Raw genomic sequence first — 115,343 nt, 5'->3', positions numbered from 1 at the left:
CCGCAACAACATCGTTGCATCAACTTCTCGTGGTGTAGAACCATCAGCACGGACCACTGTGACCAATACCATAGGCAACGCATCGGCTTGCCAAGCTACAAAATCAGTCCACCATTGTAAATGTTGCATAATCTTCTACATTCTAGCTTGTGGGCGATCTGCCAAAGCTTGTCCCCGTCCAATAGCAATTGCACGTAAAATTTCTTCGGCAGTTGCCGGAGCATTGAGTACGAGCAGTGCATTTTCTGGAATAGCCGCCTGTACTGCCTGACGAATTGCAGAGAAAACTGACAATGCCAACATAAATGGCGGTTCACCTACCGCTTTAGAGCGATAGATGGTGTCTGCCTGATTTTGATTATTAAACAGTTTGACGTTGAAAATATGAGGTATATCCACACTGGTCGGGATTTTATAAGTTGAAGGTGCATGGGTAAATAAACGGCCTGCGTGTGGACCCTGCGGCTGCCAATACAACTCTTCTGTCGTGAGCCATCCCATCCCTTGAACAAAACCGCCTTCAATTTGCCCAATATCAATTGCAGGATTAATTGACTGCCCAACGTCATGCAAAATGTCAGCACGTAATACTTTCATTTCCCCAGTTAAGGTATCTATTGCGACCTCACTAACCGCTGCACCATAGGCATAATAGAAAAATGGACGCCCTAAATGGTTGACCTGATCATAGTGAATTTCTGGCGTTTTATAAAAACCACTGTCCCATAGTTGTACACGTGCCATATATGCCCGTTGAACCAAGTCAGGAAATGTCCATGAAAGACCATTCGCTGTTGAAACCATACTATCTTCAAACTGGACTTGGTCAGCTTCACTTTGACTTATTTCGGCTGCAAGTTTTGCCAGACGCTCACGAATTTTAATACAGGCATTTTGAACAGCTTTACCATTTAAATCTGCTCCACTCGATGCAGCAGTTGCCGAAGTATTTGGCACACGAGAAGTATCTGTTGCAATTAAACGAACGCTATCGATTGGTAAACCCAACTCATGTGCAGCAACCTGCCGTACTTTGGTATATAGCCCCTGTCCCATTTCTGTACCGCCATGAGTAATAGAGACAGTGCCATCCATGTACACATAGACCAGTGCACCTGCCTGATTATAATGCACGGCGTTAAACGAAATACCAAACATTAATGGGGTTAACGCAATACCACGCTTAATGATGTCATTATTCTGATTAAAGGCATGGATGCTCTGTTTGCGTTTCGCGTAATCACTACTTTGCAATAGTTCGGCTACTAATTTTGGCGCAACATTATCACGAACTTCTGCCCCATAGTGCATACGGTCACGTCCGGCGCCGGGCTGCTCGGCAAAGAAATTGCGCTGACGAATTTCAACTGGATCACAACCTAAATAACGCGCAATGTCATCAATAATATTTTCAATGACAAACATGCCTTGCGGTCCACCAAAACCACGATATGCGGTATTGGAAACAGTATTGGTTTTACAACGCAAGTTACGTAGCTCAACTGCATTTAAATAATAGGCGTTGCCAATATGGCAAATCGCCCGTTCATTCACTGGCCCAGAAAGATCAGCCGAAAAACCACAGTTTGAAGCCAGTTGCACCTTTAAGCCTTGCAAAATACCAGTGTCATCAAAAGCCACAGACCACTCATAAGCAAAACCGTGACGTTTGCCTGTAGCACTCATGTCATCATCACGATCTAAGCGTAATTTACACGGACGGCCTGTTTTTTGCGCTGCCAAAGATGCAATACACGCCCACTGCGCCGACTGCGATTCTTTACCACCAAAACCACCACCCATACGACGGCTTTCCACACTCACCTGATGCATATTCATGCCTAGTGCATGACAAATTAGTAACTGCATTTCGGTTGGATGCTGTGTCGAGCAATAGACTTTTAAGCTCTGATTTTCTTGTGGAATCGCATAGGAAATTTGCCCTTCTAGATAAAAATGCTCTTGTCCACCAACCTGAATATTCCCTGAAAGATGATGTGTTGCATTTTCAAAAGCCTGTTCAACGTCACCGTGGCTAAATTCAACAGGCGGTAGCACCCACGATTCTTTTTTAATCGCATCTTGAATCGTTAAAATCGGAGTTTCGGGTACATACTCAATTTTTGCTAAGCGAACTGCCTGACGGGCTTGCTGATAAGTGTCAGCAACAACCACAAACAAGGCTTGTCCATAAAACTCAACCTGCTCTTCAGCAAAAATTGGGTCATCTTTAACAATGGGTCCCCAATTATTTTCAACTTCAATATCCTTTGCCGAAAAAACTGCATGGACACCATCGGCCTGACGTACTGCCTCTAAATCAAACTTACTGATTTTGCCTTTGGCACAATTCGAAAATCCGACTGCCAAATGCAACGTATTTTCAAGCTCGGGTAAATCATCAATATAAGTTGCCTGCCCCGTCACATGTAAATGCGCGCTCTCGTGTGGAATCGAATCACCTGCTTTAGCGGATTTTTTAGAAACCCTTAAGTCAATATTTTGATTCATGTCAGATCTCCACCATAGCAATCAAGTCATTTACTCGAGTGATTGTCCGAGACAGGACTTTTTCTACATAAAAACGCTGTAAACAGTTTTTCGCGACGTGTAAACGATATGCAGAACTAGCACGTCCATCATCTAAAGGCTGATAGTCTTGCGACAATGTTTCTTGTGCCTGAACGATCAATTCTGTTGTAAGTTGTTGGCCTTCCAATATGGCTTCTGTATATTTTGCACGTTTGGGAATAGCAGCCATGCCACCAAAAGCAATTTTCACATTGTGAGCGATACCATCATTATCTAGCTCACATGAAATGGCTGCACATACCGCAGAAATATCTTGCTCAAATCGTTTGGCAATTTTATAGCTGACAAATTTAAAACGCGTCTGTCCGTCACGAAGTGGAATAACAATCGACTCTATAAACTCACCAAGCTGTAATGCTGTTTTTTGATAATCTAAATAAAAATCTTCCAAGGCAATTTCACGAGTCTGCTCACCAACGCGCAAAATCAATCGTGTACCTAAGGTAATTAATGCTGGCATTGAATCACCAATCGGCGAACCATTGGCAATATTTCCCCCTAACGTTCCTGCATTTTTAATGGGCATGGAAGCAAAACGGCGCTGCAATTCTTGAAAGTCGGGATAAAACTCTGAAATTTTAATGAGTGCATCACTCAAACTTACATTTGCCCCAATCGTTAAAGCATGGTCTGTGACTACAATCTTTTTGAGCTCTTCTACCTGACCGATATAAAGCATATCGCCCAAATCACGGCCCTGCTTTGTTACCCACAAACCGACATCGGTACTCCCTGCAACAATACGCGCATGCGGCAACTGTAAGCGTAATACGGCAAAATCCTGCAAAGTCCTCGGTGCAAAAAATTGCTGCTTTTGATCATTCAAATGCAATGCTGGTAATGCTCGTATCTCTTTTAATACATCAATTACTTTTTGACGCTTTAATGCCACACGTGGATAGTCATAAGCTTTTTGTGCTGCATCTAAAATAGGGCGATAACCCGTACAGCGACATAAGTTTCCAGAAAGATAATCACTGATTTTATCTTTGCCTGGGGGCTGTTGTTCATTTTCGTACATTGACCATAACGACATGATAAAACCGGGTGTACAAAAACCGCATTGTGAACCATGCATATCGACCATCGCCTGTTGTACCGGATGAAGCGTGCCATCTTGTACAGGCAATAAGCTATGAAGGTCTTCTACTGTAAATAGCGCTTTGCCATCTAAAGTCGGTAAAAACTGAATACACGCATTCACGCTCCGCAATTGCAAGCTGTCATTGACCAACTCACCAATCACTACTGTGCATGCACCACAATCGCCCTCAGCACAGCCCTCTTTTGTACCAGTCTGTCTGGTTTTACCAGTTTGGGTATATTCTCGTAGAAACTGTAAAACCGTCATTGTGGGTAGAACATTTTCTACTTGCTGCTGACCGCCACGAAAAAAGAAGGTGATTGGACGTTCTGACATGTTTTATCCTTATATTTTATAATAATGCTTTTGTGCAAATATGATGCCATGAAGCGATCATTTAGAACTTACCTATATTAAACGCACATTTCATATCCAACCACTTGACTATTAACGATAAAAAACATGAAATTTATTCATCTTTTATTAAGCGTGCGCAAAACCAAAATAAATATAGTGTGAGGATTTATGAACATCAGGGCATGTTTCTGATACAATGCCGAGCTTGTCTAATAGAGTAAATTTATACGTCTTATGTCAATGCAGCAATCGTACGCAAATATTCTGACTGCCGTCGGTGAAGATCTTAATCGTCCCGGCCTTAAAGATACGCCTGTGCGTGCGGCTAAAGCTTTTTCATATTTAACTTCTGGCTATAGTAAAACTTTAGAAGAAGTCACCAATAATGCTGTTTTCCCATCAGATAACCATGAAATGGTATTGGTGAAGAATATTGAATTTTATTCGCTCTGCGAACACCATCTCCTCCCATTCTATGGCCGTGTTCATGTTGCCTATTTACCAGAAGGCAAAGTGCTTGGCTTGTCTAAATTTGCACGTATTACCGAGATGTTTGCTCGTCGTTTGCAAATTCAGGAAAACTTAACTCAGCAAATCGCTGAAGCTGTTGCAGAAGTCACTAGCGCTCGTGGTGTTGCTGTAGTCATTGACTCTGCACATATGTGCATGATGATGCGTGGTGTAGGTAAACAGGAATCTACTACTCGTACAGTTTCATTTGTCGGAGATTTTAAAACCGATAAAGAAGCACGCCGTGAATTTTTAAGTGCTGTACCAGAAAGCTACTAATATAGTTTTACTGCAAAAAGCCCGACAATGTTGGGCTTTTTTTATAGCTGAACGCTATAAACCTTCAATCCAACTCTATAAAACATAACAATTAAATTAGATGATTTTTGTTATAAAAGTACGCATCTTTCTTTTTAAATGATTTATGAGCGAATCATGCGATTTAAAAAAATTTCTTACTTACTTTTACCTTCTCTTTTTATTTTTAATACCTCAATTTATGCGGGCAATACTTCTAAAGACCAAGAAATTAAACAATTGGTAGATCAAAATTTTAAGCCCTTATTAGAAAAATATAATGTGCCGGGTATGGCGGTAGGTGTTATTCAAAACAATAAAAAATATGAAACGTATTATGGTCTACAATCCGTTCAAGATAAAAAAGCTGTAAATAGCAATACCATTTTTGAGCTAGGTTCTGTCAGTAAATTATTTACTGCGACGGCAGGTGCTTATGCAAAAAATACAGGGAAAATTTCTTTTGATGATACGCCGGGCAAATACTGGAAAGAGTTAAAAAACACCCCAATTGATCAGGTCAATTTACTTCAACTTGCCACCTATACAAGTGGTAACCTCGCTTTGCAATTCCCAGATGAAGTACAAACAGATCAACAGGTTTTAACTTTTTTTAAAGATTGGAAACCTAAAAACCCAATCGGTGAATATAGACAATATTCAAACCCAAGTATTGGCCTATTTGGGGTAATAGTTGGTTTATCAATGAAGCAGCCTTTTAGTCAGGTCTTGGAAAAAACGATTTTTCCGGACCTTGGCTTAAAACATAGCTATGTCAATGTGCCTAAAACTCAGATGCAAAACTATGCATTTGGTTATAACCAAGAAAATCAGCCAATTCGAGTTAACCCTGGCCCACTCGATGCCCCAGCATACGGCGTCAAATCGACCCTACCCGACATGCTGAGCTTTATTCATGCCAACCTGAACCCACAGAAATATCCGGCAAATATTCAACGTGCAATTAATGAGACACATCAAGGTCGCTATCAAGTAAATAGCATGTATCAGGCACTCGGTTGGGAAGAGTTTGCTTATCCAGCAACGTTACAAACTTTATTAGACAGTAATTCAGAACAGATTGTGATGAAACCTAATAAAGTGACTGCTATTTCAAAAGAACCTTCAGTTAAGATGTACCACAAAACTGGTTCAACAAATGGTTTCGGAACCTATGTCGTATTTATTCCTAAAGACAATATTGGTTTAGTCATGTTAACCAATAAACGCATTCCAAATGAAGAACGCATTAAGGCAGCTTATGCTGTGCTGAATGCAATAAAGAAATAATTTTTCCCTAAAACAAAAAGAGAGAAATAGTCTTCATCTATTTCTCTCTTTTTTATGAATATATGATTTAAAAGAACCAAACATATCCAAGACTTGATTTCATCCAGTCCAGATGATTCTGTTTTTCATAATCCCAATTAAGCCGAATAGCATTATTGCTATTAATGGCATATTGCCACTGTGTATTTAAACGTAAGTTCCATTGGTTTTTATCTTCCCAATATGGCAACTCCACTTGCACCACTGAGTTAAACTTCTCAAACCATTGATTCATACACCCTAATGTCGGCCCTACTCCTACACGCCAACCTTTATCTAAATTTGAACCCGCTTGGACGTAAGTTTGTACCTGCCCATAACAAATATGTTTGCGCTCATAATCTGCAAGACTGTAACCAACCTGAGCATTAAAACTCGCGACGCCATGCTGCTTTTCATCACTATAAACACCGTCATGAACCGCTTCCTGACGCCAACCTAAGTTAAATCCCCAAGTCAGCGGTGTTTTAAATGGTTGAATCGGGTTATAAGAGTTCACTTCTAACAGATCAAGATGCTCAAGTTTTAGATGATCGTTACGCCACTGCGCATTACCATTTAAAAATAATAATTGAGTACCGGCACGGTATCCGCCTTGAGGATCTATTAAGTCATGATAAGCCTGTCTATGACCTATCTCGATAAACTTGTCACCTTGCACTTCGCCCAGTTTTAGCGAAACATTACGTGCATTATGGCCTTGTGTTGGCTCGGTAGAAGGTCGTTTAGGTCCTTGGCGCTGTTTATCTAAATCAATCTGACTTCGTAGTGCTAAAAGCTGTCTAAGCTGTGGCTGGGCAAAGCTTTCTTCAACTTTGCGACCAATAAATTGTAGATATAAATCATCGTAAGCCATCTCAAGAATTTTGGCCTGATCTGATGGGCTAAATGATTTAAGTGTTTCCGAAGAATCTTTAATTGGCTTCATTGCTACTTGATGAGCTACTTTTGCTAAAGACGCACCATGTTGATGAGCTTGGGCCAATAATTGAGTTTCTAAAGCGGGTCGATAAACAGGAGCTTTGGTGAGTCCTTGTTGTTGCATCGCTTTAATGGTTTCCATTGGAATGGAAGCATAATTAAACTTTTCTTGTAGATGAGACTCAGGTTTAACTAAATCGACTAAGCCCAGTAACCGATAGGCACAGTTGTCACTCACAAAGTAATAAGGAAAGCTCACATGTTGCATTTCCCAAATATGGCTCACCAAAAAACGTGTTTCTTCTGGAGATAAATTTAACTCATATTCCCATAAATCACGGCTTTCAAAATCACCATACTCTTTTACCTTACGATAATAAGGCATAAGTGAATATTCACCCGGATACTGCCCTGTTAAGCCTTTCCAAGCATATGACCAGTTGTCATTGCCTGCGACAGTGGCCGCATAATTTACAGCGTAAGAAACGAGGTTTAACTGCTTTTGATCTTTAGGGTCTAAGCGCAATAAGGTATGACCAAACATTGAGCTTGGATTGCCCATAAAGTCAGTCGCATAAATTAAAGTCGCTTTATAAGGCTTAATCTGGCCAATCCAGTTTTCAAACTCTGAACATTTTACTTGCGGCAATTCATTTTCCTGAATGCCTAATTGCTTTATAAGCCACTGACTACGTGCCGGAAATTTACAACGTATTGACTGGTTGTCTGGGGTTGGTGTAAATAATGCGGCGATATCAGCTTTCTGTTCTTCTTTTAAATTATTTTTCCCATTTGCAGCAATAAAATAACCTGAATAACTTACTTCACTCTTCTGGTTTTTATTGGCATACATGAGCCGTTGCCATGTAATGTCTTGATCTAATTTTTTTTGTTCTGCAATAGACCAGTAGTTTTGAATAGATGGATTTATTTCTGCTGAATACGCAATATTAACTGCCAATGAGGCAAAAATTAAAGCAACCGATTTCATTAAGCTCATCAATTTTTATCATTAAATATAAGAAAAACCCTGCCAAATGGCAGGGTTTTCAATTTCAAACTTATACGTAAGCTTTTAAAACTTCGTCTTTAGCCATTACGTTTTGTAATGATGCTAATACTTGAAGTGTGTTTTGGTTGTTTGTTGAATAGATTTCACCGAAGTTTGCTTTTGAAACTTTGAAGAAACGGTCTTTGTCTTGTGGTTTAATTTGCATTAACTCAGCAAGTACGTTCAGGCTTTCACCTTGGCCTACAGCCATATCACGCGCTAAAGCTTCTGCATTTTCATTTGTGAAGGTAACAACTTGAGCTGTTACTGTTCCGCCTTGACGGCAACCTAAAGTACCGAAAGTAATACCTAATAATTGGTTAGTAAAAATACCGTTTGTTGTTGCAGCAAGAATTTTCGGCACCACTCCTTTTTGGCCAGCCCATACTTGCGTACCCACACCACAACCTACATCGTTATCAGCCATAGCAACACTTGAACCAGCTGCCAACAAAGCAGCTAAAGCTAATTTTTTTAACATAGATGTATATCTCCAAAATCATTATTGATTGTTTCTTATGTATTGTTATGTGTAACTATTGTTACACCCTTCAAAGATAGCGATATGCTTGTCATTTAGCAATTAAAAATTAAATAATATGATAAAAAGTAAAAAGGAAATTTTTATTTTAAATTCCAATTACCTTGATTATCTCGATGACCTAATATTTTAAGAACTAATACTAAACTTAGTAGTAATAATAAATACCATGAACCAAGTTTACCCCATCCCACCATATGCCAAGCATTGATCTGACTTGGATAAACCCAAATCTTATAAAATGTACTAATATTTTCAGCAACCCAAATTATGAATGCGAGTGTCACCAACACAGGAAGCATTGGAGTTTTAAACTTACGTTCATTTATTTGAAAATAAAGTGTAGTTTTCCAGAAAATATAAACACTAAAAGCAAATAAAATATAGCGAATATCTGGTATAAAAAATTTACTCATAAAATTAATATATGAGAAAAATGCGAGAAAAAGCATACTTCCAAAACTTGGAAGTTTTTCAAAAGAAACTTGAAATAAACGGATTGAGCGAGCAAAAAAGCTACCTACGGCCGAGTACATAAAGCCTGCAAATAAAGGCACAGTAATAATTTTAAACACAGCAGGCTGCGGATATTGCCATGAAGCAATGCCAGGGTGTGTCAAAAAGATTTCCATGACCATTGCCATGATATGAAATAAAGCAATGACCTTGGCTTCTTGCCAAGACTCAAGCTTTAAATACAACAGGCAAATCTGAATAATGAGCGCATAGATGAGTAGATAATCATAACGATAAAAACCCATATATTCATGGCTTCCCATCGGCGCAGTTAGGGCAAAAGCAATGAGAAGTAAAATACCAAACAAGGCTGCCGAAACAGCCTTGCCAATAAATTGTAAGGTTAAAGAGAGATATTGCACAAAAAACTATCCTAGATATTTAGCACTATACTCATGTACTGTATCTACAAAGATTTTTGGCTGGGCCGGATCTACCCATTGGGTAATGCCATGGCCTAAGTTTGCAACATAGCCTGTCTTCTCACCATTTGCATAAGCATCATCTAGCATGGCTTTCACTGCTTTTTCAATTGAAGCCGCTGAACCATATAAAACAGCCGGATCAAGGTTTCCTTGTAAAGCAACACGGCCTGCTACAGTTGTACGAGCTGTATTTAATGGTGTGGTCCAGTCTAAACCTAATGCATCTGCACCTGTTGTAATCATTGGCTCTAGCCACTGACCACCACCTTTAGTGAATACGATGACAGGAATACGGCGTCCATCTTTTTCACGTTGCAGACCTGCAATAATCTTTTTCATATAGTTCAGTGAGAATTCTACATATTCTCGATGTGCTAAAGCCCCACCCCAACTATCAAAGATTTGAATGGCCTGAGCGCCTGCATCAATTTGCGCATTTAAGTAGTCAATGACTGAATCTGCTAAATGATCAAGCAACGCATGCAAAACTTCCGGCTGGGCATACATCATTTGCTTGGTAAAACGGAACTCTTTGCTTGACCCACCTTCAACCATATAAGTCGCCAGTGTCCAAGGGCTACCCGAAAAACCAATGAGTGGAACTTGTCCACCTAAAGCAGAGCGAATTGTGCTTACTGCGTTCATGACATAATCAAGATCAGATTTAGCATTTAACTTAGGTAAGTTTGCTACATCTTGTTCAGTACGTACCGTTTTATGAAACTTAGGGCCTTCGCCTGTTTCAAAATAAAGGCCTAGTCCTAACGCATCTGGAATCGTTAAAATATCTGAAAATAAAATTGCTGCGTCTAAATCGTAGCGACGCAAAGGTTGTAAAGTTACTTCACAAGCAAATTCTGTATTTTTGCATAAAGATAGAAAGTCACCAGCTTTTGAGCGTGTTTCCCGATATTCAGGCAAATAACGTCCTGCTTGGCGCATCATCCATATTGGAGTGGTATCTACAGGCTCACGTAATAAAGCACGTAAGAAACGATCATTTTTAAGTGTCGTCATTGCCGATCTCTATCTTTTTCATGTGGCAGCATCATATCAAAAAGGTGAATGTTTTTATAATTTCAATTTCATACAAAAAACTTGTCAATCTACTAAAAAATGCATATTTACACAAAAGTCTACTGCAAGAAGCTCGGTTTTCTGCAATACTTGCAATATGTTACATCGGGTTTATTGATCTTCCTTTAATGATTAAATTCACCAATACTTAAATACGCATACATTGCGTTATCGGTGATTTTATAAACTTTAGGATCAGTCTCCTTACCCTATTGCTTATATGAAAATTCTTAAGGTTGAATTACATGTTTGTTCGCTCATTACTCGCTATGAGTTTAAGTTGTATTATTGCTAATGTTGCTTTGGCTGCGTCAACAACTGAGCAACCAGTCACTCCTAAAAAAGTATCTGCTCCTGTAGAAGATCCGATTGATCCGCTTGCTGTAGATGCTGCTTCAACTGTTAAAGCCCAAACTCAAGCTCAAGCCCAGACACAGATTACAGCTCAAGAACAAAATGACTTAAATCGAGCGTCTACAACATTACAAAATTTACAAAAAGCTGAAGATCCAAATGCCGATTCAGGTATTGCTGCTTCAGAACCAACAGCGCCAGCTAAAACAACAACAGCATCTAAGACTGCTACTTCTGCTCCAGCCGTTTCATGGACATTAGATGGCTTAAACAATGCTGAGTGGTACGAAAATATTGGTAAAGGTCAATTACCAGTTTATGCACGTGCCCATGTCATGCTAAACAATGCGCATGCTTCACCGGGTGCAATTGATGGCATGAGCGGTAAAAACACGCTTAAAGCAATTGCATCTTTCCAGCAAATGAATGGTTTATCACCTACTGGTGAACTTACTAAAGAAACTTGGGATGCACTTGTTGCAAAACAAACAAAACCAGCATTTATTGAATACACCATTACTGATGCAGACCTCAAAGGTCCGTATGCTGAGTCAATTCCTTCTGACTATGCATTACAAGCCAAAATGAAAGGTTTGTATTACACTCGCGTGAGTGAAATGTTGGGCGAGAAGTTCCATATTGATGAAGGTTTCTTAAAGAAACTAAACCCAAAAGCAACCTTCAAAAAAGTTGGTGAGAAAATTATTGTTCCTAACGTACGCAATGACTTACCAGAAGACATTCATTTAATTATTGCGCATAAAGGTGCTAAACAGTTGTATCTGTTTAATAGCCGCAATCAAATGATTGCCTCATTTCCTGCAACAATTGGCAGTACTGATACGCCATCTCCGACCGGTACTTATAAGGTAGTTGGTGTTGCGCGTAACCCTTGGTATAGCTATTCACCTTCGAACTTCGTACAAGGTAAAAACTTAAAACCACTTTCTTTACCACCAGGTCCTAACGCTCCTGTAGGTAACATCTGGATTGGTTTAAGTAAAAAATCATTCGGTATTCACGGTACACCAAACCCGTCTTTAATTTCTAAAACTGCATCACACGGTTGTATCCGTTTAACAAACTGGGATGCTAACGATTTAGGTAATAAAGTACGTTCAGGTGTCACTGTTAAATTCTTAGAATAATCTTTTAAAAGAAAAAGCCTGCCTTATGCAGGCTTTTTTTATATCTAAAATTTAAAACGAAAATTTCTAGATGTCTTGATCATATTAAAAACGCAACAATATGTTGCATCTACTCTATTTTTAGCTTGTTTCTACAGGTTTAACATAGTCCTCAAGAGATCAATAATAATTTGAGGAGATCGAGTCATGAATGCTTATTTGCATCGTAGTGAAGATCGTGGTCATGTTAAAGCAGGTTGGTTAGAGTCTTACCATAGCTTTTCATTTGGTAACTGGTATAACCCTAAATATATGGGTGTAAGTGCATTACGCGTGATTAATGACGACCAAATTGATGCCCATAACGGTTTCGGCACTCACTCTCATGACAACATGGAAATTTTAACATGTGTGCTCGATGGTGCAATTTCACACCGTGACACGATGGGAAATGAAGGCCAAATTAAGGCAGGTGAATGGCAACTTATGAGCGCTGGTACAGGCGTGGCTCATAGTGAAATTAATAACACTGATACACCCGTACATCTCTTACAAATATGGATTATTCCAGACGTAAAAGAAGCCGAGCCAAATTACCAACAAATTAGTTTGGACCCACGTAAAGATCCAAATAAATGGCATTTAATTGCAGGTCCCGATGCAAATGCCCCAATGCACATCCGCCAAAACGCAGAGGTCAAATCTGCTGTATTGGAAAAAGGAAATGAACTTCCTGTTGAAACATCAAAACGCGTAAATTACGTTCATGTCATTTCAGGTGTAATTCGTATTGGTGATCAAGAAGTTAAAGCGGGTGATGCTTTAGTGTTTGAAGATAATGCCGTGATTCATGCACTTGAAGACAGCCAATTCATTTGGTTTGATTTACCTTAAATAGCTAAAAGCCCTTTTATATGAAAGGGCTTTTTTAATCGCTTCCTCCGCCCCCATCGCAACTCCCTGAGTCTGAAGACGATGAACAATCATTTGAATAATTAGAGCTATGATGATGACTAGAACTATTATCGTGTAAATGATGTGTTGAAGATGAATAATCATGATCACTCGATGGTGAATAACTTTTTAAATTTCTGAGTAGCGCGATTAAACAGATCAGTCCAATACTCGAAAAAATGGCTATAAATATAATAATAAATAACTTCAAATAACGACCTCCTTGATTAAGCTATAGAGATACTTGTTGTGTCCCTATCCATTTATTTAAATGAGCTATGTTGAATAAACAAGTTGTTTTTTGATAGATAAGATAAATCTATTAAGTTTCTTTTACATACAAATAGGCACTCGCTCTTGATATACCTAAATGTTGTGCCACTGTCTCGACAGCCTTTTTAATATCTAACAAACCGTTATTTTTTAACTCATGTACTAATTGTTTACGCTCATTGAGTTTTAACATACGCGGTGTCGTAGCATGCTTTGAGGCAAATTGGTCAATATATCTTCGAATTGCCTCTGTACCATTCGGTTCTAAATTTTCAATAATGTTGTCAGTTTCAATTTTAGTAAACTGTTCTAAAGCGCTTTGCATCCCCCTAAATAGGGTTAAATCAATATTCATACATAAAGCGGCTACATACTGGCCTTCTTCATCTTTAATTCCAATAGACGTACTTTTGGCGGGCCGACCATCAGCAAACTGGTTTGCATAGTTTGAAATGAGGTTTGGAAACTCTGGAGACATGATTCTAGCCAGCCCTAACTCGGTTGCCGGATCTCCAATTTTTCGACCAGATAAATTGTTATGTATAGAGAGTATGGCATGCTCAGGATTTGTTAAGTCATGGACAACGACCTCACAAAAAGGAAATAGCGTTTCACTTAACCCCTTCGCGATGGTATCTAGTTGAGTGAGCAAATGTTTATCACGATTTCCCAAGGTATTTCCTCCAAATGACTTACTTACTATTTCAAACTTTAGAATGAAGCATGTAATAGTAATTTAGACTTTTTATCTAATTTTAAACTTAATGTAAATCAAAATCTTATATCTCATTGTTATCACGTTAGAAAATAAAATTAGACATTTTATCTAAACATATATATTTTATCTAAACAAGACTACTATCTTGTGTATTCCTTGAGCAATACCAAATCTTGCATCCGAAAACATGAATAGAATTAGGTTTAATTATGAAAAATTTAACCCTTCCCACTTATGAAGATGTCGCAGCCGCTGCTGAACGTATAAAAGGTTTTGCAAATAAGACTCCTGTTTTAACTTCACGTACTATTAATAATGAATTTGAAGCAGAAGTATTCTTTAAATGTGAGAATTTTCAGCGAGTTGGTGCTTTCAAATTTCGTGGTGCAATAAATGCGCTTTTGCAATTTAATGAAGCTCAGAAAAAAGCTGGCGTGGTCGCTTTCTCTTCGGGAAATCATGCACAAGCAATTGCGCTCGCATCAAAAATTCTTGGTATTCCAGCAACAATCATCATGCCTAAAGATGCACCTGCTGCAAAAATGGCAGCGACCCGAGAGTACGGCGGCAATATTGTTGAATTTGACCGTTATACCGAAGATCGGGAAAAAATTGGTAAAGAGATTGCCGAAAAAAATGGCCTGACACTCATTCCATCTTATGACCATCCGCATGTGATTGCGGGTCAAGGAACTGCTGCAAAAGAGTTATTTGAAGAAGTCGGCGAATTAGATTACCTGTTTGTATGTTTAGGTGGTGGCGGTTTATTGGCTGGTTCTGCCCTGTCTGCTCGCCAGCTTTCTCCAAACTGTAAAATATATGGCGTTGAGCCTGCTCTAGGAAATGATGGACAAATGTCTTTTAGAAAAGGAGAAATTGTTCATATTGATACACCGCAAACTATTGCCGATGGTGCTCAAACGCAATATTTAGGCAAATTAACATTCCCTATAATTCAGCAAAAAGTTGATGATATTTTGACAGTCACAGACGAGGACCTTATTAGCTGTATGAAGTTTTTTGCTGAAAGAATGAAAATGGTCGTTGAACCAACAGGATGTCTTGGTTTTGCTGCTGCGCGTAATTTAAAGCATGAGTTAAAAGGCAAACGTATAGGCATCATTATTAGTGGTGGCAACGTTGATATTTCTAAATATGTAGAGTTTTTATCTGCTTAATAAAAGTCGATGTCTATCTATGATGTTAGGTAAAGCTTCATAGATAGACATCCAATCTGTACCAACTTTTCGATTTATTTCGTCTTAATTTAAATAAAATTTAGTGTTAAATCAGTCCTCGTAGAAAATACTCAAGCATCTTCTCTTTTTGAGTTGTCTTATCTGAACTTAAAAGCTGAATAATGGCGCCCTCAATCATATATAAAAAGAGTTTGGCATCGGTAAAAGAAGCATCGGTTTTAAGTAATCTAAGCTGGCTATAAACTTCATTGGTCAGCCATGTTCTGTATCTCACCGCGGTTTTATAAGCTTTTGGATAACTATTTTTAGTTTCAAAAATAGCCTTAAATAATAAATAGTACGGGCCTTCTAGGTCGGTATGTAGAACATACAACTTCTTGAGTTTATCGATTGTGCTTGTGTCATGGTCATACTCGACCAGTGCAACCACTTGGTCTTGGAGGCGTTCTTTTTGTACGATTAAACAGATTTCGATAAAGCGTTCTTTAGAGTGAAAATAATTATAAAACGTCATTTTATTCACTTGGGTTTCTTTCACAATTTTGTCGACACCGACCATGTGAAACCCACCGTGATGGAACAGATTTATTCCTTTTTTTACAACTTCTAAAGCACGTGTTGGGAGAATAAAATTTGGCATAGTTTTACCGTTATAAAAATAAATTTTTGTTGTATATAAATGAGATAAAAAAAGCCTGTGCCCTTTCTGGGAGAAAAAAAGGCACAGCAAAGCCTATAAAGACTGTGCTTGGCACATCTCAAGTTTTATTGTTGATGCAAGTTTTTTGAGCCGTAATGACTTAAAGCCTGAAAACCCTATAGGTCATCAAGCTGCTTTAAATTTTTAAGTGGTGTCGTTATAGCTTTTGGCAACGGCTGCCAAGAAATAATGGATGTGCAAAGCCAACTCCTTTTTATTTGGAGTTCTGCCAGACATTTATAGAATTATGGTGGCAGAACGGAAGAAGGTTGACAGACTAGTATTATCTCAAACTAGCACACCCGTAGGTGTCCCTCTCCCGTCCTACCGCTACGGGAAAGAGACGAGTGGCACACCACACAAGACTATTCCTCAGAAGGAATAACTCTGATGCGGGAGATAATATTCAGCCTGTCAAAGCCGGCTGGCAATGTGGCCAGCAGGCAAAGAATAGTGCCCAACCCTTTCGCAGTCAAGCACACAAAATGACATTTGCTTTAATTTAGATCATTAAAAAGTAAGAATAAATAATGAGTTGGTTATTGTTAAGTGGGGTTTATAAAGGTGAGAAATTTTAGAAACCTTAGGCTTTTCCCTAGAAAATAGACAGATCTGTATATTTTTCTTTGTTATTATTCGCCCAATTCATGAGAATAACAAGGAATAATAATTTGGCTACACCCTATATCACTATAGGTTGCCCGACTACGGGCGGCGGCAAAGTAATTAGTGGAAATTCATTATTTCTCATTGATGGAAAAGCTATAGCTTGCACAGGTGATAAAGCCACCTGCCCTACGCATAAATTAGTAGCCACTATTGTATCGGGTGATCCGTACATGAATATTTTTGGCAAACTGGCGGCACGTGTTGGTGACTCTCTGTCTTGTGGTTGTAAACTACTTCCGCAACAGAATTTAGTTGTTCAGGATAATGGGGGTGGTTCTGGACAAAGTTCCCGCACAAATCAAGCACAAGATAGCTTTGCACCTCAAACTGACGAACACGGACTTAAGTTCCAACTTAAAGATCAAGAGACAGGCAAACCACTTGCACAACAGTATTTTAAATTAAAGAGTCCTGACGGAACCGAAATTGAAGGATTTACTGACAAAAGTGGTTATACAAAATTAATTAAAACGGGTACTGAAGCCAAAGAAATTGATTTAACAACTTTTGATTTATCCGAACCTATGGCTGAGTGGAATTAATAATGTCAGATAAAAATTTAAGAAACCCTTATAGTCGTAATATACCTGACACTTCGCCCGCTTGGGATGCTTATCCAACCGAACAAAAAGTCTGTGAAATCACTGAACCGCTTTGTAATGATCATATTAAAGTTCGCAATTACACAATGGTTCGACCTTATAATTTTATGATGAACATTCAGCGTTGGGCGGAAGTTGAAAACACCATTGAATTATTAATGGCAGTTCGGTTTGGTATGGAATGGGATGTCAATAAACTTCCTGAAAGCAATATGGCTGACCCTGCATTTCATACAAGAATGTATATAACGTTTCATAATTATGTACTCAAACATGCAATGAAAGAAGGTGCGCGAATTGTTGGAGAATTTCAACAGACAGCCTTTAAAGTACGCTTTTTGAGTACGTTTGCTGTTGATGAATTGCTTGAACTAAGAAATCTTAGTAAGTTTGATCAAGGCAAAGAAATTTATTCAAAAATTGAAGACTTGAAAGATACTTTTGCAAAGTTAAATGCTGCCAAGGCTAGTACAAATTTGGCACAGTTAAGAATGAATGATGGACCACTATTTATTAATCGTGAAATGTTTAAAAAGGTTTTTAATCAAGACTTTAATCCTAAAATGATTCAAATTATGAAACAAAATAGAGAGTATCTAGGAGATCCAGTTAATGTTCGTGAAAAAGGGCTTTACTAGCCCCTTAAAACTAATCTTAATTTCTATGTTTGTTCTAACTAGTTGCGGATGTACCAATACACAAGTTAAAAATTATAGAGAAGATGTTATTAATTCAACCCGTGGTGCAGTAAATATGCTGATTATGGATCAACCCGTCTATAAAAATGCTATAGCATCCGAAAAGAATAAAGTTACAAATACTTTGCTGTATACCACTTTAAAGAAAGCAGGTGTTTTAAGCGAGCTTGAAAAAGAAATTGGAAATAACTTTGTAATTGAAGAAAGCCTTTCCTTAGCTCAACTAAATAAACTTTGTTGGACAACTAAGTTTCTTCAGCATTATAAAAAAGACTTATCCCCTCAGTCTCAAGTTGATTATCAGAAAGTTTATGCTTGGGTGGATGCCAAGCAGTCAACATGGTTAAAAAAACTAAATGAGGGATATACTAAAGATGAACTCGGTGAAGATGATTGTCGAAAGTGAGTAATAAAAAAGCCCTAATTATTTAGGGCGTTTTTCTATACCTGCTATTTCTATAAAAATACTTATTTGTCCACTAAATATATGCGCTATATATACTTAAAATTGATTGCTCATAAAGAAAACAAATCTTTCAAATTAAGCCAAAATAACCTATGTATAAGTAAAGCTTGAATGCTATATTCGGCCCATGACTTAGTTCTATTTGCTTAAATGCTTAGGTGGGCTAACTTGCCAAAGCCATTTTATGAATAGCTTAATGACCTGCTTCTTGTCGTGATCATTTTTACAACTTAATCTCAATGGGGGCAGGTCGCCATCTCACCCACTATCCCGCTTCAATCTTCTCTGTTGATTTTAATTCTAATCGGTTTAACTCCAAAAACAGGCATAAAAAAAGGGCTTACATGTTATTAAAACGATGTAAACCCTTTATAAATCTTGGTAGGTATATCCAGACTCGAACTGGAGACCTCTACGATGTCAACGTAGCGCTCTAACCAACTGAGCTATACACCTAGAATGGAAAGCATCATATTCATTTTTCAAAAGCAAAACAAGAGATTTGCCATTGAAAAAAATACAAATGAGCAGACTTTGAGCAAACTTTTTTCATTTCCCAAAAAGTAAAACGGTACATGGTTCAACCACATACCGTCTTTGGTTAGCCAAATATCAAGCTCAACTTAACAAGGGCATTTCTTCAAAGTACCACCTGCCGATGGATAACGCACATCAACACAATGTCGATAGAAAGTCTTTGCATCCATAGGTGTTAAATCTGGATGATGGGCTTTCATATGCTCCAAATATGTTTGATAGTCCGGCACACCAACCATCAGTCGGAAACTTTGCTGTAAACGTTGCCACAAGGTTGCTATACGCGACCAGTTCTTTGGAGAAAGTAATAGCTCTTTTTGCGAGAGCACTGTCATTTTGATGATTTTCGCAATAATGACAGTTCCATTTTTTGCAAATTTAAAATTCATCTTTATTCTCCTCGAGTGGTAACCACTTCAGGATCGGCATATACCGCAGGCGCTTCATTTACAGTCGGTTTCGGACTCGCTAAAGCACGGCGAACAATACCAATTGAGGCAATAATCATGACAATCGATACAATCATAAAGAAGCCACAAAGCGCAGCATTAATCTGATTCGACATCACAATGTTTTGCATCTCAGCAATAGTTTTGGCTGGTTTAATAATTTCACCACGAGCAATCGCGTCAGAGAACTTATGCGCTTGCGCCAAGAAACCAATTTTTGGATTTTCGTGGAAAATCTTTTGCCAACCCGCAGTCATACAGGTCACGAATAAGAAAATAGTCGGAAAAATCGTTACCCATACATATTTTTCTTTTTTCATTTTAAACAGAATGACTGTACCTAAAATGAGTGCCATAGAAGCCAGCATTTGGTTACCAACACCAAATAAAGGCCATAATGAGTTAACACCACCAAGTGGGTCAATTACACCTTGATAAACAAAGAAGCCCCATCCACCTACTGCAACCGCTGTACCAACCAAATTACCAAAGAATGAACCTGATGCTTTAACCGCAGGAATAACAATACCTACCGTGTCTTGCACCATGAAACGACAAGCACGAGTACCGGCATCGACAGCAGTTAAAATAAACAATGCTTCAAACAAAATGGCAAAGTGATACCAAAATGCCATCATTTGGCGGCTATTAAAAATTTCAGAAATGATATGAGCCATACCAATAGCGAAGGTAGGTGCACCACCTGTACGTGAAAGAATCGAGCTTTCACCTACTTCTTGAGCCAACACGGTCAGCATTTCTGGGGTAACAACAAAACCTAAGTTACGTACAGCTTCTGCCGCAGTTTCTACAGTTGTACCGAGTACTGCCGCTGGCGCATTAATCGCAAAGTACACACCTGGGTCTAACACTGTCGCACAGATCATTGCCATGATCCCGACAAAAGACTCCATAAGCATACCGCCATAGCCAATCATGCGCATGTCAGCTTCGTTATCGACGAGTTTTGGTGTTGTACCACTAGAAACAAGCGCATGGAAACCAGAAATGGCACCACAAGCAATGGTAATAAATAGGAATGGGAATAAGCTACCTGAGAAAACTGGACCTGTACCATCAATGAAGTGGGTTACAGCCGGCATTTTCAATTCAGGTAATGCAATGATAATACCCACCGCCAAACCAAGAATCACCCCGATTTTGAGGAAGGTAGATAAATAATCACGCGGTGCTAATAACAACCAAACTGGCAATACCGATGCGATAAAACCATAAATAATGAGACACCAAGTAAGTTGTGTACCTGTTAAAGTGAAGAACTCACCCCAGTATGGGTCTGCTGCAACATGTCCACCATAGACAATTGCCAGCATCATTAAAACAAAGCCAATAATTGAAACTTCTGCAATACGTCCCGGACGGATAAAGCGCATATAAACGCCCATGAACAATGCAATTGGAATGGTGGCTGCAATACTAAAGACACCCCATGGACTATGTGCAAGTGCTTTAACAACCACCAACGCCAGTACGGCAAGGATAATAATCATTACCCCGAGTGCGCCCAACATAACCACAACACCAGCAAAAGAACCAAGTTCCTGCTTTGCCATTTCACCAAGTGATCGGCCATCACGGCGTGTTGAGATAAATAAAACTAAAAAGTCTTGTACTGCACCCGCCAGCACTACACCGACCAATAACCAGATCGTTCCTGGTAAAAAGCCCATTTGTGCAGCCAGAATTGGTCCAACTAACGGTCCTGCTCCAGCAATTGCAGCAAAGTGGTGACCGAAAAGCACATATTTATTGGTGGGTACATAATCCAGACCATCGGCTAAACGATGTGCTGGGGTTAAACGTCTTGGGTTTAATTCAAATACTTTAGTTGCAATAAATAGACTATAAAATCGATATGCGATGCTATATACACATGCTGCAGCCAGTACAAGCCAAACCGCGTTAACATGTTCACCACGACTGAGTGCCAGCATCCCAAAAGAAATTGCACCTATAATTGCCACTAGGCTCCAGACCAGCTTGGAGGGAAGCGTAGATTTCGCTTGCATTGTGTCCATTCTTAACCTCTCAATAAATAACTACAGCATTTTTATATTGTTATGTACTGTTTCTCTTAATCCCTGTGACTCTACTCCTCCTTTTTCTTTTTTCCTCTTATACTTTCGCATAAAAAAAGGGATGATTTACATCATCCCTTCGATAATAGTTTATTTTTTAACTATTATGCACGCTCTAAATACTCACCAGTACGAGTATCTACACGAACGCTTTCTTCTTGCTGAACAAATAACGGAACACGAACAACCGCACCTGTTTCAAGCTTAGCTGGTTTACCGCCACCGCCAGATGTATCACCACGTACGCCCGGATCAGTTTCAACGATTTTTAATACAACGAAGTTCGGTGGGTTTACAGTTAAAGGTACACCGTTGAACAACATAATTGTACATTTTTCATTTGAATCGTCTTTTAACCATTTAGCAGCATCGCCCATTGCAGTTTTGTCTGCAGCGATTTGCTCAAAAGTTACAGGATCCATGAAGTTCCACATTTCACCATCGTTGTATAAGTAATCCATTTCAACTTCAACGATGTCAGCCGCTTCTAAAGAGTCACCTGATTTGAAAGTTTTTTCTAATACTTTGCCAGTTTTAAGGTTACGTAATTTTACACGGTTGAACGCTTGACCTTTACCTGGTTTTACATATTCGTTTTCCATGATAGAACATGGGTTACCATCAAGCATAACCTTAAGGCCAGCTTTGAAATCATTTGTAGAATAATAGGCCATGAAAGGCACACTCCAAACTTAACAAGTCAACTATGCGATATAATGCGTTGTTGCATTATCTTAATCGTGTCAAATGATAAACTATTTATACCAAGAGCAAAACTGGCAATCACAACTCAGTGACCTTATTACTGATCCTTTTGAACTGCTAAGCCTACTCGAGTTATCCTCAGATCAGCTATTATCAGGTGCGATTCTGGCTTCTGAAAAGTTTAAATTGCGTGTTCCTCGTGCGTTCGTCGGAAAAATGAACGCTAAAAACCCGCTTGACCCGCTTTTACTACAAGTATTACCTCATCATTTAGAGCTTGAAGAGCATCCTGAGTTTGTAACCGACCCTTTAGGTGAAGAAGCAGCCAATCAGTTACCGGGTGTTTTACATAAATATAAATCTCGTTTTTTACTGACCTTAACAGGCGCATGTGCTGTGCATTGTCGTTACTGTTTCCGTCGTCACTTCCCGTATCAGGAAAATCTGCCAAAAAATGATGATTGGCTCAATATTAAAAATTATATCGAAGCTAATCCTGATATTAATGAAGTGATTTTAAGTGGAGGTGACCCCCTTACGCTTTCTAATCGTAAGCTTGCACTTTGGCTAGAACGCTTATCATCTCTCAAACAAGTTAAGATTTTGCGAATTCATTCACGAGTTCCAATTGTCATTCCAAATCGAATCGACGAAGAGCTTATTTCTTTATTAAAAAACAGTAGGCTGCGTATTATTCTGGTGGTACACTCAAACCATGCTTCTGAACTCGATGACTTTACTTGTTCAAAGTTGATGGAGTTATCTTCGCACCACATTACTGTACTAAATCAGGCTGTATTGCTAAAAGGTGTCAATGATTCTGCTCAAACTTTAACTGATTTAAGTTATCGTCTATTTGAAGCTCGCGTTATGCCATATTACTTACACGTATTAGATAAAGTAAAAGGCGCACAACATTTTGATTTAATGCCATCTGAAATAGATGCGATATATCAAGACGTGTTAGCGAGCCTACCTGGATATCTGGTTCCTAAACTCGTCAGGGAAATTGCGGGCGAAAAGAATAAAACACCGCTTTTTGGGGCTACAACTTTTTGAGTTATATAATAAGTGATGATGAATAATGCACTTTCGGACATTTTTCACAATCAAACCTCACGTACCCGTGAACGGTTAAGCTTTTGTGAAGCCAACATTAAAGATCTTAATGAATGGGTCACTACCCTTTCTATTATGCAATTGGGTGATACTTCAAAAGCGTTATTTACCGCAATTTTGGAGTTAAATGAATTAAATTGCAGTGAAACGCTCCGCTTTGACTTAATTCAAACGCTTCACCCAACTATTAATAATGTTTTGGCAAGCTTAGAAAAGAACTTCTTTAACCAAGGGGTGATTAGTACCGACCGTAACGAGCATATTATTGAGCTGGCAATGCTGCTGCGTTGTTATTTTGCCAGCATTTATTTAAATATTGCACAGACCAGCCACGAGCAGCTACAAAGACAAAAGTTCTCTTTATTTTCTTTTAAACAAAAGAAAAACTTACAAACTGCGCGTATTTTGGCGACATTCCATGCATTGCAGCAACTCACCAACCTTTTATACCAACAGCATATGCTCTACAGCGAACCTGTAAAAGGTCAATGGTTAATTGCTCATCAACTTTATGAAACAGCCGTTCAGTATAAATATCATTTAACCAATATTAATCATATTCAAGGTGTACAGCACCCTTTAGCAAATATTACACAGGCATATGCTCAGCTGATTTTATTAGATATTTTTAATACCAATCAGATTCGTCAATCAGAAATTCAGGCTTTGTTTCAATGTAGTTTTGACTGGGCACGCATGATTCAAATCTTGCCTAAAGACTCTGCTTTAACTAAATATGTAGTCGATCCGACTAAAGACCATCCGCCTGTATATAACAAAAAGCAAAGCTCAAATTTCAACCCAAGCATTTTCATTAGTACACAAGCCTTGCTTGAGCATGTGACTGCCACCATGCATAAAAATGCTCAATACATGTCTAAAAATGAAAAGATTTATTTGAGTCCAGCACTAAAATTTCACGTTCAAACCATTTTGGGTACCACAGCACAGCGCCGTCATGAACGTTATGAATACAATGCTGCATTGCAAATCTGTTTTGGCTTAAGTACTGCTCATTTTTATTTATCTAAAGCAAAAAACTTTGAAGAAACGCTACAGCTTAACAATAACTATAATCTACAAAGTGAATCGAAAGTTTTATCAAACTTAGAAAAAAAAGAGCAACAGACCAGCTCGTATCAGCGCTTGAGTCGTGAGAGCAAGACGATTTACCAAACTACAGTGCTTGATATTAGTGTTAATGGCTACCGTATTAAATGGTCTGGTGAAGCCCCTAAAAACTTAAGAACTGGCGAATATATTTTAGTCAAAGAAACGCTGCATGGTCAGTGGCGTGGCGGTGTGATTCGCTGGATTAAACAATCGACTGAAAAAAGTCTGGAGCTGGGTTTAGAAATTCTTTCGCAAGCCATGTTCCCTTGTGCCGTACATATTCAGGCAGAGCGCCATACTCGTAATTACCACCCTGCACTATTACTACAAACTCAAAACCTAGAAGAAATACAAAACACGCTTATTTTACCGGGGTCTCAAATTTTTAGAGAGCAACAAACAATTCATTTACGATTGGGGACAGAAGAAATCAAAGTGTATCTACTCAAAGCACAACTCATTACTCAAAGTTTTATTCAATTTCAATTTGAACTTTTGAATGAGCAGCAACAACATCTGCTTGATCAGTTCATGCTGAAAAAGAATAGTAACGCGAATAACCAAGATTTATGGGAAGCATTAAAGTGAGAAACTCTTTACTATCTAAAAAGTTAAAACGTACTGAAATACGTTTACTCATTATTGATGATAACCAGTTACGTTATAACCAAATTTTAACTTTATTATCGGGGAATGATTATCAAGTTAATGCCTTATTACTTGATGATTTAAAAAGTTTTGAAAAGCAGTTAAATACATCGTGGGATGTCATTATTTTTGGTCGTGCGTATGATTTGAAAATTGAACAAACTCTCTCCCTTGTTCAAGCCTCAGAACAGCCACAGCTTCCAATTTTACTTTTACAACCAGATGACTACCAATCATCGCAATATCAAAACTATATTCAAAAAGGTATTTATGATGTAGTTCCATTAGAACCTTTGGACTATTTCTATATTACGCTTGTTCGAGCGCTGTCATATAGCCGCCTTTTACAGAAAGAGCAGCGTCTTTTGGCTGAGCTTGATACCATTCATACACATACGCAAACACTGGTCGATAGCAGCCATAAAGCGGTCGCTATTTTTCAAGAAGGTATACATATTAAGGCAAATACCGAATATTTGAATCTTTTTGGTTTCCAGCAAGAAGAAGATATTATTGGTTTGCCGATTTTAGATGTCTTACAACCTAACGATTTAAATATTTTTAAACAACGTTTTAAGAAAATTTCTTTAGGCCAGTTTGATCAAGCACGTTTCGAAATTCAAAGTCAGCATCAAGCTATTTCTGGTAATAATGCTTTAAAACTGGAATTTATTCCGAGCCAAGAAGAAGATGCTGTACAACTGACCATCGACTATCAAGTTGATTTAAAATCACCAGCAAATACAGCACTAACCGAAAAAACGACTGGATTAAGTGCAGCTTGGCCACAGATTAATCGTCATTTATCGACCCACCCTGCCCAAGCAAATGCTCTGGTTCTATTTAGACTTGCACAGTGTCCAGAACGACTTTTTCAACAAGGTTGGCAAACTTTAGGACTTTATTTCAATCAGCTACATGGTTTTTTAAAAGACCATGCTCAGATGCCGATTTTCCAAGTCGACTTGGGCAGTTATGTCGGGATTTTACAAGCTGAAAATAGTACGGTTTTAAATTCTCAGTTGACGAGTTTACAAACTTTGCAAAAAGAACACTTGTTAAAAGTGAATGAGCAAAACTTTTCGGTACAGTTAAAACTTGGCTATGCTCCGCTTAACCAACCATTAACTGAAACTACATTTAGCTCATTACTTAATGAAGCTGAAAAGCAGAACCTACCTCAAGTTACCCCTCAGCTTGAAATAACGCCTATTGTAGAAAAACCAGTTTCGCCGAGCATTGAAGCTGTTCCTCTTGATTTAACGATTGAGCACTTTGAGGTGACTTCGCAGTCTTCTTTGCTACAGCAGTTGAAACAAAAATTAGCTAAAGGTGAGATACATCTTAAGTATCAGCAAATTTACGATAAACATGATGAAGAAACTCATAACTATGAAGTAACGAGTGGCTTTATTGCAGACGAACAATGGCATGATTTAAATGACTTAGCTGAATTAAAAGAAGATGCTGAACTATCAATTCAACTAGATCGCTGGATATTAGTAGAAGCCTGTAAACAGCTTCATAATTTCATTGCTCAGTATCCTAAAGCAAGGCTCATTATTAACCTTAATATTGATATTTTGCTGAAAGATAAAACCTTCCCTGAGCTGATTTCCAAACTGCTTACTATCATTGGTAGTAAACTTGAATGTCCTTTGATTTTGCAATTTTCGGAACAAGCTCTTCAGCACTACCTTCCAACAGTTCAACCGCTGATTGGTCGTTTACGTCAACATGGTGCAGAAGTTTCAATCCGAGACTTTGCTTCTTCTATATATAGCGATTCAATTTTACAGCAGCTTGATATCCAGCTTGTAAAACTGCAGTCTAGCAAAACTGATCTATTAAGCTCAGACCAAGGACTCAATAGCTTGCAAGAAAAAGTATTTAACTATTTGACTGTAAAACCAATTGGAATTTTATTAGCTAACTTAAATGACATGAACCTGTTTGCCAATGCATGGAATGTGGAAACACGTTTCTTACAAGGTGATTATTTTCAGAAGAAGCTTGATCGTTTAACAGATGTGCAAGACCAGTAATGGTCTTGGACGCTAAAAACAAAAAACGGGCATAAGCCCGTTTTTTGTTTCGTTTTGAAGTATTAACGCTTGATAGAGCGAGACATACCAGCAAAACGTTGTTTGAATTTGTCGATACGACCACCAGTGTCTACATTCTTTTGTTTACCAGTGTAGAAAGGGTGGCAAGCTGAACATACGTCAAGGTAAATAGTTTCTTTACCTAAAGCAGAACGAGTTTCGATTACGTTACCGCATGAGCAAGTTGCAACTAATTTTTCATATTTTGGGTGAATATCGGCGCGCATCGTCGATTACTCCTAATTGAAGAAAGGCTTAAGCTGTCATCGCAATTGATCACTCTCAATTAAATTGAGGAAAGCTTTTATAAGCAGATCAACACCACAACAGACCATTCTTTTGGCCCACCGAAACCTCTAGGGTTAGAGCTAAGCACAACAAGTGGACAGTATTATACGCCATATAATTTTTTTTTGCGAATTAATCTTGGGATTTAGCCCAGTAATTTGCGATTACTCCACACACCATTAACTGTATTTGGTGAAATATCATAATTGGCAATACAATCATTCCTAAAGGCTGACCAATAAATAAGATTTGTGCCATTGGTACACCACTTGCCAAGGTCTTTTTTGAACCGCAAAAGAAAACAGTAATCTGATCGGCACGACTAAAACCAAAAGCACGCGGTAAATACAGGGCAAGTAACATAATAATAGTCAGTAATACAGAGCAAGCGAGCGCCAAAAGAAGTAAGGTTTTCCAGTTTACTTGATGCCAAAGTCCAGCAACCACCGCCCCACTAAATGCACCATACACCACCATCAAAATTGAGCCTTGATCGAACGCTTTTACAATACTTGGTACTTTTGCCATATATGGAAAAACATAAGGACGAAGCAATTGCCCTAAAACAAATGGAACTAATAACAACAGCGTAATTTCTATAATGGACGATGTAGGATCAAACCCGTGCTGACTTTGTCCCAAAATAAAGAAACTCACTAAAACTGGCGTAATGAACATACCCACCAAGTTTGAGAAAGATGCACTACATACCGCCCCTGCCACATTCCCTTTTGCCACTGAAGTAAAAGCAATAGAAGACTGAACCGTAGAAGGTAAGAAACACATAAACAGAAAGCCCCAATAGAGCTGCTGTCCCAATAAAGGTAAAAGAATAGGTTTAGCCAATAAACCAAGGGCAGGAAAAATAAAGAACGTAATTGCAAATACCAGTAAATGCATTTTCCAATGCAAAATACCTTCAATGACTGCCTCACGAGACAACTTAGCCCCATGTAGGAAGAATAAAATTGCAATCGCGACTGTAGTTAGTGTATTGAAATACTGCGCAGCTTGACCACTGACTGGAAAAAATGTTGCTAGTAGCACCATACCAACTAACAAAATTGTAAATCGATCAAGTGCCAAGAACTTCAGCATGTTCACATCCTATGATTATTTTAGTCAAATAAAAACCCAGTTGATAAATTGACCATTTGGTCAAGCCTTCATCATACTGGGCTATAAAAATAAAGCTAGGCTTTTAAGACCTAAATCTTAAAGCGCCTAAGTCAATTACTTAATTATTTCTAGCGTTTGCATCTTGCTGAATGAGTTCGATTTTGTAGCCATCTGGATCTTCAACAAAAGCAATCACCGTTACACCACCCTTCATTGGGCCTGCTTCACGCACAACTTTACCACCACGTGCTTTAATTTCTTCACATGCTTTGTAAGCGTCTTCGACACCAATTGCGATGTGACCATAGGCATTGCCTAAATCATAACTTGATGTATCCCAGTTATGCGTAAGTTCAAGCACGGTATTATTTTCTTCATCGCCATAACCAACAAATGCTAGTGTAAAACGACCTTCTTCATAATCACGCTTACGAAGTAACTTCATCCCTAATACTTCGGTATAGAACTTTAAAGATTGTTCTAAATTGCCTACTCGCAACATTGTATGAAGCATTCGCATGTTTATTCACCTGCCTTTTCTGTTTCATGTGTTTGATGATCTTTGAGTAGTTTTCCAACCCAAACCACTAAAATTAAGATTGGAATCCCGATCAATGTGGTCATCAAAAAGAAGTTTGGATACCCAATATTACTCACTATGGTACCTGAATATCCACCTAAAAGTTTTGGTGTAAGGGTCATGAGTGAACTAAAGATCGCATATTGAACAGCGGTAAATGACACACTGGTTAGGCTCGAAAGGAATGCAATAAATGCTGCACCCGCGAGGCCCGAAGCCATATTATCCACAACAATTGCAAAGTAGAGCCACAGCGAACTATAAGGCTTAATGACTTTACCGCTAATCTCGACCTCTTTACCTGACTGAGTATCAATATATGGTAGAGGGTCAATATTTACATCTAATTCAGCTTTGGATACAGAATTTGAAGCAATGTTATAATGATGGGAAACTGATAATACTTTTTGGTTTCCTTCGACAACTGACGCAGTAATTTGTTTGCTTGGTGATGACAGTAATTTTTGCATATCAATTGCAGCGTTAAATACACCTTTTTGATCTGTCATTTTTGCATCAAAATTTTGTCCATCAAGATTCAACACAATCTTTTGGTTAGGCGATAAAGCTTTACCAAAATACTGACCACGAACAACCACACTGCCTTCAGAAGATTTAGCAGTGATTTGGTCACTTCCCATCAAAGGTAAAATCTGTAGGGGTACATGTTCAGCATGCGTTGTTACTAAAGGTTGAACTCGGACTATGGTCTCTGCTTGTTGACCTTGCAAAGCATAGCCAGCTTTTACATCAACTTGTTTTGTTCCTTCAAAAGTGGAACTCGGGACTTTAATCTTCCAATAACCGACTTCATCTGGCTGAGCTTTATAATGTTTGTCTCCCACTTGAACATCCACCATATCAAGGGGTTTGCCAGATTTCACTAAACCAATGAAAATGAGGTTAGTAGAGCTTGCCAATACAGCACCCACAAACATCAGTTTCATGATGTTCATACGCTGTGCTAATAAGCCTCCTAAGAAGCCTCCAACCAAGCTAAAGATCACACCATAAACTTTTACAGCTTCAGCAATTTGTTCTTTGCTAAAGTTTAGATCTTGATAAAAGACATTTGAGATCACACCGGCAATGATGTCTGAAATACGGAAAAAGCCAATCAAAAATAGAAGCACTAACGCGAGTTTGACACCATAACGTTTAAAGAAATCCAGAATTGGAGCAATCCAAGTTTCTTTTGCCATTTGCTGGTTGACCACCCCCATCTTAACTAGCACATAACCAACTAAAATGGCAGAACCTGTTGCTGTTAAGAATCTTAAAGCTTCTAAACCAAATAAAGCTGCACTATCTTGAATATTGCCAGCTTTGGAAATTGCCTCGGTAATTTGACCTGAGTAAATATAAGTTATGACAAACGAAATGACCGCTATAAAGAAGACTAAAACCAGACGGTAATAATCAGTAGTTTTATAGTTTTTATATACGCGATTAACCTTAGGTTCACGAACAAGCAAGGTTGTAACAATACCGACCAACATGACTGCTGCCATGGTTAAATAGGTCGTTTTCCATGCCTCGTAAATATAGTTGCCTTTAGCTGTTCCTAAATGTGCTGCTAAAAATAATGCACCAGCACCAGCTACAATCATACCAATACGGTAGCCAGCATTATAAGTCGACGCCAACACCGTCTGCATTTCAGTTTCAGCTAATTCGATACGATAAGCATCAATTACGATATCTTGCGTTGCTGCCGAGAAGCCAAGTAATACTGCACCGGCTGCCATTTGAACCAAATAGCTATGGCCTAAAGCTGGGTCGGCAAAAGCCATGGTGCAAATCGCAAGCACAATTAAACACTGAGCAATAAGCAACCAAGCACGTCTTCGACCTAAAGCCTTGGTCAAGACCGGTACTGGCAATTCATCAATGAGAGGTGCCCAAACAAACTTAAAGGAATATCCCAAAGCTGCCCAACTGAAAAAAGTGACTGCACTTTTATCAATGCCCGCTTCACCTAGCCATAAAGAAAGACTAGAAAAAATTAGTAAAATAGGTATTCCGGCAGAAAAACCCAGAAATAGCATAATTAATGCACGACGGTCTAAAAATGCTTTAAACGCCGAGACCCAACCAGAGGTTTGTGTGGTCATTCGTTTTTTATTTTCCATAAATTATAAATGCGTCTATTCAATCGCTTCTTACAATTGCTTTCAAGATTCTTTCTGCAATCAAGTTTTGTTTTGGTGATAAAAGCAGCAAGTTTGCTTGATATTTTATGCTAAACCTGTATACCTTTAATCTTCAACCTTCGTTTTCTTTTGCTGGATATCAACAGTGACACAAAAACTTGATCAAGTGACAACTTCAACTTTATCACTCGCTAAAACAAACACCACAAACGTCACAATAAATGCATTTCCTTCAGCTTTTGAGCAACCTGATATAAAAATGACTTTGGATAAAACAGCCTTAAAACCCGAACAACTTACACATATTCCAGATTTTGAAAATATTCCAGCCTCAACAAAACGTATAAAACCGCTTAATAACTTTTTAGGACAAGATCGTGCCAAAGCTTCAGTAGAAGCCGGCATTTCTTTACCCTACTCTGGTTATAACATTTTTGCAGTAGGAACGGCAGGTTTGGGTAAACGCACCATGATTAAGCGTTTACTACAACAACATGCGAAAACAATGCCTACTCCAGATGATTGGGTATATGTTTATAACTTTAAGCAAGCGCGTCAGCCAATTGCGCTACGCTTCCCTGCTGGGCAAGGAACCAAGTTTCAACATACTCTTCATCAAACTTGGCAAATTATTTTAAAACAGCTTGAACGCCGTTTTAGCGCCGAGACTTATCATAACCGTATTGAGCGAATTCGTCAGGAAACTGGAGATGAGCAGCAAGAAGCGCTTGTTGAATTAACAAAAGAAGGCGAAGAGCTCGATTTAAAATTAATTTCTCGAAATGAGAAGCATGGTTTTGTGCCTGTCCAAGTAAAAAATGATCAGGTTCAAGAACTGACCCAAGCAGAAATTGATGCTTTAAATAGTAAACAGCGTGCTGAAATCGCGGCGAATATTCGCTATATGGATAAAAAGCTTGAGCGTCTTGGTTTGCATTTAGGCGATTTAGAAGACGATGCACGAGACAAAGTCTCTGTTTTAAATCGAGACATCGCGACTCAAGTGGTTATGCCACGAATAGATTTAATTTTAAATAAGTATGGTCAAGTTAAAGGCCTTGAAGATTATTTAAAACAATATGCACAAGATGTAATTGACAATGTTGAGCTCATTTTAGAGCAAGAAGAAGATGACTTTGCTCCTGCTATGTTCAATCGTGTACCAGCACGTTATCAAGCAAATGTAATTGTTTCAAATAAACCAAACAGCGGTGCACCGGTTATCTTTGAAGATTTTCCAACCCACTACAACTTGCTTGGTCATGTAGAACAGCTTACGCACAACGGTACAATTACCACAGATTTCACTCTCATTCGCCCAGGTGCTCTACATCAAGCGAATGGTGGTTTTTTAATGCTTGAAGCCGAGCAATTACTCGAACAGCCTTATGCATGGCAGGGTTTAAAGCGTGCTTTAAAATCAGGCCAGCTCAAGCTTTCTTCTCTTGAACACATGTTGACGTTAACAGGCTCTATCTCGATAGAACCTGCTGCAGTTCCACTTGATATTAAAGTGGTTCTTATGGCAGAACCTGAGATTTATTATGAAATCTTAGAAGTAGAACCAGAGCTTGGTAGTGTATTTAAAATTCGTGCAGATTTTACCGATACATTACAGCGTAATGACGAAAATGAACAAGCTTACATGCAGCTAATTGCTGACTATGTACAAGCAGATAAACTACTTCCATTTGATCGTAGTGCCTTAGCAGCTTTACTTACCGACTCAAGCCGTCAGGCGGAAGACCAAAGCTCACTATCATTACATGCTTCAACTTTGGGTGACCTCATTCGTGAAGCACATCATCATGCATTTAAAGCCAATGAAAAGATTGTAACTGACCAACACATTAATCTTGCATTACAACATAGACAATATCGCTTAGGCTATTTAAGAGAGCTTTACTGGCAAGATCTGTCGCGTGGAACTCAGTTAATCGAAACTTCAGGCCACCGTTTAGGCCAAATCAATGCCCTCTCCGTTATTCACTATGCAGATGTTGAGTTTGGTTTACCTTCACGTTTGACTGCCTCAGTTTATCAAGGCGGTGGTGATATTCTTGATATTGAACGTAGTGTAGAACTAGGTGGTTCACTCCATGCCAAAGGTGTGTTGCTCATGTCTAGCTTCTTGAAAGCTCACTTTGGCCGTGAACAGATTTTACACTTCTCTGCCGCGCTTGCATTTGAACAAAGCTATGGGCAAGTCGACGGTGACAGTGCAACGGTTGCCGAGCTTTCTGCATTAATTTCTGCAATTAGTCAAATACCAATTGATCAATCATGGGCAATTACCGGTTCTATGAATCAGTTAGGCCAAGTTCAACCAATTGGTGGTGTAAATGCAAAAATTGAAGGCTTCTATGATGCTTGTAAATTACAAGGTTTAACTGGCAAACAGGGTGTCATTATCCCACGTCAAAACATGCAACATTTGATGTTACGTCAAGATGTGATTGATGCAGTAAAAGTTGGTCAGTTCCATATTCATGCGATTGATACGATTGACCAGGCACTTGAAATTTTAATGGCTCGTCCAGTCGGTACACTCGATAAAAAAGGCAAGTACAGTAAGCACTCTATTTATGCGGCTGTAATGGAGCAACTTGAATATTGGCAAGCCATCGAAGATGGTGCAGAAATTGAAGAGGAACCAAAGAAGAAAAAGAAAAACAAGAAAAAAATCAAAAAGCACGAAGAGCTCACAGCTGATGATCTTCCACAAGAGACTCAAGAAGAAGTTGCGACTCTGAAGCAAAAATAGTACTAAGTAAAAAAAGGGCTTGTAATCACAAGCCCTTTTTTATGAATAAGGTAAAATTAGCGAACAATTTGCATGGCCCTTCCGCCAGCCAATTGACTAAAATACTGTTTAAGCGCTTCAACACAACGCTGAATCTTCATTGGCTGTTGATCGTGTTTGGCGATCTCTGCATATAAAGTGAAAGCTGGAAGTTTCCAATCTGGAAGAATTTCAATTAAAGAACCAGCCTTCAATTCTTTTTGAGCATCTAAATATAAAATTCTAGCAATACCATGTCCTTGCTGACATAAGGCTTTAGCAACTTGCAAATTATTACTTTGTAAACGGCTTACCATCTCAATATTTAATTTCTCACCTGTTTTAGCATGCTGGAAGTTAAAAGTACGTGACTCGTTCATTGCATTGATAGAAAGCAACTCATGGTTGTTTAAATCGTTTGGATGCAAAATCGGGCTTGATTGATTGAGATAGCTGGGAGAGGCTACCAAAATCTGATCGACAAAAGCCATAGGGACTACAGAACTACTCTCTTCTACTGGCGTAGAGCTCATACGTACGGCAATATCAATTCGCTCTTCAATTAAGTCGATATAACGATGCCCCACTTCAAAATGAACAGATAAACCGCGATGGGCAGACATCCAATGAGATAAAGCAGGAATAATGTGCTGAACTGCTAAGTCTGGGGTTGTTGCAATACGCAAATCACCAATCAAGTCATCTCGCAGTTCATTGATTCTGATTTTGCCTCTTTCTGCTGCTGCCAACATTTCTTGGCAACTTGAGAAAAAAGCCTGTCCAGCCTCTGTCAAACTAAGTTTTCGAGTAGAACGGTGTAATAAAATTACATCCATTTCATTTTCAAGAGAACGTATTTGCTGACTGACAGCACTTGTTGTAATGCCTAATTCACGTGCCGCACCACTAAATGAACTTTTTTCAACCACACAAGCAAAAACACCCATCGCACGAAGCTGATCTAACATAGGTTTCCTCAAATCTAATTCTAAATTTATAAAAAATGCTTATTGTTGTAATGAAAGCAACCAATTACATTATACGAGGAAACCTATATTTATTGCATTAGCTAATTTGGTAAAAGATTTGCCGGATTGATTGGTTTACCGTCAAGGCGAATTTGGAACTCAAGCATGACACGAGAAGCCCCTGAAGACCCCATTTCAGCAATCTTTTGGCCTGCGGTTACATTGTCTCCACTCTTCACAATCATCTTGCTATTGTGGGCATACGCACTGATATAGCCATCAATATGTTTGATTAAAACGAGATTACCATATTCTTTTAAACCATCGGCTGCGTATACAACTTGACCGTCAGCTGCCGCATAAATAGGATCACCTTGGTTACCACCGTAACGAATTCCTTTGACATTATTCGCCAAATTAAATCCTTGGATAACCGGACCATTATTTGGTTTCACCCAACGCAAGCTTGAACTTGGAATTGAAGCCCCTACGCTAGTATTGTTTGTTGGTGCAACTGTTCTTGGCGGCGGTGTAGTAACCGTTGTTGTTGGCGGAGTTGTGGTTGTCGGTAATGCAATTGTTTGGCGCTTAATCGGCTCTTGTTGCGCCATGACTTGTGTCGACACGGTTTTTGGTGAAGAAGATTTTTTCAATCGTAATGATTGATTAACATAAATACGATATGGCGGAGCAATATCATTCATCTCTGCAATACTGAGATAGTCCAAACCATAACGCATTGCAATGCCACTTAAAGTATCACCTGAACGAACGGTGTAATAGTTAGGAGCCATTGAATAGCGAGAACTATTATTAATTTGTGGTTTAGAAGCACATCCTGCCATTGCAACAGTAAAACCTACAGCTACAGACAACATCATAATTTTCATTATATTGTCTCTTTGAATATGCGATCTGCTTTGTTGCCCAGTTAAATGCATCGATCTCCCTCACTAAATGCTACAAATCATTTCGGCTAAGAGTATCAAAAAAGTAAGAGGAAACATGTTCCTCTTTTTCTATATTCACAAAGTTATAACATTCGGGCCAAATTATTGACCCAAGCTTGCCTGTAAATCCTCTAAAACCGCATAGTTTGTTGCATCCATCTGAATTGGGGTCACACTTACAAAACCGTTTGCAACCGCAAAAAAGTCAGATTGAATTTGGCTAGCAATACGCTGCGGGTCCGTAACTGCTTCACCTGCCAGACCAATCCAGTAAACCTGTCTTCCTCTTGGGTCGACATGACTTGTGATGGGTTTAGACTGAGCACGGCGTCCTTGATAGGTAATTTGAGTCCCTTTAAGCTGTGGCACATCCGGAATATTAATATTAAAAATATGTCGAGGTGGTAGCGCAGGTAAACCTTTGGCAATAAAGTCATGTACCCATTTGGCTGCTTGCGCATAATCATCTTTATGGTTGTATGAACGCACATCAGAACCCGCTAAAGAAACCGCAATTGCAGGCTGTTTCATTAAACGTCCTTCAAATGCAGCGCCGACTGTTCCCGAATACAGAACATCATCACCTAAGTTTGCACCACTGTTGATTCCACTAACTACCAAGTCAAATTCGAAATCAAACAATCCATTCATAGATAAATAGACGCAATCGGCTGGCGTTCCATTTACAGCCCATACATCTTCAGCAATTTGAATAGGACGTAAAGGACGATCTAATGTTAACGCGCTCGAAAATCCACTTCTTTCACTTTCTGGAGCAACTACTACAACACGGCCTAATGGTTTTAACGCTTCAGCTAAAGCCTGTATACCTGGTGCAAATACACCGTCATCATTCGCAATTAGAATATTCACAAAAAATCTTTCTCGACAAATAAACCCGAAGGTTTTCTCAATTGAATTATTTGTTGAATTATATATATTTATGCCTCCATAGCATTATAAAATTGTGAAAAAATGAAAACTTTCGCTCCTTTTTTTCAAGTATTGGGGATCAGTATCACATTGTGTACGCAAACGGTTTTTGCTGATGAGGGTATCTCGACACAAGAAGCTGATAGCTTAATTAAAGATGACATTGCATCTACTCAAGTTTTACAAGAAATTTGCCCTAGTTTTGTTGGCGCAAATAAAAATCTTGAAACGAATACTAAAAAGATTATTGCAATGTACCTTGGTGGTTATTCCAATAAGTCAATTACCTTTTCTGCCCTACAAAATGATGCAGAATACAAGACACTTTTAAGTGAAGCTCGCCAAGCGGCAAAAGAAATGGACCACCGTGAGCAACACGAACTTTGTCAAGAAGTGGTAAATTACAAAGATTAAGCTTATTTGACTCAATACGCTTTTCTTTGAAGGGTTTTCTGTTTATGTAAAGCAGAAAACCTACATAACAATACATTTTTTCCATTTTTTTAGCGTTTAAATTGTTTAAGCTATCGGCATATTTCAAATTTTTGTTTCAGGTTATCCATGTTTATGAAAAAAAGCTTAGTTCAATCACTTTCTGTTGTTTTACTCATGACAATGGCAACAGTGGGTTATGCTGCTGACAAGAAAAAAACAGCTGAAAAGAAAACTGAAAATGAAAATGTTGTTGAAGTTACGCCGACCAAAGGGACTACACCCGAAGAATTAGCAGCAATTCAAGTACTTTCTCAAATTTGTCCAAGTTTAATTGGCAAAAAAGATGCTGAATTTGCCCAAGGTTATGAGCGCCTTGTAAAAGATTATTTACCAAATGAAGCAGACCCAGTTGCAGCTTTAGAAAAACGTAGCAAAGACAAAAGTTTCAAGAAAGTCTTAAAAGAAGCACGTAATGATGCGAAAGCTGCTGGTAACGAGCAAAACAAGTTAGTTTGTCAAGACGTAAAAGCTTATCAATCGCAAAACTAAATTAGTTAAAAACTCTCTAGTTACAATACTGTTTGAAAAAGCCGACTTCCCCCATAGAAGTCGGCTTTGCTTTGTCCTAAAATGCTAGGTTCTTCTGCTTCACACAAGATATTGGAATTACCTAGAATGACTCGAAAAAGCGCTATTGCTGCACTCCTCCTCTTACCAAGTTTTTCTTATGCAGCAACTGTCTTATCAGCTCCGCCAGAATTAAATAATAAGTCTTATGTATTAATGGATTACGAGACAGGACAGATTCTCGCTTCTAAAAATGAAAATGAAAAGCTTGCGCCTGCTTCTATGACTAAAATGATGACAAGCTACATCATTGAACAAAAACTATTAAAAGGTGAGCTTACCGAGAATGAAAAGGTTCGTATGAACGAATCTGCTTGGTGTAAAGGAAGCAGCGCTGAATCATGTATGTATGTACCATTAAATGGTACTGCAACAGTTTTAGAAATGCTTCGAGGTATTATCATTCAGTCTGGTAATGATGCGTCAAAAGCAATGGCTGAACATATTGCTGGAAATGAAGGTACTTTTGCTCACCTCATGAATCAGGAAGCAAAACGTATTGGTATGACAAATACCCAGTTTATGAACTCTACGGGCTTACCTGCAGAAGGTCATTATTCAACTGCAAAAGATATGGCTGTACTAGCTCAACATATTATTAAAGACAGCTCAAGATACTACCCAATTTACTCTGAGAAAGAATTTACATTTAACGGTATCAAGCAAGGTAACCGTAATGCGTTACTTTATACTGACCCAAGTGTTGACGGTTTAAAAACAGGCCACACAGATGAAGCTGGTTACTGCTTAACAACTTCAAGTAAACGCGGGCCAATGCGCTTAATCTCAGTTATTTTTGGTACTGACAGCGTTAATGAACGTGCTAACCAAACACGCGCGTTGTTGTCTTGGGGCTTTGCGAACTTTGAAACTGCAAATGTTCAACCTGCAAACCAAGTTCTTGCCAAAGCTAAAGTATGGTTCGGTAAAGAAAATGAAGTTCAAATTGGTTTAGCAGAGAACTTCAATGTCACTATGCCAAAAGGCAAAGCAGGTGGTATAAAAACTCAATTGGTTGTTCAACCAAATTTAAATGCCCCTCTTCAAAAAGGCCAAGTGGTAGGTAAACTTGTTGCAAGTTTAGATGGCAAAGTTATTGCTGAAAAACCTCTTGTTGCATTAAAACCAGTTGAAGAAGCAGGCTTCTTTGCACGCATGATCGACCATATCAAACAATTCTTTAGTAACTTATTCTAATTTTAGAATAGTTCAATTAAGCACTCATGCTATTAGCTTGAGTGCTTTTTTATTTTATACTTCTATTAAATTTTATTTTGATGCTTCTCATGACAAAAAACATCCGTCCTTATTTAGATCATCATCCACAAATTGATCCAAGTTGTTACATTGATGAAATGTCCGTGGTTGTCGGTGATGTTAAATTGGCCGAAAATGTTTCGGTATGGCCTTTTGCAGTCATTCGCGGAGATGTAAATAGTATTCAAATTGGTAAAAATAGTAATGTACAAGACCATTGTATGTTACATGTCAGCCATAAAAATGATGCAAAACCGAATGGTTCGCCTCTTATTATTGGTGAAGACGTAACAGTAGGTCATCATGTGACTTTACATGGCTGTACGATTGGCAACCGCGTACTAGTCGGGATCAATACCGTCATTTTAGATGATGTTGTTATTGAAGATGATGTGATGATTGGTGCGGGAAGTTTAGTGCCACCTCGTAAAGTCTTAAAAAGTGGTTATCTCTACGTTGGAAGTCCAGTACAGCAAGTACGTCCTCTAACTGAAAAAGAATTGGCATTTTTACCTTATTCAGCAAGACATTATGTAAAAGTGCAAAATAACCATAAAGATAACCAAACCAATTAGTACATACTCAATTTTTTCAAACGATAGAGCTTTTATAGTTCTCTATCGTTTGTAAGATCACCGTAGCCAAAAACCCCTAAATTTCGTATCATACGACTTTTAAATTCATGGTGCTTTTTTATGGCCGCATGGACTCCTCATGTCACTGTCGCTACAGTCGTAGAAAAAGATGGACGCTATCTTTTTGTCGAAGAACATAGCGAAGGTTTTGTACACACTGTGTTTAATCAACCTGCTGGTCATGTGGAATGTGGTGAAACGCTAATAGAAGCTGCTATTCGTGAAACACTTGAAGAAACGGGTCATCATGTTGATATAGATGCCTTACTTGGTATTTATACATATACTCCGCCTATGTTTCCGGATCGTACTTATTATCGCTTCTGCTTTTTAGCACATGTCACTCATGTCGAAAGCGACCCAAAACTTGATACAGGTATTGTTTCTGCTGTCTGGATGACTCTAGATGAGCTTCAAGAATCTGCCCGCGCTCGTAGTCCTCTGGTCATTAAAGCGATTGAAGATGCCATAAAAGGTCACCATTATCCTTTAGCTCTTATTTATGAGCACCCTTTCTCTCCCTCATTAACTTCTCATTTGGATGCCTAGTCCTATGCAACAACGTGTCATCGTCGGTATGTCTGGTGGCGTAGATTCATCTGTTTCTGCGGCACTCTTACTTCAACAGGGTTATCAAGTTGAAGGTCTCTTCATGAAAAACTGGGAGGAAGATGACGGCACGGAATACTGTACAGCAATGGAAGATTTAGCCGATGCTCAAGCAGTAGCAGATAAAATCGGTATTAAACTTCACACTGCAAACTTTGCGATGGAATATTGGGATCGTGTATTCGAACACTTCTTGGCTGAATATGCAGCTGGTCGTACCCCAAACCCAGACATCTTATGTAATAAAGAAATTAAGTTCCGCGCATTTTTAGACCATGCCATGACTTTAGGTGCCGACTTTATTGCAACAGGTCACTATGCTCGTCGTGCTGAAACTGCATACAACTCTAAAGGTGAAGCATATGCACCTTTATTACGTGGTTTAGATAATAATAAAGATCAAACTTATTTCTTGCATGCAGTGCATGGCCGCGAAATTAATAAAACGCTCTTCCCTGTTGGCGAAATTGAAAAACCGGAAGTTCGTAGAATTGCTGAAGAGCTGGACTTAGCAACTGCGAAGAAAAAAGATTCAACTGGTATATGTTTTATTGGTGAACGCCGTTTTAATGACTTCCTTAAACAATATTTACCCGCTCAACCAGGTAAAATTGTGCTGGATAATGGTAAAGAAGTTGGTGAACATCACGGTCTGATGTACTATACGCTCGGTCAACGTGGTGGTATTGGTCTGGGCGGTATGAAAGGTGCAGCTGAAGGTGCATGGTTTGTGCTTCATAAAGACGTTGCCAATAACCGTTTAGTTGTAGGCCAAGGACATGATCACCCGCTTATGCAAAGTACGCAGCTTTGGAGTGAGTCTATTGACTGGGTAGCTGGTGAACAACATATTCCGGCTGAAGGATTACGTTGTACCGCTAAAACACGCTATCGCCAGCCTGATCAAGCTTGCACAGTGTTTATTGATGAAAATAGTGAGCATGGTGTTCGTGTTGAATTTGATGAACCTCAACGCGCAGTTACACCAGGTCAAAGTGTTGTATTTTATTCAGATGAAGTTTGCCTAGGCGGGGGTGTGATTCACCATACAAATGCCCCTACACCAAATTTTATTTAAGGGAATGAATGGCATGGTGGAGTTACCCTTTCAACAATCACAAGCCTTGAATGTTCGCCAAAACCGTGCCCTTGCCTTGGCGGGGGTATTTCAAGCGACCCAGCTTACGCATATGACCGCTATGACAGGTCAACAAAGTATTGGTGAAAGTGGTAACTTCTATTTTGAATTATTAATAAAGGCGAGTTTAAATATTCGCCCTACAACAAATAATAATACCGTTCAGACATTAGATTTTTTTAATCAATTGGCTGATATTTCTCTAGGTCTTAAAACTCTTGAGAATTGTATTACCCAGCCTTTTACCAATGCGCCCAAATCTCGTTTGCCTAAAATGCGTAGTGCAAAACTTCCTATGTCTTACGCGATGTCACTTTTGCAGCTAGAAAAGAAGGTCTATAGCAATCCTGAATATGTGGCCATTATTGAAAAAGCACAGCAGAAGATTTTAAAACAGCTTTCTTTTTTCGATAATAACTATTTACACCCCAGCATTTTAGCCAATTTGGCACAAACCTATGTTGATACTGCCGGGCAAATTAATCCACGCATTCTTGTTCGTGGTAATGCTGAGGCATTTAAAGATACCAACCATACCAACCGTATTCGTGCTTGTCTGTTTACAGGGCTACAAATGGCTCATTTATGGCGACAACTCGGCGGTAGTTCATGGAACATGATTTTTAGCAAACGTAAATTGCTACAGGATATTCAAGCTCTTGCTCGCTTACAGTACCAAGTTATCTAAGGCTGTAACGAGATTATTTTTGTTTTATGTTTATTCCAGCATTAAGGAATCGTTATGAACGCTTTAACCGCACTATCACCATTAGATGGACGTTATGCCAGCAAATGTGATGCGCTACGCCCTTTTCTTTCTGAGTTTGGTTTAATTCATGCTCGTGTCACTGTAGAAGTGCGTTGGTTACAAGCGCTTTCTAACCGTCCAGAAATTATTGAAGTTGCTCCTTTCTCAGCTGAAACAAATGCAGCTCTAGATGCAATCGTAAGCAACTTCTCTGAAGAAGATGCGAATCGCATTAAAGAAATTGAACGTACAACTAACCATGACGTAAAAGCCGTTGAATATTTCTTGAAAGAGAAAATTGCTGGTATTGCTGAATTACAAAATGCGGGTGAGTTCATTCACTTTGCTTGTACATCAGAAGACATCAACAACTTGTCTCATGCACTTATGCTTAAAAACGGTCGTGAAGTTTTAGTATCAAGCATGAAGCAAATTTTAAATGCAATTTCTGCTTTAGCAACGACTCATGCTGAACAACCGATGTTGTCTCGTACACATGGACAAACTGCTAGCCCAACAACTTTGGGTAAAGAAATGGCGAACGTTGCATATCGTTTAGCTCGCCAAATCAAGCAATTTGAAAATGTTGAGTTACTCGGCAAAATCAATGGTGCAGTAGGTAACTACAATGCTCACCTTTCTGCTTACCCAGATGTTGATTGGCCAGCCCATTCACAAGCTTTTGTTGAATCTTTAGGTTTAACATTTAACCCATACACAACTCAAATTGAGCCACATGACTACATGGCTGAATTATTTGATGCGTTACGTCGTTACAATACAATTTTGATCGACTTTAACCGTGACGTATGGGGTTATATCTCTTTAGGTTACTTCAAACAAAAACTTAAAGAAGGTGAAGTTGGTTCTTCAACTATGCCGCACAAAGTTAACCCGATTGACTTTGAAAACTCTGAAGGTAACTTAGGCATTGCAAATGCTGTGTTGGCTCACTTAGGCGAAAAATTACCAATTTCTCGCTGGCAGCGTGACTTAACTGACTCAACTGTACTTCGTAACATGGGTGTTGGTTTTGCTCAAAGCTTAATTGCTTTTGATGCTTGCTTAAAAGGTATTGGCAAACTTGAATTGAATGCAAACCGCTTGAATGAAGATCTTGACCAAGCTCAAGAAGTTCTTGCAGAGCCAATTCAAACAGTTATGCGTCGTTATAACGTTGAAAAACCATATGAGAAGTTAAAAGCTTTAACTCGTGGTCAAGCAATGACTCGCGACATGATGGTTGATTTCGTAAATGGTAATGAACTTGCTCAAGTACCAAGCGAAGAGCGTGCTCGTTTAGCTGAGCTTACACCTGCAACTTACACAGGTAATGCAGCTGAACAAGCAAAACAAATTAACGATTTAATTAGCAAAATCTAATTAAAAAAATTTGATAAAAGCGAAGCTTAGGCTTCGCTTTTTTATTACACTCATATTCATCAAAAGAAATCTTATTTAGAAAATGATCGAAAAAAAATTTAAGCTTAAACATTATATTGCGCTTAGTCTGCTTTTCATTGCCATTATCATTTCAGGTATACAGCCTCTTGAGTTTGAAGCTTATTTACTTCATCAGGCTGGAACTGTTTTGATGCTGATTCTACTTTTTATTATTTTTAAAAAAATTGGTCTCGATTTTTTAAGTTTTTGTTTTTATTTACTGTTTCTTTTAATCCACGTAATTGGTGCTCATTATCTTTATTCATACGTTCCATACAATGACTGGATTCAGCACATCTTTCATTTTAATTTAGATGGATACATGGGTTGGTCTCGCAATATGTATGATCGACTTGTACACTTTTCATATGGTGCTTTGCTCTACCCTCTTATCTATCGTGTTTTCCAAGTATGGTTGCCGACCGCACGTCCTTTTTCTCTATTTTTGCTTGTAGTCCAATTCGTGATGGCGTCTAGTGTTTTTTATGAACTGATCGAGTGGGCAATTGCAATTGGCTTATCACCTGAACAAGCTGAAAATTATAATGGGCAACAAGGCGACATGTGGGATGCTCATAAAGACATGTTACTCGCCACAATTGGATCAATTGTTTATGGAGTTATTACTCTTATAACAACACCGAAAATCAAAAATTAGCCATAAATAAAAAGCGCTCATTGAGCGCTTTTATATTTTACATAGAGTCTTTTAAACAACTGGATAAGTCTGTTCTAAAATATTTTGCAAAGGTGAAGAACTCGTATTTGGTAAAATTTGATCAAGATTTGTTGTTTGATCAATTGAAGTATTTACATCAGTTTGCTCAGGTATCTGCGTTGTTTTCAATGCTGTCGATGATAGAAGTTTTGAGACAGGATCTGAATCGTTTAAAGAAGAGCTTTTTAGCAAATCATCTACAGGAACAGTTTTCTGCTGATTCGTAGGCTCAGTTGTCGTACTTTGCGTAACCTTTAAAGTGTGTAACCCAACACTATCTGCTAAAGATGGTGTTTCTGTACTTAAAGTATTGACTGAAGCATCAGCCAGACTCGCGACTTTCGGTGCAACCACATAAAAAGTAAATGGAGAGCTTGCTTCACTGGTCAGCCCTGCTGCATCAGTTTGGGTTAAAGTAATGCTGTGCTTACCAAGAGTTAAATCCTTATCAAAAGTAAATGACCAAGATCTACCAGCCGTTACAGTCACCACCCCAATTGCAACACCATTATCATAAATCGTAAGTGTCGCATTCGCTTCACCTGAACCTGTAAGTTTTGGCCTAGCATCGTCAGTTTCAGAACCTGCTGCAATAGCACCTTTTATGTCACCTACATCATCTTCTACACTATTTAAGATAGGTTTTGTCGGGGGTATGGTGTCTTTTGTCCCCACAATGTCGAGACTTTCAGATCTATTTCCAGCACCATCGATCGCTGAAACAGCACCATGGTTGTTATCAGTTAATGCAGGCGAAATATTAATCGTAAATTTTCCATTCGCATCTGCCGTTCCGGTACCAATCACTTTACCAGTTGCATCTTTAATTTCAATTTTGGCATTGGCTTCCGCTGTACCAGTTACCGAAGTTCCATCTGCATTAATTTGAGCCGTTGGTTTATCTGGTGCAATCGAGTCAAAGTCCGGCTTAATTTCAACGGGTTTAGACATATTACCGGCTGCATCTTCAACAACCACTGTAGCTTTTTGGGATTCTGTTAAAGCAGGTGAAAGTGTAATTTGAAAGTCACCTTGAGCATCGGCGGTCCCACTTCCAATCACTTTACCATCGGCATCTTTTATTTGAACTTTCGCATTTGCTTCAGTTTTACCATGTATTACTGACCCTTCTTTGTTGACTTCAACAAAAGGAGAAGCTGGTGGCACGGTGTCTTTACCCGCAATAATTTTAACTTCTTCAGATTTATTACCAGCAGCGTCTTCAGCAACAACTTTACCGCCTGCTTCACTGGTTAACGGCGGAGTAAGCTTTAAAGAATAAATACCATCTTTATTTGCAAAAACAGAACCTAATACTTTGCCAGTGGCGTCATAAACTGTAATTTTGGCATTTGCCTCTGCCTTACCAGTCAACAATGAACCATCATCGCTCAATTGGGCCTGCGGAGCATCTGGAGGTATTGTATCTTTTGTACCTGTCACAACAGTCGCTTTAGAACTATTTCCAGCCGCATCTTGGGCAATAACGTTTAATTTGTCCCCATTCACGAGCGGCTTATCTAATTTAACAGTGTAGTTACCACTTGCATCTGCAACACCCGATGCGACTGTATTGCCTGCAGCATCTTTAAGATAGATTTTTGCATTTGCTTCAGTTTTACCAGTCACTGTCACGGTATCATCAGCAAGCGTAGCTGTAGGAGCAGCAGGTGCGATTAAATCAGGTGCACTTGATGAGTCATCCTTATCATCTTTCTTAAAAGCCCAAAGATATAATCCTTCCGCAGCTAAAACTGCTAAGCCTGCTTTGAGTACATTACCCATCGTAAAACTTGGATCACTATCAACCGCCATAGTTGCAGCTGCTGGACTCGTACTGGCATAGCCTAAATCTGTAACATGATTTAAGCCTTTATAATCGATCACTTTACCTTGAGCATCGAATTGCGCTTCAACAAATTTTCCATGTTCAGTCGGAAAAACAAGTGAATGCTCTGTTGTATTTGTTGCTTCATTAAAGAAATTTTCTAAGACAATAGTCTCTCCATTTTTTAAATGGATAACTAAGCGCCCACCCTGTTTTTCCATGGTTGCAATATCTTTTTGGCTTACACCAATCTGAATAATAGTAGGCTGATTTAAAATTACTTTATTGAGTTGACCATCTTGCAGAACGTCCAAACCCTCTTTGGATGCCACAATTATTCTTGTCATTATTTCCTATCCTGAATTTCAGTTATATTTTTAAATGTGTAACTTTTTAAATGAAACATCTAAAAGCTATTTTATTGTTGCCTAAAATATCAAAATCACTTATCTATCACAATTCAATAAGTATATTTATCAACAATATTTTTTGAATTTTTATTAAAAAATAACTTCGAATAGAGTTTATATAAAACTTATATATTACATTCTTAAATAAACAAAGCTAAAAGCTCCTACAAGAAATAAGATGAATAATGTCATAAATTTAGTTATTTTTTTATCTGCCCATGTCATTTTAAGCATCGTCCAACCCTGAAAGCGTTTAGCAAGAATGCTATTTAAAATAAGCGTTGAAAGATGCAATATAACCAAAGCTAAAAATAAGTTTGCGAAAAATGAATGTAAGTCTCTCAAAGCATAAGTAAAGTGTTCTGTTCCGTATCCAAGTGCTACAACAACAGGAATGAGTATGAAAATAAATACAATCGAAGCTTGAAATAGCCCAATACTGAACAATTGAATTGTATTTTTCGAAAAAAGACTGAATGAATTTGTATGGCTAAAGGACTTTTTAATTGCATTAAATGCCATAGTGCTCCGCTTCTTTAAGCCAAATGGCGCAGTACTTGAAACACGTGGACTTAAAAAGTGCCAAATAACCCGTGTAATAATGCCAATCAGGAGAATATAACCAAACATCATATGCACCTGATGTAAGTCCTCGTTATCCCCTGTAAAATAAGCACCAACGAACGAAACCATAATAATGATGTGCAAAACTCTTATAAGAATATCAATATGTGATAACGTTTTTGACATCACAAAACTCAAAAATTTAAAAATAATATTAACTTTGGCAATTAAAACTTAAATAAATATTAATCAAATTTAGTTTAATCAATTCCATAAAAAAAGAGCACCTATAAAGGTACTCTTTAGTTAAAAACATATCTTAATTAAAATTTGGTATCGCGCATTTGCACTAAAGTTGAATTCGCTTTTGCCAACGTATCTGCAACTTTATGCATTACTGCTGGAATCAAGCTATCTGCCATTTGTGCTGCTTGTAAACCTAACTTTTCACCCAAAGTCGCCTTTTTGCGTGTGTTAATCACATAGACGTCATGCTGAGGTAACAACGCTAATAGGTATTCATCGGAAGTTTGTAATTTATCTACAAGGTTTAAATCAAGCGCATCTTGTCCATACCAGTGCTCACCTGTAGCAACTTTATCTACATTAAGCTGTGGACGATATTTTTCTACAAAGTGCTTAAACAGGATATGCGTCTGTTGTAGCTCTTCTTCAAATTTCGCTTTACCTTCAGGTGTATTTTCACCGAACATAGTCACAGTACGCTTATATTGCCCTGCTGTGTAAAGTTCAAAGTCAACGTTATGCTCTTTTAAAAGACGATTGAAATTTGGAACTTGAGCAACGACACCAATTGAACCCACAACAGCAAATGGTGCAGAAATGATTTCATTTGCAATACAAGCCATCATATAACCGCCACTTGCAGCGACCTTGTCAACACAAATCGTTAAATGAAAACCTGCATCACGTAAACGAACTAACTGAGCTGCTGCTAGTCCATAACCATGAACCATACCACCCGGACTTTCAAGACGTACCACTACGCGGTCACGTCCAGCTTTAGCGGTAGCTAAAATAAGTGTGATTTCTTCACGGAGGTTTTCAACCGCAGATGCTTGAATATCACCTTTAAAATCTAAAACAAAAATTTTCTGATTGTTCTTACGGCGGATTTTAGCTTCTTTCGCAAGTTGTTGAGCCAATTGTAAAAGCTCTAAACGGCTTGCTGTCGTTTGTGCAATTTTTTTTCTCTGTTCATTTACACGTGCATTTAAATGACTAACACGTATTTCCGCAGGGAGTTTAGGCAAATGGAATAACATAAAATTCTATGCTCATAAGTTTGTCTTTATAGCCTTAAGATGTGGTTCTTTTGATTAAAATTCAATAGCGATTTTGCAAAATAGATTCATTTTCATTTATTAAATAAAAAAAAGAGCACGAGGCTCTTTTTCTTTTATAACTATAAATTAACCAAAACGACCAGTAATGTACGCTTCTGTCAATTGATGGTCAGGTTGAGTAAATACTTTCTCTGTAGAGTTTACTTCGATTAGATCACCTAAATGGAAGTAAGCAGTACGGTCTGAAACACGCGCCGCCTGTTGCATTGAGTGCGTTACAATCACAATCGTATATTGGTCAGAAAGTTCTGAAATCAGTTCTTCCACTTTTGCTGTTGCAATTGGGTCAAGTGCAGAACATGGTTCATCCATCAAGATGACTTCAGGACTTACTGCAATTGTACGCGCAATACATAAACGTTGTTGCTGACCACCAGATAAGCCTGTACCTGGCTGATTTAAACGGTCTTTAACTTCTTCCCATAGACCAGCTTTACGCAAGCTATTTTCAACAATTTCTTCTAGGTCGTATTTATCACGTGCTAAACCATGTAACTTTGGTCCATATGCAACGTTATCAAAAATAGACTTAGGGAATGGGTTTGGCTTTTGGAATACCATGCCCACTTGAGCACGTAGTAACACTACATCCAGATTCGGATCATAGATATTTTTGTCATCTAAAGTGATCTTACCTGTTACACGACAACCATCAATTGTGTCATTCATACGGTTTAAGGTACGCAGGAAAGTCGATTTACCACAACCTGACGGCCCGATAAATGCAATCACTTCATTTTGATAGATATCTAAATCAATGCCTTTAATCGCTTCGAAGTCACCATAATAAACATGGGCATCTTGTGCACTGATCTTGATTTCGGTTGAGTTTGGCTTTTTTGAAGTATGTGGCTCAAAATGCGAAACATACGAAGTGCCATGATGCAGTTGTGTATCTGTAAGTGGAGATTGTTCAGTATTCACTAACTTATCCTTTTCTAAGGAATTCGTAATATCGATAGTATTCATTATTTATCCTCTATTACCAACGCACTTCGAACTTTTTACGTAACCAAATTGCAAGGCTGTTTAAACCAATCATTAATGCAAGGAGTACGATAATCGCAGCAGCTGTACGGCCTTCGAAGAAGTTACGCAACTCATTACCTTGCCATAAGTAAACTTGAACAGGTAAAGCAGTTGCTTGATCAAATGGAGTGGTTGGAATACTTGCAACGAATGCACTCATTCCGATTAAAAGTAACGGTGCAGTTTCACCAAGCGCATGTGCCACACCAATAATTGAACCTGTCATGATGCCCGGCATAGCCAAAGGTAAAACATGGTGGAAAACGGTTTGTACTTTAGATGCCCCTAAACCAAGAGCAGCTTGTCGAATTGATGGAGGTACAGCTTTTAAAGAAGCACGTGTTGTAATAATGACTGTCGGTAATGTCATTAAACTTAATACCAAACCACCAACAAATGGAGCTGATAATGGTAAATGCATCCAGCCAATGAAAATTGCAGCACCAAGTAAACCGAATACAATTGAAGGAACAGCAGCAAGGTTATTAATGTTGACCTCAATGATGTCGGTAATAAAATTCTTTGGAGCAAACTCTTCAAGATAGATAGCGCTGGCAACACCAATTGGGATCGAGATAATGATCACAATCAACATCATGAATAATGAACCCATGAATGCGCCTGCAAGACCACTAATTGCTGGTGAGCTACGAGAATCTGGATTCTTAAATAAGTTAGTATTAAACGTATTTTCAAGAATACCTTTTGCTTTCAAATCATCTGCAAGCTTACGGATTTCCGGATCGAGCTGCTGCTGGTCATCTGGTAATGAACGGTCAATGTTACCTTTTAACCAGACATCTACGTTAGCATCACCCAAGAAAGTAAGATTCTCTTTTTTACCAATGAGTGATGGGTCAGCAAATACCATGTCACGTAAACGATAAGCTTCCGAGCTTGCGTAAAGGCTACGTAAAGAATCACGTTGTGACTCAAGTGAAGGGTCTTTAGCAACTATTCCATTTACGATGAGGCTGTCCCAATCCACCATACCCATTTTTGTTTGCCAAGCCACATAACGTTCTTGGTAATGAGCAGGTGTTTCACCTTGTGCACGTACTGGCAATGGACCGGCATCAATCACTTTAGGATCGAAGTAAACTGGTACATTCATACTGGTTTGCCAAAAAGCAGGTAAACCTTTTGCCAAAATACTACCAAACAGTAGCGCTACGAATGCAAGGCCAATAACCACTGCTGATAAACCAGCAATACGGAAAGCTTTTTCTTTACGGTGACGTTTAGCCAATGACTTTTCAATGACTTTTTTACGGCGATCACGTGCCTGAGCAGCAGCTTGTGGATCAAATACGTTCTGATCCATAGGAGACGATGTATTTGATGTACTCATTCGTATTGCTCACGGTATTTACGCACAATGTACAGTGCAACAATGTTTAATCCCAAGGTGATTACAAAGAGTGTTAAACCCAATGCAAATGCCACCAAGGCCTGTGGGCTTGCAAAATCGGTATCGCCAGTTAACTGTTTTACGATGGTTACGGTAACTGTCGAAACAGCTTCAAACGGATTTGCATGTAGAAGTGGACTGTTCCCCGCTGCCAAAACCACAATCATGGTTTCCCCCACGGCACGCGATACAGCCAATAAAAATGCCCCTGTAATGCCCGGTAAAGCTGCTGGTAAAACCACTTGGCGAATTGTTTCTGATTTAGTTGCGCCAAGTCCAAGTGAACCATCACGAAGTGCACGAGGTACTTGAGTAATAATGTCATCAGATAAAGATGAAACGAACGGGATAATCATGATTCCCATTACGAAACCAGCAGTCAAAGCACTGGTTGCATTAATTTCAATACCGACATGAGCACCAACAGCTTTAAAAAATGGACCAATAATCATCATGGCAAAAACACCATACACAATTGTTGGAATACCCGCTAAAACTTCAATCGTTGGTTTTGCCCATGAGCGCAACCATGGTGACGCATATTCAGCTAAATAAATGGCAATCATTAATCCAACCGGTACTGCAACCAATAAGGCAATACCACTGACCATGAGCGTACCCCATAGCAATGGTAATAACCCATAGCTACCTTCGGCATTGCCTGAAGTACTAAAGCCAGGGTTCCATTCTGTACCAAAGAAAAAGTCGATTGGACTTACAAAATGGAAAAAGTGCATTGCTTCGCCAAACATCGACATTACAATGCCGATTGTGGTCAAAATTGCCACGCCAGAACACAAGATCAAACCAACATTAATCGCACGTTCCACTTGGTTACGTGCACGATATTCTTGGCTAATTTTTTTCTTTGCCCAGACTAGACCTAATAATGCAGCACAAACAACAACAGCAAATTTGGCAAAAGAGCCAATAGTTTGAAATTTTGCATATTGCTGAGCAGCAGCTAACTCATAAGCAGCTGGATGATCACTTACCCCAAAACCAGAAGCAATCGCTTGAACTCGATCAACAAGTACACTTCTTGCTGCTTCATCAAGAGAAGCTGACACAGAAGCTGGAATATTATTAAAGATAATATGATTTAAAATATTTGGTTCAACCAAGTTCCAAATTATCAAAATTAAAAAAGCAGGGATACCGCACCAAAGTCCAACCAGTGCGCCATAATAACCAGGACGAGAATGTAATGTCGCTGAGTTGCTTCCCTTACCTGCTAGGTTACGGCTTTTTCTCAGCCCAAGTTGATATGCAATTGCCACAAGGGCTAACAACACACCGATAAGTAGCAGATTCATGTATTCTCCACTGTTTTCTCAATTGTCATAATTTGGGAAAAACGTGTTAGACAAAAAGGCTGATGATCACTTGGGATCACCAGCCCCTATTCAAAACAAATTATTTAACAGTTTTACCTGCTTTAAAGTCAGCTAGGACTTTAGCGCGCTCTGCATCAGACATCGCGATTAAGCCATCACGCTCAGCTTTAGAACCTTTACCAGTCGCTTTTTTGCTTAGGAAGTATTCTACATACTGTGGTAAACCTTTAACTGATTTTAAGTGTTCGCCTTTCACATAGAAGAATAATGGGCGAGATACAGGATATGTACCGTTTAACACAGTTTTCTCAGAAGGAAGTACGTTGTTTACTGATGCTACACGTAACTTGTCACGGTTCATGTCATAGAAACTTAAACCAAACACGCCTACTGCACTTGGAGAAGTTTTTAAGCGAGCTAAAGTTTCTGTATAGTCACCAGCAATTTCAATTACACGACCGTCTTTACGGAAAGTCGAACATGCTTTCTTCTGAGCATCTTTATCTAAGTTTTTGAAGTATTCGTATGATTCACAACCAGCATCAACCATTTTCTCTTGGAAAACTTCACGCGTACCGTGGTTAGACGCAGGAATTACAAGAGTAATAGGTTCATTAGGAAGTGATTTGTCGATTTGATTCCAGTTTGTATATGGGTTTGGAACCAATTTACCTTTTGAAGGCAACTGTGCAGCTAAAGCAGCAAACACATGGTAAGGTTTTAATTTATAAGCTGCTTTGTGTGAGCTAGACGCGAATACAATACCGTCATAACCAATTTTGATTTCTTGAATTTGTTTTACACCAGCTTTGTTACAAGCTTCAATTTCAGTGCTTTTAATTTTACGAGAAGCGTTTGCAACGTCGATCGTATTGTCACCAACGCCTTGACAGAACTGTTTTAAACCAGCAGAAGAACCACCAGAACCTACAACAGGAGTTTTAAATTGAGGGAATGTATTACCAAACTCTTCAGCTACAACGCTGGCAAACGGTAATACAGTTGAAGAACCAGCAATTTGAATCGTATCACGAGCTGCATTTGCAGTCGTTGTTACAGCGGCCCCAGTTACTGCTAACGCAATTGCGATTTGACGTGGATTTAAGCGCATTCTGTTCTCTCTCATTAATGCAATAGGTTGTACGTCACTTTTTGTTTAGTGCTTGTACGCTCTTCGATAGCTGCATTGTGAATAGAAAATATGACAAATAAGTTACAGTATTATGACGCTTTAATGATTTTTATAATGTTCATTGTCACATTTTTAATTTTATTTTATATCAAGCATTTAAACTTATTTTATAAGGCTTAGAGAACCTAATTTTTATATTAAATATGACAATCATCCCAATTACCAAATTTACAATTATTCTTAAATTATAAAAACTTAAAGAATTTAATAAATTGTTATTACAAATTTAATTTTTGACACATTTCTCAAATTTTTAGATGACATATTTGTTTTTAAAAAAATTATTTCGTTCAAAGATGAAAATATTATGACAAAAAGATAAACGGTTACCTGCTTTTTGTCAGATAACCGCAATATCATTGTAAATTAAGCTTATCAGTTTGATTGTACTTCTGGCATTGGGACCATTTTTTTACGGTACTTCAAGAAATACATAATGGATAAAACAGCAAGCCAGATCGGCCCCAAAATCACAGCCAGTCTCATATCTGGAGTCATTGCCATAATAATAAGAATGAAACATACAAAGCTAATGGTTAAATAGTTACTCCATGGGCTCATGATGCTTTGAAACTTAGTTTGACGACGTTGTAATTTCATTGCTTTAGTAAATTTCAAATGCGTTACAGAAATCATGAGCCAGTTAATGACAAGCGCTGCAACAACCAACATCATAAAGAGCTGAAAAGCTTGGCCAGGAATTAAATAGTTCACCACCACACAGACTGCTGTGATTGATGCAGACACCACTGCTGCCGGAACTGGAATACCACGGCTATTTACTTTTTTCAAAATTGCTGGCGCATTACCCTGCTCTGCTAAACCATGCAACATACGGCTATTACAATAAATACAACTGTTATAAACCGAAATAGCAGCAATCAAGACCACAAAGTTCAGAACATTGGCAACGCCATTACTATTGAGTGACTGGAAAATTAAGACAAATGGACTACCGCCTTCTGCCACCATATTCCAAGGATAAAGACATAAAAGAATACCAATTGCACCGATATAAAAAATCAAGATGCGGTACACAATCTGGTTCACTGCTTTTGGAATTGTTGTTTCAGGTTTTTTGGTTTCTGCAGCTGCAATACCAATAAGCTCTAAACCACCAAATGCAAACATAATCACAGCCAAAGCCATAATAAAGCCATGAATACCATGCGGAAAGAAACCACCGTGTTGCCATAAATTTGCAACACCTGCTTGCGGACCTGCTGAGCCTGAAAGTAAAAGATAAGCACCGAAGCCAATCATACTTAAAATCGCAACAATTTTAATGCAGGAAAATAAGAACTCGGATTCCCCAAAAAAGCGGACATTTACCAAGTTAATGCCGTTAATTAAAATAAAGAAAAATAATGCAGTCATCCATGTTGGAATTTCAGGCCACCAGAACTGTATAAACGTGCCAATTGCACTCAGTTCGGCCATACTTACCAGTACATATAACACCCAGTAGTTCCAACCAGACATAAAACCAGCCATTTTGCCCCAGTATTTGTTCGCAAAATAACTAAATGAACCACTTACCGGTTCTTCAACAACCATTTCACCTAAATGACGCATAATTAAAAAGGCAATCACTCCTGCAATTGCATATCCTAATAAAATTGAAGGACCAGCCAATTTAATTGTTTGAGAAAGACCTAAGAATAACCCAGTTCCGATCGCCCCTCCGAGTGCGATGAGTTGAATATGTCGATTGGATAAGCCTTGTTTTAACTCGTGCTTATTGTTTGCATCCATAACATTATCTCCAATGTTGGTGTCACTTCCTGTACACCTTTATTCAGCACCACATCCGAAGATCAGAAACCGACCTTCGGACATAAATTGCTTTAATATGAGTCCATTTAATTTTGAGAAGACATGTCCTATCTTCTATTTAAAACGAGCTTGCATCCTTACATTTAATAGGTTGGGAACGCTCCTTTAAAATTTCGTAGCCACGATCGCCGTAATCAAAACGTGCAATCACAGAAGCAAATTTTTTCAAACTCACCGGGGCATCCATTGCTGGTAGTTTTAATTCAATAAAAGTTAACTGGTCATTTTGCTGAACGTTGTCTAGAACACTCTTTAACTGCCCTGCGGTTTCAACCACATAAGTTGTATGGCCTTTCTTACCGTTAAATACCGCTGGAATTTCAGTGTATTTCCAGTTTTGCACGTCGTTATAGGCAGCGTTTTCACCCATAATTAAGCGCTCAATGGTATAGCCGCCATTGTTCAGCAAGAAAATAATTGGTTTTAAACCATGACGGATAATTGTAGAAAGCTCTTGTACCGTAAGCTGGAACGAACCGTCACCAATAAACAAAATTTGACGGCGTTCAGGGGCAGCCAACAAACTACCAAGCAAAGCCGGTAAGGTGTAACCAATAGAACCCCAAAGCGGCTGTGCAATATATTTAGCTGTAGCAGGCAGCTTTATACCTGACAAAGCAGAGTTTGATGTCCCGACTTCTCCAATAATCACATCATCTTCTTTTAAGAACCCTGAAATGTAGTTCCAAAGCACATCTTGGCTTAGTTTCTGTTGCGCTGGCGCTTCAACTACTTTCTGAGGTTGTTTTTCAAGAAGAGGGACTGACGATTTACGTGGCGCAACTTTTTTATTTAACTCAACAAGTAATTGTCCAATTTCAATACCCGGAAAATCCTGACCAAAAATATTTAAGCCATAAGATTTAATTTCGATGTAATTCTTGATGTCAATTTGATGAGTAAATACAGCTGAGCCTACATCGGTAAAGCGCGCGCCAATACCAATTAAACAGTCAGATTGTTCAATGATATTTTTCACATGCGGTTGGCTTGCCCCACCCACATAAGTTCCGATATAACGAGGTGAACCTTCATCCATAATATTTTTTGCAGTATTCATACCTGCAAATGGAATTGAGCATTTTTGAGACAAATCATTTAAAAGTGAAGTTACACCAAAAACTGAAGCTTCATTATCAATTAAAAGCGCTGGACTTTGAGCATTCTCAATAATGTCACAAAGTTTGCTCACCACACTTTGCAATAATTCAGGCTCAACAGCTGGATAACTTAGGTCGAGCGGACGCTCAGACACTTCAATTTTAACGTGGGTAATATCACCAGGTAGTTGGATGTGTACAGGACGGCGTTCAAGGAAACACTGACGTAACACACGATCAATTTCAGAAGCTGCATTTGCAGGAGTTAAACGAGTTTGGGCAACTGTGAACTCTTTCATACAGTTCATAATATTGTCATAGTTACCATCGACAAGCGTGTGGTGAATTAAAGTGCCCTTTTGAACTGCATGTAAAGGTGGAATACCTGAGATATGAATAAGAGGTACATTTTCTGCATAGGCACCAGCAATACCATTAATGGCACTTAAGTCACCTACACCATAAGTCGTAGCCAAGGCAGAAAAACCGTTAATTCGTGCATAACCGTCTGCTGCATAGGCAGCATTTAATTCATTACAATTTCCAATAAATTCGAGCTGTGGGTCTGCTTCAACTTGTTCTAGATATGAGAGGTTAAAATCACCAGGTACACCAAAAAGATGTTGGATACCCATTTGTTTTAGACGAAGATTTAAAAATTCACCAATTTCTATGAACATTGCTCTATATCCTTTGAGACCAATTTTTATTCCATAGAAAAATAATATTTCATCTATCTTTTAGATTTCGTGCATAATGAAAACGCATTTTAATAAAAATACATGATTTGTGTATCATAAAAGGATTTTATGCAATGGATAAGTTCGACTGGCAAATCATTCAGGCACTACAAAAGAATGGACGACTCACCAATCAGGAAATTGGAGATTTAATCGGTTTATCTGCTTCTCAATGTTCAAGACGACGTCAATTGCTTGAGCAAAAAGGCGTGATTCTTGGCTACACGGCACGCATCCAGCAACAGGCGCTAGGGCTTGAAGTTACAGCAATGATTCACATTAATTTAAGGACACACGAAGCCAAATCACAACAAGCTTTTCAAGAGCTGATTGAAGCTGAAGATAACATTCAGGATGCTTTTTCAATTAGTGGTGATGCTGATTTTATTTTAAAAGTCGTTGCTGAAAATTTAGAACAGCTTTCTCAATTTGTGACTGAAAGATTACTTTCTTACAATTTTATAGGTCACATAAAGTCTTACATCGTTCTGAAAAAAATTAAAGAACAGAATCATTTTTTAATCAAGCCTAAAAGCATGAGCTATCATCACTCTCAATAAAATAACTCAGCTTTTCACTCTTAAAAGTGAAAATAAAAAGGCGGATACTAAATCCGCCTTAAAATTAATATTTAGATTTTACTAATATGGACCGTTTGCCCAATCGTATTTTCAAGCAAACCTTCCAAACCAAATTCAGCGCCTAAGCCAGACATTTTCCAGCCACCAAAAGGTGCATGAGGCAACACTTCTGCATGGGTATTAATCCAAACCGTTCCGCATTGAAGCTGCGTAGCATAGGTCTGTGCGGCTTTAAGATCAGAAGACCAAATTGAACCGCCTAAGCCAAACTCACTGTCATTGGCACGGGCAATTGCATCGTTGATATCGGTATATTTTAAAATAGGCAACACTGGACCAAACTGCTCCTCTTGCACCACGCGACAATAGTCAGAAACTTCAGTCAAAATAGTTGGCGCAATAAAGTAGCCTTGCTCTGGTAGCTGTTGTTGTCCAGAAAGTGCTTTTGCACCTTGTTCAATCGCTTCAGCAATAAGAGCTTTCACCTTGTTATATTGCATTTGGTTTTGTACTGGACCAAATGTTGTAGAAGATGCCATACCATCTCCCACCACTTGAGCGTTGGCAATATCAGCTAACTTTTGAGATAAAGCCTTATATTGGCTTTCATGTACATATAAACGCTTCAATGCCGCACATGTTTGACCAGCGTTTAAGAACGCCATATTAAAAATCTTAGCTGCAATTTCATCGATATTTGCATCTGGTAATACAATACCAGCATCATTGCCACCCAACTCTAAAGTTAAGTGTTTTAGCTGTTGAGCTGCACCAGCCATAATGTGCTGACCAGTTCGAGTTGATCCCGTAAACACGACTTTTTGCACATCTGGATGAGAAGATAATGCTTCGCCAATCTCACCAGCTCCAACCACAATTGAGATTACACCTGCCGGAACTTCTTGCTGGATAATTTCACATAAACGTAAAGTCGATAGTGGTGTGTATTCAGAAGGTTTGCTAATCACAACATTACCCGCACGCAATGCAGGCATGATATGCCAAACCGCAATCATGAGTGGCCAGTTCCAAGGGGTAATAGAAGCCACTACACCTAAGGGTTGGCGATGGCGCTCAATCCGTTTGGTTTCACTGTCTTCAATTACTTCTACCGGTAAATCCATAGAAGCCGCATAACGCGTCCAGCCAATTGCACCCTGCACTTCCATTTGAGCAAGTGCCAGTGGTTTACCTTGTTCAAGAACAACCAGCTCTGCAAGCATTTCAGCGTGCTTTTCAATGCCATCTGCAATTTTATTTAGGATTGATTTACGTTCATCATGCGAGACTTGTTGCCAAGCTTTAGATGCCTGTTTAGCTGCACTCACTGCCTGGTTCACCTGCGCAACTGATGCTTTTGCACAACGTGCAGCAGTTAAGCCAGTAGCAGGGTTAAGAATTTCTAGTTCACCTTGCTCACCTGAACAACTTTGACCGCCAATAATGAGTTTAAATTCATTGAGCATATTCGCTTGTTGCATTTCTTCTTCCTTGTCTTAATTGTAATTACAGCCACTTACTTTTTTCAGTTAAAGCGGGATTATTTAAAGTAAGTGCGATATTGATATATCAATACAACCCAAAATATCTGGAACCTACCAATACAATAAGAAATTTGCTCCCCATAAATCATGCATAATTATTTTTGTTTTTTGAAAATATGCATATTTTGTGCATATTAGTCTTTTCCGATGCACACTTTTAATAAAAATAATATGTAATAAAAAAGCCCGGCAATAAACCGAGCTTTTTTAGTATCAACTCAATTAGTCGATTGGTGGTACGTAATTACCAGAAGCAATCGCATCTTTAATGCGGTCAGCTTCAGCCAATACTTGAGCTAAAAGGTTTTTAACATTTTCAAATGTTACAACAGGGCTTAATGTAGTCATTTTCAATGACTGTACATTACCAACTTTTGTTACACCGATATTTGCTTCACCACGTGCAAACAATTCGTCTGCTACGTTTTGATTTAAGCTATCGATAAACTCAACTGGATAACCTTCTGGTACAACACGGAACAATACCGAAGCAAATTGTGGTTCAACTAAAAGCTCTAAACCGTCAGTTGCCTTGATGTAATCTGCAACTTCACGAGTCAGTTTTACACCATGGTCAATCATTGAACCATATAGGTCTTCACCAAGTGATTCAATTGTCATCCACAATTTTAATGCATCAAAACGACGAGTCGTTTGTAATGACTTAGACACAAGGTTAGGTACACCATGTTCTTCGTCATAAGCAGAGTTCAAGTACTCAGCTTCATAGTGCATGAAACGATAGTTCGCTTCGTCTTTTAACAAGAACGCACCACAGCTAATGCTTTGGAAATAATGCTTATGGAAGTCGAGGGTGATCGAGTCAGACAACTCAATACCATCAAGCATTGCACGATAGTCATTTGACAAGATCAGTGCACCGCCCCATGCAGCATCGATGTGCATCCATGAACCATATTTCGTTGTGATTTCACGAATTTTCTTCAATGGATCAATTGCACCAGCATCGGTTGTACCTGCTGTCGCAACAACACAAGCAACAACTTTACCTTCGGCTTGAAGATGCGCCATCGTTTTTTCGAGAGCATCAACATCCATCTGAGCATTTTCATTCACAGGTACAGTTACAACTGACTGGAAGCCCATGCCCATCATTGCCATGTTCTTTTGCACAGAGAAATGCGCATTTTCAGAACAAATGACTTTGACGTTTTTCATTGCTTCAGCTGGAATACCATCACGCTGTACAGACCATGGATTACCATTTTCGTCTTTCCAGTTTTTCGCAATGCACCAGTCACGAGCAAGCAACACACCCATCAAGTTAGATTGAGTACCGCCAGAAGTGAAAACACCTGCCTGACCAGAACCATAACCTACTTTTTGACGCAACCAATCAATCAGCTGAACTTCCATTAATGAACCTGCCGGGCTTTGATCCCATGAGTCCATAGACTGGTTAGTTGCATTGATTAACACTTCCGCGATCTGGCTCATCACCATAGTTGGGCAGTGTAAATGCGCTAATGAATGTGGATGGTGTACTTTCAAGCTTTTATTTAAGAAAAGCTCAATCATACGTTGAAGAGATTGTTGTACACCCATACCTTCTTTTGAAGGTTGAAAAGAAATTGCTGAACGCAATTCTTTAATGCTACCGCCTGTGTACATTTTTTCATTTTGCAACCATGCTGAAACGGCTTTTACCGCTTCGCCCATTGCTGACTCATAGTCAGCAATGGATTGTGCATCATTGCAGAGTAACGCTTTACGATGTTCTGCAAAATCCACCATATTTAAGCGCCTCGTACTGCAACCAATGCTTCTGCAACTGCTTTCTTGAAGCGGGCAATTACTTCAACACACTCTTCTTGAGTAATGATGAGTGGGCAAAGTAAACGAATTACTGTACCGTTACGACCGCCTTTTTCAAGCAATAACTTGTTGTTAAAGCAAGCAGTCTGGATCGCAGCTGCTAACTGAGAATCAGCAGGATGAGAACCGATACGGTCAGCAGGTTTACGCTCGTCAACGATTTCAACGCCGATCATTAAACCACGGCCACGTACGTTACCGATACATGGGAATTCAGTAGCTAATTTTTTCAATTCAGCTTGTAAGAAGTCACCACGCTCTTGCGCATTTTGAGCAAGATTTTGTTCGCTAATCGTTTTTAATACGACAAGACCAGTACCCATAGCAAGTTGGTTACCACGGAAAGTACCCGTATGACCAGCAGGCTGCCAAGCATCAAATTTACGTTTAATACCTAATACTGCAAGTGGTAAACCACCACCTACTGCTTTAGACATTACAACAACATCAGGTTCAATACCTGCATGTTCAAATGCAAACATTTTGCCTGAACGTGCAAAGCCAGCTTGAACTTCGTCTAAAATTAAAACGATGTTGTGCTTTTCAGTTACTTCACGGATTTTTTGCAACCATTTTACTGGAGCTGTAACAACACCGCCTTCACCCTGAATTGCTTCAAGAATGACAGCAGCCGGTTTAGTCACACCGCTTTCAACATCTTCAATAAAGTTTTCAAAATAGTAAGTTAAAGCATCAACACCAGCTTCACCACCTAAACCAAGTGGGCAGCGATATTCATGCGGATATGGCATGAATTGTACGCCTGGCATTAAACCATTAACTGCATTTTTCGCACTTAAGTTACCAGTCATTGCCAGTGAACCATGGGTCATACCATGATAACCACCAGAGAAACTGATTACTGAACTACGACCAGTGTAAGTCTTAGCAAGTTTAATTGCTGCTTCAGTCGCATCTGCACCAGCAGGACCACAGAACTGTAAGCAATACTCTTCTTTACCACCTGGTAAATATGCTAACAACGCTTCAGTAAACGCATCTTTTAAAGGTGTGGTTAAGTCTAAAGTATGCAATGGCAAACCACTTGCCAATGTGTCTTGAATACTTTGAATCACCGCAGGATGATTATGACCTAAAGCCAATGTACCTGCCCCAGCTAAACAATCAAGGTACTGTGTACCTTCAACATCAGTAACCCAGCAACCTTGTGCTTTCGCTATCGCTAACGGTAATTTACGTGGATAGCTACGAACATTCGATTCCATTTGACTTTGGCGAGTCAAATAATATTCGTTAGTAGCATTAGTGGCAGGGTTGACAGAAGTAACGCTCATATCGGATTACCATCTCTGATAAGGGTAGAAAGAAATAAGTCTGGTGACTTTTGGTCCTTTGACTCGGTGCTTTATAGAACTAGCGAAGACACATATTTTATATCTTGTAACTAGGAGCGCGATGATACCTAATTTTGCAAGAAAAAAAACGTCTTTTGTGTACTTTACTCATCTAATCTTATTGAAAAAATGTATTATCCCAATAGTTACGATGAATTATCATCATACTATGTGACAACCTAAAGAAAATATTCTTTTTTTATATTAGTTTGATTTTTTAAGTTACATTGAAATACTTTATTTTTAAGTTTTTATTTTTTAAAGCTTTTGTCTGTACTAAAAATTAAAAAACTTGATTTAAATATTACAAATACCCCACAAAATCTGCAAAAGTTATGCATAACTTATGTTTAACATTTCTTAATGAAAAAAAATTAAATTTATATTAATTTTTAAAGGATAAATTTATGCGTACTTTAGCAATATCTACTCTTCTCCTTGGTACGGTACTCAGCCCTATGGTTTTTGCCCAAGATGATAATGCACTTCACTACAATATTGTAAATGTTCAAGCTGAAGCTTCTCGTCAGGTATCTAACGATGAAATGCATGCAACGTTATATATTGAAAAAAGTAACAAGCAGCCTGCTGAACTTTCAAATCAAATTAACCAGTTAATGAATCAAGCACTGGCGACTTCACGCAAATATCCACAGGTAAAAGTGGAAACCGGTGCTCAAAGCACTTATCCAATTTATGACAATGACAGTAACAAATTAAAAGAATGGCGTGGCCGTGCAGAAATCCGTTTAGAAAGTAAAGATTTTAAAGCAGCAAGCCAATTAATTAATGAGTTACAACAAAGCTTTCAAACTCAATCCATTAATTTTAGTGTTTCAGATGAGCAACGTAAAAAAGTTGAAAATGAGTTAATGGTTGAAGCATCTAAAAGCTTCCAGCAACGTGCTCAAATGTTGACTCAAGCTTGGAATAAGAGCCAATACACGTTAGTTAATCTAAACCTAAACACGAATAACTATTTTCCTCAGCCTGTAATGCGTGCAAGCATGGCTAAATTTGCGCTGGCCGAAGCTGCAGCGCCAGCTCAAGATATGGCTGCTGGTGAGTCTAAAATTACCGTAAATGCAAATGGTTCAATCCAGTTTAAATAATTATTTTTCAAACTAAAAAACCGCATTCTTAATGCGGTTTTTTTATACTCCACATTATCGTTCTAAACATAATTCTTGCAATGAACTCCATGCTGCTTTGGCTAACAAGTCTTTATAGATTTTAGGGTCAGACTTTACTCGTTGTGATAACCACGCACGACAATAACTTTCTGTAGAACCAATGACCAGTGACAGCAAAAGTTCATGTGGAATCATATGTAATGCTTTAAATTCTTCAAAATCTGTAATTAAACTGAATATCTTTTTGTTTCTACTTTTATTTTTTTGAGCAAGTTGTTGCTGTTCTTCTCCTTGCATAATATTGAAATGAGCAGTAATTAAGAATTTTGCAAATTCGGGTTGTTCACTTACCCAGTCTACATAACTATGAATTAAACCAAATACCACCTCTTGTAATGTTTTGGCCCGTTTTAAATATTCATCTCTTAGTGCTGTCTGGTCATCTAAAGCTGAAAAAAATAAAGCCGCGACGATTCCCTCTTTATTTTTAAAATGGTGATAAACCGCTCCAACACTCGTTTCTGATTTAGCACGAATCATTTCAATGCTGGTCGCTTCAATGCCATGCTCTAAAAAACAATCTAAAGCATCTAACAATATTTGTCGTTTTAACGCAGCCCTTCTTCCGGGATACAAACGTTCTAATAAATTTTGAGCAGACACCATTTTGTATTCTCTGACCAGTCATCGGAGTTATTTTGAATGACTTGACGCATATTTGTAAACAGAACTATATTCTTCAACAGAATAATATTCTGTATTTTTTAAATTAAAGGAAAATTAATTATGGCAACAACATTAGAACTCTGGAATAAAGTCAGTGCTTTTCCTAAAGGAAAGTGGACTTTCTCTCGCATACTGTGCCTAAAAGCACCCTATTTCGGCAGTATTTCACCTCTTTTTATTGAGCTAAAGCCAAATTATTGTGAAATTTCCATCAAAAAGAAGCGTTCTGTGCTTAACCATATTGGAACAGTACATGCAATTGCCATGTGTAATATGGCTGAACTGGCGGGTGGAACAATGACAGAAGTTACTGTCCCTTCTACTCATCGCTGGATTCCAAAAGGCATGACTGTTGAATATTTAAAAAAGGCAGAAACAGACCTTATTGCTGTAGCCGCGCCTGTACACGCGAATTATGACTGGGAAAAGGCTGGAGAATATTTAGTTAATGTAGATGTTTACGACACTCACAAAGACAAGGTATTCCATGCCACTATTACGATGTGGATTTCTAAAAAGAAATAAAAAAAGCCCTGAACTCTCAGGGCTTTTTCATATTATTTTTTAAATGGGAAAGCATATTTTGCAATACGCCCGACCACTTGACCGAACTGTTTAACAAAGCTGGCATTGTTATAGTTCAAACCATATTTTTTACAAACTGCTTCAACTTTTGGAGCCATTTGACGATAACGACGAGCAGGAATATCTGGGAATAAGTGATGTTCGATTTGATGACTTAAGTGACCAGACAAAATATGAAATGCCTCAGAACCTGTTAAGTTAGAAGAACCACGAATTTGGCGCATATACCAGTGTCCACGGCTTTCTTCTTGTAAAACAGATTTTGGAAATACTTCTGCATCTTTTGTGAAGTGACCACAGAAAATAATACTGAATGTCCAGATATTACGAAGACCATTAGCGACTAAGTTACCCGTAAATACTGGTAAAGCTGCTGGCCCTGCAATGAGAGGGAAGAAAACATAGTCTTTAAAAAGTTGCTTACCAATTTTTTTATTCACTGGTTTTAACTCTTCTAAAAATTGTGCCTTGGTCTTACGTTTATAAAGCACACGCCCAATTTCAAGATTCTGAATTGCTACGCCCCACTGGAACAATAAGCAAAATGGAATACTATAAATCGGTTGCAGTAAAAACCCTGGTTTCCAACGTTGCTCAGGGAATAAACGGAGTAAGCCATAACCAATATCATCATCAATACCTTTAATATTGGTATAAGTATGATGTTTATAGTTATGAGTTTGGCGCCAGTTATCAGATGTACCTACCGTGTCCCACTCATAAGTTTGGCCATTAAATTTTGGATCATTCATCCAGTCATATTGACCATGCATAACATTATGACCAAGCTCCATGTTCTCCATAATTTTAGAGAAACCTAATAGACCTGTACCCAAAATCCATGCTGGTGGGAACCAACCTGCAAATAAGCATGCTCGTCCTAAAAGACTGCTATAGCGAACGGCAGCATAAACACGACGGATATATTTTGCATCTTTTTCACCCAAATCATCCAATACTTCTTGTTTGATCTGGTCAAGCTCTTTTGCAAATGCTTCAAGTTCTGCTGGAGTCAAATCGCGATTTTTAGGATTTTTAAAATATTCGACTTTCACTGGCATATTCATAAGAGGTCTCTCTTAAAGATCAATAACTAGATCGGATTGTGCTGAGTTCACACAAATTTTAAGTAACTGGCTTGGTTCTGTATTTTGACTACCGTTTAGTAGGTTACGTGTAGAACCTTGCGTTTTATTACAAACACATTTATTACAAATTCCCATACGGCAACCGTGTGTTGGCTTAACACCTTCATGCTCAAGGCTCACCAAAATCGATTGTCCCTTAGGAATTGCAATCACTTTATTAGACTGAGTTAATGTGACATTCACATAACCGACATCATCTGCAGAACTTGCATTGCTTAAACTAAACGCTTCAGTAAGCACGGCTGGTGCTTTTTCAAAAAGCTCTTCGACAGTTGAAACAAAGCCAGATGGACCACATGCGTAGACCGTGCTTTTTTCAATATCATCAACCAAAGCAAGATGTTCAGCATTTAAGCGCTCATCATTTGGTGTTTCTTGTGTGTAAAACACCTGATAGCTGAAATTTGGGTTTTGTTCAGCCACTTGCTCGAAATACTCTGTAAAAGCAGCATCAGAACGCTGTTTTACCCAATATAAAAGCTGAACCTGCACTTTTTCTAATTGCTGGCTTTGCTTAATTGCTGTGATTAAGCTCAACATTGGTGTAATACCACTACCAGCAGCTAACATAATTAATTTTGGTGTCTGGATATTTTGTTGCATATCACCATAAGGTTGACCAAGCTCAAAAATATCACCAATCTTACTTTCAGCAATGAACCAATTACTAACAACACCATCAGCAACTTTTTTAACGGTTAAACGTAAGTGCTCTGCATCGATTTGTGTCAAGCTATAAGTACGTTCATAACGGCGGCCCGCAATTTCAACAATCACTGGATGATGCTGACCTGCTGCTCCCATTTTGACCAAACGGTTGCATTTTAAAGTAAGGCTCACAGTGTCATGAGCTACGAATTCTTTTTTTACAATTTGAACGAGTCCGTGCTGTACAGACCATAAGGGATTTATTTTTTGTAGCCAGAAACTCGCCATATCTTTATCAAATACGGCTTGTGTTAATGAATTGAATAGAGAATTTCTCTTTTCGATTGCTTGCATAACTGAGGGCTCTGTCGCTCTTTTTTAATTATTATACACATGTATATATATTTGTATATACACCCGTACTTTTAATTACAATTTCACAAGTTCCTTGTCTAACGCTATAATCCAGAGAGTTTAAGAATATATTGAAAAGCATGACCCAAACCTCACTTTCTCAGAGCCAAAATGACACAAGCTCTTCACAAGATGTCATTGAAATAAAAACAGTAACGCGTTCTGTTGGAAGAAAAGCGACGATTACTAAAGAGGAACTTTTTCAGGCTGCACTTAACCTGATTGGTCCACAAAAAAGTATCGCCTCACTCAGCTTACGTGAAGTTGCGAGAGAAGCTGGTATCGCACCAAACAGCTTTTATCGCCACTTTAAAGATATTGATGAATTAGCCATTTCACTCATTGACCGTGCAGGTATCGTTTTACGTAAGATTATTCGTCAAGCTCGTCTACGGGCATCTTTTCAAGACAGTATTATTCGTAGTTCTGTAGAGATTTTTCTTCAGCAGCTTGATGCAGATGAAGGTAATTTAAGTTTATTGTTACGCGAAGGTTTTACAGGTTCTGCATCTTATAAAGCTGCTGTAGACCGCCAGCTCAACTTCTTCCAGCAAGAACTACAAGAAGATTTAATCCGTCTAGAGCGATTAAACAACAACCATCTATACCATCCAGAACTCGTTGCAAAAGCAATTACGCAACTTGTATTTCATATGGGTGCTAAGGTGATTGATCTTCCGGTTCATCAACGTGCAGAAGTCGCAGAACAAACCATGATTATGATAAGAATGATTTTAGAAGGTGCCCGTCATCTAGACGAAGCAAAAATACGATAAATTCAACATAAAATGGTTTGTGATTTTACAAGCCATTTTTTATACAGATATACCAGTTTCTTGATAAAAATATAATTCGTAGATTGAAGCAACCAACATGCAAGAGTATAAGTAATTATTATTCTAGCAATACATACCCATATTTCCCCACGATATTTAGGGATTCACATGCAAAGTTTGAGTAATCGTCAAAGCCTGATTGCAAGTTATATTCTGATGGGCATTTTTTTGCTTTCGGTTATCCCCTTGCATCTCTTAGCAAGCTTTTTTGCTGGCTTTCTCATTTATGAAATTATTATTAGTTTAAGCTCTATTGTTGAACGTTATATTGATGGTCAAAGAGCCCGCATTTTTATTAGTATTTTACTCAGTATTATCACGGTTTCACTCATCGCCTTTTTCATTACAAGTTTAATTAGCTTTGTGGTTTATGACTTAAAAGGTGTAGGTATCCATAATATCAACAATAAAGTCGATCAAACGCTATTACACTTACAAACCGAAATTGGCAAATATCTTCCCGGTTATATTCCAGACAGCGTTACAGAACTAAAAGATGAAATTTTTGCGTTTATGAAAGATAACGTGACGACATTAAAAAATGCCAGTTCCGATATCTTACATAACTTCGTAACGATGATTATGGGCCTTATTATTGGTATTTTGGTAGCTATTCATGGCTTTCACCGTCGAACACCACAGCCTATATTTAAGTCTTTACTCATTCAACGTATTCAAAAGTTATCAATTTCTTTTAGAAACGTCGTTTTTGCTCAAATTAAAATTTCAGCAATTAATACGCTGCTCTTTATATTATTTGCATTTGTAATATTGCCGATTTGGGGTGTTCACCTCCCTTTCGCCAAAACCTTAACCATTCTTACTTTTTTGTTTGGTCTCATTCCAATTTTAGGCAACTTAATTTCAAATACGCTCACTTTTATTGCTGCATTGACGGTTTCACTCGGTCTAGCAGGCGTTGCTCTGCTCTATCTCGTATTAGTACATAAGTTAGAATATTTTATTAATGCGAAAATTATTGGACATAAAATTAATGCCAATGCATGGGAAATTTTATTGGCAATGTTAATTTTTGAGTCAATTTTTGGTTTAGGTGGATTGATTGCAGCACCAATCTTTTATGCCTATTTAAAACTAGAATTAAAAGATGCCAGAATGATTTAGTTAAATTTTACTCAATAAAAAAGCGCCGTAACGGCGCTTTTTTATGATTTCCTACTTATGGTTTAACCACCACAAGTACTTGAATCGCTTCTGGAGTTACAGTTAAGCCATCGAGTAAACTCAAGCCTTCTTTTTGCAACTTCTGTAAGCGCTCAATTTCGTCTTGACGAATACTTGGGTTGAACTGTTTTAAATAAGTTAAGCGGTCAATCTCGTATTGCCATTTACTACCATAATGCTCTTTTGCCTGCTGTTGTAACTGTGGCAAGCCTACTTTAGCAATATCAAGCGCTTGTCTATAACGCTCTTCAATTACTTCACGGCGAGCTTTAACCACTTGGCGGCAGCTATTGCCATCTAAATGGTGCAAATATGGTTTTAAAATGGTTGGATCGATCTTTTCAGACAAGTCCTGACCATTTTCACTTAACAACACGCGAATGAGCTGTTTTGGCAAGCTTGATGGCAAGTTCAAAGATTTTGGTGCAACTACATCAACTTTAAACCAAACTTCAAGTAATACAGAACCTTGCTTTAATGCATTTGACTTAAGAACAGCAACATTAGTACTACCAAATGATTGTGTACGGATCATTTCCATTACACTTTCAATGAACGGATGCTCTAAAGTCAGGTATTGAGCGTCTTCACGCATTTGTGCTTGATCACGGTAGAAGGTAGCTGTCATACCTTCTTCGTCTAGTGCCAAACCTTGTACTTGCATTTGGTCTGTTGGACGAATAATAACCGTACCGTTACTTTGCTCATCAAAATCGATATTGGTTGAAGACATAAAACGCTTCACAAACATAGGTAATGTTGTGTTGTCATCGTAGTCTTCTAAGGCTTGAACAATTTCTTGTGCAACGATAGGACGACATGAGTTGTATTCAAGCAAGCGATCTCGACCAGCTTGTAACTCTGTTTCTAAAGCTTGACGTTGAACATTGACTTCTTCGAGTAAGTCTTCGAATGTTTGGCCTTGATCTGAAAGTAAGCAGTCTTTTAATTCAACAATAAAGTTTTCTTGCAGCGTTTGAGCTGTCGGAGAAATATTGCTAAAAATATTTAATGCTTCATTGTACCAACGGAACATACGCTCTTGAGCGGTGCCCATTAAGTAAGGTACATGAATTTGAATACGGTTTTCTTGACCAATACGGTCTAAACGACCAATACGTTGTTCTAAAACATCTGGGTTTGCAGGCAAATCAAATAAAATGAGATCACTCGCAAACTGGAAGTTACGACCTTCTGAACCAATTTCTGAACACAGTAAAATTTGAGCACCATAGCTTTCTTCTGCAAAGTAAGCAGCCGCTTGGTCACGCTCAAGTAAACTCATGCCTTCATGGAACATTGCAGTACGAATACCTGCATGCAAACGAAGTGCGCTTTCTAAAGATTCAACTACAGGGCCACTACGTGCAATTAAAAGAACTTTTTTATGTTTAAGTTCTTTACGTAGAATTTCCATTAACCATGGCACACGTGGGTCATTTTGCATCCATGATCCATCAATTTGTGCTTCTTCTGGCCACATTTGCTCACGTAGTTTACCGTCTTTTGACCAATCTTCTGGCGCTGGCAAAGGTGCTGGTTGGCAATCACGGCCTGGGAAACCTTGAATCGCTTCACGCGTATTACGGAATAAAATACGCCCTGTACCATGACGGTCTAACAACTCATGAATCGCTCTGAAACGTTGTTCAGGCTGATCTTCAATTGAATGACCCAATAAACCTTCTAAAGCAGTTAAATGCTCTTGAGTTAAAGGTTCATCTGACATCAATACTTCTGCAACTTGAGCAGTTTGCTGATATTGCGCTTCTTCATCTAAGAAACGCTCTAAACTACTAAAGCGCTGCGGATCTAACAAACGTAAGCGTGCAAAGTGACTTTCTACACCAAGCTGTTCAGGTGTTGCTGTAAGAAGTAATACACCAGCCGTATTTTCAGCAAGCTCTTCAACTAAGTCGTAACGATCATTACCGCCTTCTTCTTCGCTCCACATTAAATGATGCGCTTCATCGACAACGAGTAAATCGAAACCAGCTTCTAGTGCTTGCTCACGTAAATCGTCATGGTCCACCATCAAATCTACACTGGCAATAATACATTGCTCAGTTAAGAACGGGTTAAGCTCTGGATCATGTTCTTTAATAGACGCAGTACGGGTTAAATCGAACAGAGAAAATTGCAAGTTGAAACGGCGACGCATTTCAATCATCCACTGATATTGCAGCGAATCAGGGACTAAGATGAGGATACGTTCTGAACGACCAGTTTTAAGCTGTTGATGGATAATCAAACCAGCTTCAATTGTTTTACCTAAACCTACTTCATCGGCAAGTAAAACACGTGGTGCAAAACGTTTACCGACTTCATGTGCAATATAGAGTTGATGTGGGATTAAACCAACGCGTGCACCAACCAAGCCGCGTAATGGACTGGTTTGCATTTGCGCTTGCATTAGCATGGCTTCAATGCGTAAGTCATACCACTCTTTATAATCGATCTGGCTTGCCAGCAAACGATCTAAAGGTTTTGATAACTGAATTTGTGCACCGATACGAGTTTCATTGAGCGCTTTACGTTCTTGTTCGCCATTTTCTAAGGTACGAACTACGTTGTAACGCAAAACGCCATGGCGGTCTTCAACCGACTCAACAGTCCACTTTTGGCCTTCTTGATCTTGAACTTCATCGTTTGTGTTAAAGATGATACGAGATAATGGTGCGTTATTACGTGCATAGACACGCGTTTCATCACTCTTGGGGAATAAAATGCTGACAGATCTTTCATCTACATCAATAAGAACGCCTAAACCGAGCTCAGTCTCTGTATCTGATAGCCAACGTTGACCAATAGCATACTGCTGCAATTTTTCCACCTTTTTCTCAAGTTCGCACTACATATTGTACGATGCAAATTAGCTTATTTTTGCATCTTTTTATGTAGTCTTTAAAGCAAAATTTTGCAGCAGAAACCAATTAAATTATTTCGCTACAAAAATTACTCATTGAAAGTTTTTACATTAAAACGGTACAGGACAGTTAAACGTTAATGATTCCCCTGTGACAGGATGATTAAAGCTTAACTGTTTGGCATGCAAGCACAGACGAGGAACAAGTAATTGTTCCGGTGTTGCATACAATGTATCACCTACAATCGGATGTCCCAGATATTGCATGTGTACACGGAGTTGATGAGAACGTCCGGTAATCGGTGTTAATTTGACACGCGTAACCGGTTGTCCCTGAATCTGGAAATGTTCGATCGCCTGCCAATGTGTTAAAGCAGGTTTGTTATGAGAAGCATCGACAATATGTAAAGGTGGTCGACTCGGGTCATAGACGACAGGGATATCAACAGTTCCTTCGCCGTCTAGATGGCCTGCAACTAGCGCTTCATATATTTTCGAAGTTTGACGGTCTTGAAATTGGCGTGCAATCGCACTTTGTCCACGCTTAGATAACCCAAAAACCAAAATACCCGAGGTATCACGGTCAAGGCGGTGAATGAGCAAAGTTCGTGGTTCAATTGCCACCAGTCTTGTCAAAACGCTGTCATGTAAATCACCTTTCCCTGGCACACTCAAAATGTCCGAAGGTTTATGAATCACCATAAAATCATCATCACGATAGATCAGATGTTCACTTAGAAAATCACTCAAAGTTGTATTCCCAAGGTAAGATGAAAAACAAGCGGGCAATAATAAAAAGCTTACGTCCGAATTACAATGCCGTTCGGGTAAATTAACAACAGAATTTGCAAATATTATGATTCACTTTATGGCTAAAGCCGATTAGCGCTTCAATAACTGCATAATATGTTGCAAGGTGGGTGTTTGCATCAGCTCTTCAGCACTTAGACTCGCACCGTTCGCGCACCATAATTCCAACAGATAATTGACTCCAGCAGTTTCTAAACCGTAGTTTCTTAAATCTATTTCTGGATGAATTTCCATTGGATGCCGCCCAACCTGTTCAGCAACTGCCAATAAAATTCCTTTCTCGGATAACACTTGAGACGACGGTGCACTTAAAGACCATAAACGCATTAATGCCTGTGTGTTTATATGTTGAATGGAGTCAAAACTGATTTTTTCAATCCACTGTACATGCTGCTCTAAACTAGTCGCCAAGATTGCATCATTTACAACAGCTACATAATCTGTAATCGATAAAACAAGCTGCATGACTTGTTTGAACAGCGGTGATAAATTTCCCGCCATTATCACTTGTGCCTGAGGGTTTGATGACAACTGTTGCCCAAGCTGTAACATGGCCTGTTGAAGTTGAGATGACTGAATCATCATAACTGGAATTTCGAGTGCCTGTGCTCTTTTGCTTAGCATTTCTAAATGATCGGCTAATGGTTGGTTCATCCATTCAGGGGTATTTTCAAGTTCATTTAACCCAACCATGAGCAAAATGCTATGCGTAGATTCAATAGGCCAATTTGAAGTACTTGCGGCTAACTGGATTTTTCGAGGTAAGGGATAAAACATTGTTCTCTACAAATATAAAAATAGCTCAAATTAAAAGGCCCGTTTAAAACGGGCCTTTTTGCTTACTTCATTTCGGCGAAGGTTTCTTTTGCAGCCTGAATCGTATATTCAATATCTTCATCTGAATGAGCAGATGAAATAAAGCCTGCTTCAAATGCTGACGGCGCCAAGTTTACACCGCGCTTTAACATGCCATGGAAGAACTTTTTGAAAGCTTCAATATCACATGCCAACATAGAGTCAAAGCTTGTAATATCTTCTTGGTCGGTAAAGTAAAGACCAAACATTGCGCCCGCTTGCTGAGTTTTAAATGGAATACCTGCTTCATCTGCTGCTGCTTGTAAGCCTGCAAGTAACTTTTCAAGTTGAGCCGATAATTTGCTGTAAAAATCCGGTTGACGTAAATGTTTAAACATTTCAATACCAGCACGCATAGCAAGTGGGTTACCAGATAAAGTCCCCGCTTGGTATACACCACCTAAAGGTGCGATGCATTCCATGATTTCACGCTTACCGCCAAATGCACCTACAGGTAAGCCCGCACCAATAATTTTACCCAAAGTCGTTAAGTCAGGTTTAACGTTGTAAACTGACTGAGCACCGCCTAATGCAACGCGGAAACCAGTCATTACTTCATCAATAATGAATACAGATTTATATTCATCACACACATCACGAATCGCTTGTAAGAAACCATCAATTGGTTTCACCATATTCATGTTACCTGCGACAGGTTCAATAATGACACCCGCAATTTCATGACCAAATTTTGCAAAGCATTCTTTTAATGCTGCAATATCGTTATATGGCAGCGTTAAAGTGTGTTTAGCGAAGTCAGCTGGTACACCTTTCGATGTTGGTTCACCCTCACCTTTAGTTAATAAACCAGAACCTGCTTTTACTAATAAAGAGTCAGAGTGTCCGTGGTAACAACCTTCAAACTTCACAATCTTGTCACGGCCAGTATAACCACGTGCTAAACGAATAGCAGTCATAGTTGCTTCTGTACCTGAGTTGGTCATACGTACCAATTCAATAGATGGCATGATTTCACAAATGATATCTGCCAATGTAGTTTCGTGTACGGTTGGTGCACCAAAACTTAAACCATCTTCTGCTGCTGTTTGTACAGCTTTAATAATATCTGGATGAGCATGGCCCAAAATCATTGGTCCCCAAGAGCCAACATAATCTACATAGCGCTTGCCATCTACATCCCATAAATACGCACCTTTGGCTTTCTCGATGAAAACCGGTGTTCCTCCAACGCCATTAAAGGCACGTACCGGAGAGTTCACACCACCTGGAATGTGTTTGCTGGCTTGTTTAAATAACTGTTCTTGCTTTGGAGATAAACTCATGGAAATGCTCGTCTTAAATATCTAAAAATAATTTTGAAAGCTTAAGAAAATAATTGTGCCCACGCTTGTACACGGGCAGGAATTTCAGCAGTTGATCGACCTAATATATCACTAATGACTGCGCAGAGGTCAGCTCCAGCCTCAATCACGGGTTTTGAGTTTTCAACTGTTAAACCACCAATTGCACAAATAGGTAAATCATACTGAGCTGCTGCTTGCCTAATCACTTCTATACCTACATTACCTGCTTCCGGTTTAGTCGCAGTTGCATACACAGCGCCAAAGGCAACATAAGTTGCGCCATCAGCAATTGCTTTTTGGGCAAGTTCTAATGAGTTTAAGCAAGTACGGCCAATAATGACGCTTTCTGGTAACTGTGATTTTGCATCGGTAATTTCACCGTCACTTTGTCCTAAATGCACACCTAAACCAAACTTTGCAGCCAGTTTTAAATCATCATTAATGACAAAAGGAACCTGATATTTTTCACATAAACCTTTAATCTGTTCAACTTCAGCAGGCTGATCGGCTTTGTCTACTTTTTTACGGCGGTACTGTAAAATTGCGATTTGATGGGTTGCGAGTGCAGCGTCTAGTTTTTCTAATAATAATTCGATTGGGTCATCATTGGTAATGAGATATAAACCGCGCATACTCTACTCTCGCTTTTGAAAACTTCGCTAGTATAACGGATTTATAAGTCATCATAAGTACCGATTGATATAGGCTTACCAGTACCAATCGGTATATTTAAAAAAATAAATAAATTAACTTGGAATTTTATCATGCTTACGATCAATCAAACTTAATCGACCCGTTGCAACATCCGAAAGCATTCGCCAATCAGAAATAAAGCTATAAAGTGGCTGTTTAAAGCTGGCAGGCTTATTTTTTTCAAACACAAAATGTCCAACCCATGCATTTGCGTAACCCACTACCAAACCATAGAGCACATATTTAGCTTGTTTCTTACGAATCGCTTTTGAAAAAAAGTATAGACCAATGCTACTTCCCACCACATGTAAGCGTCTGCTCATAATGTTACGGTGTTCGGTTAAGTAAAAACGATAAAATTCCTGATAGTTTTTAATCGGTAACTCAAACTCTGGCTGAGTTTCATGGCTAAAGTTTACTGGTGCATTCACGATCATCTTCCTGATTTTTATTTGATCAAAACATCACCTGATTGTACACCTAAATAAAAGTGTAGCGTCATATGTTTGATTGTAACTTTCTCTATCAAAAACATTATTTTTAGCGCTAAGCTATTATACTTATTCAAGATAGTTTAAATACCTGATTCAGGGAGATCCATTATGGTTGAAGTTGAGCTTAAGTTTCAGTTACCTGAATCGAAGAAAAAAACTGTTCAGCAGTATTTAAAAAAGCATAAAGCGCAGCATATTCATTTACAGGCCAAGTATTACGATACACCAAATCGCCTACTCGCAAAAAATGGCATGGCTCTACGTTTACGTAAAGAAAATGATCTGTGGGTACAAACCTTTAAAGCCGCTGGCCAAAGTCATTTACATCGTGTCGAAGAAGAAGTTTTTTTAGGAAAATGCGATCAAGAACCTGACTTAAACCTTGAGTTATATAAAGACAATAAAGCCGTCACAGATTTGATTACTCAAGCTTTAGGCTCTGAAGTCGAAAAACTAAGCTTACAGTTTGAGACTGATGTACAACGTACCTATCATGTTTTTGAAGCAGATGACACGGCAATTGAAGTCTGTCTCGATGACGGCGTCGTAAAAACAGCAACAGCACAAAGCAAAATTTGCGAAGTTGAGTTCGAACTTAAACAAGGTGCAGTTAAAACACTTATTCAATTTGCTCAGCAATGGATTAATCGTTATGAACTTTGGCTCGATGTTAGAAGTAAAGCCGAGCGAGGTAATTTACTTGCATTGGGGCAAGCTGCTTCACCGGCTGTTCACGCAAAAAATCTGAACTTAGATAAAGACGTTTCAGCAGAACAGGCGCTCAAAAAAATTGTAGAAAACTGTTTGGGACAGTTCTTGCCGAATATGGCTGCAATTGCTGATGGTGTTGCCGACGCTGAACACATTCATCAAGCACGCGTGAGCTTACGCCGTTTACGCAGCGCACTTCACCATTTTGCAACATGGTCAGACGAGTTAAACCCTGTATGGGAAGAGCAAATTGCCGAACTGTTCCGTCAGCTTGGAGACACGCGAGACGAAGATGCCATTCGTACTGAAATTTTACCGATGATTGTGCAGCATGGTTCACCTGAACTTTTGCTACCTATTTCTGAGCAGCCATTAAAAGACCTAACCACACTGTTTAAATCTGCAGAAACCGTTAAGCTCGTGCTCGCATTACTGGCATTTGCTTATTCAGAAGAAGATAACCAAAACGCTAAAGGAAAATTGAAAAAACAGATAGAAAAAAGCTTAGACAAGTTACATCACCAAGTCATAAGTCATGCCGATCATTTCACAGAACTTGAAGTCACTGAACAGCACAAAATTCGTAAAAAAGCGAAGCAATTACGTTACTGTATCGAATTTATATCAAGCTTATATCCACGTAAAAATGTTCAGCAGTTTTTAAAAAAATTACAACCTGTGCAAAATACTTTAGGCCTTTATAACGACTTGTTTATTGCCGAAGATCTATTTAATAAAGCAACTGAACATGACCCGCATTTTTGGTTTGCATTAGGATGGATTAAGGCCAAACAGCCTTATTTACAAAATCAGTCTGCCGAAGCTTTGCAAAAATTTAAACAGGCAAAAATATTTTGGTAAGAATTTTAAAGTCGCGGCAAATATGTCGCGACTTTTTAGCGGTATTTACCAAATACTTTCCATACACCATTATCTGCTAATGGGTCGCTATAGCTATCACTACGCTGTTTTCTTGGCTTATCACGAGCGTCAACAAGTTTAAAGTGAGGCTCAACACCCAACACAATCCCATTGGTATAAAAACGTGAACGCGTATATTCACTTTGACCATGCTGGAATACATAAGTTCTTAAATCGATAAATTCACGGTGTGCAACTAAGGCTGCTGTGTCGTCACTCTGCAACCATTCTTGCATGGTAAATATCTGATCTGTTTCAAACTGCCCACATTTTTCAATAAGACTCGCCACACCACGGAAAGTTTTCGATTCTTTAGCACGTGTTTTATTAATCCGAATACGGTCCACATGAAAAAAGAATAAAGGTAAATTTAGATGGCTTGGTAAATGAATGGCATCTGGTAACTCATCTTCCATAAAAGGTTGAAAAAGCTCTTGTGCCCTTTCTATTAAATATTTCCATTGTTGATAATAGGCTAAGACTTCTTCTTGCAAACCATAATAAATTGGCAGCCCTTCGACATGCTCCAAATATTGGGGCGGAAAAACATGCTGACGTAATAAAGCAATGTCTGTTTTTAGACTTTGAACGGCAATTGCATCTTGCATATTATAACTCCCAATACTTAGGCTATTTACAGACTAAGGCAAAGGTTTTGTTTCCGCAAGGCTTTGCCTATAATAAGCAGCTCTATTTTTGCGGGAATAAGTCATGTCTCAAAAGATTAATGCAACAGATATTACTGAAGAAGAAGCGTTAAATGCTGTTTTCTTTGAGCGTGCGGATGAATTCATTAAACAAGCGAATGATTTTTGTCGCCCGCCTAAAGGCCAAAAACCTGATCCAGCTGAGCTTCGCGGTCAAGTGAGTGCTGCGATGTTATTTGCAACTGCCCGTTTTAATACATGGGTCGCTGCCAATAATTTTAAAGATGGCAATGAAATGCGTGATGCAAAAGAGCAAGTGATGTCTTATCTGCTTCAACAATTTCAAATGATGCTTGAAGATAACTTTGATGAGTACTGTGAACAGTTCGAAAACTATTTACGTTTCCGTAAGAATGAAGATTTTCATACTCACAAGCATGACCATGATCATTAATAAATTTTAAATACCCAAATAAAAAGCCACTTCATGTGGCTTTTTATTTGGCAAGTCATTTATTGCTTTTGCGGTTGACCATATTGGTCAGCCATCACTTCAACGAGATTGGAAAGTTTAATATATTTTTTAATGACTGCATTCACATCAGCAACAGTTAGCTTTGTTAAATCTTGATCATGCTTAACACGATCCAGTAATGTTTTACCTGACTCAAGCTCAATATTTAACATACCGTGAATATTACGCTCATCCTCTAATGCAGTAACACGTTTTTTCATGAGATCTGCTTTAGCTGCTGCAAGCTCTTGCTCGGTAATACCATTGGTTAATAAGTCATTTAATACCTTATGAACTGAAGCAGAAACTTGTGCCGAACGCCCCGCCGTATAGTTTGCACTAATACTTAATGCACCCACATTGGTGTCCTGATCAAGTTGCAGTCCTGTTCCAAAACCATAAACTAATGCATTTTTTTCACGAAGCTCTTGAGCCAAACGCGAAGAAATTTGAGAATCACCTAAAATATAATTCATTAAAATTAAGGCAGATGCATCTGGATGATTTTTTCCAACCGGTATCGCAAGTACGCTTTGATAACTACCAAACTCACGTTGTTCAGATAAAGCATGTACTTGCTGAGCAGGAAAATCGACGTGTTGAATTAAGATTTTTTCATATGGTTGTTTACTGTTCCAACTACCAAACTCCTGATTTAATAGTTTTTTCATTTTCTTAGCATCAAATGCGCCGGTAATTGCAATTTGGGCATGGTTCATTGCAAAGAAATGCTGATATAACTCTTTGACTTGTTCTTGGGTCACATCCTTTAATTGTTTTTTAGCTAACTCAGGTTCAAAGTGGTAGCGTAAATCACCTGGCTGATATTCTTCAACTAAACGTGACAAAGTTAAACCTGCAACTACATCAGGTTCTGTATAAGGACGATCAAGACTAGATAAGCTTTGAGATTTAATTAAATCGAATTGAGATTGTTCAAATTTAGGGTTTTTCATAACCTCTAGAACAAACTTGAAGAATTCATCAAACTTTTCAGTTTTAGATTGAATATTAATGGTCATGCCATTGCCGTCAGCACTCGCATAAGCCGCGCCACCAGCATCAATCGATTTATCGGCAATATCTTGCAGGCTATATTTATCAGAACCGCGAAGTAATAAATACGAAGTTAAATCAACTACCGTGCCTTTATTAAATAAAGATTTTTCTGTACCGAAATCCATAGTAATGGTGGCATAGGTACGATCATCACGGGTTTCCACAGGGAACAAAGCATACTTCATTCCATTTTTAAGTTTTCCACGAATAATCTTTTTCTCATTACTCTCAGCATATTGCTTAGAAGTTTTTAAAAACTCGTTAACTTCTTCTTGATAAACTTTCGGGTCTTTTAAAGGTTCTGGTTTAACATCTGTCTGATCTAAAGTTTTAGGTTTATCTTTTGGGTCGAGTTGTAATGCTTTCTTTTGATCTTCAGGTGTTGGCAAAATATCGCCATCAATACGATGCCCAGCAATAAGGAACTGTTTTAAGGTTTGATTTACGTCATTGAGCTTCACTTTCTCAACTGCATCTAAATCTTTGAAATATTGATCCCACTGCCCACCAGCTACGCTGTAATCACTTAAACGAGATCCCAAAGCAACGGCGTCTTTATTGACTAACTCGCTTTGTGTTTTCATTAAACTTTTTACACGTTTTAGCTCAGTCTCTGTAAAAGGTTTACCTTTTTCAATTCCAGAGAGCAAAGCGCTTTCTACTTTGTTGGGGTCGTTTTTAGGTGAGTAGACCGCCCCTAAAAATACAACATTAAAATCTTGGTCTAACCAAGTTGATGCCTGAACGTCTGTGCTAATGCCTGTTTCAACCATATTCTGGTACAAATGACCGCTTGGCTGCATGGTATATAACATAGGCGCTAAAGCCAGTGTCGGCTGAATTTTGACGTTTTTCCCATTCATATAAATATGAAATTTGGCTAAATCACTGCCCTTTTTCACCACAAATTCACGATTCTTTATTTTTGTAGAATCTAACACAGGCACCTGAACGCGCTTAGGCACAGCTCGCGCAGGAATTGGACTAAAATATTGGTCTATCGTTTTTAAAACATCAGTTTTATCAAACTTGCCTGAAATCACCATGATCGCATTATTAGGTGCGTACCAACTACGGTAGAACTGGTTCAATTCCGGCATTTTAATTGACTTAAGCTCGGGCAAATCACCAATCGGTAATCGTCCTAAATACTGGTTTCCATAAGCCGATTTCCACATTTGATCCATTAAAACAGCAAAAGGCTGATCCATACGGACTTCACGTTCACGCTTTACGATTTCAATTTCAGAAGGAACAAATTTTTCTTGTAAAACCAATTTGTCCATACGCTCAGATTCAAGATACAGTACTTGATCAAGTGCAGTTTTTTCTGGACGGACAATATTCGTGTATTTAGTTGAATAGTAATCCGTGCTCGCGTTCGTCATTAATGTATATTGATCTAAACGGCGTTGGAATTCTTCACCTTTTACATTTTGCGTGCCTTTAAAGGCCAAATGCTCAAGTAAATGTGCTAAGCCACCTTTACCTTGCGGATCATTTAAAGAACCTGTTAAATAAATGGTATTAATAAAGATTTTATTTTCTTTGTCATTCGGGGCAAGTACGACCCGAAAACCATTATCTAATTTATATTCCTCAATATTTTGCTTACTTTTTACTAATGTTGTTTGTGCAAAAGACGCAGCACTTAAACCAAGAATACATAGGGAGAGAGTCAGTTGTTTAAACTGCATAAACATATAAATACCAATTAATTTGAATAATAAAAAATCAATAGTTGTGGGACTATAGTAGGAAATTTAAGCTGACATTAATAGTAAAGAATTGAAAAAAAAGCCGTTTATTTAAACGGCCTTATATTTTAAGGAAAAATTTCTGCTTGCATATAAAGTTTGCCATAGCCTGAAATTTCAATACGCTCCTGATTTAAGACATTACAATACAAAACGCCTCCACGGTTAGAAGCCTGATAAGCAGTAATATTATTTTTAGCGAGTTTCTCTGCCCATAGCGGTGCTATTGCGGTATGAATTGAACCTGTAACAGGATCTTCTTCTATACCTGCGACAGGAGCAAAATAACGCGATACGCAATCATACTGTTGATCTGCTCTTGACGTTATTGCTACATCAAGACCACTGGTGGTAATCGCAGTCCGCTTACCTAAGGCTTTAAGCAAGTTCATGTCAGGCTTCTCATCCAATACATCTTGAACTGATTCATATTCAACAATGTAGGCTTGAACATTTTGATAAACCGCTTTAAACGGTTTTGTTAATGCTTGACGTAAAACAGCCGGATAATCTTCAACTTGATGAGCCTTTCGTATGGGAAAGTTCATTCTGATTTTGCCGTCTTCATCTTGATGAACGACAAATAGGCCTAAGTTTCGTACATGAAAATTAAGAGTCTTTTTCTCGGTAAAATCTTTAAATAATACGAACGCACTGGCAAGAGTCGCATGTCCACAAAAATCGACTTCAACTGTTGGAGTAAACCAACGGATTTCATAATTTTCAGAGTCTATAATTTTTACAAAAGCAGTTTCGGATAAGTTATTTTCAAGCGCTATCTTTTGCATTAAATCTGCATCTAGCCACTCTTTTTCAACCACGACAGCAGCAGGGTTTCCACGGAATAACTCTTTGGTAAAAGCATCGACTTGATACATTTTCATGTTAGTACTCTCTTTCTTAATAGGCTCATTTTTAAAAATTATTTAAAAGAAAAACAGATACAGTTTTTTTAAAATTAACATCACAGTAGCAATTTACACATATAAAAAACGGCTCATCCAGACTGGATGAGCCATTTTAATATTAACTTTTAATGATGTTGAGTTAATTCAATTTCATCTTCGCTATTCATTATAGCTTTGTCGGTCTGCCCCATAAATTGGCTTGTAACTACACCAGCAGTCATCGAACCATTTACGTTTAACGCAGTACGACCCATATCAATGAGTGGTTCAATTGAAATAAGAAGCGCAACTAAAGTTACAGGTAAGCCCATCGCAGGAAGCACAATCAGCGCAGCAAAAGTTGCACCGCCACCAACACCAGCCACACCAATTGAACTTAAAGTCACAATACCCACTAACGAAGCAATCCACATTGGGTCTAGGGTGTTAATACCCATAGTTGGCGCAACCATTACTGCTAACATTGCAGGATATAAACCCGCACAGCCGTTTTGACCAATGGTAGCACCAAAAGAAGCAGAGAAACTTGCAATAGACTCAGGCACGCCTAAACGACGAGTTTGCGCTTCAATGCTAAGTGGAATACTTGCTGCACTTGAACGACTCGTAAACGCGAATGTTAGAACTGGAGCAACTTTCTTGAAGAATTTAAGTGGAGAAACACCAGTCAAAGTCAAAATAATGGCATGTACGACAAACATAATCGCCAAACCTAAGTAAGACGCGACCAAGAAACCGCCTAGATTCAAGATATCCGCAACATTTGAACTTGCCACAACTTTTGTCATGAGAGCAAAAACACCATACGGTGTAAGCGTCATTACTAAACGAACAAGCTTCATGACCCATGACTGTAAAGTCTGAATAGCCGTCAGAATACGCTGACCTTTTTCTGCATCATCTTTCATCAAGTTGAGTGCTGCTATCCCTAAAAATACAGCAAAGATAACCACGCTAATAATCGAAGTCGGATTTGCACCCGTTAACTCAGCAAAAGGGTTACTCGGAATAAAAGAAAGAATAAATTGCGGTACACTTAAGTCTGTTACTTTACCCACATAGTCAGTCTGAATTGCAGTAAGTCGAGCTGTTTCAGCCGCCCCTTGTACCAAACCTTTGGCAGTTAAACCAAATAAGTTCGTCACAAATACCCCAACCAGCGCAGCGATGAGTGTCGTAAATAACAAAGTCCCGATGGTATAGAAGCTGATTTTTCCTAAAGAAGAAGCTTGGTGCAGCTTCGCTACCGCACCTAAAATCGAAACAAAGACCAAAGGCATCACGACCATTTGTAAAAGTTTTACATAGCCGTTACCAACAATATTAAACCAGCTAATAGATTCAGCAAGAATCGGATGGCCACCGCCATAAATCAAATGTAGTCCTAAGCCAAACACCACACCTAAAATTAAGCCAGCTAGAACTTTTTTAGATAAGCTCCAGTCCGTTTTACGTGTTTGGGCGAGTAAAAATATTAACCCGACAAAAACCACAATATTGATGATTAAGGGTATATTCATTCCCAAACTCCAACTTATTGCTTGTGTCATCTTTTAAGGGGGCATATTTGACCATAGCCGGCCTATATAAACTACCCTTTTCAACAATTTTCTAGCATGCAGATCATTACTGATCTGAATGAGAATATAAAATGACTTTTAAATACATATATATCACTTTTAAAACATAAGATAAGTAGGATATTTATGTATAAAAATTAAGCGCATTTCTGTATAAAGTTTTGCTCAATAAAACAAATAAATTGCTTTAAATTACTGCCCCATGTTTCAGGAGGCTGAGCAACCAAATAAGTAGTGAAATGTGCAGATTCAGTGTTAATTTCAAAACAACTTAATGAGACTTTATCGGCTACTTTGCTCAGATATGACTTGGGCAACAAAGCAAAACCGACACCTAACTCCACACAGCTTACAATGCCATCCAGACTGCCCATTTCCATAATTTGTGAAGGTGGCACACTATGATCATTTAAAAACAACTCAATTGCATGCCGATAAGAACATCCTTGTCGAAATGCAATAAATCGAGTCTTTGCGAGGGTGGTAATGTCGGGAAAGTGAGTTTGTTGTTTTGGGCAAACTAAAACCAGTTGTTCTTGCCACACTGGAAAACTATATAACTCTGGAATTACATATTTAGAAGCAACAAATGCACAATCGACTTCTCCCTGTTGCACCGCGTTTAACAAATATCGTGTTGGGTGAGTTTGCAGCTCAATTGGTAAATTCGGATATTGCTGCATACATTGATTAAGCAATTGAGGAAGTCGTATAGCTGCTGTCGTTTCCATACTGCCCAAACGAATGGTTTCATTCGGGTCAATATCACCTTCTTGAAAAATTTTTTTCGCTTTATTATGCAGTGCGATCATTTGCACAGCATAACTATGTAGCTGCTGTCCTGCATTAGTTAATGTAACGGGGTTATGACGATTTAATAAAACCACGCCTAACTCTTCTTCAAGCTTTTTCACATGACTTGTGATGTTCGATTGAACCGTACACATTTTTTGTGCAGCTAGTGAAAAACTTCCACTCTCTGCAACCGCTAAAAAAAACTCTAAAGACTTAAGCAACATACCACTATCTCAAAATAAGATAATTAATATCATATTAAATCATTTCTAATGATAAATAAACTCGCTTTTAATAATAAAAAAATTGAGAGACTTCTCATGTCTACGTTCTATCGAATGAGCCTGCTTGTCTTTTTAGCGACTTGTCTAGGAATTGGTATTTTTAGGTTTTCATATACTGCACTCATGCCGATCATGATTGTGCAATATGGATGGACTCATGATTTTGCAAGTTACTTAGGAAGTGCAAATTTATTGGGCTATCTGGTTGGCGCACTATTAGCACTGTTTAGCATTAAAGAAAAATCTATTCCCGCTTTGATCACAAGTTCAGCTGTCTTAGGCAGTTTAAGCCTGCTCTGCTGTTCGTTTATACACATGCCTATGGCTTGGTTTGTTCTCTGGCGTACTATTTCAGGTGTCGCGGGTGGCCTACTCATGATTTTAGCACCTAGCTTTGCTATGAAAAATATTGCAATTAGCCAAAGACTTAAAGTTAATTTTTTAGGGTTTAGTGGTATTGGCGCAGGCGTGTTATCTGCTACTCTCATTATTCCTGCACTCAAAAACATGTCTGTTCAATATGTATGGAGCATTTTTGCAGTACTCTCTATTATTGGCAGTTTCGTTCTTTTCCGCTTATTAAAATATCAGTCTACTCAGGCCGTACAAGTCACAACTCAAGCTCCTCAAAACTTCAAACACTCACGTTTGGGGCTTGTCATTATTATTGCTTATATGTGCAGTGCTTTTGCTTATATTCCCCACTCTTTGTTCTGGATGGACTACTTATCGGGAACCCTACACTTTCCCTTGCAACAACGAAATTTATTTTGGGTTCTTTATGGGGTTGGAAGCTGTATTGGCGCCTTTGTGGCGTATTGTTTAAGCCGCCTTATTGGATATTTGCAGGCAATTAAATGTCTATACGGTGTCTATTGCTTGGCAGTTGCCCTACCATTTTTTTCACATGCTACCGCTTTGCTCACTTTATCGTCCTTTCTTACAGGTTTACTCACACCTGCCACCGTATTTATTAGCTCTTATAGCCTGCTACAGATTTATGAACAGCGTTATCAAAAAATCTGGAGCCTTGCCACCATTGGGTTTGCCAGCACTCAGCTATTAGGTGGCGTTGTCATTAGTACTTTACACCACTTGCATTGGTCTTATGCCCATCTGTTTTTAATGGGAGGCATTGTTTTGTTATTTGCATTGAGCCTTTTAATTCGTACCCATTCTTCCATACAAAATTCTCTCGGAGAAACCAAACTATGAAAACTTTATACTTTCCTCTCTTTTTAATTGTTTTTGTACTTATTATTCAGGCTTTAGACCAAAGCTATCAAAAGAAAATTGGTATCTCTAAACTCCAGAAACATCCAGAATTTATGCAATAAAAAAAGCCCCTATACATAAGGGGCTTTTCATTGAGTAATCGTAGTTTGTCAAAATTAAAATTAATGAGTAGATCAGTAGAGCTAACTGCATAACACCTATGTTTATACGCCTACTCAGTAAGCTCAACTGACAAAAAATGTCATATTATGTCAATGTAGAGTGTTATTTTCTGATCTATATTCGATAAAAATTTATAATTTTTAATACTTAAAATAGAGTAAGACATGAGCAATAACAATTATATTGATGAGCTTTTAAAGCTCTTGGCGATGTTTGCTTTTATCTGTGTTTCATTACTGGCATTTAAATGCCGGACCATTTTTGCACTGGATATCACAACATCCTATGAGGTCTCTGTAAAGATCATTATCTATATTGCCACAGCAGCTATTCTTGGCTTTTTAACACGCGATCATATTGAGTTTACAACACAATTTTTAATTGCTGTTCCATTCGCGTACTTTTGGCTAGAACCAATTCTTGATTATAAAGCCCTTCAAACCATCCCAGATGTTCCGTTTTATCTCTCGGGTCATGGTCAAAGTTTAGGTCTACTAATAGTCATTATATTCTGTTTTGCCTTATGGGTATTTAAAGAGACTAGTTCAAACTCGCGTGAGTCGCAAAATGTCTAAATCAGATTTTTTGAGGAGTTTTATAAAGTTAAAAATAGTCAATGTACTATACTTTTTTATAATATATATTTTATTCAAATTAATTTATACCAATTAAAAACTTTAAAAATGTACAATGTATCAAACCCAGCAAATGCGGTTGTTGTCGGCATTATTACAATAATTGCTACAGTTAGCCTTCTTATATGGAAGTTTAATTTTTATATTGGCATAGATATATATACCAGTGGTGAAGTGCTTTTCAAAACGCTGCTATATGCGGCTACGATAGGGCTATTTAGTTACTATTTCCGCTATAGCATTAAAATTAGTAATACAGTGATTTTATCATTACCTCTTTTTTTCTTTTGTATCAGGCCTGTTTTGAACTATAAAATGACGCATAGCATTGGTAATGTACCTCTGTATGCTACTCATCACGGACAAGGTTTAATATTGCTAAGTTTTACAGTATTGGCTTGTTTATTATGGGTATACACTGCCCACTCTTAGCTTTAATTTTTAATAGCATAAAAATGTATAAATACTTATATACAAAAAAACCCTCGTTCGAGGGCCTTTTTATTTAAGTTTAATCTTCCATATGTTGAATTATGGCATCACCAAATTCAGAGCAACGCAATAAGGTTGCACCCGGCATTAAACGCTCAAAATCGTAAGTCACCGTTTTAGCGGCAATCGCTCCTGAAATACCCTTAATAATTAAGTCAGCCGCTTCCGTCCATCCCATATCACGAAGCATCATTTCAGCAGATAGAATAATTGAGCCTGGGTTTACTTTATCTTGCCCAGCATATTTAGGTGCTGTTCCATGTGTTGCTTCATAAACTGCAATAGCGCCACCAATATTTGCACCGGGAGCAATTCCAATCCCTCCTACTTCTGCTGCTAATGCATCGGAAATATAGTCACCATTTAAATTAAGGGTTGCAATCACTGAGTAGTCCGCAGGACGCATCAAAATTTGCTGTAAGAAAGCATCTGCAATTACATCTTTAATAATAATGTCTTTACCATTTTTAGGGTTCTTAATTTTAACCCAAGGGCCACCATCTATGAGTTCACCACCAAAACGATCTAGCGCTAACTCGTATCCCCATTCTTTAAATGCACCTTCGGTATATTTCATAATATTGCCCTTGTGAACAAGAGTCACCGATGGTTTGTCATTATCTATGGCAAACTGGATGGCCTTACGAACTAAACGTTGCGATCCTTCTTTAGAAACGGGTTTAATACCAATACCACATCCTTCAGGAAAACGAATTTTTGTGACCCCCATTTCTTCTTGAAGGAATTTAATAACTTTTTTAGCTTCTTCCGAATCGGCTTTCCATTCAATACCTGCATAAATATCTTCCGAATTTTCACGAAAAATAACCATGTCGGTTAATTCAGGATGCTGAACAGGTGAAGGAACACCTTCAAACCAGCGTACTGGCCGTACACATACGTATAAATCTAATTCTTGACGTAATGCCACATTAAGTGAGCGTATACCGCCACCAACTGGAGTAGTTAGGGGGCCTTTAATTGAAACGACAAATTCACGCAGGGCTTCAAAAGTTTCTTCTGGCATATAAGTGCCATAAATTTTATTTGCCTTTTCACCGCAATAGACTTCCATCCACTCAATGGAACGTTTGCCGCCATAGGCTTTTAAAATTGCCCCATCAACAACTTTTTTCATTGTCGGTGTAATATCTACACCAATACCATCACCCTCAATAAAAGGAATAATTGGATGATTCGGTACATTCAGTGACAGGTCTGCTTTTACTGTAATTTTATCACCGTCGGCAGGAACAACGATCTTCTGATAACCCATTGTGTAGATTCTCCCTTTTATAATATTTAACTAACCAAACAAAAATAATTATCGATAAACAATACTTTCAACTTTTATTCACGCATAATAGCTTAATCGAATTTAATCCTTTTTGAGATTTATGTGGGAAATAAGCAAATTTCACACTTAAATATTGCTCAATGTTTTTACCTCTTATTTGAAAGAAGAAGTCATTTTTTATGAAAATCGTCATTCTCAACAAACCTTATGACGTGCTCTCCCAGTTTCGTAAAGACGAAGCGCATATGACGGTGTCTGACTTTATAGATGACCCGACTTTACGCATAGCAGGCCGTCTTGATATGGACTCTGAGGGTTTAGTTTTTTTAACCGATCATGGTGGTTTGAATCAGTTCATTACTAACCCTGCGAATAAAAAATACAAAACGTATTTAGTTCAAGTTGATGGCGATGTAACCGAAGAAGCGCTTGAGCAACTGCGTAAAGGTGTAGAGCTTAATGATGGTATGACTTTACCAGCTAAAGCAATTAAGGTAAGTGAACCTGAATGGTTATGGGACCGAGACCCTCCTGTACGTTACCGTGCCAGTATTCCAACATCTTGGATTGAAATCTCTATTTGTGAAGGTCGTAACCGCCAAGTTCGTCGCATGACCTCTGCGGTAGGTTTCCCGACTTTACGTCTCATTCGTACTAAAATCGGTTCAATTGATTTAGTCCAATTAGGATTACAGCCGGGCGAGACTAAAGAAATCGAACCTCTACTCTACCCAGACTTTAAAGATGTTCCCGCTGAACAACCTTATCGTTCACGCTCGTATGTGAAAAAACCTGGGGGTACAGGTGGCAAACCAATGGTTCGTAAGAATAAAGATGGTTCTGTTAAAAAGTCTGGTACAAAACGTATCTGGCAAATGGATGAAAGTGAAAAGCCACGTCGTAAAACTAACGGTACAACTCGTCCAAATACTAAAGCACCTCGTGGTCGTAGCCGTAATGGTCGATAAAAACATTTAAGTTTTAAAGCTCACGTCAGTGGGCTTTAATTTATTGAGCTATTGTTGTTTAATTAATCAACCACCTATTCATTTTTACTCAAAAAAGTTTAAGCCGTAAAAGACATTGTGCCTGATAAAATTGCACACATAATTTATATTTGACTAACCGAGCATTTTTACACTTATAAGAAAAATCTAAAACCGCTACTCATTCTTTTCTTTAATTCAGCGATACAAACTTTACATGTGATGTGAATTGATTGACTTCAAAGTAAAATCATTCAAAATCAATTTATTTGAAACTTTTTATAACTTTATGGCTAAGAAACCTCAAATAAAATCGACCCTTAAAACCAAACCAAAGGTTACTAATATAGCTCCCCAAAAGACATCCACCCGAGATAACTTTACCAAAGATACTATAGATAAATTGCGTCGTAGAGCAGGGAATCTATGTTCAAATCCAGAATGTCACAAGCAAACCTCAGAACCACAGTTCACTAATGATGAAAAAACCACAGACACTGGTATTGCAGCCCATATTTGTGCTGCAGCTTTAAATGGTCCGCGATATGATAATTCAATGTCTGAGAAAGACCGGAAGCATATTAGCAATGCAATTTGGCTATGTTCTCATTGTGCTACAAAAATCGACCGAGAATCAGCTGCATACCCAGTCACACTTTTAAAGCAATGGAAAAAAATTGCAGAAAAGCGTCTTAGAGAAAATTCTAATAAAAAGCTTTACACTGAAGTTGAGGTAAATGAAAAAGTTACACAATCCATGTTTCAGAGCATAGGACTTAGTATTCCAGAAAAATTCAAAGGTTCCCTAACAGAAATTGCAAAAGCAATTAATGAATACATAAGAAAACTTGACCCTCGTGTTGAAGTAAACTATTCATATATCAATGGATGTAATCACTTTGAAATACGTCCAACAGAATTAAGTCAAGATGATCCAATTTCTTTTAAAATTATTCCAAGTGATCCAGAAGAACATCGCCGCAAATTAGAAGATCTATTTAGGCACGGGAAAACTGTAACTTTCGGGGTAAATGAGTTCACCTCTAATTCAGAGGGACTAAATCTCATACTTCCTCAAAAAGTAGCAAATGGCAGAGTCACACTCGACCCTTTAACAAAAATTAAAGCCACTGTAGAGATTCAAAACTCTGATGAGAATACTCTTATTTCACTTGAAGATAATTTATTTATGGGAGATTCCACTTTTTCTTTCGAATCACAAAAATATGATGGTTTAGTTAAATTTAAAATTGATAAAGCACCAATTCTTGTAAAAGATGATAGACGAGAAACTACCATGATTTTGAACTTTCAAGCCTGGCAGAATCAAGATCTATTAATGCTTAAATACTTTGATCAGGCATATAAATTATATAAAAATTTATCCAAATCTGACAGTTTCTTTGTCAAAATTTATGTGGATGGCCATGAGATTTTTAAATCAAAAAATAAAGTGAACGATGAATTATTTGAAGGAATTTTGACTATTTTACATTACACGCATCACTGCAGAGAATTGTGTAAAATCTTAAGACTAAATATTTGTTTTGACAGCACAATTTATTTCACTTCTGAAGAACATCAACAAATTTATGAAACTATTCAAAAGTATAAGGATATTACTTTAACTGATGAATTTACCAGCGAAATTATAGTTCAAGCTGAACAACTACTTCCAGTTGAAATTTTTACAGGAACACTCACAATTGAACAATGTGAAGAAATTAAAATTGATAATATCTTTAATCAAACAGTTTCAATGATAATCTTCGTACAACATATTTTTTCAAAGGTTAAAACTACTACCATCTATAAAGGCAAAGATATCTTCTATTCATACAGCTTAAAACTAGATAATTCTGATCAATTGGGATCCTATAACAGAACAACCTCTCTTATATCTAAACACAAAACATTAAATCAAATATAAAAAACTGCATGCAAACAAAAACCGGTGCATAGGCACCGGCTTTTTCAGCTATTTACTAATGAATTAGTTATTAAGCTTGAACAGTTGAAAGCGCTGCATTAAATGTAGCACTTGGACGCATTACAGCGCTTACTTTCGCAGGATCAACTGCATAGTAACCACCGATGTCAGCTGCTTTACCTTGTACTTGAGCAAGCTCAGCAACGATCTTCTGTTCGTTTTCAGCTAATGCTTTTGCAAGTGGAGCAAATTTAGCTTTCAACTCAGCATCTTCGTCTTGAGCCGCAAGTGCTTCTGCCCAGTAAAGTGATAAGTAGAAATGGCTACCACGGTTATCAAGCTCGCCTGTACGGCGTGATGGAGACTTGTCATTGTCGAGCAATTTACCAGTCGCTTCATCAAGTGTTTTCGCAAGTAACTTGGCACGAGCATTATTTTCTTTAATGCCCATTTCTTCTAAAGAAACTGCAAGCGCAAGGAACTCACCAAGCGAATCCCAACGTAAGTGGTTTTCTTCAACAAGTTGTTGTACGTGTTTAGGTGCTGAACCACCGGCACCAGTCTCGTACATACCACCACCCGCCATAAGCGGAACGATAGACAACATTTTCGCAGAAGTACCAAGTTCCATAATTGGGAACAAGTCAGTTAAGTAGTCACGTAAAATGTTACCAGTTACAGAAATTGTATCGAGACCACGAACTACACGCTCAAGTGTGTAACGCATAGCACGTACTTGAGACATGATCTGGATATCAAGACCAGTCGTATCGTGATCTTTTAAGTACTTCTGTACTTTCTTGATCAATTCATTTTCGTGTGGACGATATGGGTCAAGCCAGAAGATCGCAGGCATGCCTGAGTTACGTGCACGAGTCACTGCAAGTTTTACCCAGTCACGAATCGGAGCGTCTTTCACCTGACACATACGCCAGATATCGCCTTCTTCAACATTTTGAGTCAATAACACTTCACCAGTGTCAAGATCGGTAATGTTTGCGATACCTGCTTCAGGAATTTCAAAAGTCTTATCGTGAGAACCGTATTCTTCAGCTTTTTGAGCCATCAAACCAACGTTTGGCACTGTACCCATAGTCTTCGGATCGAAGTTACCATGCCATTTACAGAAATTGATCATTTCTTGGTAAATACGGGCAAATGTTGATTCTGGCATTACTGCTTTAGCATCGTATTGCTTACCATCAGCACCCCACATTTTACCACCAGCACGGATCATTGCAGGCATAGAAGCATCTACGATAATGTCGTTAGGTGAATGGAAGTTAGTAATACCTTTTGCTGAGTCAACCATCGCAAGTGCAGGACGGTGTTCTTGGCAAGCATGTAAGTCTTCGATGATTTCTTCACGTAATGATGTTGGAAGAGTTTCGATTTTTTCGTATAACCCAGCCATACCGTTATTTACGTTAATGCCTAATTCATCAAACAACTTACCGTGTTTTTCGAAAGCTTCTTTATAGTAAATTTTCACACAGTGACCGAAAACAATCGGGTGTGAAACTTTCATCATTGTCGCTTTAACGTGTAAAGAGAATAAAATTCCTGCTTCTTTACAATCATCAAGTTCTTTTTCATAGAAATCACAAAGTGCTTTCTTGCTCATGAACATTGAGTCAATGATTTCGCCTTCTTGAAGCGCAACTTTTGGCTTAAGAACAATGCTCTTACCACTGTTTGTGATAAGTTCCATTTTTACGTTGCGTGGGCGGTCAAGCGTCATTGACTTTTCACCGTGGTAGAAGTCACCTTCTTCCATGTGTGAAACGTGAGTTTGTGACCATTGTTTCCACTCGCTCATTGAATGAGGGTGTTTCTTAGCGTAATTTTTAACGGCAGCAGGAGCACGACGGTCTGAGTTACCTTCACGAAGGACAGGGTTTACTGCTGAACCTAGGCATTTGCCATAACGAGCTTTGATTGTTTTTTCTTCTTCAGTCGCTGGGTTTTCCGGATAGTCAGGAATTGGATAACCTTTAGATTGAAGTTCTTTAATACATGCTGTCAATTGCGCAACAGAGGCACTAATATTTGGGAGTTTGATAATGTTAGTATCTGGATCTTGTGTAAGACGAACTAGCTCAGCAAGGTTGTCGGATACCTTTTGCTCTTCACTTAGGTAGTCAGCGAATTCTGCGAGCACACGTGCAGCTACAGAGATGTCACTTTTAACAATCTCGATACCTGCTGGCTTAGTAAAGGTCTCAATGATCGGCAGTAGCGAATAAGTCGCCAATAATGGCGCCTCGTCAGTCAGTGTGTAAATGATAGTTGACTTTTCACCAGCCATATATAGCCCCTTCCGTTGAATTGAGTTTTGAGGACCGAGCTTTTGGCCCAGTACCTACGAACCGATATGCTTAAATAAAACCCTGAGAGTATCGGCTCTCATTGGCTTTCAGTCAACGAAATATCCAGTGATAACGACATTTCGCAGCGAAATAATACATAATTTAAATCTATTGATAATAATCTTATACCTAACTTATGGTAATACATGCATGTTTACCAACTTTTTAGATATAGGACATTGTTAAATTACATGAGATATCTTTCAGAGTTCTGACAAATATTATACTTTTCATTCAAAATAAACTCAAAGATAACACCTATTTCAATTTTTATAATCTACTAAAAAGTAAAAAACCGATGTACGGAACATCGGTTTTTTATAAATTAATTCACTGTTATTTAGGCTTTTAACCATTTATCAGCTTTGCTTTGATCTTCAACAACAAGTTCAACTTCAGTTAAGTTGATACTGTCACCTGTAACCTCAAATGATAACAACTCATCTCGGCGGAATGCCAAGATTGGATAACTGCCCTTTTGTTTAGCATATTTCTCAATAAGTTTTGTGGTCGCTTTTAATCCATCAATTGCAATAATGACATCATTGGCAGAAATACCAGCTTTTGCACCAGCTCCTTCACGGTGAGCATTTTGTACTAATACGCCCTCCGGCTTATCAGTTAACTTTAAGCCATAAGCCAAGGTCTTATCATTTTTAAGCGTATAGCTTAAACCAAACTCAGGAAATAACTGATCAAGGGGTAATTCTTCAGTGGTATTAATCAAATGATTAATCTGCTCAACCCAACTATCGCCAGTTAACTCTTCACATAAATCAAAAACAGTACGCTCATTGACCTGAATACCATTTTGCGTGTTTTCATACAAACGACGCATTAAGGCATCTAGACTGGAACCACGTAAACGTAAGCCTAAATCTAGACATAAGGCAACTAATGCGCCTTTGTTGTAATAGCTCGTACCGGCATTATTCGTATTTTCATCTGGACGATAAAACTTAATCCATGCATCAAAACTTGATTCAGCTACTGTTTGAACAAAGCGCCCCGGATTTTGTAAATAACGATCAAGCTGTGACTTCAACAAATCTAGATAAGACTTCTGAGAAATCACACCGCTACGTAATAAAATGAGATCATCATAATATGAAGTAAACCCTTCAAAGATCCACAATAGCGAGGTATAACCTTCTTGATGAAGATTATAGTTTGCAAAGTTTTCTGGACGGATAAACTTCACTAACCAAGAATGAAAATACTCGTGGCTACATAAACCTAAGAAACGTTGATAATCTTTCGAAGGTTCAGTTGGTTCATTCGATTTTGGTAAATCATCACGTGGTGTAATCAAACTTGTGCTGTTGCAATGCTCTAAGCCACCATAACTATTCCCTGTAGCTATCGTCATAAAGGTATAGTTTTTAAATGGAGCTGAACCAAACATTTCAATTTCGGCTGCACAAATTTTTTCAATGTCTGTTTTTAAACGTTCTACATTGGTATTGTGCTGTCCAGAAATTGCAAACTCATGTTCAATTCCATGAGCTTCGAAGCTAAAACGTGTTTGCTCCGCAAGTTCAAATGGACTATCTATGAGTTGATCATAATGATCAGCTTTTAAGGTAAAACGTCCCTTAACTAAGCTTTTTGAAGCTAAACCAGTTGCTAATTGAAAGTGTTTCAGCTCATCAGGCAAAAAGACTTCTACTTCACAAGCAGATTGCTCTTGACCTTCCAAGCCTAGACACACACAGGCAGGGTTAATATATAGACGCGTTTGATCTACATAAGCACCACGTACCGACAAATCATAAGCATACGCATCGTATTCAACAGTAATTAACTCATGATCGGTATTAAATAACCGCCAGCGATTTTTTTCAGTTTTTTTAATATTGAGCATGCGTCCAGCTTCATCATAGGCCTTTACAGCCTCAATATGCTTAGAAAACTCACGAATTAAATAACTGCCTGGAATCCACGTTGGTAACCATAGTTCCTGATTTGGATTCGCTAAAAAACGAATTGTTACGTGAACAAGGTGTTGTTTGTAATCATCGAACTCTATTTGATAATGCAACATAAATTCTTCAATTTAAAATAAGAACGGTTTCACATTAGATTATCACTTTTTTGTATCGACTTGCGTAGATGTATTTTTTGGCAACAATTCACACTAGCCTTCTACAAAAAAAAGGCATAGCATGCTGGGCATCTGTGTTCCGTATTTGCCAGTAAACGTCAAGGTCACCTAGTGAAATTCTTCCTATCTCTTTTTACACTGTTTAGTATTTTCTGTACTACTCTTACCAATGCTGCTCTACTTAATATTGCTCCTGAAAGTGTTGAAGCCGCTGCATGGACAATTGTAGACACTCAATCTGGACAAATCATTGCTGAGCATAATAGTCATGTACAACGTGCGCCAGCATCTTTAACCAAAATGATGGTTGCCTACATTGCATTAAAAGAGATTAAGGCTGGAAAGCTAAAACTGAACGAAGTCATTACCGCAACACCAGTCGTAAGCGTGGTGCAGTGGGATGAATCACAAATGTACCTTAAAGCAGGCGAGCAAATTTCAGTTGATCAGCTTTTGGCTGGTTTAATTGTGATGTCGGCAAATGATGCAGCTGTGACTTTAGCCGAAAAAATTTCTGGTGATGTGCCTCATTTTGTACAACGTATGAACCAAGAAGCTCAAGCTTTAGGCATGAAAGACACGCATTTTAGTAATCCTGCCGGGATTACAATGCCTGATCATTACACGACAGCGCATGATTTAAGCTTATTAAGTCAGGCAGTGATTCACCAAACTCCTGAATATTTACATTATTCAAAAATGCCAAGCTTTAGCTACAATCAACGTTTTCACCATGCAACTAACCTTGCTCTGAAATATGATCCATCTGTAGATGGTTTAAAAACTGGCTATACCAAAGCAGCAGGTTATAACTTGGCTCTAACGGCTTCACGTCCTTCATTTTCACCAAACTTACCGCAAAGACGTTTACTGGTTATTGTTTTAGGTACACCAAGTGCCGTGAAACGTGCTGAGATTGCCGATAAATTAATGAATCTTGCTTATGCGTATACACGTGATGAAGTGGTTATTCCTGAACAAAAATTGATTGCTGAACTACCTGTCATTAAATCAACTTTAAAAATGTTTAAAGTAGAAACTAAGCAGCCGACCATTGTCACAACTTCTTTATATGCTGAGCCAGCACCAATTGATTTAAATACATTTGACTACGCTACACAGCGAATTCAAGTTCTTGATAGCAATAAGCAACTGAAGACTATTGTTCCACTTGAAACAACCCAAACTCGTGTAAATATTCAGTTAAATGAGCAAAAGTTAACTGCGCCTTTAATGAAAGCCATGAACTTGGCAACTGTTTCAATTTATCAAAATAATCAGCTGATTCGCAGCTTACAGATTGAAAATGATGTGCATATTGAAGAAGCGAATATTTTCCAAAGAATCGTGATGTGGTTCTCAAATTTGTTCTCTATTTTTTCATCGAGCAACCATAGTGCCGCAAAACTTTACCCGGTAGATTCGCACTAAAAACATCAAATTGTGCACAGAGGCACAATAAATTTTATAAATAAAAGATGGCATAATTTAGCCATCTTTTTTTATAGAAAAATAATTAGGTGATAAAAATGGCCGAAAGTTTACATCATATTGTTATTGTCGGTGGTGGTGCGGGTGGTTTAGAACTTGCCACACAACTCGGTGAAACTTTTGGGAAAAGTGGTAAAGCTAAAATTACATTAGTCGACCAAAATTTGACTCATATCTGGAAACCTCTACTTCATGAAATTGCTGCGGGTTCCTTAAACCCTCACGAAGAACAAACCAATTATTTTGCCCATGCAGAAAAACATCATTACGAGTTTGTATTAGGAACACTTGTTGCGATACACAAAGATCAAAAAATAATAGATGTCGTACCACCTCAAGTATCCAAAGAACAAAACACGCATGTTCAACAACTGAATTATGACACGCTTATTTTAGCGCTTGGTTCAGTGTCAAATGACTTTAACACACCTGGGGTACGCGAAAACTGTCATTTCCTCGATAGCCGAAAACAAGCAGATATTTTCCAGCAAGATCTTTTACATTTATATATCGAAGCGCAAAATCAACCAGATCAACGCACGTTAAATATTGGAATCATTGGTGCGGGTGCAACTGGGGTTGAACTTGCAGCAGAACTGATTGAAACAACCAAAAACTTTTATCGCTATGGTTTGAAAAAGATCCATCCTAAACAGGTCAAAATCACACTGATTGAAGCATCAGAACGAATCCTGCCTGCTTTAAGTGAAAAAACGGCTGAGCATAGTGCAAAACAGCTCCAAAAAATGGGCATCGAAATTTTAACTCAACACCGCGTTGAAAAAGTTGATAAACACTGCATTTATTTCAGCAACGGTAATCAACTCACAAGTGATATTACGGTATGGGCAGCTGGCGTAAAAGCGCCAAAAGTTCTTGAAAGTTTTACTGATTTTGAACGTGACAATATTAATCGTTTAATGGTCTACGCAACTCTGCAAACTTACTCCGATCCAAATGTATTTGCTTTCGGTGATTGTGCACACTGTCAACTCGACGCAAGAAATCCCCCACTCGGACCACGTGCTCAAGTTGCCAGTCAACAAGCAAGCTTTTTAGTCGATGCAATGGCTGCTCGGCTGAATGACCGCTCACAGCCAATGTTTACATTTAACGACAAAGGTTCGCTTGTGTCTTTAAGTCGTAATAAAGCCGTTGGAGAATTGCTAGGGGATGTCAGTGTACAAGGATATATTGCTAAAACGATGTACGTATCTTTATATCGTTTACATCAAGCAACAATTCATGGATACACTCAAGCTGGACTACTCACAGTGAAAGATTTACTTACAAGACGAGTACGTCCAAAAATTAAGCTGTATTGAGTTGAATTTTTTAAGTTCATCCCTATATAGATAAAAACGCATTAGAAAAAGTGTTAAAGATTGAGATTTTGTAGTCTACAAAATTTATTTTTCACTTTATGATGTACGCTTTAATTGATTGAATGGATCAAAAACATGACTGCAATTGCAAATAACCACGTGGTTTCATTCCACTATAAATTAACAAACGCTGAGGGTGAAACACTTGATCAATCTCAAGGTGAACCACTTGCCTATTTGCATGGCGCAGGCAATATCATTCCAGGTTTAGAAAATGCATTAACTGGTAAAACTGTTGGTGATAAATTCACTGTAAACGTACCAGCTGCTGAAGGTTATGGCGAATACAACCCAGACCTAGTACAAGAAGTTCCAGCTCAAATGTTCCAAGGTGTTGATAACATTCAACCTGGTATGCAATTCCAAGCTCAAACAGATGACGGCGTTCAAATCGTTACTGTTAAAGCGGTTGAAGGCGACAACGTTGTAGTTGATGCAAACTTCCCACTTGCTGGCCAAGATTTAACTTTTGAAGTTGAAATCGTAGAAATCCGTGAAGCTTCTCAAGAAGAGTTAGATCACGGTCACGTACATGGTGCAGGTGGTCACCACCACTAATTCATCTTTCACAAGATGATAAAAAGCAAAGCTTCGGCTTTGCTTTTTTTATGCGTTTATTTTATATAATATTCAGTAAGTTAATTTATTATTGGACTATGCATGTCAAATGCTTATCAATTGATTTGGTTCCGACAAGATTTACGAATACATGATCATGCAGCTTTATGGCATGGCTGTCAGCAAGGGCCTTCAATTGGATTAGTCATCTTATCGCCAGAGCAATGGAAACAACACGACGATGCTCCAATAAAAATTAGTTTTTATTTACGGCAGCTCAAAGAGCTTCAAAAAGAATTAGCATCACTTCATATTCCACTTGTTATCCAAGTCATTCCTTATTGGGAAGATACTGCTAAGTTTATTTCTGATTTCAGCAAGAAATATAATATTGAAAATGTCTATGCCAATATTGAAATGGGTGCAAATGAATTAAAAAGAGATAAAACAGTACAAGATTCTTTAAATAAGGAAAGCAAAGAGCTTTTTTTATTTCATGATCGTACAATTTTCCCTTTACGTTCCATTCGCAATCAATCACAACAACCCTATCAGGTTTTTAGTGCATTCAAAAAAGCATGTTATGCAAAACTAAATACCAGCGGTTTACCTCAATGCTTCCCTTTACCACATAAGCAAAATGAAATTTCATTAGAGTTTTTAGATGAAAAAAGTGTGGACTTGGCAGAAATTGAAAAACTATTTTGTTCATCTATTTCTAAAGAACAGCAAGATTTATGGCCTGTTGGCGAGTCATATGCATTAGAACAACTAGACCAATTTGTCGAAGATTCTGTATCCCATTATAAAGTTGAGCGAGATTTTCCTCATGTGCATGGCACAAGCAAACTTTCTCCTTATTTAAATATTGGAATCTTATCTGTAAGGCAGTGTTTACAAGCACTCTTTCGTAATCAACACGGCAACTTTCATTTAGACAATGAAGGTCAACAAACATGGCTAGATGAACTTATTTGGCGAGAGTTCTACCAGCACATCTTATTTGATTTTCCGTATGTTTCTAAGCATCTTCCATTTAAGAAAGATACTCAGAAAATTAAATGGAACCATAATCCAGAGCATCTAAAAGCTTGGCAAACAGGACAAACTGGTATTCCTATTGTGGATGCCGGGATGCGCCAACTTTTACAAACAGGTTGGATGCATAATCGAGTACGTATGATTACAGCCATGTTTTTATGCAAAAACTTATTGATTGACTGGCGTATTGGTGAACAGTGGTTTATGCAACATTTAATTGATGGAGATTTGGCAGCAAATAATGGGGGGTGGCAATGGTGTGCCTCAACAGGAACAGATGCTGTGCCTTATTTTAGAATTTTTAACCCGATTTCCCAATCACAAAAATTTGATCCTAATGGGGACTATATTCGTAAATGGGTGAAAGAACTGGCTCATCTGGACAATAAATCCATTCATGACCCCTACTCAAGCAAAATCAACTTGAGTTTAAATTATCCAAAACCAATTGTAGATTTAAAAGAAACACGATTAAAAGCAATTGAAACTTTCAAGCATATTTAGATAAGAATTGCGTCTTATCTGTTTATTTTTGATTAAAAAATAAAAACGGGATTTGACTATAAAGGGACTTTCATCTACAAATAAACATAGCAGATACTTAAAAAGGACAGAAACAACAACAACTTCGCAAATGGACACCTTTCATTATAAAAGTATAAAAAAATTAACATTACAAAAAAGGTAGCATAGCTCGCATGCAACAAAAGAACCCAGGTAGAACACTCGTCTTATGGATTATCGCAGCACATCTATTTATGGGAATGGTTGCATATGAGTGGTTGCCTGTTAGTTTTAGAGGAAGCTGGATCTTTATTCTTCTTCTTTTAATTTCGGGTGCTTTTTTAGAAGTTGGCTTGTCTTTAATTGTAGGTTTACTCGCATTTATTGGAGTTGCTGTATATTTTCTACTCGACTTAGGAGCGCAAACGCACATTGAGCGGCAGCTTCTCTTACTGTTTATTATTCCTCTTATTCCGCTGTTTTTAAGTGCTGTACGCCACAATATTGAAATTAATGTTCAAAAATATCGAGATATTCAAAGCTATGATCGAAATTATCGCCGCGATATTTTCCCGATCAGCGCTTTGAAATATTTCCAGCGTAGCTTTTTTAAGCTTCTTGATCACCATAATGTACAAGACTATGAAGTCTTTTCAATCAAGATTCTTAATCGTAGTCTCATTAAAGAAATGCTAGGTGATGATGTCTGGAAAACTACTCAAAACGAAATGATCAAAATTTTGAGTCAGCATCAGCCCAATGAAATTGTTTTTCAGTTTGCAGATGATGATCTCGAAAATATATACAGTATTATGATTCGTCAGCAAAAAACTGAACAAGAACCTGACTTTATTAAAAAGTTAAGAGAAATTATGACGTTGCGTCTTGAGGTGGAATATAAAATTATTCCAATTCCACCTGAGGAGATGAATTAATGTCTAATCTTCTTAACATTTGTGGAATTGTGATTGCATCTAGCCAATATCCAGATGCCACTCTACAGCAGTTCTATCGGCAATATTATCATTGCGAAATTAAAGCAGAACAAATAAAAACTGAAGTGCAAAGTTCTAACGATCTTTCCATGTTTTTTCCTTATCAAGATACATGGTGGCCTGTCTTCACCCTTGATCAGATTAGTTCCGAAAGTTTTCAAAAGTTTGTTCACAACGGAATTCGCCCCGGCATTATCTTGCCAGATGAAGTATTTGGTTTCCCCCACTATTTTTTATTAAAAGAAGCCGTGAGCCAAGGTGCTATCCCCATCGTGCTTTTTAAAACTGAACAACCTCAGTATTTTGCCGCAAAGGCTACTTTTTCAACTGCTATTGGTTTAAGGCCAATGGCTGCTTTCGTAAGTACAGGATGGGATGAAAATTTAATTTCACAGCCAGCTGGAAGTTATATTGTCCAGTTAAATTCTTCAGCCGTCCCTTTACCATCTAGAGAAATCCGACAAGGTCAGCATCTATTTTATTCGGCCAAAGACTTTAACGGCCATGTATCAGGTTATGAGATTATTATTAATCCTCCTGCCGACTTACCCCTATCTAATATTCGTTATCCTCAACTCGGTATTTCGTGGAAATTTAATAATATTGATTATGCCAGTACTCCTGAACATGTGAATACGAGTCTTATAGGTTATATATTTATTGGTTTAAGTGTTGTTGTAGTTCCTCTTGATCTGATTTTAACAACAACTTATCCAGATCTTCTGGGTACATTTGGTAGCTATATTTCATGGATCTCCTTAGTAGTGGGATTAATTCTATTATTAGTACTCATCTCTTCTATTATTAGGAGGGTCCGTAAAAATGGCTCCAATTGATATCCTGTTTTTATTTGGCTTTTTAGGTATTTGGATTCCACAAGCATTTTGGGCATGGTTAAGTTATCAAGCGTGGAAGTATTCTAAAACAGCTGAAAAAGAGCTACAAAACTTACCAATACCAGAAAGATGGCCCATCTTAAGTGTTTTGATCCCTGCTTATAATGAAGGCGTGGTGATTGAAGACACTTTGCATGCCATTGCTCAACAGGACTATCCAGCAGAGTCTTATGAAGTCTTATTGATCAATGATGGCTCCAAAGATAACACCCTTGAAATCGCAGAAAACCTCGCAAAAATTTATCCATGCATAAAAATTGTTAACGTTCCCAAGGGAATGGGCGGTAAAGGTAAATCCCGAACCCTCAATAATGGCCTTCCCCATGCCAAAGGTGAGCTAATTGTTGTTTATGATGCCGATAGTACTCCTGAACCCGATTGCGTTCGTTTACTTGCTCAAACATTATTGGCAGACAAAAAGTTAGTTGCTGTAAATGGCAAAGTAAGAACCCGTAACTGGCAAGATAGTATTTTGACTCGTTTTATTGCGATTGAATTCATCTTTTTCCAATGGATCTTCCAAGGTGGGCGTTGGCAACGTTTTGAATTATCAACATTAATGGGGACCAACTACGTCATCTGGCGCGATGCACTAGAGACTTTAGGCGGTTTTGATGAAAAATCGTTAGTTGATGATACAGAAATGAGTTTCCGAATTTTTATTGGACAAAAACGAATTAAATGGGTTCCCTATGCTATTGGTTGGCAACAAGATCCCCCATCGTTAAGTGTATTTGTTAAACAGCGCTCGCGTTGGACACAAGGTAACTTTTATGTGACACGTAAATATTTACCTGTAGCACTTAGAACACCTTTCCCAATCGGGATTGAAATTCTGAATAACATTATGTGCTATATCCTTTTCGTACCAGCTCTATTCTGGAGTCATATTACTTTAACGCTTGGGTTACTTGATATCGCAGGTATTTCCGTTCCGGGACCATTTACACTCTTGTGGGGTCTTTCATTTTGTCTCTATGTGGCACAAATGTGGTTTACACTTTCCTTAGAAAAAGTTAAACCGGAACTCTATTTTTACTCTGTCTTATCTTACGTCAGTTACTCACAAATCTTCTTATTTATTGTCTTTAAAGCCGCATTTGACATGCTAAAAAATAAAATACAGGGCAACTCCCTTCAATGGTACAAAACAGAACGTAGCAAGGAGAAAAAATAAATGAAAAAGACTTTCGATCTTTACCAGACAGCTCAAGTGCTCCTTGCCAGCACCAGTTTTTTACTTGCCATATCTGCTCATGCATATACATGGAAACTTGATGATATAAGTACCTCGACCAAATATACGGTCGAGCCTCATTTTTTCTATGTTGGAAAAGGAGCTGAATGGCAGAATATTCAGTTCTCTAGTGACTATTCAACTGAGAATGACACAACATTACTAGTGAAATATGATGATAAACTGATCTATAACACGACCTTAAATGGTGATGGCCAGTTTAAATTCAATATTCCTGCCAGTCCAAGTGGCTTTCATCGTTTAGATTTTATTATTCAACAATATGCTAAACCAACGACTCTCAACCAGACAAAAGAGACTTTCTGTACCGAAGATATCGACCATTTAACCTATTTGAGTAATTCTCAACTCGACTTTACTCCTGTTCGAAATATATACCGTTTAAAAGATTTACCAGATGCTCTATTTAACCCCCAAGCTAGACGTCCTACCCCATTTGTTGGAATTTTAAAATATAACCGTAAGGAAATTACCGAAGCATCCATGCTAGCTCGTTTGGCAAGTTCTTGGAGCTCAGTAACTCCTATTGAATGGGTTGATTCAGGTCAAACGAACCTGAATCCTGAAACAAACTTTATTATTGAAGTGATCAAATCCACAGCTCCACTTAAAAATGGAGCGTTTGTACAAATTTCAAAACCTGCAGATGGAGTACCTACTCTCTCTATCACTTACCATACCGCCCAAGAGCTTACTGCTGCGATTAATGGTCTAATTAATCCGGCATACGTACAGCAGCTTAATACAGGTAGTGCTATTTTTCCCACTACAATTTCACCACCAGCATGGGCTCAATTTAGAAAAATTGATACGCTTGCAGATTTAGGTATTGATGACTTCAGACTCAACCATGCTGAAAAGAACCTATTCCTTGATTTTCCAGCAGTATGGCAGCCTACTGATATTTTACAGGGACAAATTGCACTTCGTATTCAAAGTGGTTTATTACAAGGCTCTAGTATTACAGCATGGCTTGATGGTGGCCTTGCCGGTAGTATGAAAACAGCGGATCTTGCTTCTGACCCAGTAAACCGACAGTTCAACATCTTTGCTAAGGAAATTTCAAATACAACAAACTTTAGCTTAAAACTGGAAAACTCAGTTATTGCAAATTCTCAATGTTTACCAAATGCTCATGGCTCACTTTGGGTAGATACCGCTAAATCAACGGTAAAACTTCCACATAAACTCAAAAATGGTGTGGCAGCGCTTTCAATGACATTAGCAACTAAACCAACGATTGCAATTGATGACCAATCAGGGGCATTAAATATTGCCATCATTTTGGGACAAGTCGCTAAAAATATGCTGCTTACACAGGCACCAATGCCTCTCAATCTGGTACGATTCTCACCAAACGCTCCTCAAGCGGTCAATGTGAGAGTAAATAAAGAGATTTATCAGCAACAAATCTTAATGCATCAAAATATTATTTATGCGCCTGCGGCAGCCAACGGTTTTATTGTGAGTTATAACAATAACCGCTTTGATGTGATTACCGATTCTGAAACCGGTGCACTCACCTTTATGCATTTATGGGGAAAAATACAGCATAAAATTCCAAATAATGTGACCAAAATGCTGGTTTCAGAAAACGGCAATATTTATGTTCTCCAAAAATTAATTGTAGGTAATCAAAAAGCGCCATTAGTTCAGCAGTCTTCATTCTTTTTATTAGTTGTGATTATCTCTGCAATTATGATAATAGTGATCTTCTTGTGGTATTGGTTACGACGAAATAATGAGAAAACAGATACCAATTAAAATAACTGCTTTTATTATTTTAATTATATGTAGCGTAGTGGCTTATGCGGGGTTGTTCAAAAATCATGGACAACCTCCCATTATTGAAGGTATTTTCTGGCAACCTGACAATAATACTACTCCCCCTAAAGGAAATTGGCATTACTTAGGTGTGAACACCTTTGTTCCTCAATGGTCAGTCGTTGAATCTAAATCGTGGTGGAAAAACTCCAATCTTCCTCAATGGGAAAATGCCATTGATATACAGAAAATTAAACAACAACCGTGGGCTAAAAATCTTATTTTGGGTTTAGCAGGTGAATATAATGAATATGAAGCACGTGCAAATGTCGTTGCTTTAGGAGAAAAATCTGCACAAATTATTCAAGAACAAAATGATGCATCGTTAAAAGGATACTACTTTCCAGTAGAAGCCGATCCCACATGGCTAAGAGTAAGTACCTTAGGTCATGTTTTAGAAAAGCTACCCTCACCTGTTTGGGTTAGTGTTTATAGCGGTGAAACTGAACCTGAAAACTACGATTTATGGGTTAAAAGCTGGCTTCCTCAACAAGCAGGCGTTTTTTTCCAAGACGGCGTAGGTGTTGGAGTAAGAACTCCCGAACAAGCTAGACGTATTCTAGACCAACTTGAACAAACACTTGGAAAAGATAAAACAGTTATTGTTTTAGAAGCATTTCGGACCAAGAAAAACGGTCAATTTCGAGCAGCCTATCCTTGGGAAATTATCTCTCAAATTAAGGCATATGAAGGTAAAACTATTTACATTTTTGATGGTCCTCACTATATGGGCCGATGGTCTGTTTATATTGTAGGCCTATGGTATCGACTCGTTTATGGCAGCACACCCGCCACCATACACGAACCAGAAAATTCAAAATAAATGATCTTTAGTTATAAGTTCTGGCAATTTCATCTAATATTCTCTGGGCAGCGCGTCCATCACCAAACGGATTTTCAACATGAGCCATTTTTTGGTAATGCTGCGAATCCGTTAAAAGTTTCTCAGCCTCTTCAATAATTTTCTGCTGATTTGTTCCAACCAATACCCCTGCTCCCACCTCTACCACTTCCGGGCGTTCAGTCGTATCTCTTAAAATTAAGACAGGCTTATTAAATGATGGGCTTTCTTCTTGTAAACCACCAGAGTCCGTTAAAATAAAGGTGGAGCGGTCGATAACGGCCAATAAACTTGGGTAATCGAGTGGCTTCACAAGATGAATTTGAGCATGATTTTTAAATTTATCGTGCACTACATTATGTACAGCAGGGTTTAAATGTACAGGCCAAATAAAATGTAAATCAGGATGCTGTTTTGCTAAATACTCAACAGCATTACAAATATTCTGAATTCCTTCGCCAAAATTCTCACGGCGGTGAGCAGTTATAAGTACAACTTTATCGTTTTGTTTTAATTCGATTCCGTAAGGCTCAAGTTGATTTTTCAAACCCGCCTTTTCAGCTATGAGTTTACGTCCTAAATACACAGCATCGACTACCGTATTACCTGTCACCGTAATTAAAGCTGGCTGAATTTGCTCATTTAACAAATTTTGTTTTGACTGCTCTGTAGGGGCAAAATGCCATTTGGTAATACGGGAGACTAACTGACGGTTACCTTCTTCAGGAAATGGGTGGTCTAAGTCATATGAACGTAAACCCGCTTCAACATGAGCAACAGGTATCTTCATTGAAAATGCAACTAACCCAGCAGCTAAGACAGTTGTAGTATCGCCCTGAATAACAATCGCATCTCTTTTTTGACCATCGGTGTAGACATGTTCAAGTTGCGTCAAGCCATGAATTAAGAGCTGATTGAGGCTTTGCCCAGCATTCATAATTTTAAGGCGATGGTCAATTTCAACTCCAAAGAAATCGATAGCATCTCGCACTAACTCATCATGTTGCCCCGTGAAAATCACTTCTACCTGAAATCGTGAATCTTGTTTTGCTAATAAAATTACCGGAGCTAGCTTTATAAGCTCTGGACGAGTACCAAATACAATCGAAATAAAAATTTTTTTCATTATTAGAAGTCCTTATAAAAAACAAGTTCTACACGAGTGTTGTTGTAATGATCTTTTGTATTAACAGGTACGTCTTTAAAATAGTTGCCATATAAACGTTCAACACGAAGTTTTATTGGTTGATAATTAAAAGGCTGCCATGAAATACCCGGGCCATATTCAAATAAATTATTGTAATATTCATCTTTACTATCTGCTAAACCATGCAATTTTACATAAGCCTGTACAGTCCCACTCTCACCCTTATAAAGATTTAAGCCTGTACGTAAGCGCAAATCCCCAATAACGTTATAATCTTCTCTCGAATAAGTCGCGACATTGCCATAAAGATCGGTAAAGTAATTATCTAAACAAAGTGTATGATTACAGTTCGATGGCGAATACCATTCTTGATAACCTGTCACCCCACCAACTACACTTTCACGAAATTTTTTTCTATTTCTGTCAATCAAGTCATAACTTCCACCAACTTCGACATAAGCTCGAACTGGTATTGAAATCCATGGTTGATAATTTGCGCCTACCCCAAAAGTGGCTGCGTTCTCATCAATAATTTCAGGTCGTACCCCACCCTGAGATTTAGTATCACGGTTTAAATTAAGAAAACCGTAGACTTGAGCTCGTCCATTATCAATATTTTTTCCGTATCTTACTTTTAAAGGAAAAATAACATCGTCATAACGTGACTCATAAGAAGGTGCAAAATAAATATCGCCAAAATATGGCTTAATTTCTCCCCCACTTAAATTTTTAACTGCCTGAGTTGCCTTTGCTGCAATTGCTGGATCTGAAGACGAAGTTAATTCTTTAAATAGAACTAATGCATCACGATCTTTTTTTTGTTGATTCAGCAAATATGCTTCTTGTAATTTTAAAGTCTCATCTTGAGGAGCTAAAGCTCTTGCTTGTCTTAAACTTTGTAAAGCCTCATCTCTTTTTTCGAGCCGAATTTGTAAATAAGTCAGGCTTTTCCAGACTTTAATATCTGTAGGGGTCAGCTTACTCAGCTCAACTAAAATTTTTTCTGCTTCTTGAGGTTGAGACTGCTCTATTTTATAAAATCTGTCCCATTTATCATAAATGAGATTGCCAGGTTTATATTCAGAGTTGACTTGGTCTTGTGCATAAACAGAGCTCATACTCACTACCGTTAAAGAAGAGATCACTGCTCCCATAAGTAATATTGAATGTGTTATAGAGTTTTTTGTTTTGCTATTTTTCATTTTCACCTCTACAGTAAATTAGTCTTATTAAGGAGAACAAGTCTTTGAAATGATCAATAAATATTATAATTAAAAATAATAAGTTACATCGTTAAGTTAGGTTAAAGATGTTTTTTAAAATGAATAATTTAATCTCCGTTTTTTATTATTGATCTATTCTGTCTTATCCCTAAATCTCCTATAATAATGACATATTTTTTGATCAATAATTTGTAAATTTTCATAGTATTTATAAAACTTTTATAAGGAAAAACACATGGCTTTTCCACATCATACAGAACACCATGCAATTCACCGTTCAGGCTGGTTAAGAGCTTCAGTCTTAGGGGCTAATGATGGAATTATTTCTGTCACTAGCTTAATTATGGGCATGGCAGCAAGTGGAGCCAACTCACACACTCTATTAATTACATGTATTGCTGGCCTTATTTCTGGTGCTACCTCAATGGCTGCTGGAGAATATATTTCCGTAAAATCTCAAGAAGATATTGAAAAAGCAGATTTAGCGATTGAAGCAAAAGAACTCTCAAAGCACCCTCAAAAAGAGTTAGATGAGCTAACTCAAATTTATATTTCTAGAGGGCTATCTAAAGAATTGGCTCAAGAGGTTGCTTTACAGTTAACCACCCATGATGCATTGGGTGCACATGCTCGTGATGAAATCGGCATTCATGAAAATACCGCAGCTAATCCTGTACAAGCTGCCTTATCATCTGCCGCATCATTTTCTTTTGGTGCTTTTTTCCCTATGCTCGCTATATTACTAAGCCCTAATCATTTGATTATGCCTGTGGTTTTGGCTACTGGTATTCTTTCGTTAGCGATTTTAGGTGCACTTTCTAGTTATTTTGCAGGTACATCTAAAATTAAAGGGAGTTTGCGTATTACGTTATGGGGTATTTTAGCAATGGCTTTTTCAAGCTGGATCGGTTCTTTATTTAATGTCACCCCTTTATAAAAAAGTTTTTAAATACTCCTCTAGAATATTTAAAAATTAAATAGCCAATATTATTTGCTCTTCATTCTATTTTCACGTTATGGTGAAGTGAAAGAAGTGAGGTGAATAAAATGAGCCTATTACAACAACTTGCAATTAAACATCCAATTTTTCTGGCTCCCATGGCAGGGGTTTCTACACCAGAACTAGCGGCCGAGGTTTCAAATCAAGGAGGCCTTGGATCATTAGGCTTGGGAGCAAATACTCCACAAAGTGCACGTGAACAAATTTTAAAAACTCAAGCACTCACCGAAAACTCATTTCAGGTTAATTTTTTCTGTCATCAGTCTACAGAACTTAATCTAGAAAAAGCAAAACAATGGATTGCATATCTACGTCCTCATTTTGAAAAATTCGGTGCTCAGCCACCTCAAGATTTGCACTGCATCTATCCAAGTTTTTTAGACAATGATGACTTTTTAAATATTGTTTTAGAAACTAAGCCCAAAGCGGTGAGCTTTCATTTTGGTATTCCCCATCCGCATCAAATTAAGGCTTTAAAAGAGTCTGGTATTTTGACTATGGTTTCGGCTACCAATTTAATTGAAGCGCAAGCCATTGAAGCAGCAGGTATTGATATTATTATTGCTCAAGGTATTGAAGCAGGTGGCCATCGCGGAATTTTCAACCAGACTTTTGATGCCGCGATTAAAACCAGTGACTTAGTACAATTGATTGTGCAGCATTGCAAACTCCCGGTTGTCGCCGCAGGCGGGATCATGACTGGCTTACAAGCCAAACATATGTTGAGCTTGGGAGCAACCGCAGTCCAGTTAGGTACAGCGTTTGTTCAATGCCAAACCTCAAATGCTTCTGCTGAATATCGCAAAGCATTATTTAATGAACCCGTAACACAAATTAGCGCTAGCCTTTCTGGGCGCCCCGCTCGCGGTTTATTCAACCATTGGCACAACCAAATTGATTCACCTACTCGACCTGCCCAACCAGAGTATCCATACGCTTACGATTTGGCGAAGCAACTTAATGCTCTTGCGAGTAAACACCATGACTATGGTTTTGGTGCATTTTGGGCAGGAAGTAATGTTGCACTGATACGCGAATTAGGAGCATCAGATCTGGTTAATCAACTCGTTGTTGAAATGCTAGATAATGAATAGATGAAGATTTTAAGCAACCAGCCTGTGTACTGGTTGCTTTATTTTAGTGAGTAGCTAATAAATTAACCTGTTCAACCTGAACATCGCTCATCAAATTACCTTCTGCAAGCAATTGATTAAAATAACTCTCGACTACTAATGCCTGTTCAGCAGTGGTTTCAACTTTATACATATTTTGTCGGAACTCGTTACTTGAGCGTAAACCTTTGGTGTACCAAGCAATATGCTTACGAGCAATACGACATCCAGAATATTCACCATAAAATTGATATAACTCAGACAGATGCCCTAAAAGTACATCTTTGACTTCTTCAATATTTGGAGCAGCCAAATGCTCACCAGTTTTTAAATAATGGGCAATTTCACGGAAAATCCATGGACGACCTTGTGCAGCCCGCCCAATCATGATTGCATCGGCGCCAGTATAGTCCAGTACATATTTTGCTTTTTCAGGACTATCAATATCACCGTTGGCAATTACTGGAATATTGATTAACTCTTTAACATGTTTGATTAATTCATAACGTGCTGTATTTAAATACATGTCTTCACGTGTGCGGCCATGCAATGCTAACGCAGCAATCCCCGCCTCTTCTGCACGTTTTGCCACCCTTAAAATATTTTCTTGGCCATTTAAAAATCCTAAACGGGTTTTTAAAGTCACAGGAACGTCAACTGCTGCAACAACTGCATCCAGTATTCGAGCAACCAAGTCTTCATCTTGTAATAATGCTGAACCTGCTAATTTATTGCATACTTTTTTTGCAGGACATCCCATATTGATATCAACAATTTGTGCCCCATTTGCAACTTGATAGCGAGCAGCCTCAGCCAACTGTTCTGGGTCAGAACCCGCGATTTGCGCAGAGATAGGAGCTAACTCTCCATCAAAATTAGCACGATAAAGACTTTTTTTAGTCATCCGTAAAGTTTTATCAGCAGTCATCATTTCACTGACCGCATGACCCGCACCAAAATACTTGCACAACGTTCTAAATGGACGGTCAGTTACACCGGCCATAGGAGCAACAATTAAATTATTTGACAGTTGATAGGGACCAATATACATATATATTCATACAATTGATGATCAACATAGTATACTTCATCCGCTTGATCAGCTCATCTTTTTTGCAGGTGCTTTCCTCGCCATGAACAAACCGTTGTCTTCCCGTTTTTTATTAAAATCATTCGGTGTAGTCACCGTATGCATGAGTTTAGCTGCTTGTGGAGATAAAGCCTGGTGGTCAAAAAATGATGAGCCCGATTTAGAAAGTCAGCAAATTAAAAAGTTAATTCCAGCACGTGTGCATGATCGGGAGTCATGGGCTAAAGATATTGACGATATTATGCAGGACTTAAAAATTCCTAAAACCAAACAAAATGTTTGTAGTATTGTCGCGATTGTAGATCAGGAATCAAACTTTGTTGCTAACCCTGTAGTACCAGGCCTAGGCAAAAAGGCAGTTGACGAAGTCAGTACCCGTTTAAATGAAAAGTTTGAAGACAAACTTGGCCAGAAAGTGGGTGGTACTGTCGCAGGTTATTTTGAAGAAGTATTGAAAACCCAACCCTCTCCTGACAACAACTATATGAGTCAGATGCGTAAAGTCAAAACTGAAAAAGATCTCGACTTACTTTATCGTCAAATTTTTGATTTTATGACTCAACATTATCATGTCAGTGCGTTAACTGGTGCAGCTAAACTGGTTGGGCAAGATATTGGTGAAAAAATGAATCCAATCACCACATTGGGTTCAATGCAAGTTCATATTAATTATGCTAAAGCGCATAAACGTTCTAGCATGAATATTGCAGACCTGAGAAATGATCTTTATACGCAATATGGCGGTCTATATTATGGCATTCATCGCTTGATGGTATACCCAGCAGACTATGATAAGGCCATTTATCGTTTTGCCGATTATAACTCAGGTATGTACTCTAGCCGTAATGCTGCTTTTCAAAGCATGCTCGATGCCCTTACTGATAATGAGCTCACCTTAGATGGTGATTTACTACTTTACGATAAAGCTGGTAGTCCACTCGCAGTTCAGAGTCAGTCAGAAAAAGAGTTAATGAAACTATTTACTGCAAATAATGTCTTAATTACACCAAGACAACTTCGCGATGATCTTAAATTAGAAAAAGAGAAAAAGTTTGAGAATACACAAACTTATATTGCCTTAACTAAACTCTATAAGGCAAAAACAGGCAAAGAACCTATCTATGCTATTATGCCTCAAGTGGTAATTTCTGGGCCTAAATTAAGTCGTGACTATAATACTAACTGGTATGCAACCCGCGTAAACGGACGATATGAATCATGTATGCAACGAGCGAAACGAATAAGACAATAAAAAATCTCGCCCTGTTTGATTTTGATGGGACCTTGTGTAGTAAAGACAGTTTTACAGGGTTCATCTTTTATGCGTTATCTAAGCGCCACATAGTTAAGCAAGGCTTGAAAATCCTGCCATGGATTCAAGCCTATTATCTTAATTTTTATCCCGCCCATGCGATGCGTGCCAAACTTTTTCGAAGCATGTTTCGCAATACCCCAGCAATTGAGCTGCAAAGATTAGGCGAAGAATATGCACAAGAACTCGTCTCAACTCTTTCACCTGAAATTTTTGCACAATTACAACAACATCAGCTACTTGGTGATCAGGTAGTACTAGTTTCGGCTTCAATCGATATCTATCTTGCTCCACTTTGCAAATTACTCGATATCGAATTAATTTGTACTGAAACTCAAGTAAAAAATGGCATAATGACGGGTTATTACTCAACGCCAGATTGTAGTAGTGAACAAAAGAAGTTAAGAATACATGAACAATATTCTTTGCAGGATTATTATCAAGTTTATGCTTATGGAAATAGCTCAGAAGATTTAGATATGCTGAGCCTTGCCACCCACCCTTTTATGGTCGGTGAAGATCGAATCTTGCCATCGTTAACACCACAAAAAAAGCTCGCATAAAGCGAGCTTTTTTTGTAGATCACTACTTAATAAATCGCCATATGATCGCGATGGATCATTTCAAGCGAACGGGCTTCTCCAAGTACTTGATAAACCTTATCTGAAGAGAGGCCCTTAATAATTTCAGCTGAACGAGAACTAAAGTTTACTCGTCCAACCGCAATACGTTTGCCTTGCTTATCAACGCATTCAACCACATCACCACGATCAAAATGTCCTTCAACAGTTTTTACCCCAACAGGTAATAAACTGCGATGTTTAGATTTAATCG

Annotated in this window: 100 protein-coding genes and 1 tRNA gene (2 of these 101 only partly in view); 47 read left to right on the top strand and 54 right to left on the bottom strand. The window is 38.3% G+C overall.

Annotation, left to right across the window (positions count from 1 at the left end; all coding sequences use genetic code 11):
* The 3 genes in view from xdhC to xdhA are tightly spaced (at most 6 nt apart) and all read right to left on the bottom strand, a layout consistent with a single transcriptional unit that may run on beyond the window.
* A protein-coding gene (xdhC, locus tag F984_RS05530; RefSeq protein WP_004707707.1) for a xanthine dehydrogenase accessory protein XdhC crosses the window boundary here: on the bottom strand, positions 1 to 129 show its 5' portion. The gene continues 855 nt to the left of window position 1, outside the view; the window shows 129 of its 984 coding nt (coding positions 1–129); its start codon is at positions 127 to 129; its stop codon lies beyond the left edge, outside the window.
* Positions 130 to 135: 6 nt separating this feature from the next.
* Entirely contained in the window at positions 136 to 2,511 is a 2,376-nt protein-coding gene (gene xdhB / locus F984_RS05525; RefSeq protein WP_004707705.1) for a xanthine dehydrogenase molybdopterin binding subunit, read from the bottom strand.
* A 1-nt stretch (position 2,512) separates the two neighbouring features.
* The gene (xdhA, locus tag F984_RS05520) at positions 2,513 to 4,012 is read right to left on the bottom strand and encodes a xanthine dehydrogenase small subunit (protein WP_004707703.1); all 1,500 of its coding nucleotides are present in this window, start codon (positions 4,010 to 4,012) and stop codon (positions 2,513 to 2,515) included.
* Positions 4,013 to 4,273: 261 nt separating this feature from the next.
* Between xdhA and folE the strand changes: the two genes are divergently transcribed.
* Together folE and F984_RS05510 are read left to right on the top strand one after the other, a co-directional pair.
* Entirely contained in the window at positions 4,274 to 4,822 is a 549-nt protein-coding gene (gene folE, locus F984_RS05515; RefSeq protein ID WP_004707702.1) for a GTP cyclohydrolase I FolE, read from the top strand.
* A gap of 156 nt (positions 4,823 to 4,978) precedes the next feature.
* Positions 4,979 to 6,130: an extended-spectrum class C beta-lactamase ADC-131 gene (locus F984_RS05510; protein WP_004707701.1), complete on the top strand. Its 1,152-nt coding sequence runs from the start codon at positions 4,979 to 4,981 to the stop codon at positions 6,128 to 6,130.
* A 67-nt stretch (positions 6,131 to 6,197) separates the two neighbouring features.
* Here the strand turns inward: F984_RS05510 and F984_RS05505 are convergent, their stop codons facing one another.
* The 4 genes from F984_RS05505 to hemE all read right to left on the bottom strand — a co-directional run bounded on the left by F984_RS05505 (position 6,198) and on the right by hemE (position 10,640).
* On the bottom strand, positions 6,198 to 8,081 hold the full coding sequence (locus F984_RS05505; protein ID WP_004707700.1) for an Lnb N-terminal periplasmic domain-containing protein: 1,884 nt from the start codon (positions 8,079 to 8,081) through the stop codon (positions 6,198 to 6,200).
* Between the two features lie 70 nt (positions 8,082 to 8,151).
* On the bottom strand, positions 8,152 to 8,622 hold the full coding sequence (locus tag F984_RS05500; protein WP_000914200.1) for a DUF3015 family protein: 471 nt from the start codon (positions 8,620 to 8,622) through the stop codon (positions 8,152 to 8,154).
* Between the two features lie 143 nt (positions 8,623 to 8,765).
* On the bottom strand, positions 8,766 to 9,560 hold the full coding sequence (locus tag F984_RS05495; RefSeq protein WP_004707699.1) for a DUF817 family protein: 795 nt from the start codon (positions 9,558 to 9,560) through the stop codon (positions 8,766 to 8,768).
* A 6-nt stretch (positions 9,561 to 9,566) separates the two neighbouring features.
* A complete protein-coding gene (gene hemE, locus F984_RS05490) occupies positions 9,567 to 10,640 on the bottom strand; it encodes a uroporphyrinogen decarboxylase (protein ID WP_002052969.1) in 1,074 nt (357 codons plus the stop codon).
* Positions 10,641 to 10,945: 305 nt separating this feature from the next.
* On the opposite strand from hemE, the gene F984_RS05485 reads away from it, so the two are divergent.
* Positions 10,946 to 12,202 (top strand): L,D-transpeptidase family protein, encoded by a 1,257-nt coding sequence (locus tag F984_RS05485; RefSeq protein ID WP_002052477.1) that lies wholly within the window; start codon positions 10,946 to 10,948, stop codon positions 12,200 to 12,202.
* 186 nt (positions 12,203 to 12,388) lie between these two features.
* Positions 12,389 to 13,075 carry a pirin family protein gene (locus tag F984_RS05480; protein ID WP_004707698.1) on the top strand — a complete coding sequence of 229 codons (687 nt, stop codon included), beginning with the start codon at positions 12,389 to 12,391 and terminating at the stop codon, positions 13,073 to 13,075.
* 34 nt (positions 13,076 to 13,109) lie between these two features.
* On the opposite strand, the gene F984_RS23130 is transcribed toward F984_RS05480, so the two are convergent.
* Positions 13,110 to 13,346 (bottom strand): hypothetical protein, encoded by a 237-nt coding sequence (locus F984_RS23130; protein WP_079377406.1) that lies wholly within the window; start codon positions 13,344 to 13,346, stop codon positions 13,110 to 13,112.
* 111 nt (positions 13,347 to 13,457) lie between these two features.
* A complete protein-coding gene (locus F984_RS05475) occupies positions 13,458 to 14,081 on the bottom strand; it encodes a helix-turn-helix transcriptional regulator (protein WP_002052706.1) in 624 nt (207 codons plus the stop codon).
* A gap of 254 nt (positions 14,082 to 14,335) precedes the next feature.
* On the opposite strand from F984_RS05475, the gene F984_RS05470 reads away from it, so the two are divergent.
* Positions 14,336 to 15,304 carry a threo-3-hydroxy-L-aspartate ammonia-lyase gene (locus F984_RS05470; protein ID WP_004707696.1) on the top strand — a complete coding sequence of 323 codons (969 nt, stop codon included), beginning with the start codon at positions 14,336 to 14,338 and terminating at the stop codon, positions 15,302 to 15,304.
* 106 nt (positions 15,305 to 15,410) lie between these two features.
* Here F984_RS05470 and F984_RS05465 read toward each other — a convergent pair whose 3' ends face one another.
* A complete protein-coding gene (locus F984_RS05465) occupies positions 15,411 to 15,965 on the bottom strand; it encodes a TetR/AcrR family transcriptional regulator (protein WP_004707695.1) in 555 nt (184 codons plus the stop codon).
* A 731-nt stretch (positions 15,966 to 16,696) separates the two neighbouring features.
* Here F984_RS05465 and F984_RS05460 point away from each other — a divergent pair.
* Genes F984_RS05460 through F984_RS05450 form a run of 3 tightly spaced genes read left to right on the top strand, consistent with a single transcriptional unit; the run spans position 16,697 to position 18,400 of the window.
* The gene (locus F984_RS05460) at positions 16,697 to 17,236 is read left to right on the top strand and encodes a PAAR domain-containing protein (protein ID WP_004707694.1); all 540 of its coding nucleotides are present in this window, start codon (positions 16,697 to 16,699) and stop codon (positions 17,234 to 17,236) included.
* A 2-nt stretch (positions 17,237 to 17,238) separates the two neighbouring features.
* Positions 17,239 to 17,934, top strand: coding sequence for a hypothetical protein (locus tag F984_RS05455; RefSeq protein WP_004707692.1), 696 nt, complete (start codon positions 17,239 to 17,241; stop codon positions 17,932 to 17,934).
* The gene (locus tag F984_RS05450; protein ID WP_004707691.1) at positions 17,909 to 18,400 is read left to right on the top strand and encodes a hypothetical protein; all 492 of its coding nucleotides are present in this window, start codon (positions 17,909 to 17,911) and stop codon (positions 18,398 to 18,400) included. The genes F984_RS05455 and F984_RS05450 overlap by 26 nt, the downstream gene beginning before the upstream one ends.
* Positions 18,401 to 18,839: 439 nt before the next feature.
* Here the strand turns inward: F984_RS05450 and F984_RS05445 are convergent.
* From F984_RS05445 to efp, 4 genes are all read right to left on the bottom strand, one after another.
* Positions 18,840 to 18,916 (bottom strand) — tRNA-Val (locus F984_RS05445).
* Between the two features lie 167 nt (positions 18,917 to 19,083).
* Positions 19,084 to 19,386 carry a YbdD/YjiX family protein gene (locus F984_RS05440; protein WP_002052430.1) on the bottom strand — a complete coding sequence of 101 codons (303 nt, stop codon included), beginning with the start codon at positions 19,384 to 19,386 and terminating at the stop codon, positions 19,084 to 19,086.
* Between the two features lie 2 nt (positions 19,387 to 19,388).
* The gene (locus F984_RS05435) at positions 19,389 to 21,485 is read right to left on the bottom strand and encodes a carbon starvation CstA family protein (RefSeq protein WP_004707689.1); all 2,097 of its coding nucleotides are present in this window, start codon (positions 21,483 to 21,485) and stop codon (positions 19,389 to 19,391) included.
* A gap of 164 nt (positions 21,486 to 21,649) precedes the next feature.
* Positions 21,650 to 22,219, bottom strand: a complete 570-nt coding sequence (gene efp / locus F984_RS05430) for an elongation factor P (RefSeq protein WP_002052936.1) — start codon at positions 22,217 to 22,219, stop codon at positions 21,650 to 21,652.
* 73 nt (positions 22,220 to 22,292) lie between these two features.
* Between efp and epmB the strand changes: the two genes are divergently transcribed.
* The 3 genes from epmB to F984_RS05415 are packed head-to-tail and all read left to right on the top strand — an operon-like array spanning position 22,293 to position 27,175.
* A complete protein-coding gene (gene epmB, locus F984_RS05425; protein ID WP_004707686.1) occupies positions 22,293 to 23,309 on the top strand; it encodes an EF-P beta-lysylation protein EpmB in 1,017 nt (338 codons plus the stop codon).
* A 15-nt stretch (positions 23,310 to 23,324) separates the two neighbouring features.
* On the top strand, positions 23,325 to 25,070 hold the full coding sequence (locus F984_RS05420; RefSeq protein WP_004707685.1) for a hypothetical protein: 1,746 nt from the start codon (positions 23,325 to 23,327) through the stop codon (positions 25,068 to 25,070).
* Positions 25,067 to 27,175: an EAL domain-containing protein gene (locus F984_RS05415; protein ID WP_004707683.1), complete on the top strand. Its 2,109-nt coding sequence runs from the start codon at positions 25,067 to 25,069 to the stop codon at positions 27,173 to 27,175. Before F984_RS05420 ends, F984_RS05415 begins: the two co-directional genes overlap by 4 nt.
* 62 nt (positions 27,176 to 27,237) lie before the next feature.
* Here the strand turns inward: F984_RS05415 and rpmE are convergent, their stop codons facing one another.
* The 4 genes from rpmE to F984_RS05395 form a co-directional block, all read right to left on the bottom strand.
* Entirely contained in the window at positions 27,238 to 27,462 is a 225-nt protein-coding gene (gene rpmE / locus F984_RS05410; RefSeq protein ID WP_001200845.1) for a 50S ribosomal protein L31, read from the bottom strand.
* Between the two features lie 193 nt (positions 27,463 to 27,655).
* Positions 27,656 to 28,627 (bottom strand): bile acid:sodium symporter family protein, encoded by a 972-nt coding sequence (locus tag F984_RS05405; protein ID WP_006580654.1) that lies wholly within the window; start codon positions 28,625 to 28,627, stop codon positions 27,656 to 27,658.
* Between the two features lie 133 nt (positions 28,628 to 28,760).
* Positions 28,761 to 29,162, bottom strand: coding sequence for a lactoylglutathione lyase (gene gloA / locus F984_RS05400; RefSeq protein WP_002052709.1), 402 nt, complete (start codon positions 29,160 to 29,162; stop codon positions 28,761 to 28,763).
* Positions 29,163 to 29,164: 2 nt separating this feature from the next.
* Entirely contained in the window at positions 29,165 to 31,354 is a 2,190-nt protein-coding gene (locus tag F984_RS05395; protein WP_004707678.1) for an AmpG family muropeptide MFS transporter, read from the bottom strand.
* A 166-nt stretch (positions 31,355 to 31,520) separates the two neighbouring features.
* Here F984_RS05395 and F984_RS05390 point away from each other — a divergent pair, with 166 nt between their 5' ends.
* The gene (locus F984_RS05390; protein WP_004707676.1) at positions 31,521 to 34,139 is read left to right on the top strand and encodes a Lon protease family protein; all 2,619 of its coding nucleotides are present in this window, start codon (positions 31,521 to 31,523) and stop codon (positions 34,137 to 34,139) included.
* Positions 34,140 to 34,195: 56 nt separating this feature from the next.
* Here the strand turns inward: F984_RS05390 and F984_RS05385 are convergent, their stop codons facing one another.
* The 3 genes from F984_RS05385 to surE form a co-directional block, all read right to left on the bottom strand.
* Positions 34,196 to 35,125, bottom strand: coding sequence for a LysR family transcriptional regulator (locus tag F984_RS05385; protein WP_002052792.1), 930 nt, complete (start codon positions 35,123 to 35,125; stop codon positions 34,196 to 34,198).
* Positions 35,126 to 35,226: 101 nt separating this feature from the next.
* Positions 35,227 to 36,066: a peptidoglycan DD-metalloendopeptidase family protein gene (locus F984_RS05380; RefSeq protein ID WP_004707673.1), complete on the bottom strand. Its 840-nt coding sequence runs from the start codon at positions 36,064 to 36,066 to the stop codon at positions 35,227 to 35,229.
* 111 nt (positions 36,067 to 36,177) lie between these two features.
* On the bottom strand, positions 36,178 to 36,948 hold the full coding sequence (gene surE / locus F984_RS05375) for a 5'/3'-nucleotidase SurE (protein ID WP_002052561.1): 771 nt from the start codon (positions 36,946 to 36,948) through the stop codon (positions 36,178 to 36,180).
* A 102-nt stretch (positions 36,949 to 37,050) separates the two neighbouring features.
* Between surE and F984_RS05370 the strand changes: the two genes are divergently transcribed.
* The 9 genes from F984_RS05370 (at position 37,051) to F984_RS05330 (ending at position 44,558) form a co-directional block, all read left to right on the top strand.
* Entirely contained in the window at positions 37,051 to 37,422 is a 372-nt protein-coding gene (locus F984_RS05370) for an MCR_0457 family protein (RefSeq protein ID WP_004707670.1), read from the top strand.
* A 147-nt stretch (positions 37,423 to 37,569) separates the two neighbouring features.
* The gene (locus F984_RS05365; protein ID WP_004707667.1) at positions 37,570 to 37,992 is read left to right on the top strand and encodes an MCR_0457 family protein; all 423 of its coding nucleotides are present in this window, start codon (positions 37,570 to 37,572) and stop codon (positions 37,990 to 37,992) included.
* 126 nt (positions 37,993 to 38,118) lie between these two features.
* On the top strand, positions 38,119 to 39,267 hold the full coding sequence (dacC, locus tag F984_RS05360) for a D-alanyl-D-alanine carboxypeptidase PBP5/6 (protein WP_002052555.1): 1,149 nt from the start codon (positions 38,119 to 38,121) through the stop codon (positions 39,265 to 39,267).
* A gap of 89 nt (positions 39,268 to 39,356) precedes the next feature.
* A complete protein-coding gene (locus F984_RS05355; RefSeq protein ID WP_004707665.1) occupies positions 39,357 to 39,902 on the top strand; it encodes a gamma carbonic anhydrase family protein in 546 nt (181 codons plus the stop codon).
* A gap of 120 nt (positions 39,903 to 40,022) precedes the next feature.
* The gene (locus F984_RS05350; protein ID WP_004707663.1) at positions 40,023 to 40,511 is read left to right on the top strand and encodes an NUDIX hydrolase; all 489 of its coding nucleotides are present in this window, start codon (positions 40,023 to 40,025) and stop codon (positions 40,509 to 40,511) included.
* A gap of 4 nt (positions 40,512 to 40,515) precedes the next feature.
* Positions 40,516 to 41,649, top strand: a complete 1,134-nt coding sequence (gene mnmA / locus F984_RS05345) for a tRNA 2-thiouridine(34) synthase MnmA (RefSeq protein ID WP_004707662.1) — start codon at positions 40,516 to 40,518, stop codon at positions 41,647 to 41,649.
* Positions 41,650 to 41,662: 13 nt separating this feature from the next.
* Entirely contained in the window at positions 41,663 to 42,397 is a 735-nt protein-coding gene (hflD, locus tag F984_RS05340; RefSeq protein WP_000229973.1) for a high frequency lysogenization protein HflD, read from the top strand.
* Positions 42,398 to 42,451: 54 nt separating this feature from the next.
* A complete protein-coding gene (purB, locus tag F984_RS05335; protein WP_002052704.1) occupies positions 42,452 to 43,840 on the top strand; it encodes an adenylosuccinate lyase in 1,389 nt (462 codons plus the stop codon).
* Between the two features lie 82 nt (positions 43,841 to 43,922).
* Entirely contained in the window at positions 43,923 to 44,558 is a 636-nt protein-coding gene (locus tag F984_RS05330; RefSeq protein WP_004707660.1) for a DUF2238 domain-containing protein, read from the top strand.
* A 51-nt stretch (positions 44,559 to 44,609) separates the two neighbouring features.
* Here the strand turns inward: F984_RS05330 and blp2 are convergent, their stop codons facing one another.
* From blp2 to F984_RS05285, 9 genes are all read right to left on the bottom strand, one after another.
* Positions 44,610 to 46,793: an Ig-like repeat protein Blp2 gene (blp2, locus tag F984_RS05325; protein WP_004707657.1), complete on the bottom strand. Its 2,184-nt coding sequence runs from the start codon at positions 46,791 to 46,793 to the stop codon at positions 44,610 to 44,612.
* 195 nt (positions 46,794 to 46,988) lie between these two features.
* On the bottom strand, positions 46,989 to 47,606 hold the full coding sequence (locus F984_RS05320) for a cytochrome b/b6 domain-containing protein (RefSeq protein WP_004707656.1): 618 nt from the start codon (positions 47,604 to 47,606) through the stop codon (positions 46,989 to 46,991).
* A gap of 137 nt (positions 47,607 to 47,743) precedes the next feature.
* Positions 47,744 to 48,706 (bottom strand): protease SohB, encoded by a 963-nt coding sequence (sohB, locus tag F984_RS05315; protein ID WP_002052504.1) that lies wholly within the window; start codon positions 48,704 to 48,706, stop codon positions 47,744 to 47,746.
* A gap of 147 nt (positions 48,707 to 48,853) precedes the next feature.
* The gene (pstB, locus tag F984_RS05310; RefSeq protein ID WP_002052705.1) at positions 48,854 to 49,756 is read right to left on the bottom strand and encodes a phosphate ABC transporter ATP-binding protein PstB; all 903 of its coding nucleotides are present in this window, start codon (positions 49,754 to 49,756) and stop codon (positions 48,854 to 48,856) included.
* A gap of 13 nt (positions 49,757 to 49,769) precedes the next feature.
* Positions 49,770 to 51,167 (bottom strand): phosphate ABC transporter permease PstA, encoded by a 1,398-nt coding sequence (gene pstA / locus F984_RS05305; protein WP_004707654.1) that lies wholly within the window; start codon positions 51,165 to 51,167, stop codon positions 49,770 to 49,772.
* Positions 51,164 to 52,543 carry a phosphate ABC transporter permease subunit PstC gene (gene pstC / locus F984_RS05300; protein WP_004707651.1) on the bottom strand — a complete coding sequence of 460 codons (1,380 nt, stop codon included), beginning with the start codon at positions 52,541 to 52,543 and terminating at the stop codon, positions 51,164 to 51,166. The genes pstA and pstC overlap by 4 nt, the downstream gene beginning before the upstream one ends.
* A 100-nt stretch (positions 52,544 to 52,643) precedes the next feature.
* Positions 52,644 to 53,675: a substrate-binding domain-containing protein gene (locus F984_RS05295; RefSeq protein ID WP_004707648.1), complete on the bottom strand. Its 1,032-nt coding sequence runs from the start codon at positions 53,673 to 53,675 to the stop codon at positions 52,644 to 52,646.
* A 456-nt stretch (positions 53,676 to 54,131) separates the two neighbouring features.
* A complete protein-coding gene (locus F984_RS05290) occupies positions 54,132 to 55,511 on the bottom strand; it encodes an amino acid permease (protein WP_004707647.1) in 1,380 nt (459 codons plus the stop codon).
* Positions 55,512 to 55,650: 139 nt separating this feature from the next.
* Positions 55,651 to 57,372, bottom strand: coding sequence for an alpha-keto acid decarboxylase family protein (locus F984_RS05285; RefSeq protein WP_004707644.1), 1,722 nt, complete (start codon positions 57,370 to 57,372; stop codon positions 55,651 to 55,653).
* Between the two features lie 134 nt (positions 57,373 to 57,506).
* On the opposite strand from F984_RS05285, the gene F984_RS05280 reads away from it, so the two are divergent.
* A complete protein-coding gene (locus tag F984_RS05280; RefSeq protein ID WP_000357090.1) occupies positions 57,507 to 57,992 on the top strand; it encodes an Lrp/AsnC family transcriptional regulator in 486 nt (161 codons plus the stop codon).
* Between the two features lie 71 nt (positions 57,993 to 58,063).
* Here F984_RS05280 and F984_RS05275 read toward each other — a convergent pair whose 3' ends face one another.
* The 3 genes from F984_RS05275 to F984_RS05265 all read right to left on the bottom strand — a co-directional run bounded on the left by F984_RS05275 (position 58,064) and on the right by F984_RS05265 (position 62,688).
* The gene (locus F984_RS05275) at positions 58,064 to 59,494 is read right to left on the bottom strand and encodes an aldehyde dehydrogenase family protein (RefSeq protein WP_004707642.1); all 1,431 of its coding nucleotides are present in this window, start codon (positions 59,492 to 59,494) and stop codon (positions 58,064 to 58,066) included.
* Positions 59,495 to 59,779: 285 nt separating this feature from the next.
* Entirely contained in the window at positions 59,780 to 61,312 is a 1,533-nt protein-coding gene (locus F984_RS05270) for a pyridoxal phosphate-dependent decarboxylase family protein (protein ID WP_004707641.1), read from the bottom strand.
* Positions 61,313 to 61,314: 2 nt separating this feature from the next.
* Positions 61,315 to 62,688, bottom strand: coding sequence for a diaminobutyrate--2-oxoglutarate transaminase (locus tag F984_RS05265; RefSeq protein WP_002052610.1), 1,374 nt, complete (start codon positions 62,686 to 62,688; stop codon positions 61,315 to 61,317).
* 467 nt (positions 62,689 to 63,155) lie between these two features.
* Between F984_RS05265 and F984_RS05260 the strand changes: the two genes are divergently transcribed.
* A complete protein-coding gene (locus tag F984_RS05260; RefSeq protein WP_002052708.1) occupies positions 63,156 to 63,860 on the top strand; it encodes an SIMPL domain-containing protein in 705 nt (234 codons plus the stop codon).
* A 54-nt stretch (positions 63,861 to 63,914) separates the two neighbouring features.
* Here the strand turns inward: F984_RS05260 and F984_RS05255 are convergent, their stop codons facing one another.
* Positions 63,915 to 64,547, bottom strand: coding sequence for a TetR/AcrR family transcriptional regulator (locus F984_RS05255; RefSeq protein ID WP_004707639.1), 633 nt, complete (start codon positions 64,545 to 64,547; stop codon positions 63,915 to 63,917).
* Between the two features lie 120 nt (positions 64,548 to 64,667).
* Between F984_RS05255 and F984_RS05250 the strand changes: the two genes are divergently transcribed.
* A complete protein-coding gene (locus tag F984_RS05250; protein WP_004707636.1) occupies positions 64,668 to 65,132 on the top strand; it encodes a hotdog fold domain-containing protein in 465 nt (154 codons plus the stop codon).
* Positions 65,133 to 65,164: 32 nt separating this feature from the next.
* On the opposite strand, the gene F984_RS05245 is transcribed toward F984_RS05250, so the two are convergent.
* Positions 65,165 to 66,259 (bottom strand): fatty acid desaturase family protein, encoded by a 1,095-nt coding sequence (locus tag F984_RS05245; protein ID WP_002052591.1) that lies wholly within the window; start codon positions 66,257 to 66,259, stop codon positions 65,165 to 65,167.
* A gap of 12 nt (positions 66,260 to 66,271) precedes the next feature.
* A complete protein-coding gene (locus F984_RS05240) occupies positions 66,272 to 67,342 on the bottom strand; it encodes a ferredoxin reductase (RefSeq protein ID WP_004707633.1) in 1,071 nt (356 codons plus the stop codon).
* Positions 67,343 to 67,482: 140 nt separating this feature from the next.
* Between F984_RS05240 and fabR the strand changes: the two genes are divergently transcribed.
* Complete coding sequence (fabR, locus tag F984_RS05235) at positions 67,483 to 68,178, top strand: HTH-type transcriptional repressor FabR (RefSeq protein WP_004707630.1); 696 nt, start codon at positions 67,483 to 67,485, stop codon at positions 68,176 to 68,178.
* 168 nt (positions 68,179 to 68,346) lie between these two features.
* Positions 68,347 to 69,363, top strand: a complete 1,017-nt coding sequence (locus F984_RS05230) for an AI-2E family transporter (protein WP_002052593.1) — start codon at positions 68,347 to 68,349, stop codon at positions 69,361 to 69,363.
* A gap of 55 nt (positions 69,364 to 69,418) precedes the next feature.
* Here F984_RS05230 and rapA read toward each other — a convergent pair whose 3' ends face one another.
* The 6 genes from rapA to F984_RS05200 all read right to left on the bottom strand — a co-directional run bounded on the left by rapA (position 69,419) and on the right by F984_RS05200 (position 76,388).
* Positions 69,419 to 72,256, bottom strand: a complete 2,838-nt coding sequence (gene rapA / locus F984_RS05225) for an RNA polymerase-associated protein RapA (protein ID WP_002052446.1) — start codon at positions 72,254 to 72,256, stop codon at positions 69,419 to 69,421.
* Positions 72,257 to 72,400: 144 nt separating this feature from the next.
* On the bottom strand, positions 72,401 to 73,039 hold the full coding sequence (locus tag F984_RS05220; protein WP_004700090.1) for an RluA family pseudouridine synthase: 639 nt from the start codon (positions 73,037 to 73,039) through the stop codon (positions 72,401 to 72,403).
* 132 nt (positions 73,040 to 73,171) lie between these two features.
* Complete coding sequence (locus F984_RS05215; protein ID WP_004707628.1) at positions 73,172 to 73,876, bottom strand: hypothetical protein; 705 nt, start codon at positions 73,874 to 73,876, stop codon at positions 73,172 to 73,174.
* Positions 73,877 to 73,938: 62 nt separating this feature from the next.
* Positions 73,939 to 75,237, bottom strand: coding sequence for a glutamate-1-semialdehyde 2,1-aminomutase (gene hemL / locus F984_RS05210; RefSeq protein WP_002052888.1), 1,299 nt, complete (start codon positions 75,235 to 75,237; stop codon positions 73,939 to 73,941).
* A 41-nt stretch (positions 75,238 to 75,278) separates the two neighbouring features.
* Positions 75,279 to 75,890 carry a thiamine phosphate synthase gene (gene thiE / locus F984_RS05205; RefSeq protein WP_004707626.1) on the bottom strand — a complete coding sequence of 204 codons (612 nt, stop codon included), beginning with the start codon at positions 75,888 to 75,890 and terminating at the stop codon, positions 75,279 to 75,281.
* Between the two features lie 114 nt (positions 75,891 to 76,004).
* Entirely contained in the window at positions 76,005 to 76,388 is a 384-nt protein-coding gene (locus F984_RS05200; protein ID WP_080631527.1) for an Mpo1-like protein, read from the bottom strand.
* A 165-nt stretch (positions 76,389 to 76,553) separates the two neighbouring features.
* Here F984_RS05200 and F984_RS05195 point away from each other — a divergent pair, with 165 nt between their 5' ends.
* A complete protein-coding gene (locus F984_RS05195) occupies positions 76,554 to 78,017 on the top strand; it encodes a CYTH and CHAD domain-containing protein (RefSeq protein WP_002052436.1) in 1,464 nt (487 codons plus the stop codon).
* Between the two features lie 35 nt (positions 78,018 to 78,052).
* On the opposite strand, the gene F984_RS05190 is transcribed toward F984_RS05195, so the two are convergent.
* Positions 78,053 to 78,685, bottom strand: coding sequence for a hypothetical protein (locus F984_RS05190; RefSeq protein WP_002052752.1), 633 nt, complete (start codon positions 78,683 to 78,685; stop codon positions 78,053 to 78,055).
* A gap of 103 nt (positions 78,686 to 78,788) precedes the next feature.
* Between F984_RS05190 and F984_RS05185 the strand changes: the two genes are divergently transcribed.
* The gene (locus F984_RS05185) at positions 78,789 to 79,178 is read left to right on the top strand and encodes a DUF3144 domain-containing protein (protein WP_002052603.1); all 390 of its coding nucleotides are present in this window, start codon (positions 78,789 to 78,791) and stop codon (positions 79,176 to 79,178) included.
* A gap of 59 nt (positions 79,179 to 79,237) precedes the next feature.
* Here the strand turns inward: F984_RS05185 and F984_RS05180 are convergent, their stop codons facing one another.
* The 4 genes from F984_RS05180 to F984_RS05165 form a co-directional block, all read right to left on the bottom strand.
* Complete coding sequence (locus tag F984_RS05180; RefSeq protein WP_004707620.1) at positions 79,238 to 82,000, bottom strand: M16 family metallopeptidase; 2,763 nt, start codon at positions 81,998 to 82,000, stop codon at positions 79,238 to 79,240.
* Positions 82,001 to 82,122: 122 nt separating this feature from the next.
* A complete protein-coding gene (locus F984_RS05175; RefSeq protein ID WP_004707619.1) occupies positions 82,123 to 82,938 on the bottom strand; it encodes a PhzF family phenazine biosynthesis protein in 816 nt (271 codons plus the stop codon).
* 149 nt (positions 82,939 to 83,087) lie between these two features.
* On the bottom strand, positions 83,088 to 84,482 hold the full coding sequence (locus tag F984_RS05170) for an L-cystine transporter (protein WP_001025080.1): 1,395 nt from the start codon (positions 84,480 to 84,482) through the stop codon (positions 83,088 to 83,090).
* A 197-nt stretch (positions 84,483 to 84,679) separates the two neighbouring features.
* The gene (locus F984_RS05165) at positions 84,680 to 85,561 is read right to left on the bottom strand and encodes a LysR family transcriptional regulator (RefSeq protein ID WP_004707616.1); all 882 of its coding nucleotides are present in this window, start codon (positions 85,559 to 85,561) and stop codon (positions 84,680 to 84,682) included.
* Positions 85,562 to 85,657: 96 nt separating this feature from the next.
* On the opposite strand from F984_RS05165, the gene F984_RS05160 reads away from it, so the two are divergent.
* The 4 genes from F984_RS05160 to F984_RS22220 all read left to right on the top strand — a co-directional run bounded on the left by F984_RS05160 (position 85,658) and on the right by F984_RS22220 (position 88,086).
* On the top strand, positions 85,658 to 86,836 hold the full coding sequence (locus F984_RS05160; RefSeq protein ID WP_004707614.1) for a YbfB/YjiJ family MFS transporter: 1,179 nt from the start codon (positions 85,658 to 85,660) through the stop codon (positions 86,834 to 86,836).
* Entirely contained in the window at positions 86,833 to 86,958 is a 126-nt protein-coding gene (locus F984_RS22225) for a hypothetical protein (protein ID WP_002052495.1), read from the top strand. Before F984_RS05160 ends, F984_RS22225 begins: the two co-directional genes overlap by 4 nt.
* A 225-nt stretch (positions 86,959 to 87,183) precedes the next feature.
* The gene (locus F984_RS05155) at positions 87,184 to 87,594 is read left to right on the top strand and encodes a hypothetical protein (RefSeq protein ID WP_002052664.1); all 411 of its coding nucleotides are present in this window, start codon (positions 87,184 to 87,186) and stop codon (positions 87,592 to 87,594) included.
* Positions 87,595 to 88,086 (top strand): hypothetical protein, encoded by a 492-nt coding sequence (locus F984_RS22220; protein ID WP_079377796.1) that lies wholly within the window; start codon positions 87,595 to 87,597, stop codon positions 88,084 to 88,086.
* Positions 88,087 to 88,165: 79 nt separating this feature from the next.
* On the opposite strand, the gene icd is transcribed toward F984_RS22220, so the two are convergent.
* The gene (icd, locus tag F984_RS05150; protein WP_004707610.1) at positions 88,166 to 89,422 is read right to left on the bottom strand and encodes an NADP-dependent isocitrate dehydrogenase; all 1,257 of its coding nucleotides are present in this window, start codon (positions 89,420 to 89,422) and stop codon (positions 88,166 to 88,168) included.
* 200 nt (positions 89,423 to 89,622) lie between these two features.
* Here icd and F984_RS05145 point away from each other — a divergent pair, with 200 nt between their 5' ends.
* Together F984_RS05145 and F984_RS05140 are read left to right on the top strand one after the other, a co-directional pair.
* Positions 89,623 to 90,411 (top strand): rRNA large subunit pseudouridine synthase E, encoded by a 789-nt coding sequence (locus F984_RS05145; RefSeq protein ID WP_004707608.1) that lies wholly within the window; start codon positions 89,623 to 89,625, stop codon positions 90,409 to 90,411.
* Between the two features lie 307 nt (positions 90,412 to 90,718).
* Positions 90,719 to 92,359: a hypothetical protein gene (locus tag F984_RS05140; protein ID WP_004707607.1), complete on the top strand. Its 1,641-nt coding sequence runs from the start codon at positions 90,719 to 90,721 to the stop codon at positions 92,357 to 92,359.
* Between the two features lie 70 nt (positions 92,360 to 92,429).
* Here the strand turns inward: F984_RS05140 and F984_RS05135 are convergent, their stop codons facing one another.
* Both F984_RS05135 and F984_RS05130 read right to left on the bottom strand, forming a co-directional pair.
* Positions 92,430 to 94,667, bottom strand: coding sequence for an NADP-dependent isocitrate dehydrogenase (locus tag F984_RS05135; protein ID WP_004707605.1), 2,238 nt, complete (start codon positions 94,665 to 94,667; stop codon positions 92,430 to 92,432).
* Between the two features lie 401 nt (positions 94,668 to 95,068).
* Complete coding sequence (locus F984_RS05130) at positions 95,069 to 96,772, bottom strand: M61 family metallopeptidase (RefSeq protein ID WP_004707604.1); 1,704 nt, start codon at positions 96,770 to 96,772, stop codon at positions 95,069 to 95,071.
* 171 nt (positions 96,773 to 96,943) lie between these two features.
* Here F984_RS05130 and F984_RS05125 point away from each other — a divergent pair, with 171 nt between their 5' ends.
* From F984_RS05125 to F984_RS05085, 9 genes are all read left to right on the top strand, one after another.
* Complete coding sequence (locus F984_RS05125) at positions 96,944 to 98,263, top strand: D-alanyl-D-alanine carboxypeptidase PBP6B (protein WP_004707602.1); 1,320 nt, start codon at positions 96,944 to 96,946, stop codon at positions 98,261 to 98,263.
* A gap of 98 nt (positions 98,264 to 98,361) precedes the next feature.
* Positions 98,362 to 99,648 carry an NAD(P)/FAD-dependent oxidoreductase gene (locus F984_RS05120; protein WP_004707600.1) on the top strand — a complete coding sequence of 429 codons (1,287 nt, stop codon included), beginning with the start codon at positions 98,362 to 98,364 and terminating at the stop codon, positions 99,646 to 99,648.
* Between the two features lie 135 nt (positions 99,649 to 99,783).
* The gene (slyD, locus tag F984_RS05115; RefSeq protein ID WP_002052512.1) at positions 99,784 to 100,266 is read left to right on the top strand and encodes a peptidylprolyl isomerase; all 483 of its coding nucleotides are present in this window, start codon (positions 99,784 to 99,786) and stop codon (positions 100,264 to 100,266) included.
* A 102-nt stretch (positions 100,267 to 100,368) separates the two neighbouring features.
* Complete coding sequence (phrB, locus tag F984_RS05110) at positions 100,369 to 101,811, top strand: deoxyribodipyrimidine photo-lyase (protein WP_004707598.1); 1,443 nt, start codon at positions 100,369 to 100,371, stop codon at positions 101,809 to 101,811.
* Between the two features lie 194 nt (positions 101,812 to 102,005).
* Positions 102,006 to 102,746, top strand: a complete 741-nt coding sequence (locus F984_RS05105) for a hypothetical protein (protein ID WP_004707596.1) — start codon at positions 102,006 to 102,008, stop codon at positions 102,744 to 102,746.
* Complete coding sequence (locus tag F984_RS05100; RefSeq protein WP_004707594.1) at positions 102,746 to 103,642, top strand: hypothetical protein; 897 nt, start codon at positions 102,746 to 102,748, stop codon at positions 103,640 to 103,642. Before F984_RS05105 ends, F984_RS05100 begins: the two co-directional genes overlap by 1 nt.
* Positions 103,629 to 104,879, top strand: a complete 1,251-nt coding sequence (locus tag F984_RS05095; RefSeq protein ID WP_000035254.1) for a glycosyltransferase family 2 protein — start codon at positions 103,629 to 103,631, stop codon at positions 104,877 to 104,879. The genes F984_RS05100 and F984_RS05095 overlap by 14 nt, the downstream gene beginning before the upstream one ends.
* Entirely contained in the window at positions 104,880 to 106,724 is a 1,845-nt protein-coding gene (locus F984_RS05090) for a hypothetical protein (protein ID WP_004707591.1), read from the top strand.
* Entirely contained in the window at positions 106,702 to 107,607 is a 906-nt protein-coding gene (locus F984_RS05085; RefSeq protein ID WP_004707590.1) for an alpha-amylase family protein, read from the top strand. Before F984_RS05090 ends, F984_RS05085 begins: the two co-directional genes overlap by 23 nt.
* A gap of 7 nt (positions 107,608 to 107,614) precedes the next feature.
* Here the strand turns inward: F984_RS05085 and wecB are convergent, their stop codons facing one another.
* Both wecB and F984_RS05075 read right to left on the bottom strand, forming a co-directional pair.
* Complete coding sequence (gene wecB, locus F984_RS05080; protein WP_004707588.1) at positions 107,615 to 108,751, bottom strand: non-hydrolyzing UDP-N-acetylglucosamine 2-epimerase; 1,137 nt, start codon at positions 108,749 to 108,751, stop codon at positions 107,615 to 107,617.
* Positions 108,752 to 108,753: 2 nt separating this feature from the next.
* Positions 108,754 to 109,974, bottom strand: coding sequence for a tetratricopeptide repeat protein (locus tag F984_RS05075; protein WP_004707584.1), 1,221 nt, complete (start codon positions 109,972 to 109,974; stop codon positions 108,754 to 108,756).
* 256 nt (positions 109,975 to 110,230) lie between these two features.
* Here F984_RS05075 and F984_RS05070 point away from each other — a divergent pair, with 256 nt between their 5' ends.
* A complete protein-coding gene (locus F984_RS05070) occupies positions 110,231 to 110,932 on the top strand; it encodes a VIT1/CCC1 transporter family protein (RefSeq protein WP_002052483.1) in 702 nt (233 codons plus the stop codon).
* A 110-nt stretch (positions 110,933 to 111,042) separates the two neighbouring features.
* Complete coding sequence (locus F984_RS05065) at positions 111,043 to 112,089, top strand: NAD(P)H-dependent flavin oxidoreductase (RefSeq protein ID WP_004707583.1); 1,047 nt, start codon at positions 111,043 to 111,045, stop codon at positions 112,087 to 112,089.
* A 43-nt stretch (positions 112,090 to 112,132) separates the two neighbouring features.
* On the opposite strand, the gene dusB is transcribed toward F984_RS05065, so the two are convergent.
* Complete coding sequence (dusB, locus tag F984_RS05060; protein ID WP_004707580.1) at positions 112,133 to 113,158, bottom strand: tRNA dihydrouridine synthase DusB; 1,026 nt, start codon at positions 113,156 to 113,158, stop codon at positions 112,133 to 112,135.
* 82 nt (positions 113,159 to 113,240) lie between these two features.
* On the opposite strand from dusB, the gene F984_RS05055 reads away from it, so the two are divergent.
* Together F984_RS05055 and F984_RS05050 are read left to right on the top strand one after the other, a co-directional pair.
* Positions 113,241 to 114,449 (top strand): DUF1615 domain-containing protein, encoded by a 1,209-nt coding sequence (locus F984_RS05055; RefSeq protein ID WP_002052526.1) that lies wholly within the window; start codon positions 113,241 to 113,243, stop codon positions 114,447 to 114,449.
* Complete coding sequence (locus tag F984_RS05050) at positions 114,416 to 115,072, top strand: HAD-IB family hydrolase (protein WP_004707577.1); 657 nt, start codon at positions 114,416 to 114,418, stop codon at positions 115,070 to 115,072. Before F984_RS05055 ends, F984_RS05050 begins: the two co-directional genes overlap by 34 nt.
* Before the next feature lie 26 nt (positions 115,073 to 115,098).
* Here F984_RS05050 and proB read toward each other — a convergent pair whose 3' ends face one another.
* Positions 115,099 to 115,343, bottom strand: partial view of a glutamate 5-kinase gene (proB, locus tag F984_RS05045; protein WP_002052602.1) — the 3' portion only. Its footprint extends 889 nt past the window's final position; 245 of the gene's 1,134 nt are visible here — the last part of the coding sequence; its start codon lies beyond the right edge, outside the window; it ends in the stop codon at positions 115,099 to 115,101.

Origin of the sequence: Acinetobacter nosocomialis NIPH 2119 (assembly GCF_000368085.1) — a bacterium.
Taxonomy (GTDB): Bacteria; Pseudomonadota; Gammaproteobacteria; order Pseudomonadales; family Moraxellaceae; genus Acinetobacter; species Acinetobacter nosocomialis.
Note: the sequence above shows the minus strand (reverse complement) of the source record. Positions and strands in the feature narration are given on the sequence as shown.

Coding starts and splice junctions, on each gene's coding strand:
- xdhB (WP_004707705.1), bottom strand. CDS start 2,511: ATGAATCAAAATATTGACTTAAGGGTTTCTAAAAAATCCGCTAAAGCA.
- xdhA (WP_004707703.1), bottom strand. CDS start 4,012: ATGTCAGAACGTCCAATCACCTTCTTTTTTCGTGGCGGTCAGCAGCAA.
- folE (WP_004707702.1), top strand. CDS start 4,274: ATGCAGCAATCGTACGCAAATATTCTGACTGCCGTCGGTGAAGATCTT.
- F984_RS05510 (WP_004707701.1), top strand. CDS start 4,979: ATGCGATTTAAAAAAATTTCTTACTTACTTTTACCTTCTCTTTTTATT.
- F984_RS05505 (WP_004707700.1), bottom strand. CDS start 8,081: ATGAAATCGGTTGCTTTAATTTTTGCCTCATTGGCAGTTAATATTGCG.
- F984_RS05500 (WP_000914200.1), bottom strand. CDS start 8,622: ATGTTAAAAAAATTAGCTTTAGCTGCTTTGTTGGCAGCTGGTTCAAGT.
- hemE (WP_002052969.1), bottom strand. CDS start 10,640: ATGACGACACTTAAAAATGATCGTTTCTTACGTGCTTTATTACGTGAG.
- F984_RS05485 (WP_002052477.1), top strand. CDS start 10,946: ATGTTTGTTCGCTCATTACTCGCTATGAGTTTAAGTTGTATTATTGCT.
- F984_RS05480 (WP_004707698.1), top strand. CDS start 12,389: ATGAATGCTTATTTGCATCGTAGTGAAGATCGTGGTCATGTTAAAGCA.
- F984_RS05470 (WP_004707696.1), top strand. CDS start 14,336: ATGAAAAATTTAACCCTTCCCACTTATGAAGATGTCGCAGCCGCTGCT.
- F984_RS05465 (WP_004707695.1), bottom strand. CDS start 15,965: ATGCCAAATTTTATTCTCCCAACACGTGCTTTAGAAGTTGTAAAAAAA.
- F984_RS05455 (WP_004707692.1), top strand. CDS start 17,239: ATGTCAGATAAAAATTTAAGAAACCCTTATAGTCGTAATATACCTGAC.
- F984_RS05450 (WP_004707691.1), top strand. CDS start 17,909: ATGTTCGTGAAAAAGGGCTTTACTAGCCCCTTAAAACTAATCTTAATT.
- F984_RS05440 (WP_002052430.1), bottom strand. CDS start 19,386: ATGAATTTTAAATTTGCAAAAAATGGAACTGTCATTATTGCGAAAATC.
- F984_RS05435 (WP_004707689.1), bottom strand. CDS start 21,485: ATGGACACAATGCAAGCGAAATCTACGCTTCCCTCCAAGCTGGTCTGG.
- efp (WP_002052936.1), bottom strand. CDS start 22,219: ATGGCCTATTATTCTACAAATGATTTCAAAGCTGGCCTTAAGGTTATG.
- epmB (WP_004707686.1), top strand. CDS start 22,293: ATGATAAACTATTTATACCAAGAGCAAAACTGGCAATCACAACTCAGT.
- F984_RS05420 (WP_004707685.1), top strand. CDS start 23,325: ATGATGAATAATGCACTTTCGGACATTTTTCACAATCAAACCTCACGT.
- rpmE (WP_001200845.1), bottom strand. CDS start 27,462: ATGCGCGCCGATATTCACCCAAAATATGAAAAATTAGTTGCAACTTGC.
- gloA (WP_002052709.1), bottom strand. CDS start 29,162: ATGCGAATGCTTCATACAATGTTGCGAGTAGGCAATTTAGAACAATCT.
- F984_RS05395 (WP_004707678.1), bottom strand. CDS start 31,354: ATGGAAAATAAAAAACGAATGACCACACAAACCTCTGGTTGGGTCTCG.
- F984_RS05385 (WP_002052792.1), bottom strand. CDS start 35,125: ATGTTAGATCAGCTTCGTGCGATGGGTGTTTTTGCTTGTGTGGTTGAA.
- F984_RS05380 (WP_004707673.1), bottom strand. CDS start 36,066: ATGCATTTAACTGGGCAACAAAGCAGATCGCATATTCAAAGAGACAAT.
- F984_RS05370 (WP_004707670.1), top strand. CDS start 37,051: ATGAAAACTTTCGCTCCTTTTTTTCAAGTATTGGGGATCAGTATCACA.
- F984_RS05365 (WP_004707667.1), top strand. CDS start 37,570: ATGTTTATGAAAAAAAGCTTAGTTCAATCACTTTCTGTTGTTTTACTC.
- dacC (WP_002052555.1), top strand. CDS start 38,119: ATGACTCGAAAAAGCGCTATTGCTGCACTCCTCCTCTTACCAAGTTTT.
- F984_RS05355 (WP_004707665.1), top strand. CDS start 39,357: ATGACAAAAAACATCCGTCCTTATTTAGATCATCATCCACAAATTGAT.
- F984_RS05350 (WP_004707663.1), top strand. CDS start 40,023: ATGGCCGCATGGACTCCTCATGTCACTGTCGCTACAGTCGTAGAAAAA.
- mnmA (WP_004707662.1), top strand. CDS start 40,516: ATGCAACAACGTGTCATCGTCGGTATGTCTGGTGGCGTAGATTCATCT.
- hflD (WP_000229973.1), top strand. CDS start 41,663: ATGGTGGAGTTACCCTTTCAACAATCACAAGCCTTGAATGTTCGCCAA.
- purB (WP_002052704.1), top strand. CDS start 42,452: ATGAACGCTTTAACCGCACTATCACCATTAGATGGACGTTATGCCAGC.
- F984_RS05330 (WP_004707660.1), top strand. CDS start 43,923: ATGATCGAAAAAAAATTTAAGCTTAAACATTATATTGCGCTTAGTCTG.
- blp2 (WP_004707657.1), bottom strand. CDS start 46,793: ATGACAAGAATAATTGTGGCATCCAAAGAGGGTTTGGACGTTCTGCAA.
- F984_RS05320 (WP_004707656.1), bottom strand. CDS start 47,606: ATGTCAAAAACGTTATCACATATTGATATTCTTATAAGAGTTTTGCAC.
- sohB (WP_002052504.1), bottom strand. CDS start 48,706: ATGTTATTCCATTTGCCTAAACTCCCTGCGGAAATACGTGTTAGTCAT.
- pstB (WP_002052705.1), bottom strand. CDS start 49,756: ATGAATACTATCGATATTACGAATTCCTTAGAAAAGGATAAGTTAGTG.
- pstA (WP_004707654.1), bottom strand. CDS start 51,167: ATGAGTACATCAAATACATCGTCTCCTATGGATCAGAACGTATTTGAT.
- pstC (WP_004707651.1), bottom strand. CDS start 52,543: ATGAATCTGCTACTTATCGGTGTGTTGTTAGCCCTTGTGGCAATTGCA.
- F984_RS05295 (WP_004707648.1), bottom strand. CDS start 53,675: ATGCGCTTAAATCCACGTCAAATCGCAATTGCGTTAGCAGTAACTGGG.
- F984_RS05290 (WP_004707647.1), bottom strand. CDS start 55,511: ATGGATGCAAACAATAAGCACGAGTTAAAACAAGGCTTATCCAATCGA.
- F984_RS05285 (WP_004707644.1), bottom strand. CDS start 57,372: ATGTTCATAGAAATTGGTGAATTTTTAAATCTTCGTCTAAAACAAATG.
- F984_RS05280 (WP_000357090.1), top strand. CDS start 57,507: ATGGATAAGTTCGACTGGCAAATCATTCAGGCACTACAAAAGAATGGA.
- F984_RS05275 (WP_004707642.1), bottom strand. CDS start 59,494: ATGCAACAAGCGAATATGCTCAATGAATTTAAACTCATTATTGGCGGT.
- F984_RS05270 (WP_004707641.1), bottom strand. CDS start 61,312: ATGGTGGATTTTGCAGAACATCGTAAAGCGTTACTCTGCAATGATGCA.
- F984_RS05265 (WP_002052610.1), bottom strand. CDS start 62,688: ATGAGCGTTACTTCTGTCAACCCTGCCACTAATGCTACTAACGAATAT.
- F984_RS05260 (WP_002052708.1), top strand. CDS start 63,156: ATGCGTACTTTAGCAATATCTACTCTTCTCCTTGGTACGGTACTCAGC.
- F984_RS05255 (WP_004707639.1), bottom strand. CDS start 64,547: ATGGTGTCTGCTCAAAATTTATTAGAACGTTTGTATCCCGGAAGAAGG.
- F984_RS05250 (WP_004707636.1), top strand. CDS start 64,668: ATGGCAACAACATTAGAACTCTGGAATAAAGTCAGTGCTTTTCCTAAA.
- F984_RS05245 (WP_002052591.1), bottom strand. CDS start 66,259: ATGAATATGCCAGTGAAAGTCGAATATTTTAAAAATCCTAAAAATCGC.
- F984_RS05240 (WP_004707633.1), bottom strand. CDS start 67,342: ATGCAAGCAATCGAAAAGAGAAATTCTCTATTCAATTCATTAACACAA.
- fabR (WP_004707630.1), top strand. CDS start 67,483: ATGACCCAAACCTCACTTTCTCAGAGCCAAAATGACACAAGCTCTTCA.
- F984_RS05230 (WP_002052593.1), top strand. CDS start 68,347: ATGCAAAGTTTGAGTAATCGTCAAAGCCTGATTGCAAGTTATATTCTG.
- F984_RS05215 (WP_004707628.1), bottom strand. CDS start 73,876: ATGTTTTATCCCTTACCTCGAAAAATCCAGTTAGCCGCAAGTACTTCA.
- hemL (WP_002052888.1), bottom strand. CDS start 75,237: ATGAGTTTATCTCCAAAGCAAGAACAGTTATTTAAACAAGCCAGCAAA.
- thiE (WP_004707626.1), bottom strand. CDS start 75,890: ATGCGCGGTTTATATCTCATTACCAATGATGACCCAATCGAATTATTA.
- F984_RS05200 (WP_080631527.1), bottom strand. CDS start 76,388: ATGATCGTGAATGCACCAGTAAACTTTAGCCATGAAACTCAGCCAGAG.
- F984_RS05195 (WP_002052436.1), top strand. CDS start 76,554: ATGGTTGAAGTTGAGCTTAAGTTTCAGTTACCTGAATCGAAGAAAAAA.
- F984_RS05190 (WP_002052752.1), bottom strand. CDS start 78,685: ATGCAAGATGCAATTGCCGTTCAAAGTCTAAAAACAGACATTGCTTTA.
- F984_RS05185 (WP_002052603.1), top strand. CDS start 78,789: ATGTCTCAAAAGATTAATGCAACAGATATTACTGAAGAAGAAGCGTTA.
- F984_RS05180 (WP_004707620.1), bottom strand. CDS start 82,000: ATGTTTATGCAGTTTAAACAACTGACTCTCTCCCTATGTATTCTTGGT.
- F984_RS05175 (WP_004707619.1), bottom strand. CDS start 82,938: ATGAAAATGTATCAAGTCGATGCTTTTACCAAAGAGTTATTCCGTGGA.
- F984_RS05170 (WP_001025080.1), bottom strand. CDS start 84,482: ATGAATATACCCTTAATCATCAATATTGTGGTTTTTGTCGGGTTAATA.
- F984_RS05165 (WP_004707616.1), bottom strand. CDS start 85,561: ATGTTGCTTAAGTCTTTAGAGTTTTTTTTAGCGGTTGCAGAGAGTGGA.
- F984_RS05160 (WP_004707614.1), top strand. CDS start 85,658: ATGTCTACGTTCTATCGAATGAGCCTGCTTGTCTTTTTAGCGACTTGT.
- F984_RS22225 (WP_002052495.1), top strand. CDS start 86,833: ATGAAAACTTTATACTTTCCTCTCTTTTTAATTGTTTTTGTACTTATT.
- F984_RS05155 (WP_002052664.1), top strand. CDS start 87,184: ATGAGCAATAACAATTATATTGATGAGCTTTTAAAGCTCTTGGCGATG.
- icd (WP_004707610.1), bottom strand. CDS start 89,422: ATGGGTTATCAGAAGATCGTTGTTCCTGCCGACGGTGATAAAATTACA.
- F984_RS05145 (WP_004707608.1), top strand. CDS start 89,623: ATGAAAATCGTCATTCTCAACAAACCTTATGACGTGCTCTCCCAGTTT.
- F984_RS05140 (WP_004707607.1), top strand. CDS start 90,719: ATGGCTAAGAAACCTCAAATAAAATCGACCCTTAAAACCAAACCAAAG.
- F984_RS05135 (WP_004707605.1), bottom strand. CDS start 94,667: ATGGCTGGTGAAAAGTCAACTATCATTTACACACTGACTGACGAGGCG.
- F984_RS05130 (WP_004707604.1), bottom strand. CDS start 96,772: ATGTTGCATTATCAAATAGAGTTCGATGATTACAAACAACACCTTGTT.
- F984_RS05120 (WP_004707600.1), top strand. CDS start 98,362: ATGGCCGAAAGTTTACATCATATTGTTATTGTCGGTGGTGGTGCGGGT.
- slyD (WP_002052512.1), top strand. CDS start 99,784: ATGACTGCAATTGCAAATAACCACGTGGTTTCATTCCACTATAAATTA.
- phrB (WP_004707598.1), top strand. CDS start 100,369: ATGTCAAATGCTTATCAATTGATTTGGTTCCGACAAGATTTACGAATA.
- F984_RS05105 (WP_004707596.1), top strand. CDS start 102,006: ATGCAACAAAAGAACCCAGGTAGAACACTCGTCTTATGGATTATCGCA.
- F984_RS05100 (WP_004707594.1), top strand. CDS start 102,746: ATGTCTAATCTTCTTAACATTTGTGGAATTGTGATTGCATCTAGCCAA.
- F984_RS05095 (WP_000035254.1), top strand. CDS start 103,629: ATGGCTCCAATTGATATCCTGTTTTTATTTGGCTTTTTAGGTATTTGG.
- F984_RS05090 (WP_004707591.1), top strand. CDS start 104,880: ATGAAAAAGACTTTCGATCTTTACCAGACAGCTCAAGTGCTCCTTGCC.
- F984_RS05085 (WP_004707590.1), top strand. CDS start 106,702: ATGAGAAAACAGATACCAATTAAAATAACTGCTTTTATTATTTTAATT.
- wecB (WP_004707588.1), bottom strand. CDS start 108,751: ATGAAAAAAATTTTTATTTCGATTGTATTTGGTACTCGTCCAGAGCTT.
- F984_RS05075 (WP_004707584.1), bottom strand. CDS start 109,974: ATGAAAAATAGCAAAACAAAAAACTCTATAACACATTCAATATTACTT.
- F984_RS05070 (WP_002052483.1), top strand. CDS start 110,231: ATGGCTTTTCCACATCATACAGAACACCATGCAATTCACCGTTCAGGC.
- F984_RS05065 (WP_004707583.1), top strand. CDS start 111,043: ATGAGCCTATTACAACAACTTGCAATTAAACATCCAATTTTTCTGGCT.
- dusB (WP_004707580.1), bottom strand. CDS start 113,158: ATGTATATTGGTCCCTATCAACTGTCAAATAATTTAATTGTTGCTCCT.
- F984_RS05055 (WP_002052526.1), top strand. CDS start 113,241: ATGAACAAACCGTTGTCTTCCCGTTTTTTATTAAAATCATTCGGTGTA.
- F984_RS05050 (WP_004707577.1), top strand. CDS start 114,416: ATGTATGCAACGAGCGAAACGAATAAGACAATAAAAAATCTCGCCCTG.